The organism is Microbacterium candidum, assembly GCF_030315975.1.
GTDB lineage: Bacteria > Actinomycetota > Actinomycetes > Actinomycetales > Microbacteriaceae > Microbacterium > Microbacterium candidum.
In genome coordinates, this window is sequence record NZ_JASXSZ010000009.1 from 1 (window position 1) to 87,751 (window position 87,751).

An 87,751-nucleotide genomic window follows, 5' to 3' on the forward strand; every position below is an offset into this window, starting at 1 on the left:
GAGAAGTTGCCCCGAGAGAGGCGCCGGGAGGTGCTGATGCGGGTGCGTCCGATCCTTGAGAACTCAACAGCGTGCACTTGTCATATGCCAAATTATCCTCGTCGGGTCTTTGACCTGGTGAGAATTCCTTTGGATCAATTTTGAATGTCAGCAATGATGTTCGTTTTTTGGTCATGATTGAACTCGCTGCGGATTGACCGTTTTTCCCGGTTGTTCGTGGCAATCGTTTTTTACGGAGAGTTTGATCCTGGCTCAGGATGAACGCTGGCGGCGTGCTTAACACATGCAAGTCGAACGATGAACTCCAGCTTGCTGGGGGGATTAGTGGCGAACGGGTGAGTAACACGTGAGCAACCTGCCCTGGACTCTGGGATAAGCGCTGGAAACGGTGTCTAATACTGGATATGAGCTTTCACCGCATGGTGGGGGTTGGAAAGATTTTTCGGTTCAGGATGGGCTCGCGGCCTATCAGCTTGTTGGTGAGGTAATGGCTTACCAAGGCGTCGACGGGTAGCCGGCCTGAGAGGGTGACCGGCCACACTGGGACTGAGACACGGCCCAGACTCCTACGGGAGGCAGCAGTGGGGAATATTGCACAATGGGCGGAAGCCTGATGCAGCAACGCCGCGTGAGGGATGACGGCCTTCGGGTTGTAAACCTCTTTTAGCAGGGAAGAAGCGTGAGTGACGGTACCTGCAGAAAAAGCGCCGGCTAACTACGTGCCAGCAGCCGCGGTAATACGTAGGGCGCAAGCGTTATCCGGAATTATTGGGCGTAAAGAGCTCGTAGGCGGTTTGTCGCGTCTGCTGTGAAATCCCGAGGCTCAACCTCGGGTCTGCAGTGGGTACGGGCAGACTAGAGTGCGGTAGGGGAGATTGGAATTCCTGGTGTAGCGGTGGAATGCGCAGATATCAGGAGGAACACCGATGGCGAAGGCAGATCTCTGGGCCGTAACTGACGCTGAGGAGCGAAAGGGTGGGGAGCAAACAGGCTTAGATACCCTGGTAGTCCACCCCGTAAACGTTGGGAACTAGTTGTGGGGTCCTTTCCACGGATTCCGTGACGCAGCTAACGCATTAAGTTCCCCGCCTGGGGAGTACGGCCGCAAGGCTAAAACTCAAAGGAATTGACGGGGACCCGCACAAGCGGCGGAGCATGCGGATTAATTCGATGCAACGCGAAGAACCTTACCAAGGCTTGACATATACCGGAAACGGCCAGAGATGGTCGCCCCGCAAGGTCGGTATACAGGTGGTGCATGGTTGTCGTCAGCTCGTGTCGTGAGATGTTGGGTTAAGTCCCGCAACGAGCGCAACCCTCGTTCTATGTTGCCAGCACGTAATGGTGGGAACTCATGGGATACTGCCGGGGTCAACTCGGAGGAAGGTGGGGATGACGTCAAATCATCATGCCCCTTATGTCTTGGGCTTCACGCATGCTACAATGGCCGGTACAAAGGGCTGCGATACCGTAAGGTGGAGCGAATCCCAAAAAGCCGGTCCCAGTTCGGATTGAGGTCTGCAACTCGACCTCATGAAGTCGGAGTCGCTAGTAATCGCAGATCAGCAACGCTGCGGTGAATACGTTCCCGGGTCTTGTACACACCGCCCGTCAAGTCATGAAAGTCGGTAACACCTGAAGCCGGTGGCCCAACCCTTGTGGAGGGAGCCGTCGAAGGTGGGATCGGTAATTAGGACTAAGTCGTAACAAGGTAGCCGTACCGGAAGGTGCGGCTGGATCACCTCCTTTCTAAGGAGCACTGCGGTTCTTCGGGACCGACAGAGCCGGATTCGGGACGAATGTTCCCGACCGGAGCTCATGGGTGGAACATATTGACAAGGCGCTCATCGTGTCTTCTGGATCTCAGTACGCTGCTTCGGCGGTGGGAACGGGTTCGGGGGATGGGGTGGGCGCGTGCACGTTGTTGGGTCCTGAGGGACCGGGCACCGGGTCGTCTCCTTGTGGGGCGGGTTCGGTTTCGGTACTTCTACAGGCCTCGTTGGCTGGTGGCTGTTGCTGCCGGGTGGTGGGGTGCTGTTCGTACTTTGAGAACTACACAGTGGACGCGAGCATCTTAAAGATGGCGACCTTTCGGGGTTGTCATCCATAAATTGATCGATAGATCAGCTCATGTGATTTCAAGTCTTTAAGAGCAAACGGTGGATGCCTTGGCATCTGGAGCCGAAGAAGGACGTAGCAATCTGCGATAAGCCTCGGGGAGTTGATAAGCGAGCTTTGATCCGAGGATGTCCGAATGGGGAAACCCCGCCAGGCGTTTGTGCGACCTGGTGACTCCCGCCTGAATATATAGGGCGGGTAGAGGGAACGCGGGGAAGTGAAACATCTCAGTACCCGCAGGAAGAGAAAACAACCGTGATTCCGTGAGTAGTGGCGAGCGAAACCGGAAGAGGCTAAACCTATTGTGTGTGATATCCGGCAGGAGTTGCATGGTGGGGGTTGTGGGACGTTTCTGATCATTCTGCCGAGTGGTCGACGTGACGCGAGCGTATAGGCGAACGGTCTTGAAAGGCCGGCCATAGTGGGTGCCAGCCCCGTAGCCGAAATGCGTGACCGGCGTGAGATGTATCCCAAGTAGCACGGGGCCCGAGAAATCCCGTGTGAATCTGTCAGGACCACCTGATAAGCCTAAATACTCCCAGATGACCGATAGCGGACAAGTACCGTGAGGGAAAGGTGAAAAGTACCCCGGGAGGGGAGTGAAATAGTACCTGAAACCGTTTGCTTACAAACCGTTGGAGCACCCCTGGTAGGTGTGACAGCGTGCCTTTTGAAGAATGAGCCTGCGAGTTAGCGATACGTGGCGAGGTTAACCCGTGTGGGGTAGCCGTAGCGAAAGCGAGTCTGAATAGGGCGATTCAGTCGCGTGTCCTAGACCCGAAGCGAAGTGATCTATCCATGGCCAGGCTGAAGCGACGGTAAGACGTCGTGGAGGGCCGAACCCACTTAGGTTGAAAACTGAGGGGATGAGCTGTGGATAGGGGTGAAAGGCCAATCAAACTTCGTGATAGCTGGTTCTCTCCGAAATGCATTTAGGTGCAGCGTTGCGTGTTTCTTGCCGGAGGTAGAGCTACTGGATGGCCGATGGGCCCCACCAGGTTACTGACGTCAGCCAAACTCCGAATGCCGGTAAGTGAGAGCGCAGCAGTGAGACTGTGGGGGATAAGCTTCATAGTCGAGAGGGAAACAACCCAGACCACCAACTAAGGTCCCTAAGCGCGTGCTAAGTGGGAAAGGATGTGGAGTTGCTCTGACAACCAGGAGGTTGGCTTAGAAGCAGCCACCCTTGAAAGAGTGCGTAATAGCTCACTGGTCAAGTGATTCCGCGCCGACAATGTAACGGGGCTCAAGCACGCCACCGAAGTTGTGGCATTGACATTAGTGGTAGGCCTTCGTGGTCCAGCCGTGTTGATGGGTAGGAGAGCGTCGTGTGCCGGGTGAAGCGGCGGGGTGACCCAGCCGTGGACGGCACACGAGTGAGAATGCAGGCATGAGTAGCGAAAGACGTGTGAGAAACACGTCCTCCGAAAGACCAAGGGTTCCAGGGTCAAGCTAATCTGCCCTGGGTAAGTCGGGACCTAAGGCGAGGCCGACAGGCGTAGTCGATGGACAACGGGTTGATATTCCCGTACCGGCGAAGAACCGCCCAAACCAATCCAGTGGTGCTAAGTGTCTGAATCCCTTTGACGGATCCCTTCGGGGTGAAGCGTTGGGCCTAGCACACGACCCCATGCTGAGGCGGTTAGCGTATTAACAGGTGTGACGCAGGAAGGTAGCCCAAGCCAGGCGATGGTTGTCCTGGTGCAAGTGCGTAGGCCGACTCCTAGGCAAATCCGGGAGTCATACAGGCTGAGACACGATGCGGATGAAAAGTGGGTGATCCTATGCTGCCAAGAAAAGCATCGACGCGAGGTTCCAGCCGCCCGTACCCCAAACCGACTCAGGTGGTCAGGTAGAGAATACCAAGGAGATCGAGAGAATCGTGGTTAAGGAACTCGGCAAAATGCCCCCGTAACTTCGGGAGAAGGGGGGCCTTCGACGTATTAGGACTTGCTCCGAAAGCGTTTGGAGGCCGCAGAGACTAGTGGGTAGCGACTGTTTACTAAAAACACAGGTCCGTGCCAAGTCGCAAGACGATGTATACGGACTGACGCCTGCCCGGTGCTGGAAGGTTAAGAGGAGCGGTCAGCCGCAAGGCGAAGCTGCGAATTTAAGCCCCAGTAAACGGCGGTGGTAACTATAACCATCCTAAGGTAGCGAAATTCCTTGTCGGGTAAGTTCCGACCTGCACGAATGGCGTAACGACTTCCCAACTGTCTCAACCGCGAACTCGGCGAAATTGCATTACGAGTAAAGATGCTCGTTACGCGCAGCAGGACGGAAAGACCCCGTGACCTTTACTACAGCTTGGTATTGGTGTTCGGTGTGGCTTGTGTAGGATAGGTGGGAGACTGTGAAGCGTGGACGCCAGTTCACGTGGAGTCATTGTTGAAATACCACTCTGGTCACTCTGGATATCTAACTTCGAACCGTAATCCGGTTCAGGGACAGTGCCTGGTGGGTAGTTTAACTGGGGCGGTTGCCTCCCAAAAAGTAACGGAGGCGCCCAAAGGTTCCCTCAACCTGGTTGGCAATCAGGTGGCGAGTGTAAGTGCACAAGGGAGCTTGACTGTGAGACTGACAGGTCGAGCAGGGACGAAAGTCGGGACTAGTGATCCGGCAGTGGCTTGTGGAAGCGCTGTCGCTCAACGGATAAAAGGTACCTCGGGGATAACAGGCTGATCTTGCCCAAGAGTCCATATCGACGGCATGGTTTGGCACCTCGATGTCGGCTCGTCGCATCCTGGGGCTGGAGTAGGTCCCAAGGGTTGGGCTGTTCGCCCATTAAAGCGGTACGCGAGCTGGGTTTAGAACGTCGTGAGACAGTTCGGTCCCTATCCGCTGCGCGCGTAGGAAGTTTGAGAGGATCTGACCCTAGTACGAGAGGACCGGGTTGGACGAACCTCTGGTGTGCCAGTTGTACTGCCAAGTGCACCGCTGGTTAGCTACGTTCGGGATGGATAACCGCTGAAAGCATCTAAGCGGGAAGCCGGCCTCAAGATGAGACTTCCATACCCCTTGCGGGTGAGAGGCTCCCAGCCAGACTACTGGGTTGATAGGCCAGATGTGGAAGCACGGTAACGTGTGCAGCTGACTGGTACTAATAAGCCGATGACTTGATAACACCCCTTTTTGAGCTTTGCTCGCGTCCACTGAGTGGTTCTCGATGTACGAACACCGAGAACACAACAAAACACGAACTTTCACGTTGTGAACTTGTTTGAAACATCAATAGTGTTTCGGCGGCCATAGCGAGAGGGAAACGCCCGGTCCCATTCCGAACCCGGAAGCTAAGCCTCTCAGCGCCGATGGTACTGCAGGGGCGACCCTGTGGGAGAGTAGGACACCGCCGGACTTCTTCAACGAAAGAGGCCACCCAACGCTGGGTGGCCTCTTCGTCGTTAACGCGATTTCCTCCACACCGCGTGTTCGCCGCCGGCGCCTCCACAGTGCGGCGTGCGCCGCCGAGCGGGCGGGTGCCCCTCGGTACGATGGGGGAATGCCGGAAGAGCAGGACGACCTCGAGCTGATCAGCCGGCTGCGTGTCATCGAATCGCAGCCACTCGCCGAGCGGGCCTCCGCATACGCGGCGCTCCACGAAGAGTTGGCGCACACGCTCGAGTCCGGTCCCGTGGACCCGCACGCCGCATGACCGAGCGACTCGATGCCGCCCTCGCCGCCCGTGGTCTCGCACGTTCCCGCACCCACGCGGCGACGTTGATCGCGGACGGCCTCGTGACCGTGGACGGTCGTCCCGTGGTCAAGTCGTCGCATCGTGTGGCTGACGAGGCCGTCATCGAGGTGGCGGCATCCGATCACTATGTGAGCAGGGCGGCGCACAAGCTCATCGCCGCGCTCGACGCGTTCGGCGTGAGCGTCGCGGGCCGCGTCGCGCTCGACATGGGTGCGTCCACCGGCGGATTCACCCAGGTGCTGCGCGAGCGCGGTGCCGATCCCGTGATCGCCGTGGACGTGGGGCACGGGCAGCTCGCCGCATCCATCGCCCTCGATAAGGGCGTCAGGAGCATCGAGGGGTTCAACGTCCGAGACATGACGCGCGCGTCGCTGGCCGCAGCGAGCGGGGTCGCAGAGCCGCCGAGCCTCGTGACCGGTGACCTCTCCTTCATCTCGCTCGGCCACGTCCTTCCCTCCGCCCGCGCGACTGCGACGGACGACGCGGACTTCGTGCTGCTCGTGAAGCCCCAGTTCGAGGCCGGCCGGACGGCGGTGAAGGGCGGCCTGGTCACGGATGCCGCCACCCGGTCGGACGCCGTCATGGGCGTCCTGTGGTCGGCATGGGACATCGGTCTCGGGACACGCGGCGTCGTCGCGTCGCCCATCGCCGGGACGCACGGCAACCGTGAGTACGTCGCCTACCTCAAGGCCGGCCCGGGCGGCAATCCGACAGAATGGTCGGGCATCGTGAACGAGCTGACGGGAGCGTGATGGAGCCGGAGTCCAGGAGCATCCTCGTCGTCACGCACGCGCTGCGCGACGACACGCGCGAGGCGGCCGAACGCGTGATCGATGCGCTCGAGTCCGCCGGTGCACGGCCGGTCGTCGCCGCGGAGGACAGAGAGCTGCTCGCGGAGGCGCGTCCCGAGCTGTCGCGCCTCGCCGCGATCGGCATCGACGTCGCGGTCGACGAGATCGAGCTCGCGATCGTCCTCGGCGGCGACGGCACGATCCTGCGCGCGGCCGAACTCGTCCGCGGCGGCACGGCGCCGGTGCTCGGCGTCAACATGGGCCACGTCGGCTTCCTCGCCGAGATCGAGCGCGACGACCTCGACGACGCCGTTCGTCGCGTGATCGCTCGCGACTACCGCGTCGAGGAGCGCCTCGCTCTGTCCGTCCGCGTGAAGGACGTCTCGGGCGAGGTCATCTACGAGACGTGGGCGCTCAACGAAGCCACCGTCGAGAAGGCGAGCCGCGAACGCATGCTCGAGGTCGTCATGGAGATCGACGGCCTTCCGTTGTCGAGCTTCGGCTGCGACGGCGTCGTCGTCTCCACGCCGACCGGCTCGACGGCCTACAACTTCTCGGCGGGCGGGCCCATCATCTGGCCGACCGTGGAGGCGATCGCGATCGTGCCGCTCTCGGCGCACGCGCTGTTCGCCGAACCGCTCGTGGTCGGGCCCGAGGCGTCTGTGGCCATCGAGGTGCTCGAACGCACGAACGGCGTCGGCATCCTGTGGTGCGACGGTCGGCGCTCCCACGATCTGCCACCCGGCGCGCGTGTCGTCGTGCGTCGTTCCGAGCGGCCCGTGCGTCTGGCGCGGCTGCACCCGGTCGCGTTCACCGATCGCCTCGTGCGCAAGTTCCGACTCCCGGTGGACGGATGGCGCGGGCCGGCGACGGCCGCGCACACCGTCATCCGCAGCGCGGCCGAAGGAGAGCGCTCGTGATCGAGGAGATGCGTCTGCGCGACCTCGGCGTCATCGCCGAGGCGACCCTGCCGATGGGGCCGGGGTTCACGGCGATCACCGGTGAGACGGGCGCCGGCAAGACGATGGTCGTGACGGGTCTGGGACTGCTCCTGGGCCAGCGCGCGGACTCGGGAGCGGTGCGCTCCGGAGCGGCACAGGCTTCCGTCGACGGCGTGTGGATCGTTCCCGACGAGGGCGCGGTCGTCGACCGGGTGCGGGAGGCGGGCGGCGACGTCGAGCCGATCGGAGACGGCCGTGCCGAGCTGTATGTCGGACGCACGATCTCGAGCGAAGGACGCAGTCGCGCCTCGGTCGGTGGACGTTCCGCGCCCGCCGGAGTGCTCGGGGATCTCGCCGACGAGCTCGTCGTGGTCCACGGGCAGTCCGACCAGCTGCGCCTGAAGTCCGCGGCGGCCCAGCGGGACGCGCTCGATCGCTTCGGCGGCGACGCGGTCCAGGCCGCGCTCGAGGCGTATCGCGGCGACTACGAGACGTTCCGCGCGGTCGATCGAGAACTGACGACGCTCGTGGAGGATCGGGACGCCCGCACCCGCGAGGCCGCGGATCTGCGTGCGGCGCTCGCCGACATCGAACAGGTCGACCCGCAGCCGGGGGAGGACACCGAGCTCACGGTGCGCGCGGAGCGGCTCGCGAATGCGGAGGAGCTCCGCCTGGCGGCAGCCACCGCGCACGAGGCGCTGTCGGGCGAGGAGGGGGAGACCCCGGATGTCGCCGCACTCCTGCAGGAGGCGCGTCGGGCCCTCGACCGTGCCGATGACCCCGCGCTCCAGGATCTGTCCGAGCAGATCGCCGATCTCGCTTATCGGGCGGCGGATGTCGCAGCGACGCTGTCGCGCTACCTCGCCGACCTCGACGAGTCCGGTCCGCACGAGCTCGCCGCCGTCGAAGAGCGGCGAGCCGCCCTGGCGACTCTCGTCCGCGCGCACGGGTCGCTGGATGCGGCGATCGCGCTGCTCGCGTCCGGCAGCGCCCGACTGGCCGAGCTCGATGACGACGGGGACCGCATCGAGCGGCTGACCGCGCAGCGCGATGCCGCAGCGTCCCGACTCGACGACACCGCCGCGCGGCTGACCGCCGCCCGCACCGACGCCGCCGTGCGACTCGGCGCCGCGGTCACGAACGAACTCACGGCCCTCGCGATGCCGGACGCTCGCGTCGTCGTCAGCGTCGAACCGGGCACGCCGTCGGCGAGCGGCCGGGACGACGTCTCCATCCTGCTCTCGCCCCATCCCGGCGCGGACCCGCGTCCCGTCTCACGCGGGGCTTCAGGGGGCGAGCTCAGCCGCGTGATGCTCGCGATCGAGGTGGTCATCGCCGCGGTGGATCCCGTGCCGACGTTCGTCTTCGACGAGGTCGATGCCGGCATCGGCGGAGCGGCCGCGATCGAGGTCGGCCGGCGCCTCGCGCGCCTCGCGCAGACGTCGCAGGTCATCGCCGTCACGCACCTCGCGCAGGTGGCGGCGTTCGCCGACAACCATCTGTCCGTCGTCAAGGCCAACGACGGCTCGGTCACCGCATCCAGCGTCCGGCGCCTGGCCGGAACCGATCGCGACGCGGAGATGGCGCGACTGCTCTCCGGGCTCGCCGACTCCGAGACCGCCCTGCAACACGCTCGCGAGCTCATCGAGCTCGCATCCGGATCCGACTGATAGGATGAAAGCCCGTGATGGAAACTTCTGACGCGGCGAATTCGAACGGCACCACCAAGCACATCTTCGTGACAGGCGGTGTCGTTTCCTCATTGGGGAAGGGCCTGACGGCGGCGAGCCTCGGCAACCTTCTCACTGCCCGGGGACTGCGCGTCGTGATGCAGAAGCTGGACCCGTACCTCAACGTCGATCCCGGAACGATGAACCCGTTCCAGCACGGCGAGGTGTTCGTCACCGACGACGGTGCGGAGACCGACCTCGACATCGGCCATTACGAGCGCTTCCTCGACATCGAGCTGAGCCAGGCGGCCAACGTGACGACCGGCCAGATCTACTCGCAGGTCATCGCACGCGAGCGGCGCGGCGAGTACCTCGGCGACACGGTGCAGGTGATCCCGCACATCACCGACGAGATCAAGCGCCGCATGCGCCTGCAGGCGGATGAGACGCCGAAGCCCGACGTCATCATCACCGAGATCGGCGGCACCGTCGGCGACATCGAGTCGCAGCCGTTCATCGAGTCGGCGCGGCAGATCCGCCACGAGCTCGGCCGCTCCAACGTCTTCTTCGTGCACGTGTCGCTCGTGCCGTTCATGGGGGCGTCGGGGGAGCAGAAGACCAAGCCCACGCAGCACTCGGTGGCCGCGCTGCGCTCGATCGGCATCCAGCCCGACGCGCTCGTGCTGCGCAGCGATCGCCCCGTGACCGAGGCCAACAAGCGCAAGATCGCGCTCATGTGCGACGTCGACGAGCGCGCCGTCGTCAACGCCGTCGACGTGCCAAGCATCTACGACATCCCGACGATGCTCAACGAGCAGGGCCTCGACGACTACATCGTCCGGACGCTCGGCATCGACAAGGCCGCGGACGTGGACTGGACGCGCTGGGGCCGGGTGCTCCAGGCCGTGCACAACCCCAAGCATGAGGTCACGATCGGCCTCGTCGGCAAGTACATCGACCTGCCGGACGCCTACCTCAGCGTCACCGAGGCCGTGAAGGCCGGCGGATTCGCGCACGAGGCGCACGTCAGCATCCGGTGGATCCCGTCCGACGAGTGCGAAACGCCGGAAGGCGCCGCCAAGGCGCTCGGTGAGCTCGACGGCATCGTGATCCCGGGCGGATTCGGCATCCGCGGCATCGAGGGCAAGCTCGGCGCGCTGAAGTTCGCGCGCGAGCAGGGCATCCCGACCCTCGGCCTGTGCCTCGGTCTGCAGTGCATGGTCATCGAGTACGCGCGCGACGTGGCCGGCCTCGACGGTGCGTCCTCGAGCGAGTTCGACCCCGACACCACGTTCCCGGTCATCGCCACGATGGCCGAGCAGGTCGACATCCTCGATCACGGCGACATGGGCGGCACGATGCGGCTCGGCCTGTACCCGGCGCAGCTGCGCGACGGCTCGCTCGCCGAGGAGCTCTACGGCGCATCGCTCGTCCAGGAGCGCCACCGCCACCGCTACGAGGTCAACAACGCCTACCGCGACCGCCTGTCGGAGTCGGGGCTCGTCTTCTCGGGCCTGTCGCCGGACCGCAACCTCGTCGAGTACGTCGAGCTGCCGCGCGACGTGCACCCGTTCTACATCGCGACACAGGCGCACCCCGAGCTGCGCTCGCGTCCGACGTCGCCGCACCCGCTGTTCCGCGGCCTCGTGGGCGCTGCGATCGAGCGGCACCGCGCGAGCGAGCTCTTCGACGACGACGACGCCGAATGATGGATGACGCGGCCGCGACGCTGAGCGATGAGCCGGCCGATGCGGTCGTCACCGACAGCGAGCTCGTGTACACGGGCCGCGTCTGGGACGTCCGCAGCGATACGGTGCTGTACCGCGACGAGGAGATCGTCCGGCAGTACGTCGATCACCCCGGCGCGGCCGCCGTCGTCGCTCTCGACGATCGGGGCCGGGTGCTGCTCATCCAGCAGTACCGGCACCCGATCCGGATGCGCGATTGGGAGATCCCTGCGGGCCTGCTCGACGTCCCGGGGGAGGACCCCGTCGAGGCCGCGCGGCGCGAGCTCGCCGAAGAGGCGGACCTCGACGCCGCGTCGATCGACCCCTTGGTGAGCGTCTTCACAACGCCCGGTGGAAACGACGAGATCGTGCACGTGTTCCTCGCACGCGGTCTGTCTCCGCGGACGACCGCGCACGAGCGCGAGGCCGAGGAGGCCGACATCCGCCTGGAGTGGGTGGCGCTCGAGGATGCGGTGGCCGCGGTGATGGCGGGGCGGATGCGCAACGGCATTCTTGCCACCGGTGTCCTCGCCGCGGCCGAACGGCTCCGATCCTCGCGGGACTGACAGACTCGAGGCATGGAGCCCGCTCGCGCCGTCGACGCCTACCTGCGGCATGTCGCGATCGAGCGCGGGCTGTCCGACCACACGGTCGCCGCGTACCGGCGCGATCTCGCAGGCTACGCGCAGTGGCTGATCGACCACGGCGTCACCGACACCCACGACGTGTCGCCGGCGCTCGTGGCGCAGTTCGCCGCGGAGCGCGCGTCCGCCGAGCCGCGACCCGCGGCATCCAGTCTCGCCCGCCTGCAGTCCTCGGTGCGCGGGCTGCACCGCTTTCTCGCCCGGGAGGGGATCGCGGACGCCGATCCCACGGGCCGTCTCGTGCCGCCGAAGCTGCCGCGCCGGCTGCCGAAGGCGCTCACGATCGACCAGGTCGAGCAGCTGCTCGACGCATCCGGTCCGGCCCCGGGCACGGATCTCCCCGCGGAGCCTGCCGAGCTGCGCGACCGCGCGCTCCTCGAGCTCCTGTACGCGACCGGCGCGCGCGTGTCGGAGGCGGTGCGACTGGATGTCGACGACCTCGCGCATGGGGACGTCCTGCGCCTGTTCGGCAAGGGGGCGAAGGAGAGGATCGTGCCGGTGGGCTCGTACGCCCGCGCCGCCGTCGATGCGTATCTGACGCGCGCGCGGCCGGAGTTCGCCCGGCGGGGATCCGCGACGCCGCGGCTGTTCCTCGGCGCCCGCGGAGCGCCGCTCTCCCGGCAGAGCGCCTGGCTCGTCATCCAGCACGCGGCCGAGCGCGCCCAGCTGACCGCGCACGTATCGCCGCACACGCTGCGGCACTCCTTCGCGACGCACCTCCTGCAGGGCGGAGCGGACGTGCGGGTCGTGCAGGAGCTGCTGGGGCATGCATCCGTCGCCACGACCCAGATCTACACGCACGTGAGCGTGGACGCCCTCCGTGACGTCTACGCGACGTCGCATCCGCGTGCACGATGACCTGATGGCATACGGTCTGAAGTCAGACCATTGACACGGGTCGAGCGCAGGGAGCAGAATCAGCCAACTGCCCCTTCGACCCGAAAGCCAGGCATTGACCCATGAGTGATACGACAAAGGCGCCGGACTCAGAACTCGACGACGACGCAGCGGAGCTGGCGAAGCTCGGCTACAAGCAGGAACTGCACCGAGGGATGTCGGGGTTCTCCAACTTCGCCGTCTCGTTCTCGATCATCTCCATCCTCGCGGGGTGCATCACCTCGTATGCGATCGCCCTGAACTCCGGCGGTCCCTCGGCGATCAACATCGGCTGGCCGCTCGTGGGCGTCTTCGTCCTCATGGTCGCGCTCGCCATGGCCGAGGTCTGCTCGAAGTACCCGACGGCGGGCGGCCTGTACTTCTGGGCCGGGCGCCTCGCCAAGAACAAGAAGCGCCAGTGGGCGTGGACGGTCGGCTGGTTCAACTTCCTCGGCGAGGTCGCCGTCACGGCCGCCATCGACTTCGGCGCCGCGACCACGATGATGGCGTTCGCGAACCTCGTGTGGGGCGTCGACGTCACGCCGTTCAACACCTTCGGCCTGTTCATCGTCCTGATCGTCATCCACGGCCTGCTGAACACCTTCGGCGTCAACCTCGTCGCCATCCTCTCGAACGTGTCGGCGTGGTGGCACATCGTGGGCGTCCTCGTCATCGTCGCCGCCCTGTGGATCATGCCGACGCACCACCAGTCCGTCGCCTGGACGTTCACCGGGTTCTACAACGGCACCGGCTGGTCCTTCGCGCCGTACGTCTTCCTCATGGGTCTGCTCATGGCCCAGTACACGTACACCGGGTACGACGCATCTGCGCACGTCGCTGAGGAGACCAAGGGTGCGGCGACCGCGGCGCCGAAGGGCATCGTGATGAGCGTCCTCATCTCGATCATCGGCGGATGGATCCTGCTCTACTCGATCACCGCGGCGATCCAGGACTCGACCGACAAGGGCATCGGAAAGCTGCTGACGTCGGCGACCGGGCTTCCGCCGGCGCAGATCTTCCTCGATTCGCTCAACAACCCGACGATGGCGAAGTTCCTGCTGTTCATCGTGTGCGGTGCGCAGTTCTTCTGCGGGATGGCGTCCGTCACCGCCAACTCGCGCATGAGCTACGCGTTCTCGCGCGACAACGCGATCCCCGGCTCGCGCTTGTGGGCGAAGGTCAACCCGCGCACCGGCACGCCGACGAACTCCATCTGGCTGTGCGTCACGCTGTCGGTCATCCTCACGATCCCGGCGATGTGGAACTTCACCGCGTATCTCGCCGTCACCTCGATCGCGGTCATCGGTCTGTACATCGCGTACGTGACGCCGGTGCTCCTGCGGCGCCTCGACAAGGGGTTCGTCCCGGGGCCCTGGAACCTCGGCCGGTGGAGCGGCATCGTCGGCTGGATCGCCGTCGTGTGGGTCGCGTTCATCATCATCCTGTTCGTGCTGCCGCCGAGCTTCCCGATCACGGCGGACACCTTCAACTACGCGCCGATCGCGGTCGTGGTGGTGGCGCTCCTCGCGACCGTCCTATGGTTCGCGAGCGGCAAGAAGCACTTCATGACGCGTGAGGAGGCGGAGCACCTCACGATCTCCGCGGACAAGCTGCTCGAGGAGTAGGGCGAGCGCACGATGTCGACGATGGATTCCCCGCTGGTGGATGCCGTTCTCCACCCGGTCCGCGGGCACATGGCCTTCGAGTCCTGCGTGGAGCAGCTCGGATCGGCCATCCAGCTCGGGATCTTCCGGGCGGGGGACAAGCTTCCCGGCGAACGGGAGCTCGCGGAGCGTCTCAACGTCTCGCGGGCGACTCTCCGGGAGTCCATCAGCGCCCTCCGCGCCGCCGGGTTCGTCTCAACGACCCGGGGGCGCGGAGGGGGCACCGTCGTCCTCCCGCTCGTGCACGCATGGCCGGAGGATCAATCGGCGCCCGCCGACCGGCAGGCCGAGATCGACGACATCACCGTGTTCCGCGCCGTGATCGAGCCCGGGGCGGCCTACCTCGCCGCCCAGGCCCCGCTCACGGACGACCAGCGGGCGCTCCTGCAGGAGTGCCTGGACGACTTCGGGGATGCCGCGTCCCCGTCCGACTACCGGCAGGCGGACGCCCGTCTGCACCTCGCGATCGCCACGGTGTGCGGCTCGGACGAACTGTCCCAGGCCTGCAACACCGTGCAGATCAAGATCCACCAGTTCCTCGCCGAGATCCCGTTCCTGCAGAAGAACATCGAGGGGTCCGACGACCAGCACCGCACGATCGTCGAGGCGATCCTGGCGGGCGATGCCGCCCGCGCCCGGGACGTCATGCACGCGCACTGCGATGCGACCGCTGCCCTCCTGAAGGGGCTACTGACATGAGTGAGAGCGATAACCCGATGACCACCACCCTCGCGGTGACCAAGCCGCGCAACGACCGCTTCCTCACCGTCGAGGATCTGCGCGAGCGGATCCTGGCGGACGAGATCGACACCGTCGTGCTCGGCTTCACCGACATGCAGGGTCGCCTGCAGGGAAAACTCCTGCACGGCCGGTTCTTCCTCGACTCCGTGCTCGCGCACGGGACCGAGGGCTGCAACTACCTGCTCGCCGTCGACGTCGAGATGAACACGATCGACGGGTACGACATCACGTCGTGGGAGAAGGGCTACGGGGACATGCTCTTCGAGCTGGACCTGTCGACGATCCGCCTCCTCCCGCACCGTCCCGGGACGGTCCTCATCCAGTGCGACCTGGCGCTCACCGACGGAACACCCGTCCGGGTGTCGCCGCGCGAGATGTTGAAGGTGCAGGCGGACCGTGCCGCATCCCTCGGCTTCACCGCTCTCGCCGGCACCGAACTCGAGTTCGTCGTCTTCGAGACGCCGTACGAGCAGGCATGGGCGAACGGATACCGCGACCTCGTGCCCGCCAATCAGTACAACGTCGACTATTCGCTGCTCGGCTCCGCGCGGGTCGAGCCGCTGCTGCGCGACATCCGGAACATGATGTACGGCGCGGGGATGCAGGTCGAGTCGGCGAAGGGCGAGTGCAACCTCGGCCAGCACGAGATCGCGTTCAAGTACGCCGACGTGCTCGCCACCGCAGACAACCACTCGGTGTACAAGACCTCGGCGAAGGAGATCGCCCACCAGCACGGGCAGTCGATCACCTTCATGGCGAAGCCGAACGAGCGCGAGGGCAACTCGTGCCACGTCCACATGTCGCTGCGCGGCCTCGGCGGTGAGCTCGTGTTCTGGGAGGACGGGCGGCGCACGCCGCTCTACGACAGCTTCATCGCCGGCGTCCTCGCCACGATGCGTGAGTTCACGCTCTTCTACGCGCCGAACATCAACTCGTACAAGCGGTTCGTGAAGGGCTCGTTCGCGCCCACCTCGGTGGCGTGGGGCCTCGACAACCGCACGTGCGCGGTGCGGCTGGTCGGGCACGGGCCGAGCGCGCGGATGGAGAACCGGCTCCCCGGAGGCGACGTCAACCCGTATCTGACCCTCGCTGCGATGCTCGCAGGCGGCCTCTACGGCATCGAACGGGGGCTCGAACTCGAGCCCGAGACCCACGGCAACGCGTACGAGTCCGGCGCGCCGACGGTGCCCACGACGCTGCGCGATGCGCGCGACGCGCTCGCGGCATCCACCATCGCCGTCGACGCTTTCGGCGCCGACGTCGTGAAGCACTACCTGCGCTACGCCGACGTCGAGATCGAGGCGTTCGACGCCGCGATCACCGATTGGGAGCTCCGCCGCGGATTCGAGAGGCTGTGAGGATGCATTTTCCTTCGTCCCCGTTCGGCGCGGGCGGCACCACGACGGTGCACGACCCGGCCACCGCCCAGCCCCTCACGACGGTCGGCCTCGCCGACCTGGCCGAGACGGATGCCGCGATCGAGCGCGCGCACCGGGCGTTCCCCGCGTGGCGGGCCATCGCGCCGGCCGAGCGCGCACGACTGCTGCGGGCCTTCTCGGCGCAGATCGACGCGCACCTCGACGAGCTCGCGTGGCTCGAGGTCGCGAACGCCGGCCACACGATCGGCAATGCGCGGTGGGAGGCGGGCAACGTCCGTGACGTCCTGATGTACTACTCCGCCGCCCCCGAGCGTCACTTCGGGCGGCAGATCCCCGTGCCCGGGGGAGTGGACATCACGTTCCACGAGCCGCTCGGCGTCGTCGGGGTCATCGTGCCGTGGAACTTCCCGATGCCGATCGCGGGCTGGGGCTTCGCGCCCGCGCTCGCGGCGGGCAACACGGTCGTCCTGAAGCCGGCGGAGCTCACTCCGCTGACCGCCATGCGGATCGGCGAGCTGGCGCTCGAGGCCGGCATCCCGGAGGGGGTCTTCACCGTCATCCCGGGGCGCGGCCGCGTCGTCGGCGACCGGTTCGTCACCCATCCGCTCGTGCGCAAGGTGTGCTTCACCGGCTCGACCGATGTCGGGAAGGGCATCATGCGCGGGTGCGCCGACCAGGTCAAGCGCGTGACCCTCGAGCTCGGCGGCAAGAGCGCGAACATCGTCTTCGCCGATGCGGACCTCGAGAAGGCGGCGGCATCGGCCCCCGGCGGTGCGTTCGACAACGCCGGCCAGGACTGCTGCGCGCGCAGCCGCATCCTCGTCCAGGAGAGCGTGTACGACCGCTTCCTCGAGCTGCTGCAGCCCGCGGTCGAGGGCTTCCGGGTCGCCGCACCCGGCGAGGAGACGGCCGAGATGGGGCCGATGGTGTCGGCCGGACAGCGGGATGCCGTGGCATCCTTCCTCGACGATGCCGACATCGCCTTCGCGGGGTCGACGGTCACCGGCACGGGCGGCTACTGGCTCGCCCCGACCGTCGTGCTGCCGAGGTCCCTCCAGGACCCGGTGTGGACGCAGGAGATCTTCGGACCGGTCGTGGCGGTCATGCCGTTCCGCGACGAAGCGGATGCGATCGCCAAGGCGAACGACACCGAATACGGCCTGTCCGGCTCGATTTTCACGCGCGACGTCGGCCGTGCGCTCCGCGTCGCACGCGGCGTCGACAGCGGGAACCTGTCGGTCAATTCGCACTCCTCGGTGCGGTATTGGACTCCGTTCGGCGGATTCAAGCAGTCCGGGCTCGGCCGCGAGCTCGGACCGGATGCGCCGGACTCCTTCTCCGAGGTGAAGAACGTCTTCATCTCGAACGACTGACCCGGGCCGCGTCATGGATCAGGACAGGTGCGCGACCGACGACATATCCGTCATCGGTGCGCACATCTCCTGATTCGTGGCGATCCGGCCCATTCGCGACAACAACGGAAAGGCAATTCATGGGAAAGCTCGACGGCAAGGTCGGCGTCATCACGGGAGGATGCAGCGGCATCGGCCTCGCGACCGCCCGGAAGTTCGTGGCCGAGGGGGCGAAGGTCGTCATCGGCGACCTCGACGAGACGAACGGCCCGCGCATCGCGGAGGAGCTCGGCGGCGTCTTCGTCACGGTGAACGTGACGGATGCGGCGGATGTGGAGAACCTCTTCAAGACCGCGAAGGACGCGTACGGACGCATCGACATCGCGTTCAACAACGCCGGCATCTCGCCCGCATCCGACGACTCGATCCTGAAGACGGGCATCGACGCGTGGAACCTCGTGCAAGACGTCAACCTCACGAGCGTGTACCTGTGCTGCAAGGCGGTGCTGCCGTACATGCTCGAACAGGGGAGCGGCTCCATCATCAACACGGCGTCGTTCGTCGCGATCATGGGCGCCGCGACCTCGCAGATCTCCTACACGGCGTCCAAGGGCGGCGTGCTCGCGATGACCCGCGAGCTCGGCGTGCAGTTCGCGCGCAAGGGCATCCGCGTGAACTCGCTCTGCCCCGGGCCGGTGAACACCCCGCTCCTGCAGGAGCTGTTCGCGAAGGACCCGGAGCGCGCGGCGCGGCGCCTCGTGCACGTCCCGATGGGCCGGTTCGCCCAGCCGGAGGAGATCGCGAACGCGGTCGCCTTCCTCGGATCGGACGAGTCGAGCTTCATCACGGCGACGGACTTCCTCGTCGACGGCGGCCTGTCGAACGCCTACGTCACCCCGCTGGAGAGTGATTTCGAGTGACGCGTCCGCTGATCGGCGTCTCGATGTACCGCCAGCCCGCCTCGTGGGGCACCTGGCGGGACATCGACGCCGATCTGCTGCCCGCCGACTACGCGCGATCGATCGAATCGGCCGGGGGGCTCCCCGTGCTGCTGCCGGCTCAGGAGCCGGCCGCAGCACGGGAGGTCATCGCGCGCATCGACGGGCTCCTGATCGCCGGGGGCGCAGACATCAACCCCGCCCGGTACGGGCAGGATCCCGACGTGCACGTCGTGCGCTGGTACGACGACCGGGACGCGTGGGAGCTCGCCCTCCTGGATGCGGCGGATGCGGCCGGCATGCCGGTGCTCGGAATCTGCCGCGGCATGCAGATGATGGCCGTCGCCGCGGGCGGCACCCTCGTTCAGCACCTGCCCGACGTCGTCGGGCACGACCGGCACTCCGGCGGCAGCGGCTACGAGCACGTGCCCGTCGACATCGCCGCAGGCCATCGGATCTCGACGCTCCTCGGCGACCGCGTGGTGGCGCCGTGCCACCACCACCAGGCGGTGCAGCAGCATCCCGGATACCTCGCCACCGCCCGCGACGCCGACGGCGTGCTGCAGGCGATGGAACGCGAAGGCGATGTCTTCCGGGTCGCCGTGCAGTGGCACCCCGAGACCGGGGACGATCCCGGGCTGTTCGACGGGCTCGTCGCCGCCGCCCGCGCGTGGGCTGGCGGCGGCGGATCGACGCCTGGCTAGAATCGAGCGAGCACACGCGAAGTCAGGAGTACCCCGTGGCGGCAGGCGCGACGAAGGCGAAGACCGACGACGAAGGACCGATCGGTCCCACCGGTCGTCCGTACCACGGGTTCCCCGTCCCTCCGGCGCTGGACTCGCACGGGCCCGCGCGCATCATCGCGCTGTGCAACCAGAAGGGCGGGGTCGGCAAGACGACGACCACCATCAACCTGGCCGCAGCGCTCGCGGGCTACGGGCGGAAGGTCCTCGCGGTCGACTTCGACCCGCAGGGCGCGCTGTCGGCGGGCCTCGGCATCCAGACGCACGAGATCCCGACGATCTACGACCTGCTGCTGGACGTCAAGCGAAACCCGCGCGAGGTCATCGTCTCGACCCGCACCGAGAACCTCGACGTGCTGCCCGCCAACATCGACCTGTCCGCCGCCGAGGTGCACCTCGTCAGCGAGGTCGCGCGCGAGACGATCCTCGCGCGCGTGCTGCGGCCGGTCGCGAACGACTACGACGTCATCCTGATCGACTGCCAGCCGTCGCTGGGTCTGCTCACCGTCAACGCCTTGACGGCGAGCCACGGGGTCATCATCCCGCTCGAGTGCGAGTTCTTCGCGCTGCGCGGCGTGGCCCTGCTCATCGAGACGATCGACAAGGTGCGCGACCGGCTGAACCCGTCGATCCGCCTCGACGGCGTCGTCGCCACGATGTACGACCCCCGCACGCTGCATTCGCGCGAGGTGCTGGAGCGGGTCGTGGATGCGTTCGGCGACGACGTGCTCGAGACCGTCATCGGTCGGACCGTCAAGTTCCCGGATGCGTCGGTCGCCGGCGAGCCCATCACCGAGTTCGCGCCCGAGCACGCCGCCGCGCAGGCCTACCTGCGTCTGGCGCGGGAGCTGGTCGCGCGTGGTGCCGTCGCCTGAGCCGGAACTCGACCCCTCGACGAGCTCGGGGACCGCGGATGGCACGGGGACCGTGGATGGCTCGGGGACCGCGGATGGCACGGGGGCCGGAGAACGCTCGGGGACCGGAGAGGGCGAGGGGTTCCGCGTCTCCTTGGGCGTCTTCGACGGGCCGTTCGATCTGCTGCTGACCCTCATCTCGAAGCACGAGCTCGACATCACCGAGGTGTCGCTCTCGAAGGTCACGGACGAGTTCATCTCCTATCTGCGCGCCCTCGAGGGCGCGGATGAGCTGGATGAGGCATCCGAGTTCCTCGTCGTCGCGGCGACGCTCCTCGACATGAAGGTCGCGGGTCTCCTGCCGCAGGGCGAGCTCGTCGACGCGGAGTCGGTCGCCCTGCTCGAGGCGCGCGATCTGCTGTTCGCGCGCCTGCTGCAATACCGCGCCTTCAAGGAGGCCTCGACGTGGTTCGCCGGCCGGATGCAGGCCGAGGACCGGCGTCACGCGCGCACGGTGCGGCTGGACGCGAAGTACCGCAACACCGTGCCCGAGCTCGTATGGACCCTCAGTCTCGACGACTTCGCCGCGCTCGCCGTGCTCGCCATGACGCCCAAGGAGATCCCGCACGTCGGGCTCGATCATCTGCATGCGCCGCTCGTCAGCATCCGTGAGCAGGCCGCCGTCGTCGTCTCGATGCTGCGCACTGCGGGGACGCTGTCGTTCCGGCAGGTCGTCGCGGGCGTCAGCCAGCCGGGCGTGTTCGTCGCGCGGTTCCTGTCCGTCCTCGAGCTGTACCGCCACGCCGCGATCGGATTCGAGCAGCTCGAACCGCTCGGGGAGCTGACCCTGCGCTGGACCGCCGACCGGTGGTCGGAGGAGAACCTGGCCGCCTTGGGAGCCGACTATGACAGATGACGTGATGGATGCGGCGCCGCCGCTGACCGAGCAGCTGGAGGCTGTCCTCATGATCGCCGACGAGCCGCTGAGCCTCGTGACGATGGCGACGGCGGTGTCGGCGCCCGTCCCCGCGGTCCGCCAGGCCGTGGAGACGCTCGTCGACGACTACGACGGCAAGGCCGGTGGCCCGCGCCGCGGTTTCGAGCTGCGGGAGGTCGGTGGCGGATGGCGTCTCTACGCGCGTGCTGAGCACGACGCGGTCCTCACCGACTTCGTGAACACGCAGGCGCCGTCGCGGCTGTCACAGGCCGCGCTCGAGACGCTGGCGGTGATCGCCTACAAGCAGCCCGTCTCGCGCGGGCAGGTGGCATCCATCCGTGCCGTCAACGTCGACTCGGTCGTCCGCACCCTGCTGGCGCGCGGTCTCGTGACGGAGGTGGGGACGGATGCCGAGACCGGCGCGATCCTCTACGGCACGACGGACGCGCTGCTCGTGAACCTCGGCATCAACTCGCTCGACGAGCTGCCGCACATCTCGCCGCTCCTGGACGGACCGGACGACACCGACATCTTCGAGGGAGCACGATGACAGAATCCGAGGGCGTGCGCCTGCAGAAGGTGCTCGCGAACGCCGGCGTGGCGTCGCGTCGCGTCGCTGAGCAGATGATCGTCGAGGGCCGGGTGCGCGTCGACGGCGTCGTCGTGACCGAGCTCGGAACGCGCATCGACCCGGAGACGGCGATCGTCGACGTCGACGGCACGGCGATCCAGCTCGACCAGTCCAAGCGCTACGTCATGCTCAACAAGCCGACCGGCGTCGTCAGCTCCATGAAGGACGAGCGCGGCCGCCCGGACCTCCGGCGCTTCACGGAGGAATGGGAGGAGCGCCTCTACAACGTCGGGCGGCTGGATGCGGAGACTTCGGGCCTTCTCGTCCTCACCAACGACGGCGAGCTCGCGCACGTGCTCGCGCATCCGTCGTTCGGCGTCACGAAGGTCTACATCGCGAAGGTCGACGGGCGCGTCACGCCGCAGACGATCGCGAAGCTCACCCGCGGGGTCGAGCTCGAGGACGGCCCGATCGCCGCAGACAAGGCGAGGCTGCTGGATGCCTCCGGAAGCACGAGTCTCGTCGAGCTGACGCTCCACTCCGGACGCAACCGCATCGTGCGCCGGATGATGGCCGAAGTCGGCCATCCCGTGCTCGAGCTCGTCCGGCGCCAGTTCGGACCGCTCCACCTGGGAACTCTCCCGGTGGGGAGGGCACGCGAGTTGACTAAAGTTGAGAGGGGCGCATTGCTGACGCTGTCGCGCCAGGCGACGGGCGCGGGGCCCGAGGGGGATCAGGAGGCCCGGTGACCGAGCTTTCGACGAGCGCAGCGCGAGCCGCGCGCACGCACGGCACGGTGCGCATCGTCGGTGCGGGGCTTCTGGGCTCCAGCATCGGCCACGCCCTCAGCGCGCTCGGCGTCGACGTCGCCCTCGACGACACCTCGCCCGCTCAGCTGCGCCTCGCCGTCGACTACGGCGCCGGTCGCGTCGCGCGCCCGGACGACCGCCCGTCGCTCATCGTCGTCGCCGTCCCGCCGGACGTGACGGCCGACGTCATCGAGCGTGAGCTCGCCGCCCATCCGGGTGTCGTCGTGACGGATGTCGCGAGCGTCAAGCTCGAGCCCTTCCAGACGCTGCAGGGCCGCGACGTCGACCTCACGCACTACATCGGCTCCCACCCGCTCGCCGGCCGGGAGCGCGGCGGAGCGATCTCGGCGCGCGCCGACATCTTCGTCGGCCGGCCCTGGGTCGTGTGCCGCGACGGCGACACGTCGGCCGCCGACCTCGCCGTGGTGGAGGGGCTCGCCCTCGATCTCGGCGCGACGCCGATCGAGATGGCGCCCGACGAGCACGACCGCGCGGTCGCGCTGACCTCGCACGTCCCGCAGCTCGTCGCGAGCCTCCTCGCGGGGCGCTTCCCCGACGCGCCCGACGGCGCGCTCCGCCTCGCCGGCCAGGGCGTGCGCGACACGACGCGGATCGCCGCATCCGCCCCCGAGCTATGGGTCCAGATCCTGGGCGCCAACGCCGCCCCGGTCGTCGACGTGCTCGATGCGCTCGCCGCCGACCTCACGCGCGTGTCGGACGCCCTGCGCGCCCCTGACGCCCCCGGTGCCCGTCGCACCGTCGCTGACACCATCCGCCGGGGAAACGAGGGCGTCGAGCTCCTCCCCGGCAAGCACGGCCAGAACCGCCGCTTCGAGCAGATCGTCGTCATGGTGGACGACACCCCTGGGCAGCTGGGTCGCCTGTTCGGAGAGCTCGGCGAACTCGAGGTCAACGTGGAGGACCTGCGTCTGGAGCACTCGCCCCGCGCGCAGTTCGGTCTCGCCGAGATCAGCGTCGAGCCGACGGCCGTGCGCCGCGCGGTCGACGGGCTCGAAGCCCGCGGATGGAAGATTGCGAGCACCACCAATGACTGACCCCTCGACGAGCTCGGGGACCGGAGCGAGCTCGGGGACCGGAGCCAGCTGGGGGACCGGCGCGAGCTCGGGGACCGGCGCGAGCTCGGGGACCGTTGTGGTCGCCATCGACGGCCCCGCCGGCAGCGGCAAATCGAGCGTCTCGAAGCAGGCGGCCCGCCGCCTCGGCTACGGGTACCTCGACACGGGGGCGGCCTATCGCGCTCTCGCGTGGCACGCGCTCGAGCACGGCGTCGACACGTCGGACGCGGCATCCGTCCTCGACGTCGTCGGAGACTTCGCCTTCGGGATCGCACTCGACCCCGACGCCTACGGCGTGCGCGTCGGGGAGGCCGACGTCACCGAGGCGATCCGCGAGCCGCGCGTGTCCGATGCCGTCTCGGGCGTCGCGCGCGTTCCCGCAGTACGGGAGTCGGTCAACGCGATGTTCCGCACGCTCGTCGACAGCTCGGGCTACCCGGGCGTCATCGTCGAGGGGCGCGACATCACGACGGTGGTCGCGCCTGATGCGCCGGTGCGCATCCTTCTGACGGCCGCGCCCGAGGTGCGGGCCGCGCGGCGCGCGGGCGAGGTGTCGACGCACGATGCGGCATCCGTCGCCGCGGCACTGCACAAGCGGGACGCCGCAGACTCGACGGTCGTCGACTTCATGACCGCGGCGCCCGGCGTCGTGGTGGTCGACTCGACCGATCTGGATTTCGACGGCACGGTGGACGCCGTGCTCGACGTCGTGCGCGCACAGCTCGCGCTCGACGCGGAAGGGACGAACGCATGAGCACGGAAGACGAGTACGAGGGCGGCGAGGACAACCTCGCCGAGAATCTCGCCAACCTCGACGAGGAGCTCGCCGAGCAGCGCGCGGAGACGCTCCGCGCGTCGCTCGTCGACTACGAGCTCGACGACGAGGATGCGGCGCTGCTCGCCGGCGTCGAACTCGGCGCGGACGGCATCGAGTTCCTCCCCGCGCTCCCCGTCGTCGCGATCGTCGGTCGCCCGAACGTCGGCAAGTCGGCGCTCGTGAACCGCATCCTCGGGCGCCGCGAGGCCGTGGTCGAGGACACGCCCGGCGTCACGCGCGACCGCGTCACTTACAAGGCCGAGTGGATGGAGCGGCGCTTCACGCTCGTCGACACCGGCGGCTGGGAGCCCGACGCCAAGGGCATCGACCGCTCGGTCGCGGCACAGGCCGAGGTCGCGATCGACCTGTCCGACGTCGTGCTGTTCGTCGTCGACGCGATGGTCGGTGCGACCTCGACCGACGAGCACGTCGTTCGGCTCCTCCGGAAGTCGGGCAAGCCCGTCTTCCTCGTCGCGAACAAGATCGACGATGCCCGCCAGGAGCCCGAGGCCGCGGCCCTGTGGAACCTGGGTCTCGGCGAGCCGCACCCGGTCTCCGCCATTCACGGCCGCGGCGTCGCCGACCTCCTCGACGAGATCGTGAAGGTCCTCCCCGAGGTCTCGGCCGTCGCGAAGGGCGAGATCGGCGGTCCGCGCCGCGTCGCGATCCTCGGCCGCCCGAACGTGGGCAAGTCGTCGCTGCTCAACAAGGCGGCCGGTGAGGAGCGGGTCGTCGTCAACGAGCTCGCCGGCACGACGCGCGACCCGGTGGACGAGATCGTGGAGCTCGGCGGCAAGCTGTGGCGCCTCGTCGACACCGCCGGCATCCGTCGCCGCGTCCACCTCCAGCAGGGCGCCGACTTCTACGCGTCGCTGCGCACCTCGGCCGCGCTCGAGAAGGCGGAGGTCGCCGTCGTCGTGCTCGACGTGTCACAGCCGATCAGCGAGCAGGACGTCCGCATCATCGACATGGTGCTCGAGTCGGGTCGCGCGCTCGTGCTCGCCTACAACAAGTGGGATCGCCTCTTCGACGACGACATGGAGAACATCGATCGCCGCCGGTACCTCGAGCGGGAGATCGAGCAGGACCTCGCCCACGTCGCGTGGGCGCCCCGCGTCAACATCTCGGCGCGCACCGGCCGTCACCTCGACAAGCTCGTGCCGGCGCTCGAGACGTCGCTCGAGTCGTGGGACCAGCGCATCCCGACCGGCAAGTTCAACGCGTTCCTGTCCGAGCTCGTCGCCGAGCACCCGCACCCGGTGCGCGGCGGCAAGCAGCCCCGCATCCTCTTCGGCACGCAGGCGTCCACGCGTCCGCCGACCTTCGTCCTGTTCACGACGGGATTCCTGGATGCCGGCTACCGCCGTTTCATCCAGCGGCGCCTGCGAGAGCTGTACGGCTTCGAGGGCACGCCGATCGTGCTCAACATGCGCGTGCGGGAGAAGCGCCAGCGCTGACGAGCGAAGACGGATGCCGCGATCCACGGGTCGCGGCATCCGTCGTCTCCGCCGCTCAGCTCGCCGGTCGCACCATCGCCGTCTCGTCCGGCTCCGCGAACCCGAACTGCCGGTACAGGCCGTGGGCATCGTTCGTGAAGAGCGTCCACCGCATGTGGGCTCCCGGGCCGTCGTCGATCATGAGCCGCATCAGCCCCTTGCCGAGGGCGTTGCCGCGGTGGTCGGGCAGGACGAAGACGTCCGCCAGGTAGGCGAATGTGACGCCGTCCGACACCGCCCGCGCGAATCCGACCTGCTCGCCGGTGTCCTGACGGTAGGCGCCGACGACGCGCCAGGCGCGCGCGACCTGCGTCGCGACATCCTCACGGGAGCGCGAGCGGCCCCAGTAGGCGTCCGTCGACAGCCACCCCCATACGACGTCGAACTGGATGCGGGCGGGGTCGTCGTCGAACACGTAATCGAGGGAGGTCATCGCTCCAGTGTGCCGGGTCGTGTCGGGTGTCCGCCGTGGCCACTCGGATCCGCGTGGCCATCCGGTGTGACAGGCTGGGTGGGTGACCATCGAGCCGCCCGCCTTCGATGAACGCCGTCGTCCGCACGGCCCGCGCGACCCGGGCGATGCCTGGGTGGTCGCGCCGTCGGGGGAGCGGTACTGGGGCGCATTCGGCGCGGCCGGACTCCTCGCCTACGACCCCGATCGCGGCGTCCTGTTGCAGCATCGCGTCTCCTGGAGCCACTACGGCGACACGTGGGCGCTGCCGGGCGGCGCGCGGCACGAAGGCGAGTCGGCGTGCGACGGAGCCATTCGCGAGGCGCAGGAGGAGGCCGGGGTGCCGGACGGAGCGATCCGCCCGCGGCTCATGAGCGTGTTCGACCTCGGCTACTGGTCGTATTCGACGCTCGTCGGCGACACCGTCGAGCCGTTCGAACCCGTCATCAGCGATCCGGAGAGCCGCGAGCTCGCGTGGGTTCCGGTGTCCGAGGTCGATGCGCGGCCGCTGCATCCGGGGTTCGCCGCATCCTGGCCGCACTTGCGCAACCTGCTCACGGTGCGCCCCGCGGTCGTCGTCGACGCGGCGAACGTCGTCGGCGCAGTGCCCGACGGCTGGTGGCGCGACCGGGCGGGAGCCGCCGACCGGCTCATCGAACGGATCGGGGCCCTGGCGGCGGCCGGTACGCCCGCAGCCGCGCTGGATCTCCCCGAGACGACGTGGTTCCCGGAGTTCACGGCCGTTCTCGAGGGGCAGGCGCGGGCGGCTGCCGGCGTCGAGGGCATCACCGTGGTCAAGGCCGCGGGCGAGGGTGACGACACGATCGCCGCGGAGGCGGCGCGCCTCGTCGCATCCGGCCGCGTCGTCACCGTCGTGACGAGCGATCGCGGGCTCGCAGATCGGGCGACGGATGCGGGTGCCGCCGTGCGCGGTGCGCGCTGGCTGCTCGACCTCCTCTAGCTTCTGGTGCCGGCTGGCGGGCTCAGCGCTGTCGGCGGCTCTGCCACCGGATGCGTCGGCGAGGCTGCGCGTCGGCGTGGTCGACCTGCCCGTCCGGCCGCGATGCCGTCTGCCGGGCCGTCCGGCGCTCTGTCCATGCGGCGACCTCCGCCTCGACGTCGCGCGTCGGGGTGACGACGGGCGGACCGCCCTGCAGCTGGCGGCGCGCCTCGATGACGCGGCGGTTGAAATCCTCGAGTGTCTCGCGGACATCCGTCTCACGAACCAGCCCGTCGAGGAGCGCATCGAGCTCTGCGTTCTCGACGCGGAGCGTCAGGGCTGCGGGCCCGAGCCCGCGGAGCTGCTCGGTCTCGATCTTCCGACGGATCCACCAATCCGGATCGTGGTGGTCGCCGAGCCTCGGGATGGGCTTGCCCGCGCCTGGGAGATCGTCGAACTCGCCGCGCCGGATGGCCTGCTGGATCGCGGTCTCCACCACCGCGGCGCGCTCGAGCTCCGACATCCCGCCCGGCCGCCCACTGGGCGCGGCGGTGTCCTCGGCGGTGTCGGCGGCGTCCCCCTGCCGGCCGCGTGCCGCTCGCTCGGATCGCCGCCGAGCCTCTGCTCGGGCGTCTTCGCTCATGTCACCTCTGCGCGTACTCTGCTCCCATTCTCGCGGAGCGTCCGTGGTCAGAGGCCGACGGCCTCCGTCGCGCCGGTGTCCGCGATGCGGGCGAGGTCGGCGAGGACGTCGAGCCGCACGATGCGGCCCTCCGCCACGGTGAAGGCCATGAGGGAGAGCACGCGCCCGTTGTGGACGACGGCGACACCCGGCAGGCCGTCGATCAGGACGGGCTGCGAGTGCGCGGCGAGGCGCGCGGCGAGCGTCGCCTGTCCGGCGATCTCCGCCGATCCGCGGAGGGTCTCGGAGGTCGTCCCGTAGTCGGCGTACAAGACGGCCCCGTCGCTCAGCAGCGAGAGCAGCGCGCGGAAGTCGCCCTCCTGGACCGCTGTGAGCCAGGCGGAGACGATGGCCCGCCCGGCGGCCCCGGGGCTCGGCGCGTCCTCGGCCGGAGGCGCCCCGTGCAGGCGATGCCGTGCACGCGACGCGAGCTGGCGGACGGCATCGGGGGAGCGGTCGAGCGTCCGCGCGATCTCGGTGAACGGCACGGCGAACACGTCGTGGAGGACGAATGCAATGCGCTCGGCGGGACTCAGCTGATCGAGGACGACGAGCAGCGCGACGCTCACGCGGTCGGCGCTCAGCGCGGCCTGCTCAGGGTCCGCCCACGCGTCCGGATCGACGGGCTCCTCCGGCCACCGCTCGACCTGCCAGGCCCGTTCTCTGCGGGAGCGAGCGGATCCGAGGATGTCCAGGCAGATCCGGGAGACGACGGTCGTGAGCCATGCGTCCAGATTCTCGATGGATGCCGCGTCGCTGCGGGCAAGCCGCAGCCAGGTCTCCTGCACTGCGTCGTCCGCGTCGCGGTTCGATCCGAGCAGCTGCAGCGCGATGGCTCGGAGCCGGGGACGCTGCCGTTCGAAGCGTTCGGCGAGAGAATTCTCGTCGGTCATGTCACATCCTCCTCAGGTGTGTCGTCGTAAGGGTGACGGGGCAGCGCGCCCCGATGTGACAGAAGGAGACATGATGGCTTCCATTCTCGTGACCGGCGGAACCGGAAACCTGGGGCGACACGTGGTGCCGCTGCTGCGCGGACGGGGTCACGATGTGCGGGTGCTCAGTCGATCCGCGCACGCGGGCCGCGAATTCGTCGTCGGCGACACGTTCACCGGAGCAGGTCTGGACGCCGCGTTCGCCGGTGTCGACACCGTCCTCCATCTGGCGGGGAGCAACAAGGGCGACGAGATCGGCGCCGGGCACGTTGCAGACGCGGCGCGGACGGCGGGCGTCGGACATGTGGTGCTGATCTCGGTGACCGGTGCGGACGCCCTCCCGCTCGCGTACTTCCGGTCGAAGGACCGCTCGGAGCACGTGGTGGCGGCATCCGGTGTGCCGTACACGGTGCTGCGAGCCGCACAGTTCCATGACTTCGCGTGGACCGTGTTCGGCGGCCTCATGAAGTCGCCGATCGTGCCGGCGCCCGCGGGGGTTCGGTTCGAGACGGTGGATGTCGCGGATGTCGCCGCCCGACTCGCCGAGCTCGTCGACGGCGCCCCGGCTGGGCGCGTTCCCGACATCGCAGGCCCGGAGGTCATCGAGGTTCCGACCATGCTCAGGCAGCTCGCGTCCGCGCGCGGACTTCGGCGATCGTTCCTGCCCGTCCATGTTCCGGGCGCCATGGGCCGCGCGTACCGCGACGGCGCCAACCTCGCGGGGTCCGACGCACTGCGCGGCGCTCTGACGTGGTCGGAGTATCTGGCGCTCCGCGCCGCGGTGCCCGCTGCCGCCTGAGCCGGTCAGTGCGATCCGATCAGCGGCCGCGGAGCCGGTCGATGTCGCGGCGCTCGCGCTTCGTCGGGCGCCCGGCACCGCGATCGCGCTGGGCGATGACGGGCACCGGGTCGCGCGGAGGCGTCCGGTCTTCCATGGCGACGGCCACCAGCGCCGCGCCGACGCGCTTCGAGATGGGCTCCCGGACGACGAGGAGCCGGTCGAACCCGTCGATGCGCACGCGCACTTCGTCACCCGGTTTCACGGTCTGCGCGGCTTTCGCGCGCTCACCGCCGACCCGCACATGTCCGGCGCGGCATGCCGTGGTCGCGGCGGAGCGGGTCTTGTAGATCCGCACGGCCCACAGCCACGCATCCACTCGCGCCGTGGTGCTCATGGTGTGGCGAGCACCTCGGCGACGGGCGCGACGGCGCGGCTGCGCAGCGCGACGAGGGTGCCCGCGACGATGAGCCCCTGGCCGGCGCAGTACGTGAGCATGACCATCGGGCTCGTCCAGTGCGGCATCATGTCGGGCACGAAGATGCGGCCGGCGAGGATCGTGTCGGAGGCCAGGAACAGCGCTCCGCCCACGGTGACGATCGGGTGGCAGCGTGCGGCGCTGGCGGCGGTGCCGCCGAGGACGAGCCCGTAGAGGACGACCGCCACGGTGAGGCTGCCGAGGTGCGGCCACAGGAACGCGAGCATGCCCGCCCACCACACGAGGTAGATCGCCGTCCACACCGGCAGGCGGCGGACGGCCAGGTGCCGGTTGAACAGCCAAATGTACATGACGTGTGCGATGCCGAAGGCGCCGAGCATGATGGGCAGCTCCGGGGCGAAGGGGAAGAAGACGGCGGCTTCGTCGCCGATCCATGAGAAGGCGAGTCCGACTCCGAGGATGGCGAGAACGCGGGCCTTCTCCTTCGGCCACCCGGCCGCGACGATGAAGACGGCGCATGCCAGCAGCGGTATGAGCAGGAACTTCGTGACGGCCGCGAGGCTGTCGTCGTAGGCGGCGAGCGCACCGATGTGGACGAGCGAGACGATGGCGTAGGGGGCGAAGGCCCACCAGCGGGTGCGCGGCGACGTTGACACGCGTCCCATCGTACGGTCGTCCAGACCGTGTCTCAGGCGAGGACCTTCTCGACGATCGCGAGGTGCGGCTTCGGGCGGGCGACCTCGGTGAAGCCCGCGGTGAGGAACGTCGAGAGGATGCCGGTGTACATCTCGTTCGCGCTCTTCTTCGCGGCGGTCGGATCGACCGGGTACGCCTCGACGACGCGGGCGCCGTTGTCTGCGGCATAGGCGAGGGCCGCGTCCAGGAGCTCGGCGGTCAGGCCGGCGCCGCGGTGCTCGCGCCGGATGACGAAGCAGGACACCGCCCACACCGACTCATCGTCGAAGGGATGCGGCGAGTCTGCGAACGCGCGCGTGCGCGCGATGCGCTGCTGTGCGGTCCGCGGGCCGACACGCACCCAGCCGGCGGCTTCGCCGTCGACGTAGGCGACGAGGGCCGGAGGGGGACCCGCGTCGACTTCGGCGCGCAGCATCCCCTGGCGTTCTTCCTGGCTGGTGCCCTGCCATTGGGCGTTCGTGATCATCCACCACTGGCACTGGCAGGAACGGCCGTCGCCGCCGCCGGACAGGGCGTGCTCGGCGTCGGCGAAGCGGTCGGGGGTCACGGGCTCGATCGTGATCGTGGACATGGTGCCGAGACTAGGAGGGGGCTCGGACACGCTCAAGGGCCGGCCGGTTCGCGGGCGCCCGCGCGAGCGGCTAAGATGGGGGAGTTGCCCGCGTGCGGGTCAACGGGATGTGGCGCAGCTTGGTAGCGCACTTGACTGGGGGTCAAGGGGTCGCAGGTTCAAATCCTGTCATCCCGACAGAAAGCCCTGGTGGATCGCAAGATCCACCAGGGCTTCGTCGTTTCACCGGCGCATCAGACGTGGACGGCCTTCCCGCCCTTGACGATCTGGGCGGTCCGTCGTCCCGTGAGGTGCCAGTCGCCCGGCTCCTCGTCGAGGAGCTCGCGGACGCGCGGCGCGACCCGTTCGCCGAACAGACGGATGCTGCGTTCCCGGACGTCGCGCGGCAGATGCGTGATGTCGTACTTGAGGTCGAACCGTGACAGATGGTTCGACCGCGCGATGGCGGCGACCTTCTGCGCGACAGTCTCGGGCGACCCGACGTACAGTGCGCCGGTGTCGACCTCCTCCGCGTACCGCTCAGCGGTGGGCGGGTAGAAGCCGCGCTCCTTGCTGATCGCGGTCACGACCGGCTCCCAGTGCTTCCAGTGCACCGTCTTGGCCTCGTCATCCGTCTCCGCGATCAGGCCGAGCGAGTGCTGCGCGATCGGCAGTTCGGGATGCCCGAAGGAGTCGAGCGCGCGGAGGTACAACTCCGCGTGCCCGGCGAACCGTTCCGGACGCCCACCGATGATCGCCATCATGAGCGGCAGGCCGTTGCGTGCCGCGCGGACCACGGAGTCCGGGCTGCCGCCGATGCCGATCCAGGCGGGGATGCCGCCTTCGGGCATGCGCGGATGCAGTCGGACGTCGTCGAGCGGAGGGCGGTACCTGCCCGACCAGGTGACGCGGTCCTCGCGCATCAACCGGAGGAACAGGTCGAGCTTCTCCTCGAAGAGCGCCTCGTACTCGGCGATGTCGTAGCCGAACAGCGAGAACGACTCGATCGCCGACGCGCGGCCGAGCACCATCTCGGTGCGTCCGTTCGAGATCGCGTCGACCGTCGCGAACTCCTGGTAGAGGCGCACCGGATCCTGTGTCGAGAGCACCGTCACCGACGTGCCCAGCTGGATCTTCGATGTGGCCTGCGCGGCCGCGGCCAGCACGACGGGAGTCGCCGAATCGACCGACGTCTCCTTGTAATGCTCGCCGACGCTGAAGACGTCCAGTCCGACCGATTCAGCCAGCTGCGCCTCCTCCACCAGCAGGCGCACCGACTCCGCATCGGACATGACCCGCCCGTTGTCGGTCGCGACATCCCCGAAGGAGTTCAGGCCGAACTCGAATCGCGTGCTCTGCTCCGTCATCGTCCTCATACTCCCGTGCGCTTCTTATTGACGTGTCAATCATATGGAACGCCGACGCCGGTGAATCGATTCCCGAGCACGCCGACGTCGGCTGTCAGGAATCCGTGAAGTGTCCCGATCCGCGCCTCCGGGTCCTGGCGGGGTCCATGCTGGTTGTGGGCGGTTGCGGCACACGAGTCGAGCTGGTCACAGCGCATTCGGGAAGCGCTGCCCTCACCCGGTCGAGACCGCTTCGCCGCCGGGAAGCGCGGTTGTCCCCAGCAACCCACTCCCGACGGCCTCAACCGTCGCGCAGCGGGCCACGTTCGCCTGACGCTCGCCCTCCTCGTCCCCGACCCCGGCACTGCGGGCGGGAATATCCTGAGGACGGGGCGTCGAGATGTGCGAACGCGGCAGGGTCTTTCGGATCGGTCTGCGTCTCCTCAGCTGGACCGCAATCGGCATCGGCGCGGCCGCGGGACTGGTCGTCGCCACGGTCGGCATGGCCATCGCGGAAGGGATGCTGGTCCGCGAGCGCCTCGGCGCCACCCGTCTCGACTCCGTCCTGCCGCGCAGCGGCACGTTCGGGGGGGACCAGGCGGGGCCGGCGGTCGCGCTCGGGATGATGGGGGACTCGCTCGCCGTCGGCTACGGGGCCGAGTCGCCCGACGGAGCGCCCGGCGTCGTGATCGCGGAGGGGCTCGCCGAGGCATCCGGTCGCCCGGTCGTCCTCACGAACGTCGCGGCGGTGGGCGCGGAGTCCACCGCGCTCATCACCCAGCTGGCGCACCTGCGCGCCCTGGCGACGCCCGATGTCGTCGTCATCATGATCGGCGCCAACGATGTGATGCATCTGAAGCGCCTCACCGACGCCCTGTGGCCGCTGTCGGAGACGGTGCGGCAGCTGCGCCGCGGCGGTGCGCAGGTCGTCGTCGCGACGTGTCCGGATCTCGGGACGGTGCATCCGTTCTCGCAGCCGCTGCGCTTCTTCGCGCACTGGTACAGCCGCGTCCTCGCCACCGGTCAGGTCATCGTCGTCCTCCGCGCGGGAGGACGCACCGTGTCGCTCGCGGACACGCTGGGACCCCTCTTCCACCTCGACCCGGACGACATGTTCTCCGCCCACGATCACCTGCATCCGTCGAGCGTCGGATACCTCGCGGCCGCGGAGGTGATCCTCCCGAGCGTGCGCGTCGCCGCCGGCTTCCCGATCCCAGGGGACGAGCGCATCCCGCACCGGATCTACCGGAGGGGCAGTCGCCATCCGCTCGCCTGGTGGGCGTTCCGCGCATCGCGGCGCGTCGGCGCGCGGCTTACGGCGTACGAGAGCATGGCGGGCACGACGATCGCGGGATGAGGCGTGCCCGGTCCGGCCCGCCCGGTGCACCGCCGGGCTCGCCGCGCAGCGCGCTCAGCAGGAGCTCGCGAGAACGGGCAGAGTTGAGGCCATGAGGCTCCGGACCAGACGCCCGACCGCAGTCGAGCCGCATCCACTCGCCGTCGGGGCGGGGGCCCGACTCCGCGCTGCGGGCCCGGCCGTCTCGCTCGACGCCGCCCAGCTCGCCGCCGTCGAAGCACTGAGCCGACCCGCGGCCCACGGCTACTATCTCTGGGGCGCGGCCGGGCGGGGGAAGACCATGCTCGCCGACCGGTATTTCGCGGCGATCCCGTCCCCGCACAAGCGCCGGTTCCACTTCCACGACTTCTTCCGCGATCTGCAGCGTCAGATCATCCTCGAGCGGGAGCCGCTCGACGCCTCCCTGCGCCGGCTCGTGGGCGACGCGCGGGCGATCCTGTTCGACGAATTCCACGTGCATGACGTGGCGGACGGCGTCTACCTCGCCGCCACGCTCGAGACCCTCATCGCGCACGGCGTGCTCCTCATCGCGACGTCGAACTACGAGCCGAGCGGCCTCATGCCGAACCCTCTGCTGCACTCCCGCTTCGAGACGACGATCGAGCTCGTCACCACCCGGCTCGACGTCGTGCACATCGGCGCCGGGGTCGACTATCGCGCAAGGCGGGCCGGGGATGCGGCGGGCCGCGGCTTCGCCACGGGCACGTGGTGCATCGGCGAGTCGTCCGCGGCGGACGGCGCCAGGATCGACCTGGATGCGGGCGGCTTCCGCATCCGCGCGCGCCACGTGCACGAAGGTGCAGCATCCTTCGACTTCCACGACCTCTGCGGGCGCGCGCTCGGAACGGCCCAGTACCTCTGGCTGGCCGAGTGGTTCGAGACGGTCGTCCTCGAGGACGTGCCCGACCTCGCGACGGTCGGCCGCGACCCGCTCGCGCGGTTCGCGAACCTCGTCGACGTCCTCTACGACCGGGACGTCCGCCTGCGCGTGTGCGCGGCGGCCATCCCCGAGCGCATGCTCGACGCGGTGGATCCGCCGCGCGATGCGCCGCGCACCCTCAGCCGCCTCTCGGCGCTCGAGCGCGTGCGGGCGCGCGCCCTCACTTCTTCTTGAGCGACTCCTGGTACTCGTCGGCGTAGGTGGGGGTGCCGTCGATGAGGCTGTCCGCGAAGGCGGCGACATCCGGTCCGATGAGCTCGATCACGCCCTTGCCGGATGCCGCGCCCTCCTCGAAGAAGTCGACGATGCCCGGGAGCAGCGTGCCGTCGGGAAGGTCGACCGGGCCGACCTTGAAGAGGTACTTCTGCATCTCGCCGTAGACGATCCGGTAGTCCGGCGGCAGCGCCTTGACCCGCGCCATGTGCGCCCGCCACTGCTTCTTGCCCTCGATGATGTCCTGGATACCCATGTCAGGCTCCCAACTCTTTGAGCTTCTTCGCGACGGTCCGGTTCAGCTGCGCGCGCCACCGGTCGCGATACGTGCGAGCCCCTTCGCCGCCGGCGAGCGCGGCACAGAAGCCCGGGATGTCGTCGCCGACCACGTCCTGCGCACTCAGGCCCTCCGCCGCCGTCTCCTCGAGGAGGCCCAGGGCGTTGTCGAGGATCGGCATGAGGTTGCGGCCGGTGAAGCTGCCATAGGTCCACATCCCGTTCTTGATCTGATCCCACGCCGCGCGATGATCGGGCGGCAGAGCCTCGGCCCTCGCCTCGAATGCGGTGAACTCCCGCGTCATGTCGTTGCCGGTGACGGTGTCCCAGAGATTCATGTCCCACCTTCCTTCAGCGTGTCGATCCGCGACGAGACGTAGTCCCATTTGGCCCAGAAGGTCGCGAGCTGTGCGCGCCCCTCCTCGTTGAGCGTGTAGAACTTGCGCGGCGGTCCGACCTCCGAGGGCCGCTTCGCGACCTGGACCAGACCGTTTCGCTCCAGCCGGAGCAGGATCGTGTAGACGGTGCCGTCGACGACGTCGGTGAAGCCGAGATCGTTGAGTCGCCGCGTGATCGCGTATCCGTACGTCTCTTCGGCCCCGATGATCTCCAGCACGCAGCCCTCGAGGGTGCCCTTCAGCATCTCGGTCAGGTCGTCCATGGCATCCTCGGATCCGGCGTTCGCGGTACTACGTGATACAAGGTACCACTATTCAGTACCACGCAGTAGTGCGGACGGGGATGTCAGAGCTTGTAGCCGATGGCGCGCAGCAGCTCTCTGCGGTCCGCGATGTCGCGCTCGGTCTCGACGCCGACCGGCGGCTCGCCGTCGATGACGCCCGTCACTCCGCGGCCGCCCTCGGTGACCGCCACGAGGATCTGGACGGGGTTGGCCGTCGCACAGTAGACCGTGCACACCTCCGGCACGGCCTTCACCTGATTGAGGACGTTGACCGGGAATCCGTCGCGCAGCATGATCACGAACACGTGGCCCGCCGCGATCGCGACGGAGGCGTTCACGGCGAGCTCGACGAGGTCGTCGTCGTTTCCGGTGTGCCGCACGAGGCGGGCACCGGATGCCTCGCAGAACGCGACGCCGAACCGCAGCACGCCGCCGACCCCGGCCAGGGCCTCGTGCAGGTCTTCGACGGTCTTGATGAAGTGCGACTGGCCGACGATCACGTTGACGTCGTCCGGCTTGTCCAGCGGCACGACTTCGATGTCGACAGCCATGGCGAACCTCCTTAGACGCCGTCAGCCTAGTTCTCCGGCCCCGCGGCGGCTACGGCGTCATCCGTACGTGTAGAAGCCCTCTCCGCTGGCGATGCCGAGCTTGCCCTTGTCGATGTAGTTCTCCTTGAGCCAGGCGGCGTGACGCCGTGCGGTCGCGTCGCCGTGGGACATGATGTTGTACGGCGTCGTGAGGCCGATGATGTCGTAGTACTGGAAGGGTCCGAGCGGCGCTCCCGCGCCGATCTTCCACACGCGGTCGATGTCGGCGGGCTCGGCGTAGCCGTCCGCGGCCAGCTCGAGCGCGGCGCCGAGGAACGGCACGAGCAGCGAGTTCAGCACGTAGCCCGCTTTCTCCTTGTGGATCGGGATGGCCACCATCCCGATCTCGCCGGCGAACGCGACGACCTCGTCGAACACGGCGGGGTCGGTGTCGGGTGTGCCCATCACCTCCGCGGTGTTGGAGATCCAGATGCGGTTCGCGAAGTGCAGCGCGAGGAACTTCGCCGGCCGGCCTGTGAAGTCCTTCATCGCGCTCGGCAGCAGCGTCGACGAGTTCGTCGCGAAGATCGTCTTGGCAGGCGCGACCGCGCCGAGCTTCTCGTACGTCTCCTGCTTGAGGGCGAGCACCTCCGGGATCGCCTCGATCACGAGGTCGGCATCTCTCACCGCGTCCGCGAGATCCGACGAGTACCGGATTCGGCCGAGCGCCGCATCCGCTCCGCCGTCCGCAGCGCCCGCGACGCCGTCCTTCTTGTACGTCGCCGCGAGCCCCGCGAAGCGCTCGGTCGCCTTCTCGAGGATCTCGTCGCTGATGTCGTACGCGGTCACCGCGAACCCGCTGAAGGCCACCTGGTAGGCGATCTGCGATCCCAGCACGCCGGTGCCGAGCACGGTCACGTTCTTGATGTCGGTCATGTCCGCCAGTCTGCCCGGATCGGGTGGCACGCGGCGAGAGGCCCGGCGATCCGCGACGGAGGCGCCCGATACGCTGGAGGGGATGACGAACTCCCGTGCCGAGGCGGCCTACCACCGGTCCCTTGCCGCGTTCCGCACTCCGACGCTCGATCTGCTGCACGGGTATCATGCTCCGTTCGTCGTGGCCGTCCTGTCGATCGTGTTCACGGTGGATCGCCCCGCGGTCGCTGTCTCGGATGCGCACGCGGAGGTCGCCGAGATCCTCGATCAGCTGCGGGCCGCGGGTTACGACGAGGACGAGCGCGCGCTTCCGGCCGGCTCGGCCCGCGAGATCTGCCGGCGCTGGGTGAAGGCCGGATGGCTCGTGCCCCAGATCGACGACGACGTCGAGGTCTATCGGCTCACCGCGCATGCGGTCGGGGCGCTCGAGATCACCGGCCGCACCGGGGGCGGGCGCACCCGTGTGTCGAACTCGCGCGTGCGGACGCTGCTCGAAGCAGTCGAGCGGCTGGCCGACGACGCGGAGACGGATCCCGCACGGCGGCTCGACCGGCTCGTCCGGGAGCGCGCCGCGCTCGACGAGGAGATCGCCCGCATCCAGCGCAGCGGACGCGCGGACCCGGTCGACGACGAGCAGCTCCTCGAGGAGGCGGAGAACGTCCTGCACCTGGCGCGCGAGCTCCCCGCCGACTTCGCGCGCGTCGCCGAGTCGATCAAGGCGATGCAGCGCGACGTCGTGGCCGATCTGCGCCGCGATGTGCGCCCGACCGGAGAGGTCCTGCGCGAATACCTCGAACGCGGCCAGCACGTCATGCAGGTGACGCCCGAAGGCCGCGCCTTCGAGGGCGCGCTGCGACTCATCGGCGATCCCGACAGGATCGACGACCTGGCCGACCAGCTGCACAGCGTGCTCGCGCATCCGTTCGCCAAGGCGATGGATGCGGCGCAGCGCAGCGAACTGGACGCCATCGGCCGCCGCGTCGAACTGGGCGTCGAAGAGGTGCTGACCGCGCAGCGCCGCGCATCGCGGGTCATCACCGCGCAGGTGCGCACGCACGATCCGGTGCGCGACCGCCAAGTCGACGAACTGCTGCGCGATGTCATGTCCGGGCTCCAGGCGTGGACGCACGGGTCGTCGCCGGACGCCCCGGTCGACCCGGTGCGGAGTCTGCCTGCGGCGGCGATCGGCCATCTTCGGCAGTCGGTCGGCGACATCCGTCCGCCCGGTGCTCCTGCCCCGCTCGCCGACGCCGACGACGCCGAGTTCCTGGACGCCGACACCCGCGCGTGGGGCGGGCCGCGCTATGCGGAGCTCGAGGAGTACGTCGCAAGCCTCGGCGCCGAGTTCGATCTGGCCGCCGCCTTTCAGGAGGCCGCGGACGACACGCGCCGTCCCGTCGACCTCGTGGGCCTCCTCGAGATCGCCCACCGCACGGGGATGGTCGAGACCGACGAGGTGTCGGTCGTCGAGGCGATCCGCCCCGACGGCACGACGCGGCGGTTCGCCTTCGGCGCCGTGACCGCGCGCGCGGCCGGACCCGCAGTCGCATCCACCGTGAAGGAGACGGATGATGAGTGAGCCTTTCATCGAGCCGGTCGCGATGGAGGAGGATCCCGACGAGCTGTTCGCCGGCGACCGCGGCGTGCTCGAATCCGCCGTCCGGCGCGTGCTCGTGCTCGTGCTGCAGCGGCGATTCCTTCTCGCCGACCGTCACCGGGACGCGTGGACGGTGCTGCTCGACAACCAGCAGCTCATCGAGTCCCGGCTGAACGACCTGTTCCTCCGGCTTGTGATCGACCACGAGCGCGGTGTCGCCTACAAGGCGCAGGTGCGGTCGGACGAGCTGGAGATCCCGATCCTCCTGCGCGACTCGGCGTACTCGCGCTCGGAGACCCTCGTCCTCGTGCACCTGCGCACCGTCTATCAGCGCGAGACCGCCGCAGGCGAGTCGTCGGCGCGTGTCGACATCGAAGACGTCGAGCAGACGGTGCTCAGCTACTTCGCCGATGCTGACGGGGACATCGCGCGCCGCCAGAAGGCGATCCGCACCGCGATGCTCCGACTCACGAAGGACGGCATCGTCGAGGAGGAGTCGGTCGGTCGCTATCGGATCGGTCCGCTCGTGGAGATCGTGCTCAGCGCGGAGAAGCTCCGGGAGCTGCGCGACTGGCTGCGCACCCGCGTCGCCAACGGTGATGCGCGGCCCGAGCGCGGCGAGGCCTTCGATCTCGACGACGACGACCCGGACCTGGATGCGGACGACCTGTCCGACGACCAGCCTGCTGAGGAGCTTGCCCAGTGACGATGATCGAGACGCTGTTCGGGCTCATCCCGGCAGGATCGCGCGGCCAGCAGTGGCTGGCAGAAGACCTCCAGCTCGTGAACTGGGGCGGGTACGACGGCGCGCACCGCGTGCGTTTCTCTCCGGCGGCGACACTCCTGTGCGGCGGGTCCGGCTCGGGCAAGTCGACGCTCATGGATGCCTACATCGCGCTCATGATGCCGCACACGACACCCTTCAACGGCGCTTCCAACGGGGGAGTGACGGGGCGCCCGCGCGGGGAGGAGCAGCGCAACATCCTCTCGTACGCGCGCGGCAAGCTCGACGAGTCCCGCACCGATGAGGGCACCAAGATGCGCGTGCTCCGCGGCGACGGCGTCGACACATGGACCGCCGTCTCCATGACGTGGCTGGATCACGACGGGGCCCGCTTCACCGCCGTGCGCGCGTGGTACGTCCCGGCGGGTGCACGCGTGCTGGAGGACGCCGTACGCGTCCGTGCGACGGCGGACGGCCCCTTCGACCTCAGCTCCCTCGAATCGGCCGCCGTGCATCGCTTCACCGACACGTCGCTGAAGGCCGCGGGGCTCGATCCGGTGGCGACCGACCGCGAGTTCTCGGCGCGCCTGCACACCGTGCTCGGAATCGGGGCCGCGGGCTCGGGCGCGAAGGCGATGAGCCTCCTCGCCCGCATCCAGGCCGGCCAGCAGATCACGACGGTCGACGACCTCTACAAGCGGCTCGTGCTCGAGGAGCCGGAGACGATGACGACCGCCGATGCGGTGGTCGCGCACTTCGACGAGCTCGAAGGAACGCGCACGCGCATGCTCACGGCCCGGCAGCAGGTCGGGGCGCTCGAGCCCATCCGCGAGCTGCGCGGGAAGATCGCGGACGCCGCCGAGCGGGTGCGGATCGTCGACGAGATCGGCTCTTTCTCGGATGCCGAGTCGCTCGCATCGCTGTGGCGTGCGGGCCGGCGGCTCGATCTGCTCCGCGATGTGGAGTCGGAGCTCGGCGAACGCACGCACGCGATCGACGTGGAGCTGCGTGAGAAGGGCGCGCTGGCGGATGCCGCGGAGGCGGAGCGGGACGGCCTGGCCGACCTGCTGCGACACTCGGGCGGCGACCGGCTCGACACCGCTCAGCGCGAGCTGCGCGAGGTGGAGCGACGGCTCGGCGCCGTGCAGCGGCAGCGCGGCGTGCTCGACGAAGACCTCCGGATCCTCGGGGTCGAGGCGGCCGACCGCGATCGGTTCACAGCACTCGCCGCCCGGGCGCGCGAGGAGCTCGCCGATCCGGACGCCAAGCGCACCGCGCGGCAGGCGTTCGCCGAGGCGATGTCATCGCGGCGGGCTCTCGACGCCGAGATCGCCGAGCTCGAGGCGGAACGCACGCGCACCGAGGCCGGGAGCGACAACATCCCGGGCGCGCTGCACGAGTCCCGCGCCCTGCTCGCACGTGCTGCCGGTCTCGAGCCGGACGACCTTCCGTTCGTCGGCGAGCTCGTCGAGGTGCGCACCGAGTTCGAGCCGTGGCGCGAGGCGTTCAACCTCGCCCTCGGCGGCTTCGCGACGACCCTTCTGATCGACGCCGCCGTCCTCGCGCGGTTCCGCGAGGCGATCAACACCGTGCGGACCCCCGTGCGACTGCGCTACGAGGGCGTGCACACCGGGCTCCCCGAGGCCGGTGCGCGGGATGACTCCACTCTCCCCGGGCGCCTCGACTACCGCAGCACGCCCTTCACCGGCTGGCTCCAGCAGCGCCTCGACGAGCGGTTCGGTTTCGTGTGTGTGGACTCGTCGGCGCAGCTGCAGGCGCACGGCAAGGCGCTCACCATCACCGGGCAGACCTCCGAGGGGAGCCGCGGAGCGCATGGCGGCCACGGGCGCGCCAACGTGCTCGGGTTCTCCAACGACCGCCGCCTGCGCGAACTCGCCAAGCAGATCGACCGCGCACGATCCGCGCTCGTCGATGCGATCGACGCGGCGGAGGACGCTGAGGCCGCCCTGGATGCCGTCGATTCGCGTCTCACGGCGTGGACGAGGATCGTCGACCTCGCATGGGAGCAGGTCGACCTCGACGCCGTCGTCGCCGAGCGCGACCGGTGGAAGGCCATCGAGGACGAGGTCACCGCGGGCAATCCGGAGATCGCACGGATCCAGGGCCAGCTCGCCGCCGCCAAGGGGAAGGTCGGCACCCTCCGCGAGGACATCGCGCGGGCGAAGGTCGAGCGCGAGCAGCTCGAGGCCAAGTGGGCGGCCGTCACGGACGATGTGGACGCCAGCCAGTCGACCCTCGACGCGGCCGAGGACGCCGACCGCGCCCTCGACGACGATCAGCGCGGGTTCCTCGACGCCCGATTCACCCTGCGCGACAGCGCGACGGCGGCGAGCCCGTCGGCGGTCCTCACGCGCTTCGACGCGGCGCTGACGACGGCGGGGCAGCGTCTTGACGAGGACCGGGCCGCGGCATCCGCCGCGCACGAGGAGCATCGCGACTCCATGCGGCGACTCATGAGCGGCTTCCTCGAGCGGTGGCCGAATCCGAACCTGCTGCCCGACCCCGACACGTCCGTCGGGGACTTCGAGCGCATCCTCGAGGCGCTCGAGACGAGCGGGCTCCACGAGCTCGAAGCGGAGTGGCGCGACAGCCTGCTGAAGCTGTCCGGCAACGACCTCACGAACCTCGACTCGACCCTCGCGCGGTCTCTCCGCGAGATCCGCGAGCGCATCGAGCCGATCAACGTCATCATGCAGGACCTCCCGTTCTACGACGACGACCATCGCCTGCAGATCACGACGCGGGAGAACCAGTCCGAGGCGCGGAAGCGCTTCCGCCGGGAGCTGCGCGAAGTGCGCGGGCTCATCGACGCCGCCAAGACGGATGACGAGCGCGAGAACGTGTATCGGCGCATGAGCAGGCTGATCGGGCGGATGCGACGCACGGCGCCCGACTTCGGCGACCTCGTCGACGTGCGCAACCATGTGCGCGTGAGCGCCGAGCGGATCACCGCCGACACGAAGCAGCACGTGGCGCTCTACGACCACATCGGAGAGAAGTCCGGCGGCGAGTCGCAGGAGCTCATCGCGTTCATCGTCGGCGCGGCGCTGCGGTACCAGCTGGGGGATGCCGGCGCCGAGCGCCCGCGCTACGCGCCGGTGTTCATGGACGAGGCGCTCATCAAGGCCGACGCGCACTTCACGAAGCGCGCGATCGGCGCGTGGCGGGGGCTCGGGTTCCAGCTTGTGATCGGCGCGCCGAACGACAAGTACAGCGCGATCGAGCCGCACGTGGATGTCGAGTACGACATCCTCAAGGACACGCGCGGTCGCTCGTGGGCGAAGCCGAAGGTCGGCCTGCCGGAGCTCGCCGGGTGACCGCGCGGCTGAGCAGGTGACTGCCCGGTCCCTGAGCCTGTCGAAGGGTCGTCGCCGCCCGACGACGACCCGTCGACAGGCTCAGGGACCACGGGTCCGTCGCCGAGCCATTCGACCAGTCCGATCAACGGGACGGCGTATCCTGGAGCGTATGCGTTTCGCCTCCACCACCTGGACCTGGCTGCACTAGCAGCCGAGACGCATCCGCGCGGGCTGCACGGCAGCCCGCGACCCGCGGTCCCCTGAGATCCGTGCAGCTCCCTACCCACTGGAGCACACATGGATTCCTTCACCGCAACCGCCCGGCGCATGCCTGCGCTGCGCAGCGAGATCGCCGATCATCCGGAGCGATACCGCATCCTGACCGGGGAGCGACCGACGGGTCGCCTGCACCTCGGTCACTACGTCGGCACCATCAGCGAGCGGGTGCGCCTGCAGGATGCCGGAGTCGAGACGTTCGTCATCGTCGCCGATTACCAGGTGATCACCGATCGAGATTCGGTGGGCGATATCGCGGACAACGTCTTCAACGCCGTCCTCGACTATCTCGCGGCGGGTCTCGATCCCGCCGGGACGACCATCTTCACGCATTCCGCAGTGCCGGCGCTGAATCAGCTGATCATCCCGTTCCTCAGCCTCGTGACGGAGGCGGAACTCCACCGGAATCCGACGGTGAAGGCCGAGGCCGCCGCGTCCGGTCGCGCGCTGAGCGGTCTGCTGCTCACGTATCCCGTGCACCAGGCGGCCGACATCCTGTTCTGCCGGGGGAACCTCGTCCCCGTCGGCAAGGACAATCTCCCGCACGTCGAGATCACCCGCACGATCGCCCGTCGCTTCAACGAACGCTACGGGCCGGTCTTCCCGGAGCCCGAGGCGCTTCTCACCGAGACGCCGGAACTGCCGGGCTTGGACGGACGCAAGATGTCAAAGAGCTACGGCAACACGATCGGTCTCGGGATGACCGCTGACGAGACCGCCGCCGCCATCAGACGGGCGCGCACCGATTCGGAGCGGACCATCACGTATGACCCCGAGGGTCGTCCGGGTGTCAGCGGACTCTTGGCGACGGCGGCCGTGTGTCTCGATCGCTCACCCGCCGACGTCGCCGCCGAGCTCGGGGACCAGGGGAGCGGTGCGCTGAAGGCGTTGACGACGGAGGCCGTCAACGAATTCCTCCGTGAGCACCGGGAACGGCGTTCGGAGCTGACGGCCGCCGATGCGGCATCCGTCATCCGCACGGGGAACGCGCGAGCCGCGGAGATCGCACAGGCGACCCTGCGCGAGGTGCGCGACGCGATGGGGATGATCTACTGACTCACCCGGTCGGCAGCGATGGCAGGCGCAGGTCTCACCCTCCGGAGCTCGCCGAGCTTCACCACCACGACCCCGGCGACGATGAGCGCGGCCCCGAGCCACTGCAGGCCGCTCGGGACGAATCCGAGGAGCACGATCGGCCAGAAGATGCCGAAGAGCGCCTCCGAGTAGCCGGTGAACGCCGACATGACCGCGCCCAGTCGGCGGGCGGCGGCGACGCCCAGCACGTAGGACAGCACCGTCGAGATGAGCACGAGGCCGGCGACGACCATGAGCGGCGAGACGGCCTTCTCCGCGATCGTCGCGGCCGTCGCGGTGACCGTGAAGGGAAGCACGTGCACGGCGCTCACGGCGATGAGGGTCACGGAGCCGACCGCGAGGCCGAGGCCGACGAACGGGAGCGGTGGGATGCCATGGTCTCCGTCGGCGCCGGTCGCGTAATACGCCGCGTTGCCGATCGCCGCGATGAGGGCGAAGAGGATGCCGATCGGGTTGAGCTCCTGGCCGGACCCGATGCCGGAGATGGCGAGGAGCCCGAGCACGGCGATGCCTGCCCCGAGGAACGTGAGGCCCGTCGGGCGGATGCGGGTCCGCGCCCACGTCCAGAACACCAGCAGCACCGGCCCCATGAACTCGATCAGCAGCGCCAGGCTGGGCGGGATGAACTCCACCGCGATGAAGAACGCGAGCTGACATCCCGCGACCGCGAGGAGCCCGAAGAGCAGCAGCGGCCCGCGTGCCCGCCACGCGAGCACCCAGCGGCCGCGCATGACGATGGCCGTCGGGATCGCGAGCACGAGCGCCGCCAGCGAGATGCGCGCCGTCGCCGCCGCGCCGGCCGACCACCCGGCCGACATCAGCGCACTGGCGAACGTCCCGGACAGGGCGAAGCTCGCCGCCGATCCGACGGCGAGGAGGAATCCCGCCGCGGGAAAGCTGCGCTCGTGCCCTGACATATCTGCATCCGTTCCGGCCGCCGCATCCTTCCGGCGCCCCAGCAAGGTTACGCCGGGGAGCGGACACGTCCGGACGGGTCAGCGCGGCCGGTGCTCCGCGCGCGCGAGTGCATCCGCAGCGCGCACCAGAGCGAGGTGGGAGAACGCCTGCGGGGTGTTCCCGACCTGGCGCCGGCCGTGCACGTCGTACTCCTCGGACAGCAGCCCGACGTCGTTCGCGATCGCGCAGAGTCGGTCCATGAGCGCCTCCGCCTCGTCGACGCGCCCCGTCGTCGCGTACTGCTCCACGAGCCAGAAGGAGCACGCGAGGAACGGATGCTCGCGCCCGGGCAGGCCGTCGACCTTCGTCACGGTGCGGTAGCGGCGCAGCATCCCGTCCTCCATGAGGTCCTGCTCGATCTTCGCGACCGTCGCGAGCATGCGCGGATCGTCCGGCGGGCAGTACCCGACGAGCGGGAGCAGCAGAAGTGAGGCGTCCACCTCGGTCGTGCCGTAGTACTGGGAGAAGTGGCCGTCCACGACCGCCTGCGTGTCGATCTCGTGCCGCATGCGGTCGCGCAGCTCGCGCCACTCGTCGAGGTGGCCCGACAGCCCGAACTCCTCGACGGCGCGCACGGCGCGGTCGAACGCCGCCCACACCATGACACGCGAGTGGGTGAACATGTGCGGGTCGCCGCGGATCTCCCACAGCCCCTGGTCCGGTCGCTGCAGGTTCTCTGCCGCATGCCGGATCAGGTGCTTCTCGAGCGGCCAGGAGAACTTCGACTCCTCGAGTCCCGCTCCCCGCGCGGCGGAGAGCGTGACGAGCACCTCTCCGACGACATCGGCCTGATATTGGAGCGCCGCGCCGTTGCCGATGCGGACCGGCACCGACTCCTCGTAGCCGGGGAGGGAGGCGAGTTCCCGCTCGACGAGGTCGCGCTCACCCGCGAGCCCGTACATGATCTGGAGGTCCGCAGGGTCGCCGGCGACCGCGCGCAACAGCCAGTTCCGCCAGTGGTGGGCGACGTGGGTGAAGCCGTGCGCGAGCAGGGCCTCGAGCGTGAGCGCGGCATCCCGCAGCCACACGTATCGGTAGTCCCAGTTGCGCGATCCGCCGAAGTCCTCGGGCAGCGATGTGGTCGCGGCCGCCGCGATGCCGCCCGTCTCGCGGTTCGTGAGCGCGCGCAGGGTGAGCAGCGACCGGACCACGAGATCCTGGTGGGGGCCGGCGTGCTCGATACGGTCGGCCCAGTCCTGCCACCACCGACGCGTGTCCGCGATGCCGCCTTCGACGTCGAGGGGCTCGGGCACGGGCAGATGGGACGGGTACCACGTCAGTGTGAGGTCGACGGATGCGCCGGCATCCACCGTGACCTCGCCGCTGTGGACGTGATCGACGGGATGCAGGCGGGCCCCGCGCATGACGATCGCGTGCGGACCCGCCGTCGCCACCAGCGCGGGCTCCTGCTCGGTGCCGTCCTGCCGCACCCACGGCAGCGCCCGCGAGTAGTCGAAGCGGAAGCGCACGTCCTGGTCGAAGGCGACGCTTCCTTCGATCCCGACGATGCGGCGGACCAGATCGATGCGGTCGACGTCGACGCGACTGTGCCGATGGATCGGCATGACGTCGTGCACCTCCGCCACGCCCGTCGCCGTCTCCCAGCGCGTGACGAGGATGAAGGTGTCGCCGTCGTAGCGGCGGCTGGCGACGGCGTTCGCGTCGTGTGGGCGGAGGTTCCAGCATCCGTTCTGCTCGGTGCCGAGGAGGGCCCCGAAGACGGATGCCGAGTCCAGCCGCGGCAGGCACAGCCAGTCGATCCCGCCCTCGCGCGAGACGAGTGCCGCGGTGTGGCAGTTGCTCAGCAGTGCGTAATCCTCGATCGGGACGGTCACCGTCCCACTCATACACCCATCGCCCGACACTATCGAGGAGACTCGGCGGCGCGTCCGCCGCGCATAGGTAGGGTGTCACCGTGGGGGAGAGCGGACAGGACGGCACCGGCGGGATGCTGCGGCGCATCGTCGCGTGGGTGCTCGGCCTGCGGATCGTCCGGGCCTACCTCCTGTACATCGAGCACCGCGGACCGATGCTCGCCGACAGCATCACCTACCGCGCGCTGTTCAGCATCTTCGCCGGGGTGCTGCTCGTGTTCTCGTTCGCCGCTCTCTGGCTGAGCGGCGCTCCCGACGCGATGCACGCCCTGACGGAGGCGCTCGACGCGATGATCCCGGGTCTGTCGAAGGTCGTGGACGTCTCCAGCATCGACGCGCCCGTCGGGTTCACGCTCATCGGCGTCTTGTCGCTCGTCGGCCTCGTGGGCGCGGCGATCAGCGCGATCGGCAGTCTCCGCGCGGCCCTGCACATCCTGGCCGACGAGGTCGTGGACGACGTCTTCTTCGTCTGGGTGATCCTGCGGAACCTGCTGGTGGCCGCCTGTCTCGGCGCTCTCCTCGCCGTGGCGGCGCTCGCGAGCGTCTTCGGCGTGGCGGGTGTCGGCGCGGTGATGGGGTGGCTCGGGATGTCGAGCCACGCCTGGCCTGCGGTGATCAGCATCCGACTCGTGGACATCCTCGTCGTGTTCGTCGTCGACACACTGGCGATCGTGCTCCTCTTCGTGGTGCTCGCGGGGATCCGGCCGCCGGCGCGGGCGCTCTGGATCGGGGCGATGATCGGCGGACTGGGCCTCACGGTCCTGCAGGAGCTGTCCGGCCTGTTCGTGCGGGGCGCGGCATCCAATCCGCTCCTCGCCTCCTTCGCGGCCCTGATCGCGCTCCTGATCTGGTTCAACCTCTCCGCACAGGTCATCCTGCTCGCGGGCAGCCACATCATCACGGCGGCGTCCGACGCGCACGACCGTGATGCGGAGCGCCCGGCCGCCCGCACGATGGAGGAGCGTCGCGTGCGGCGCGCTGAGGACCGCGTGCGTGTCGCCGAGGAGGAACTGCAGACGGCACGGGATGCAGTGCAGCCCCGCCGCGACGGGTGATCGGCGTCGTGGTCGACCGCGCCGTCAGTCGACGCGATCCTCGACGGCCTCCGCATCCGGCTCCACGACGACCTGGCCCCGGATCGGGAAGGCGCGGAAGCAGAGCCACGCGAGCACGGTGAAGCCGAGCGGGATGACGGCGATCATGAGCCGGATGCCGGAGTCGACGGCGTCCGGCTGGGGGCCCTTGAGCGTCGCGTCGAATCCCGTCGCGCCCAGGACGACCGCGGTGACGATCGCCTGGAACACGACCGAACCGCGGACGATGAAGCCGTTCACGCCGAAGTAGATGCCCTCGCGGCGAAGGCCGGTGCGCTGCGCGTCGGCGTCGATCACCTGCGAGAGGACGACCTCGAGCAGCTGCAGGAGACCGCCGACGCCGACGCCGAGCGCAAGCGACACCACAGCGGCCGCTGCGATCCCGGAGGTGAACGCGTACCCGAGGGCGGCGACGCCGAAGACCGCGACCGTCCACAGGAGCGCCGTGCGCGGCGAGGTGCGGCGGGCGAGCGCGCTCCAGCCGATGAGCGACGGGATCGCGGCGAGGAAGATCGCCCCGAGCAGGATGCTGCCGTCGGAATCGGGGAGATGGAGGCTGTAGTGGATGTAGAACGGGACGGTCGCGATGATGATCGCGATCGACGTCTGCACGAAGAGGGACCCGAGCACATACGTGACGAACGCCCGGTTGGCGAGCGTGTAGCGCAGCTGATCGCGCCACGACATCGTCGCGGCATCCCTCGTCGTCTCGTCGGCGCGCTCGATCATGCCGCCCGCGAACGACCAGACGAGCATGCCGAGACACACGAGGCCGAGGAGGAGCGCCATCGCCGGCCATCCGAGGTTGTCGTAGAGGAGGGGCGCGAGCGCCGTCCCGATGATCATGCCGACGATGCCGAAGATCTGCCGGGGCACGTTGCCGCGGGTGCGTTCCGAGGTGGTGCGGAAGATCTCCGGGAACAGGGCGGATGCGTTGAGGACCACGGCCACGAACGCCAGATCGTAGACCGCCACCACGACGACGAACCACGCGATGAGACCGGCCGTCGGAAGGGCCGGCGGCATCCAGATGAGCGAGAAGGCGACCACGAGCGGGATGATCCCGATGCCGATCCACGGCACGCGGCGCCCCCACGCCGTGCGATGGCGGTCGGAGATCGCACCGACGAGCGGATTGAGTGCCGCGTTGAGGACGGCATGGACGATCATCGCTGCGGCGACCCACCCGGCGGGCACGGCGAGATGCGAGACGTAGAAGTAGACGACGAACGCGGCGAACGTCTGCGACATCAGCTGGATGGGGAACGAGGATGCGCCGAACGCGACGGTCTGCGCGCGCGCCGGGGCGCCGGCGATGCGGCGATCGCGGATGCGGGCGACGAGGCTCATGCGCGCACTCCCGCAACGCGCTCGGATCGCTGCACAGCTCGGAGGTCGCGCCAGCCGACGCGGACGATGCCCTCCTCGGCGAGCACGGCGGCGAGCGCGGGGTCGGCGAGGAGCCGATGCTCGTACCCGCGCTTGGCTGCTGCGAAGTCGACCGTGTCGCGCAGGTCGTCGCCGTCGATCATCGGATGCAGGTAGATCTCCGTGACGCCCGCGGGCACCGCCCGCAGGAGGGCGAAGAACCCGTCGCGCACCTGCTCGTAGGTCTCCTCGCCGGCGGTGCCTTCGCCTTCGAGGGCGAAGGAATGGGACCACAGGCGGTCCGGCAGGACGACGCCGAGCGCGTCCGCGCCGGCCACGGCACCGGCGAGGAGCTCCTCCTGCTCGGGGCCGACGCCGAGCCCATCGGCGGAGCGGGGGAGGCGGAAGGGCAGGCCGTGCTCCGCGGCGAGCGCGAGCACCGGGCCGATGAAGTCGCGGCCCGTGACGAGCCCGTAGACGGACCCCATGTGGTTGTCGAGATGCGTCACGTCGACGCCCGCCTCGAGCGCGGCGGAGACCTGCGCGCGCAGCTCCGCCTCGACGTCAGCCGCCGAGGCGTTGCGTTCGACCGCCGCCGCATCGGCCGGGAAGAAGCCGTCGTCGTCCACGAGCGTCGTTGCGACTCCGGTCAGCGGACGCCATCGGTATCGTCGCCACTCGCTCGTCAGTACGAGGTGCACGCCGAGGTCGAGCTCGGGATGCGCAGCGGCGAAAGACACCGCCTCGGGCGACCAGCTGCACGGCATCATGATGGTCGCCGAGTCGAGCGTCCCGTCCTCGAGGCGCTCGACGATCGCCGTGTTCGCCGCGTGGCACATGCCGAAGTCGTCCGCGTTGAGGATGATCGCGCGCGTGCCGGCGGGATGGCCGAGCCGCTCGATGAGAGAGGTGGTCATGAGCGGGGTCCTTCGGTCGGGGCGGAGACGATGCGGGTGAACAGGAGGTCGCGGAGGACGACGGATGCGTGGATGCACGCGCCGTCGAGCGTCGCAGTGTCGCCGGTGACCGCCGGGCGCACGGGGACGGGCAGCTGATCGGCGATGACGTCGAGTCGCCGTCGCACGCCCTCGACGACGGCGGGATGGGCGGCGAGAGCCGCGAGCACGATCATGTCGGGATCGAGCACGAGACGGAGCGACGCGGCGATGACGGCGATCCGCTGCGCCGCGAGGTCGGCGACGCGCGTTGCCGCGGCATGCCCGGCGCTCGCGGCGTCCAGGATCTCCTCGACCGAGGCCGCGGCGTCGAAGCCGAGGGATGCGGCGAGCTCGGCGAGCATCGGGCGGTCGAGCGCGGGCATCCCGACTTCGAGCCCGGGCTGCGGGAGGTAGCCGATCTCGCCGGCGCCTCCGGACCGGCCGCGGTGGAGGGTGCCGTCGACGACGATCGCCGATCCCAGCCCGCCGGTGACCGACACATACGCGAACGTCTGCTCCGATCCGCCCGTCGCTTTCATCTCGGCGAGCGCCGCGAGGTTGACGTCGTTCTCGATGGTCACTGGTACGGCGAGCGCCGCCTGGATGCTGTCGCGCAGCCTCCCGTCGTCGCTCCCCGAGGCGTTGCGGATCGTGCCCGCGGCATCCACGATCCCGGCGACGGCGACCACCGCGCACTGGACGTATCCGATCGTCGTGGAGTGGCAGGAGGCGACGAGAGCGGAGATCTGCGCGGCGACATCCGGCTCGCGCGATGCCGACTCACGGGCTCGCACCGTGCCGGTGACGTCGACGAGCGCGATCTCGACGCGCTCGTGGCCGACGTGGGCTGCGACGGCGATGCCCAGCGTCGGGCTGAGGACCACCTGCTTCGCCGCGGGGCCCCGGGTGTGCCGGTCGAGTCCGGCGGGTACGACGGCGCCGTAGGCCTCGAGCGCACGCAGCAGCTGAGTCACGGCCGTTCGCGACAGCCCGGTGCGCTGCATGATGTCGGCGCGGGAGAGCGGAGCTCCCTCGGCCAGGACGTCGAGCACGGCGCGCGCGTTGAGCGCGCGCAACAACGCCGGTGATCCCGCGAGTGCATCGACCATGTCGCACCTCCTCGTGCCCGAGAAGTATGACACAACTAGTCGTACTGCGGGATATCGTCCTCCCTTCCGCCGGAGAATCCCCGGTGGGACCATGGATCATGGCCACGGATGCCGCTGGGGGCGTCACGGATGCGGAACTCGCGCGGCGGCTCCAGATCCTCGCGACCGAGCACTGGGGACTGCTCGCCGCGCGCAGCACCGCGCAGAGCGAGGTGCTGACCCGCATCACGATCCATCTCACGCTCGTCTCGGCGGGACTCGTGACGATCGGCCTCCTCGGGCAGGCGACGCATTTCGCGTCCTGGTTCGCGGTCGCGGCGCTCGGCATCCTCGGATTCCTCGCCGTCGTCGGCCTCCTGACGCTCATGCGCGTGCTGACGGTCTCGGAAGAGGACTTCATGTACGTGACTGCGATGAACCGCATCCGGGCCGCGTACGCCGAGATCGACCCGGCGGTGCCGAGCTACTTCCTCGCTTCCACGCACGACGACGAACTCGGGATGCGGACCACGTACTCGTTCTTTCGCCACAGGGGAGCGGCGGAGCAGGTGCTCGGATCGTCGACGATGCTCAGCATCCTCGTGAACGCCGTCGTGACGGGCATGTTCGCGGGCGGGCTGTGCGCGGCTCTGGGGACGCCGGTGCCCTGGGCGGTCGCGATCGGCATCCTCATCGGCCTCGGCGTCGTGGCGGCCGCCGTCTGGTACGCCGGCTACCGGTTCATGTCGGCGTGGCGGACCTACGTCCCGCTGAGTCCGAGCGGGGCCCCACCGCCGCACTGGCGGGTACGCTCGCATCCATGAAGGTCGAGATCCTGCACATCGACGAGTGCCCGAGCTGGGTCGAAGCGGGCGCGCGGACGAGGCGGGCGCTCGACGCGCTCGGTCTCGAGGGCATCGAGGTCGAATACGCCCTGATCCGCACGGAGGAGGATGCGGCGGCACTCCCGTTCGCCGGCTCTCCGACGATCGTCGTCGACGGCGAGGATCTCTTCCCGTCGGACGGCCGCACCACCGACCTCGCCTGCCGCGTCTACGTCACCGAGACGGGGCTCGCCGGCCTCCCGTCGCAGACGCAGCTCGACGCCGCCCTCGCCGCGCGGCGATAGGCCTCGTGTTGTCCGACGCCGACCGAGACGCCCGTGACGACGCGGTGCTCGCACTGCTGCGCGCGGTGCGCGACTTCGGCGATGCGCACGACCGCATGACGGGTTCGATGAAGCACGGCATGGACATGAACGTCACCGACCTCGCGGCGCTGCGCCTCCTCATCATGCGGGAGGATCAGGGCGTCGCCGTCACACCCGCGGACATCGCCCGGCATCTGCGGATCTCCACCGCGTCCACGACCACGCTCCTCGACCGACTGGAGGCGGCGGATCACATCGTGCGCGCCCCGCATCCCACCGACCGGCGTGCGCGCGTCGTGCACCTGACCGACCACGCGCGGGCGGAGTTCTTCCGGCTGTTCTCGACGCGCCTCACGGCGATGCGCGAGGCGATCGGCGGGTTCAGCGACGAGGAGCTGCGCGCCGCGACGCGCGTGCTCGACGCGACCGCCTCAGCGCTCGACCCCGACTGACGCATCCGCGGACGGCGTCGGCTCGACATCCTGGCGCTCGACCGGCGCGAGGCTCCGCCGCGCGAGGCGCGAGGGCCACCAGATCGCCCGCCCGATGTCGTACGAGAGTGCGGGCACGAGGAGCGACCGCACGATGAACGTGTCGAGCAGGACGCCGAGCGCCACGATGAACGCGATCTGCACGAGGAACAGGATCGGGATGACGGACAGCGCCGCGAACGTCGCTGCCAGGACGATGCCGGCCGATGTGATGACGCCGCCGGTGATCACGAGTCCGCGGAGGATGCCCTCCCGCGTGCCGTGGCGCAGCGACTCCTCGCGCACGCGGGTCATGAGGAAGATGTTGTAGTCGACCCCCAGCGCCACGAGGAACACGAACGCGTACAGCGGCACGGCAGGATCCGCCCCGGGGAATCGGAAGACGTGGTCGAAGACGAGCGCCGAGATGCCGAGGGCGCTCGCGAACGACAGGACGGTCGTCGCGACGAGGAGGAGCGGCGCGACGATCGCGCGCAGCAGCAGCATCAGGATGACGAGGATGACGGCCAGCACGACGGGGATGATGAGCGTCCGGTCGTGGATGGATGCCGCGTTCGTGTCGACGGCTGTGGCGGTCACGCCGCCGACCTTGGCGCCGAGGGGATCGAGGTCGCCGCGCAGCCGCGTGACGGTGTCGGCGGCAGCGGTCGAGTCGGCAGGATGCGTGAGCGTGGCCTGGAGCAGGACGTCCCCGTCCGCGACGGTGGGCGCCGGTGCAGGGGTGCCGCGAGGTCCGACCGCCATCAGCCCGTTCGCGGTGACGGATGCGGTGCCGCTCGGGCTGCCTGCCGCCACCACCGAGACCGAGCCCACGCCGGCGTCGGCGAGGAGCACGTCCGCGGCATCCTGCAGGCGCGTCTCGTCGACGACGACGTAGACCGGGCTTCCCGACCCTGCGGGGAAGTGCTCGCCGAGGACCGCCTGACCATCGCGCGCGTCGGACTGCCCGAGCACGAGATCGGACTGGGCGACGCCGTCCGCCTGCAGCTGGAGCACGCCCGCCGCCGCGGCGAGCAGGACGATCGTCGCCGCGATCCACGTGAGGCGCGGCCGGCTGCTGATGACCCGCGCGACGCGCGGCCACGGTCCGCGGCGCGTGAGGACGTCGTCGTGCGAGGCCGCGGGATCGTAGACGGGGCGCCTCGGCCAGAAGACGGCGCGGCCGAAGGCGAACAGGAGCGCCGGCAGCAGCGTGAGCGCCGACAGCATCGCGAAGACGATGCCGATCGCGGCGACGGGTCCGAGCGTGCTGTTCGACTTGAGGTCGCTCAGCAGCAGACACAGCAGACCCGCGATGACGGTGCCGCCCGAGGCGAGGATCGGCTCGAACGCGCCCCGCCACGCGCGCCGGATCGCCACACCGCGATCCTTCGTGCTGCGCAGCTCCTCGCGGAAGCGTGCGACCATCAGCAGCGAGTAGTCGGTGGCCGCGCCGATCACGAGGATGAAGAGGATCCCCTGCGTCTGGCCGCTGAGGAGTAGCACGCCGTCCTTCGCCAGCCACCAGACGACGAGGAGGGCGACGCAGAGCGCGAACATGCTCGTGAACAGGACGACGACGGGCAGCAGCAGCGAGCGGTAGACGATGACGAGGATGATGAAGACCGCGAGCAGCGCGGCACCGAGGAGCAACCCGTCGATGCCCGCGAAGGCGCCGACGAGGTCGGCCGTGAAGCCTGCCGGCCCCGTGATGAAGACGTCCACGCCGCTCGGCGCGTGCGCGCGCAGCTTCGCATCCACCGCGTGGACGACCGCGCCGATCTCGGCGGATGCCGAGATCGGGATGAACGCCTCCGCGGCGCGCTTGTCGTCCGAGACCAGCACAGGGGAGGGGGCGCTCGCGATGCCAGGCATGTCGGCGACGGCGGTGACGGCATCCTGGAGCGCCGACCGCGCGGTGTCGTCGATGGTTCCCGCGGAACGGAACACGACGACGGCGGGGAGGCTGTCCGACCCGAGGAAGTCGCCGAGGCGCTTCTGCACCTCGGTCGCGTCCGCCGACGTCGGCAGGTACGACGTCTGCTCGTTCGACGAGACCTCGTCGACGCGGCCGAACAGCGGCCCGCCGAGCCCTGCAGCGATGAGCCACGCGAGGATGATGACCGCCGAGAGCAGTCCCGGCAGAAGCCGCCGTGCGCGCATCGCACTCCCGTTCGTCGATATCGCTAGAAAAACTAGCGATATCGACGGTAGCACCACGCGCGCGATCGCGGGTGTCGGGAGCGTGTCACGCGGTCATCGAAGACGACGATCGGTCCTCCGTGGCCGACGATCGCGAATCGCGGGGCGGGGCGGTGCTGGTGCGCGGGACGAACTCCACGGGGACGCGCACGGATCGGCGCGATGAGCGCGCGCCGATGTCGTCGAGCAGCATGCGGGCTGCGGTGCGTCCCTGGGTGAAGGGGTCCTGCGCGACCGTCGTCAGCGAGAAGAGCTCGGCGACCGGGTGGCCGTCCACTCCCACGACGGACACGTCCTCGGGCACCCGCAGCCCGCGCGCCCGCAGGGCGAGGATGGCGCCCACCGCCATCTCGTCCGATGCGGCGACGATGCCGGTGGGGACGGACCCGGCCTCCAGCAGCTCGTGCATGCGCGCTCGCGCGACGGCCGCCGAGAACTCGCCCTGGATCGACCTGATGGCTTCCTCGGGGCGTCCGGCGGCGCGCATGGCGTTCTCGTATCCCTGACGGCGCTCCTTCGACACGCGCGGGTTCAGACGCTGTCCGATCTCGGCACCGCCCTCGATGAAGAGGATGTCGGTGTGCCCGAGCTCGAGGAGATGCTCGGTGGCGATCGCCGCGGCTTCGTTCTCGTCGATGCCGACGTAGCGCACCCCACGGACGGGGCCGCCGACGATCATGGTCGGAAGCCGCAGCTCGGCAAGCTGTGCCCGCTCGCCACGGCTGAAGTCGATGCACAGCGCCAGCACGCCGTCGCCGCGCTTGCCGAGGATCGACTCGTGGAAGAGGCGCTCCCGCTCGCCGTCGCGCCCGCCCAGGCTGAAGAGGACCAGGTCGTAGCCGGCGCGCCGGAGCTCCGCATCCGCTCCCTCCACCACCGACGAGTAGAACCACCCGTCGATGCGGGGAACGACGACCGCGACCGCACGGGTGTGGCCGCTGCGCAGGCCGGACGCGCTCGAGGACGGCACGTATCCGAGTTCGGCGGCCAGACGCAGGATCCGCTCACGCGTCGCGGCGGAGACGTGCGGGCGACCCGCCAGCGCGCGCGAGACGGTCGCCGTCGACACGCCGGCCGCACGGGCGACGTCGGTGATATCCGCCATGCCCGCCACCGTATCGCCTCCCAGACCGGGTCCTCATCCCTTCGTCGCACCCGCGAGGAGCCCGCGCACGAAGAACCGCTGCAGGGTGAAGAAGACGATGAGGGGCACGACGATCGCCAGGAACGTGCCGGCCGACAGGAGGTACCACTGCTGCCCGTAGGTGCCGGAGAGGTCGACGAGGAGCTTCGTGATCGGCGCATTCGCACCGGGCGCGAAGACCGTCGCCACGAGCAGGTCGTTCCACACCCACAGGAACTGGAAGATCGCGAACGCCGCCACAGCCGGCATCGACAGCGGGAGCACGATGCGCAGGAACGTCTGCCCGTGGCCTGCGCCGTCCACCTTCGCGGCCTCGATGACGTCGCGGGGGATCGCCGACACGGAGTTGTGCAGGATGAAGACCGCCAGGGGCAGGGCGAAGATCGAGTGCGAGATCCAGACCTCTGCGAAGCTCGACGGCAGGTTCGACAGGCCGAGACCGGGGAAGATCTGGATGCCGAGGATCGTGACCCCGTTCGTGTACATGCTGAGCAGGGGCACGAGGGCCATCTGCAGCGGCACGACCTGCATCGCGAACACCGCGATGAACAGCCACCCCTTGCCGCGGAAGTCGACCCAGGCGAACGCGTAGGCCGCCATGAGCGCGAGTGCGATGGGGAAGACCGTGGCCGGGATCGTGATCGCGAGGGAGTTGATGAACGATTGGGCGACCGTGATCGTGTCGTTGAAGTTCAGCGTGTTGATGTAGTTCTCGATCGTGAACTGCGGATTGGTGAAGGCGGTCCACCATCCGCTCGTCGTGATCTCCGCCGGAGGACGGAACGACGTGACGAACAGCCCGAAGGTGGGGATCGTCCACAGGACGGCGATCACGATCGCGGCCGTCGTCGCCCACGGGCTGGTCAGGCGACGGTGCACGCGTCGTGAGGGCGTCTCGCCGTCGGGGGTCGCGCGGCGGCGACTGCGCGGAGGTGCCGTCGTTGCTGCCGTGGCGCTCATCACAGCTCCTCCCGCTGACGCTTCAGGTTCCGGGCGTTGTAGACGATGAACGGCGTCACCAGGACGAAGATCAGCAGAGCGAGCGCCGCGGAGTGCCCCGCCTGCGGGGGCAGGATCTGGAACTGCTTGACCATCTCGTATCCGAGGACGGTGGTGTCGTTGTGACCGCCGGTCGTGGTCGCGATGATGTCGTAGACCTTCAGGGCGACGATCGAGATCGTGATCCACACGACGACGATCGTGGGACGGATGGCGGGCACCGTGACGTTCCAGAACCGTTGCCACGCGTTCGTTCCGTCGAGCTCGGCGGCCTCGATCTGCTCCGTCGGCACGCCCTTGATCGCGGACGACAGCAGGACCATCGCGAACCCGGTCTGCGTCCAGATGAGGATGACGATGAGCAGCAGCATGTTCAGCGGATAGTTCTGCAGCCACGGGACGGGCTGACCGCCGAACAGCTCCACGATCGCGTTCAGGAAGCCCAGCTGCGGATCCTCCGTGTAGTCGAAGAAGAACTTGAAGATGAGAGATGCCCCCACCAGCGAGATCGCGACGGGCATGAAGATGAAGACCTTCAGGACCCGCTCGCCCCGGCTGCGATCGACGAAGACGGCGTAGGCGAGGCCGATCGCGGTCGCGAACACGGGGGCGATGATCACCCACACGATCGTGTTGATGAACGCGATGGATCCCGCGGTGCCGCCGGAGAACACCCAGGCGAAGTTCGCGAATCCGACGAACTGCGTGCCGTCATTGCTCAGGAAGGCGTTGACGAACGTCTGGATCGCGGGATAGACCATCCCCACGACGAGCAGCAGCAGGGCGGGGGAGAGGAACGCGAACAGCTGGAGGAGGTACCCGGACCCGCTCCGGGAACGGAAGTCCAGCCAGAACAGCCCTCCGCCGAGCACGGCTGCCAGGATGAAGACCCAGAACGCGCCGGCCTGGACGCCCAGGAGCAGGAGGATCACGAGCGGGACCCCGATCGCCACCGCGAGACGCATGATCGAGTAGCCGCGTCCGGGACGGGGGGCGATCTCGATGAAGAAGATCACGAGGCCGATCGTGATCCCGAACGCGACGATGACGATCGGCACCTGGGCCAGCGGGGGGAGCCCCGCCAGCCAGGTGAAGAAGGCGGACATCAGCCTGCCGGCCAGGCCGCCTGGATCTGGGCCTGCACGGCCGGAGTCGACTTTCCGTTGATCCAGTCGACCATGCCGGTCCAGAACGCCGTCTCGACCACGTTGGGCATCGCGTCATCCGCGCCGAAGCGGAAGGTCGTGGCCGGATCCTGCAGGATCTGGATCGCGCTCTTGAGCAGCGGGTCCTTCTCCTTGGAGGCGTCCAGCCCCTTGTTCGCGCTGATGAACGACGCGTTCGGAACGCTGATCAGGCTGTTCGCCCAGTCCACGCTCGACAGGTACTGCATGACCGCCTGCGTCGCCGCGTTGGTGTTGAAGGCCGCCGCGAAGTCGCCACCGCCGACCACCGCGTTCTTGCCGGCCGTGGGGCCGGGCTGCGGGAAGGCCCAGATGTCGCCGTCGGGGCCGACCGTCGGGGTCGTGCCCGCCGCGGTCTTGACCGTCGAGAAGCTCGCCTCGAGGAAGGTGGCCTGGTTCGTCAGTGCGCACTTGCCGCTGGCGAGAGGAGTCGCGACATCGCCGAACGCCGTCGAGTTGATCGACTTGACGTCTCCGAATCCCGCGTTGACGTACTGCGTGCTCTGCAGGGTCTTGCCGAGCGTGTCGAACGCGTCGCCGATCTTCGCGTCGGTGAACTTCGTGGTGCCCTTCACCCAGTCGTCGTAGACGGACGGGCCGGCGTTCGCGAGCACGAGCTCGGCGATCTGGTCGGCGCCCGGCCACCCCGACGCGTCACCCGAGTTGAAGCCGGCGCACCACGGCGGCTGGCCGGTCTTCTGCTGGATGGTGGTCGTCAGCGCGAGCAGGTCTGCGTAGGTCGTCGGCACCGTGACGCCCCACTTCTTGAAGGAGGCGGGGGAGTACCAGATGTAGCCCTTGACCGACGCGTCCAGCGGCGTGGCGTACAGCTTGCCGCTCGACGTCACGTACTTCTGCCAGTCCGTCGAGAAGTTCTTCTTGACGTTGGCGTCGGTGGTCGCGTCGAGCTCCTTGACCTTGCCCGTCTGCACGGCGGCGGAGAGCAGACCCGGCTGCGGGAACATCGCGATGTCGGGCAGCGAGTTCGCCTGGATCTTCGTCGCGATGTTGGCGGTGAAGTTCTTGTCGCCCGTGTAGTTGATCGTGATTCCCTCTTTCTTCGCCCAGTCCGACCACGACGCCTCCAGCTGGGTGGCCTCGCTTCCGGTGTCCGGGCCGTAGATCGTCACGGTCGAGCCTTTGACGCTGCCCGATCCCGTCGACCCGGCCGATCCACCTGACGTGGTGCAGCCGGCGAGGACGATTCCTCCGATCGCGGTCAGCGCGAGTGCTGTCAGTCTTCTGCGTTGAGGATTGCGCATGTCTTCCTCCTCGATGAGTGCGAGACGTGCTCCGCCGGGGAAGGGATGCAAGGGATGCAAGGGATGCAGGGGATGCGACCCCGGCGTATGCGCGACACTACGCTCCCTGAGCGAAACCTGTAATCGTTATCAGCAAACGTTTACGGAACTGTCAGACTGGATGCATCCTGTCGACGCGCCGCCACCCGCTCCACTCGACGCGCGCGGGGCCGGGCATATGCTGACCGCAGTATGAGCACTTTCAGTGTCGTGATCCCGAGCTACAACGACGCCGACATGCTCCGGGAATGCCTCCGCGCGCTCGCTGTGCAGACGCGGGCGCCGGACGAGGTGATCGTGGTCGACAACGGATCGACCGATGACACGTCCGCCGTCGCGCGCGCAGCCGGTGCGCGCGTCGTCCTCGAGCCGGAGCGCGGCGTCCTGCACGCGACCGCGGCGGGGTTCGACGCGGCCGCGGGTGAGATCATCGGCCGACTGGATGCCGACTCCCGGCCGCTTCCCGATTGGGTGGAGCTCGTCCTCGCGCGGTTCGATGCGGACCCGACCACGGATGCCGTCACCGGCAGCGGCACGTTCTACGGATGCGGCGCCTTCTGGCGGTTCGTCGGACGCCGGCTGTACCTCGGCGGCTTCTTCCTCTTCGTGTCGGTCTTCATCGGCCGGACGCCCGTGTTCGGATCGAACTTCGCGATGCGCCGGGAGGTGTGGGAGGACGTGCGCGGCCGCATCCATCTCGACGATCCGCGCGCTCACGACGATCTCGACATCAGCTGCGTCCTGGACCCCGACACCGGGGTCGACTACGACCGGGATCTCCTCATGCCCGTATCGGCGCGACCGTTCGCCACCTTCGCCGGATTCCAGCGGCGGGCGTCGTGGGCGTTCCATCTCCTCGGCGTGAACCTGCGCGAGATCCCGTGGCACACGCGGGTGCTGGCCGGCGCCGCGGGGCGCCGGCGCCGGCGGAAGCGGCAGCGCGCCGCATCCGGGATCAGCCCTCGATCAGTTCCAGCATCGCGCGAGTGACCTGATGCGGGGCGGTCTCGCACGGGCTGTGGCCCGTGTCGATGAGCACCAGCCGTGCGCCGATCCGGTCCGCATACGCCTCGTGCGTGCCGTCGACCCAGACGTCGTGCGCTCCGCTGACGACGAGCAGGGGGATGCCGGTCGCCCGGAGCACCGCATCCCGATCGGGCGTCTGTTTCATGAGGAGGAGCATGTCTCCGACGCTGCTCGGCCGTGTGAGGTCGAGGCGGGCGGTGACGAACCGGGCGCGGTCGGCGGGCGCGCCGTGCACGTTGTAGCGGAGGGCCGCGATGAAGGGCGGCCCGAGCGCGCGCCCCGGGACGCAGTGGCTCACCGGGCCGAGCAGCTTGAACCCGCGCAGGGCCTGACCGTGCAGAGGAGGGGCGGACATCAGCGTGAGGCTCGCGAACAGCTCGGGACGGCCGACCGCGACCTCGATCGCGACGGTGCCCGCGAACGAATAGCCGAGGACGTGCGCAGGTGTCGTGCCGGTGGCGAGCACCGCGCGCAGGTCGGCGGCGAAGAGCTCGAGACGGTAGTGCGCCTGCGGCGGGTCGAGGTTCTCCGGGCCTGCGGGGTACGACTCGTACTGGCCGGCCAGGTCGAAGGACTCGACGCGGTATCCCGCGGCCGCGAGGAGCGGCATCATCAGGAGGAAGTCCTCCTTGGACCCCGTCATGCCGGGGACGAGAAGGATGCGGGGGGCTTGCACATCCCCCATCCCGACCGCGGCGAGCGGCCCGCTCGGGGCGTCGACCGTCCAGCGCTCGGCCTCAGCAGGCCACGCGCTCCAGTCGATCGGGCCGAGCGCGTCGTCCATGCGGACGGCCTCGCTCATCCACGGCGGGTTCACAGCCAGACTCTAATGGGCGGGGCGGACAGCAGGCCGCATCCGGTGAATCACCTGCGTTCTCCGCTGCGTGTCCGTGGGCCCCACTAGCGTGAGCAGGGTGATCGAGTTCCGCGCGGTGACCAAACGATTCCCCGACGGCACGCTGGCGGTACAAGACCTCGACCTGGCGATCCCGCCGCGCGAGGTCACGGTGTTCGTGGGCTCGTCGGGCAGCGGCAAGACGACGATCCTGCGCATGATCAACCGCATGGTCGACCCGACGAGCGGCTCCATCCTGATCGACGACGTCGACATCTCGACGCGCGAGCCCGTGAAGCTGCGCCGGTCGATCGGCTACGTCATGCAGAACTCCGGGCTGCTGCCGCACCGTACGGTGCTCGACAACATCGCGACGGTGCCGCTGCTCGACGGTGTCAAGCGCAAGGCCGCGCACGCACGCGCCCGCGAGCTGATGGAGGTCGTCGGTCTCGAGGCATCCCTCGCCGACCGCTATCCGGCGCAGCTCTCCGGCGGGCAGCAGCAGCGCGTGGGCGTCGCCCGCGGTCTCGCGGCCGACCCGAACATCCTCCTGATGGACGAGCCGTTCGGCGCTGTCGACCCGCTCGTGCGGGCGGAGCTCCAGGTCGAGCTGCAGCGCCTCCAGCGCGAACTCGGCAAGACGGTCGTGTTCGTCACGCACGACATCGACGAGGCGTTCCTCCTCGGCGACACCGTGGTCCTCTTCAAGCCGGGCGGGATCATCGCTCAGGCGGGTGCGCCCGCGGAGCTGCTCGAGCACCCCGCCGACGACTTCGTCGCGAGCTTCGTCGACGCCGGCCGCCCGCGGAGCATCCTGCGATGATCGCGAACTGGTTCGCAGAGAACTGGGACCAGCTCTGGGCCTACACCCTCGCGCACATCGGGCTCAGCATCCCGCCGATCATCCTCGGGTTCCTGCTGTCGGTGCCGCTCGGCTGGCTGGCGAACCGCTACCGGGTCTCGCGCGGCATCCTGCTGACCCTTGGCGGGATCCTGTATGCGATCCCGTCGCTGCCGCTCTTCGTGGCGCTGCCGAAGATCATCGGCACGAAGATCCTCGACCCGCTGAACGTCGAGATCGCACTGACGCTGTACGCGCTCGCGCTCATGCTGCGCACCACCGCCGACGGGCTGAACGCCGTGGACGGCGACGTCAAGCTCTCTGCGACCGCCGTGGGATACGGCGCGTGGCGGCGGTTCTTCGGCGTCGAGTTGCCGCTCGCGGGGCCGGTGATCCTGGCGGGGCTGCGCGTCGTCTCGGTCAGCACGGTGTCGCTTGTGACCGTCGGGTCCGTGATCGGCGTCAACACCCTCGGCTTCTACTTCCTCGACGGCTATCAGCGCGACTTCCCGTTCGAGGTGTGGGTGGGGATCATCGGGACGCTCCTGATCGCCGTGACGTTCGACATCGTGCTCGTGATCGCCGGGCGCCTTCTGCTGCCGTGGTCGCGGCAGCGCGCGCCGCGGCGTGCGGCGCGGAGAGCCGCCATGGAGGCGGTGAGCGCATGACCGGCGACACGGATGCGATCGGCTGGCTGCTGAACCCGGCGAACTGGACGGGGGACGGCAGCATCCCGCAGCGCCTCGGCGAGCACATCGTCTATGTGATCATCACCCTCGTCATCGCGATGGTGATCGCCATCCCGCTCGGGCTGCTGATCGGGCACACCTCGCGGCGATCCGCGAAGCGGTCCAGCGCCGTGGCGCAGGCGCTGCCCGGGATCTTCCGGTCCGTCGCGATCTCGTTCACGGGCGGGATGCGCGCCCTGCCGACCCTGGGCCTCGTCATCATCCTGGCGCTGTGGCTCGGGCTCGGGCTCATCCCGCCGCTCATCGCCCTCGTGATCCTCGCCATCCCGCCGCTGCTCGCGGGCTCGTACGCCGGTGTCGAGGCCGTCGACGCGTCCACGACGGATGCGGCGCGCGCCACCGGATTCACGGAGTGGGGCATCCTCACCCGCGTGGAGGTGCCCCTGGCGCTGCCTCTCATCGTGGGCGGCATCAGGTCCGCGGCCCTGCAGGTGATCGCGACGTGGACCGTCGCGGCGTACCTCCCGCTCGGCGGACTCGGAAGATTCATCTACGACGGGCTCCCGATCCAGGATTACGCGGAGATGCTCGGCGGTTCCATTCTGGTGATGGCGCTCGCGCTCGTCGTCGACGGGCTCTTCGCGCTGACGCAGCGGCTGGCGACGCCCCGCGGTGTCATCCTGGGGCGCGTGCGGGACATCCGGACCCAGACCGGCAAGACCAGCAAGACCCAACGAAAGGAACGAAGATGGTTCGCACCAGAGGCCTGATGGCCGCTGCGGGAGTGCTTGCGCTGGCTTCGCTCGCGCTCGCCGCCTGCTCGTCGGGCAATCCGCTCGGCACCAACACGACGTCGTCGGGAGGCTCGGGCTCCAGCACGTCGGTCATCGTGGGGTCGGCGGCGTTCCCGGAGAACGAGATCCTCGCCTACGTCTACGCGGGCGCGCTCACCGACGCCGGCATCACCGCGACCGTGAAGCCCAACATCGGCCAGCGGCCCGCATACATCGCCGCGCTCAAGGACGGCTCGATCGACCTCATCCCCGAGTACACGGGCAACCTGCTCCAGTACTTCGACGCGAAGGCGACCGCGCAGTCGAGCGACGAGGTGTACTCGGCGCTGCAGAAGGCGGTGCCGTCCGGGTACAAGGTGCTCGCGCAGGCGACGGCGCAGGATGCCGACTCGTACAACGTGACGAAGGCGTTCAGCGACCAGTACGGCGTGAAGAGCCTTGACGACCTCAAGAAGGTCACGATCCCGCTGAAGGTCGCGGCGAACCCCGAGTTCGCGACGCGCCCCTACGGCGTCCCGGGCCTGAAGTCGGTGTACGGCGTCGACACGACGCTCGTGCCGATCGCCGACAGCGGCGGGCCGAACACGCTCAAGGCGCTGACCGGCGGCGACGTGCAGCTGGCCGACATCTACTCGACCACGCCCTCGATCAAGCAGAACAACCTGGTCACGCTGACCGACCCGAAGAACATGATCCTGGCGCAGAACGTGGTGCCGCTCATCTCGGACAAGGCCGCGACCGACAAGGTGACGGCCGTGCTCGAGAAGGTGCAGGCGGCGCTCACGACCGACGAGCTCATCGCGATGAACACTAAGAGCTCGGTCGACAAGCAGTCGGCGCAGCAGATCGCGACCGACTGGCTGAAGTCGAAGAACCTCTGAACCGCTGCCGCTACGCCGTCTGCGCTCCGCGGACGGCGTAGCGGTGCAGCGTCACCCCGTTCGCATACGACCGCTGCTCGAGCAGATCGAGCTCGACGGGCGGTGCGTCGGCGCCGTCGTCGGGCGGGTCGAACAGCGGACGGCCCGCGCCGAGCACGACGGGATGCGTGAACAGCATCAGCTCGTCGAGGAGCCCGGCGCGCAGCAGCTGCGTCGCGATCGACGCGCCACCGACGCCGATGTCCCCTTCGCCGGTCGCGCGCAGCATCCGGAGCTTCTCGATGGCGTCGCCATCGCCGCCGATCACGCGGGTGTCGTAGTCGGCGGTGTCGCGGGTGCGCGACACGAGGACCTTGGGCATCTCCGTCCAGATCACGCCGTACTCGCGGAGATAGTCCGGCAGCGTCTCGTTGTCGCGGGCCGCGGGCCAGTAAGTCTCCATGATCTCGTAGATCGTGCGGCCCTGGACGTCCATCGACATGGCCCGCGCTCGCTCGTTGAACTCGCGATGCAGGGGCCCGTCGATCCTCATCCAGTCACCGCCCCCGTTCTCTCCGGGCGCGCTCTCGATCTTCAGATCGAGGGATACGTTCATCCAGTACACGAATCGTGCAGGCATCTCGGCCTCCCGTCGTCGGTTCCGACACTTCGACGATAGGCAAGACTGGAGGGGATGTCAGCCTCCGCCCGACGACTGAGCGCCGCCGGCGCCCTCGCGATCATCGTCGTGTGCGGCCTCGTCGTGCACGCGCTGCCGGGATCCGCCGTGACCGACATCGCAGGGGACGCCCTGTACGCATGCGCCGCGTATGCGCTGATCGTCGCGCTCGCGCCAGGCCTCCGTCCTCGCGTGGTGTCGCTCATCGCCGTGGCGTGGTGCTTCGCGATCGAGTTCCTGCAACTGACCTCCATCCCCGGGGCCGTCGCCGGCGTCGTGCCGCCGGCTCGCCTCGTGCTCGGAAGCGGCTTCGATCCGCGCGATCTCCTCGTCTACGGCGCGGCTGCGCTCGTCGCGGGACTCGTGGATGCGGGCGTCACCCGCGCCGTGCGATCGCGACGAGCCGCGCCGCGGCCTCGCTGAGCCCCGCGCCCGGGCGGCGGATCGCACGCAGCGGACGGTCGAGATCGAGGTCGGCGATCGGGACCTCCACGAGCTCGCCGCGGGCGACCCACGGCCCGACCGCGAGTTCGCTGAGCACGGCAGGACCTGCGCCGGCCATGACGCTGACCCGCACGGCGGCGTTGCTGTCGAGTTCGAGCGTCGGTGGGGCGACCGCGACGTGCAGGGACGCAAGCGCCGTGTCGAGCGTGGCGCGCGTGCCCGACCCGTTCTCGCGGACGACGAGAGGAGTCTCCGCGAGCTCAGCGGCGCTGACGCCGCTCCGCCGTGCCCACGCGTGGCTCGGCGGGACGACCACGGCGAGCCGATCCCGCGCCACGACGGTGCTGACGAGTCCGTCCGGCGCCTCCGGCGCCTCGACGAAGCCGATCTCGCACGCGCGCGACCGCACGAGCTCCGCAGCGTCCGCGGAGTTCACGACGTGCAGGCGCACCGCGACTCCAGGCAGATCGCGGCGGAGGGCGCCGAGCCAGGCGGGCGCGAGGTACTCGGCGACGGTGAGGGATGCGGCCACGGCCAGCCCGCCATCGCGCTCGGCGCGCAGCGCGCCTGCGGCGCCCAGCATCTCGCGCGTCTCGTCGAGCACGCGGCGCGCGCCCTCGGCGACCGCCGCGCCCGCGGGAGTCAGCCGCGAGCCGGTGGGATGCCGGACCACGAGTTCGAGCGCCAGCTCCTTCTCGAGCCGCGCGAGAGTGCGCGTCGCGTTGGGCTGAGCCATCCCGATGTGCCGGGCCGCCGCGCTGAGGCCGCCGCGTTCGGCGATCGCGACGAGCAGTTCGAGGGCCGCGAGATCCGGCCAGCGCTCGCTCCGACCTGACGCATCAGCCATACCAGAATGATATGTCCCCATGCACATCTGCCGGCTACCGACGGAGACCCGCCCGATCGAGGCTGGATGCATGGCATCAGCGACCCTCGCGAGAACCCGTTCGATCGTGCCCGGCCTCGCGGTCGCCGGCGCGGCGGCCGCCGCATCCTTCGCCCTCGCGACCGTCGTGCACGGCTTGAGCGCCCTGCTCGTCGCCATCGTGCTGGGGATCGCGTTCCGCAACCTCGTGCGCCTGCCGCCGAGCCTGGAGTCGGCGCTCGCGCCCGGCCTCGCGGTCGCCGCGAAGCGCGTGCTCAGGATCGGAGTCGTCCTGCTGGGGCTCCAGCTCGTGCTCGGCGACATCCTCCGCCTCGGCCCCGGCATGATCGTCGTCGTCATCGCGATCGTGGGCGTCGGCATCCTCTCGACGCTCTTCATCGGCAGGCTCCTCGGGATCTCGCCGACGCAGCGCCTGCTCATCGCCTGCGGGTTCTCGATCTGCGGCGCGGCGGCGGTGGCCGCCGTCGACGGGGTGATCGAGACGGAGGACGACGAGGAGGTGGTCGTCGCGGTCGCGCTCGTCGTGCTGTTCGGCACGCTCATGATCCCGCTCATCCCGCTGGCGGGGTCCGCGCTGGGGCTCGGCGAGCTGCGCACGGGCCTCTGGGCGGGCGGATCGATCCACGAGGTCGCGCAGGTCGTCGCCGCAGGCTCCGCGATCGGGGGAGCGGGGCTCGCCGCAGCGATCGTCGTCAAGCTCGCCCGCGTGCTGATGCTCGCGCCCGTCCTCGCGACGATCTCGCTGTCGCGTCGCCGCGCGATGAAGACGATGGATGCCAGCGGCAAGCGCCCGCCGCTCGTGCCCCTGTTCGTCGTCGGATTCATCGCAATGGTGCTGCTGCGGTCGACGGGGCTCATCCCGGCGCCGGTCGTCGCGATCGCGGGCGGTGTGCAGACGGCGCTCCTGGCCGCGGCGATGTTCGCGCTCGGCGCGGGCGTGCGGATCTCGATGTTCCGCAAGGTCGGCGTGAAGCCGTTCGTCCTGGCCGCCTGCTCGACGGCGATCGTTGCCTCGGTCGCCCTCGCCGGCGTCGCGATCGCGGGCTGAGCGGCTCAATGACGCGAAGCCGTCACTCGTGCAGGGCGGCGACCACCAGGTCGTGCATCTCCGCGCTGTACGCCACGATCCGGATGTCGTCGACGGCGGTCCGTGACTCGCTGAGCGTGGCGACCGCCGCCGCGACGGCATCCTCTCGCGGCCATCCGTAGATCCCGGCGCTGATCAGCGGAAACGCGATCGATCGGACACGCAGCTCATCGGCGATCTCGAGTGAGCGCCGATAGCAGGAGACGAGCAGCGAGCGGTCGCGCTCGCCCGCCGCATGGTTCGGTCCCACGGTGTGGATGACCCAGCGCGAGGGCAGATCGCCGGCGGTCGTCCAGCCCGCATCGCCCGTCGCGAGGCCGTTCGGGAAGCGCGCGACGCAGTCGCGGAGGATCGCTGGACCACCCGCACGGTGGATGGCGCCGTCGACGCCGCCTCCGCCGCGCATGGCTCTGTTCGCGGCGTTGACGATCGCGTCGACGTCCTGCGTCGTGATGTCGCCCTGCACCGCGGTGACCCGAGCCATCAGTCCTCCATGAGCTCCTCGGAGCGTTCGACGACGGCGAGGGCCGCCGCCTGCGCGGCGTCCCCGTCGCGGTCGCGGATCGCGAAGAAGAGCGCCTCGTGCCGGTCTGCGCTCGTCGACTCGATCGACATGGATCCCGGCGCGTTGCTCGTCACCGCGCTGTGCAGGGAGTTGTCGAAGCTCGCGTAGATCCCGGCCAGAAGCTGGTTGTGGGATGCCGCGACGACGCCGAGATGGAACGCGACATCGCGGTCGACGAAGGCCGCCGCGTCGCCGCGCCTCGCCGCGACGCGCCGCGCGAGCAGCGCGGTCTCGAGCTGCGCGAGGTCGTCCGGGGTGCGGTGCTCCGCCGCCTCCCGCGCCGCGAGTGCATCGAGCGCGCGCCGCACGCGCATCACCTCGCGCGTATCCGCGATGCGGATGGTGCGTCGCAGCGCCACCGCCGTCGGATCGTCCGCGACGACGTAGGTGCCGTCGCCCTGACGTGTCTCGAGCAGGCCGAGCTGGACGAGAGCGCGGACGCCCTCGCGCACGGAGGGGCGGCTGACGCCCAGTTGTGAGACGAGCTCCGCCTCGGTGGGGATGCGGCTGCCGACCTCCCACGTGCCCGACGTGATCTCGGACTGGAGGCTGTCGACCACGGTGTCGACGAGCGACCGGCGTTGTATGGGCTGCACGGTTCCATCTTCCTCTACGCCAAAAGTATGGTTATCATACGTCTTACAATTCTTTTGGAATACCAAGACCGCAGGCGATGAGGCCGAGGAGAACGACGCATGGCAGACCACTCACCATTGGTGGCCCCAGGTCTTGTGGATGCCCACATCCACCCCGACAAGACGAGTTGGGGGGACGCATGGATGCGGCGGCGTCCGTCCGTGACGCTGGACGACTTCGTCGAGAACAACATCCTCGCGCTGGGGGAGTACGGCGCGAGCGTCGAGGAGCGCGCGTATGCCCTCCTCAGCCAGGCGCTGCGCAACGGGACCCTCGCGATGCGCGCCCACGTCGATGTCGGCAGCGAAGTCGGCATCGCCAACGTCGAGGGCGTGCGCGCCGCCGCCGAGCGACTCCCGGACCTCACCGTCCAGATCGTGTGCTTCCCCCAGTTCGGCCTCCTGACGAATCCCGGCACGCTCGACCTCATGGCCGCGTCGCTGGATTCGGGCGCCGACATCGTCGGCGGCATCGACCCGCTCGGCCGCGAGGGCGACGTCGCCGGTCACCTCGACGCCGTCTTCGGCCTCTCCAGCCGCACCGGCCGCGACCTCGACATCCACCTGCACGACGGCGGGGAGGACGGGCTCGCGCAGATCCGCGAGATCGCCGCCCGCACCCGCGCGGCCGGCATGGAGGGCCGCGTGACGGTCAGCCATGCGTTCGCGCTGTGCGATGGATCCCTCCCGTCCCTGCGCGAGACGCTCGACCGGGTCGCCGAGGCGCGCCTGTGGATGACGACGTGCGCGCTCGGACCGGACCCCGTGCCCGACCTCGACCTCATCGAGGAACACGGTGTCCAGCTCGCGCTCGGCTCCGACGGCGTCCGCGACAGCTGGAGCCCGTTCGGCACCGGAAGCATGGTCGATCGCACACATCTCCTCGGCTATCGCACCGGTGCGATCACCGACGCAGACCTGGAGCGGTGCTACCGCATCGCCTCTCTCGAGGGCGGACGGATGCTCGGCATCCCCGAACTGTCCGTCGCGGTGGACGCCACGAGCGCCACCCGTCTCGAGTTCGACTCCCCGTCGGTCGCCCAGCTCGTGGTCGACCGGCCCGCCCCGACGCGCGTGATCCGTCACGGTCGCGTCGTCTGACCCCTCCGCAACACCCAAACCCGATCCCCACACACCCGAAACACAGGAGTTCTCGTGGTCACTCGCAAAGCAGCACTCGCCACAGCAGCAGTGCTCTCCATCGCCGCCATCGCCCTCGCCGGCTGCAGCGGCGGGTCCAAGAGCCCGACAGGCGGTCCGTCGAAGCTCGCCCTCGATCTCAACGCCCTCGCGACGACGACGCCCGCAGGGACGAAGCCGGTCGACAACATCAACTGGAACCTCCCGTACGAGCCGTCGTCGGTCGACCCGATCTTCACGTGGAACTACGCGGAGAACACCGTCGACGCCAACCTCTGCGAGAGCCTCGTCAAGATGAAGCCCGATCTCTCGATGGAGCCGGGCCTCGCATCCAAGGTCGAGCAGCCGAACGATACGACGGTCGTCTACACGATCCGCGACGGCGTGACCTTCTGGGACGGCAAGCCCCTGACGGCCGACGACGTCGCGTACTCGCTGCAGCGCCAGATCGGTGCGGACACCAAGAGCTACTGGTCCGACTACTTCAAGAACGTCACCTCGGCAGAGGTCACGGGCCCGATGCAGGTCACGGTCAAGCTGTCGAAGCCCGACGTGCTGTTCACGCAGGCGATGGGTTCGGCGGCCGGTGCGATCGTCGAGAAGGCCGCGGCCCAGGCCGGTGGTCAGGCGTTCGGCACCCCGAAGGGCGACCTGCAGTGCACCGGCCCGTACAAGCTCGACAAGTGGGACTCGGGCAAGAGCATCGTCATCTCGCGCAACGACGCGTACTGGGACGCCAACGTCAAGCCGCTCGTGAAGCAGATCACCTTCAGCTTCATCGCGGACGAGTCGACCGCCATCAACGCCCTCCGCACCGGTGACGTCGACGGCCAGTTCTTCTACCTGCCGCCGGCCGGCCTCTCGCAGCTGCAGAAGAGCAGCAACGTGACGACCACCTTCGGCAAGTCGTTCGTGTTCTGGACGCTCGCGGCCATCAACAAGGACGGCGCGCTCGGCGACCAGAAGATCCGCGAGGCGCTCTCGCTCGCGATCGACCGCACCGCGCTGACCAACGTCGTCTTCCAGGGCGCCGCCATCCCGGCCCCGACGCTCGCGAACCCCGCCATGTGGGGCTACGAGAAGGATGTCTTCGCGAAGGCGTACAAGCAGTACAACGTGACGCCCGACCTCGAGAAGGCGAAGAAGCTCGTCGCGGAGGCCGGCTCGCCCAAGACGCCGATCGTCCTTGCGGTCCAGGGCTCCTCCGCCGTGCACGAGCAGACCGCCAGCGTCATCCAGGCCGCCGGCGAGGCGATCGGACTGAACGTCCAGACGAAGGTCATCCCGGTCGAGCAGTTCGGCAACCTGTACTTCGACAAGACGGCGCGCCAGGGCCTCGACGGGTTCTTCACGACGAACTACTCCGACTTCGCCGACCCGCTGAACGTGTACAGCTTCTTCCAGACGGGCAACTCGCACGACTACATCGACTGGAACGGTGCGGACGCGGAGATCCAGCAGGCGCTGGGGACGACGGATGAGGCCAAGCGCGCTCCGATCGTGACCGACATCGAGAAGAAGGTCACCACCGGCCTGCCGTGGATCCCGCTCGCGTACGAGCCGACGACGCTCATCCAGAACAAGCGCATCTCCGGCGCCGTGCCGTCGTTCGCCTACCTGTACGCGCCGTGGGCGGTCACGATCGGCGGGACGAAGTAGTCCGATGTCTCTCGGTTCGTATCTCCTGAGGCGACTCGGGGGGCTGCTCCTGGTACTGCTGGTGACCTCGTTCCTCGTGTTCGGGTTGCTGTACCTGGCGCCGGGCAGCCCCCTCGCCTTCATCCTCGGTCCGCGCGGGGGCAGCCCCGCGCAGATCGCGGCCGCGATCGCGCACTACCACCTGAACGACCCGTTCATCGTCCGGTATGTGACGTGGCTCGGCGATGTGCTGCACGGCAACTTCGGATTCTCGATCGTCTACCGGCAGCCCGTGGCGGACCTCATCGCCTCGCGCGCCGGGACGACGACCGCCCTCGTCGCCTACGCCGCCATCATCATCGCCATCGTCGGCATCCTGGCCGGCCTGATCGCCGCACTGCGCGGCGGTTGGGCCGACCAGGTCATCTCGTCGCTCGCGGCGATCGGGCTGTCCACGCCCGTGTTCGTCATCGGCGTCGCGCTCATCAGCCTCTTCGCCGTCACGCTCGGCTGGTTCCCCACCTTCGGGGTGGGGACCGGCGGGCTCGACACGCTGTGGCATCTCACCCTCCCCGCGATCGCGCTCTCGGTGGCCAGCGGCGCCTACTTGGCCCGCATCACCCGGACCGCGGTCAACGAGGAGAGCGGGAAGGAGCACGTGCAGACGGCGACCGTGCGCGGACTGTCGTCCGGGTTGATCGTGCGCCGGCACGTGCTGCGCAACGCCCTCATCCCGATCGTGACCGTCCTCGGCCTCACGATCGCCACCCTGATCGCGGGCGCGGTCGTCGTCGAGAACGTGTTCGCGCTCGACGGCATCGGGTCGCTGCTCGTCAAGGCGATCCTGCAGCGCGACTTCGCGGTCGTGCAGGCCTGTGTGCTGGTGCTCGTCGTGGCGTTCGTCGTCATCAACGCGATCGTCGATGTGCTGTACACGTTCATCGACCCGCGCATCTCCCTGGGGAGCAAGCAATGAGCCTCAAGACGACGTCCCTCGCCGTCGCGAGAGACAACACGCTGATGCGGAAGGAGACCCCCTTCCGCCGTGCGGTCGAAAAGCTGGGGGCGGTCGGATGCGTCGCCACGGTGATCCTCGCGATCATCGTCGTCTGCGCAGCCTTCGCCCCGTGGCTCGCGCCGTACGATCCGAACTACCCCGACCTGGCGAACGCCCTGTCGGGTCCGTCCGCGGATCACCTGCTCGGCACGGACGCCCTGGGTCGCGACCTCTTGTCGCGCCTCATGTGGGGCGCCCGCGTGACGATCGCCGGCCCGGGCCTCGTGATCGTCCTGTCGACGATCATCGGCACCGTGCTCGCGCTCCTCGCGGCATGGCGGGGCAAGCGCACGGATGCCTTCATCGTGTGGGTGCTCGACATCCTGTTCGCGGTTCCCGGCATCGTGTTCGCCCTCATCGCGGTCGCGCTGTGGGGCCCGAACCTGCTGACCGTGGTCGCGGGCCTCGCCATCGCGTACATCCCGTACGTGGCGCGCGTCGTCCGCGGTGCGGCGCTCCGCGAGCGGAACCTGCCGTACGTATCGGCCGCGTGGCTGCAGGGCCACTCCGGGTTCGGCATCACGACCACGCAGATCCTGCCGAACGTGCAGCCGATCGTGATCGCCCAGGCGGTCTCATCGCTCGGGTTCGCCGTGATCGACCTGGCCGCGGTGTCGTTCCTCGGTCTCGGCGTGCAGCCTCCGACTCCCGACCTCGGCCTCATGGTCAAGAGCGGGTTCGATTCGCTGCTGCGCGGATACCCGGGCGAGGCGATCGCGGCGGGCGCCATGATCGTCCTCATCGTCTGGTGCGTCACCATCATCGGCGACCGCCTCATCTCCAACGCGAGGAGCATGTCATGACCGGGCCCCTGCTTCGGCTCGAGGACGTGCAGGCGACGCTGCGCCTGCGCCACAGCGAGCAGACGCTGCTGAACGGCGTGTCGTTCGAGATCGGCGAAGGCGAGGCCATCGGCCTCGTCGGCGAGTCGGGCTCGGGCAAGTCCCTCACGACGCGCGCGATCACCCGGATGCTGGACCCCAGGTTCCGCGTCACGGGGAAGATCGAGTTCGACGGCACGTCGGTGCTCGACATGTCGAGCTCCGCGCTCCGGCGCTACCGGCAGAACGACGTCGGCATGATCTTCCAGGATCCCCGCGCGCACGTGAACCCGGTGCACACGGTGGGCGACTTCCTCACGGAGGCGCTCGTCCGCGACCGCGGCGTCGACCGGAGGGATGCCGAACGGCGTGCCGTGACGCTCCTCGACGAGGTCGGGGTGCGCAACCCCGAGGCGCGACTCCGGCAGTATCCGCACGAGCTGTCCGGCGGTCTGCTGCAGCGCGTCATGATCGCGAGCGTCCTGCTCGTCGAGCCTCGGCTCATCCTCGCGGACGAGCCGACGACGGCCCTGGATGTCACGGCGCAGTCGGATGTGATGGCGATCCTCGACGAGCAGCGCCGCGCGCGCGGTCTCGCCCTGCTGTTCATCACGCACGACCTCGAGCTCGCGGCGGCCTGCTGCGACCGGCTCGCGGTGATGTACGCCGGCGAGATCGTCGAGCAGGGTCCGCGCGTGTACAACGCGCCCGAGCATCCGTACACGATCGAGCTCATGGGCGCGCGGCCCAGCATCGAGGAGCGGGTGGCGCGGCTTCCCGTCCTCACCTACAACCGGCAGATCCACGACCAGCTGAAGGCGGAGGCATGAGCGCAGACAATGCAGACAATGGCGACGCGATCATCGTCGCGAGCAACCTGAGGAAGATCTTCCCCGCCCCGCGCGGAACGAAGGGCGAGCCGATCCTCGCGGTCGACGACGTCTCGTTCGAGCTGTATCCGGACGAGTGTCTCGCGATCGTGGGGGAGTCCGGCTCCGGCAAGACGACGGTGGCCCGCATGCTCGTGGGCCTGGAGACGGTGACGGGTGGCGAGCTCACCGTGCGCGGCGAGTCGCGCACGAAGGGCGTGCGGCGCCTCGGCGACCGGCGCCGGTGGGCGCGCGAGGTGCAGTACGTGTTCCAGGACCCGTACTCGTCCTTGAACGGACGGCAGCGCATCCTCGACATCATCTCGTCGTCGGTGGCTCTGCACGGCGGTGTCAACGCCAAGGCGCCCAAGCGGGCGGCGCAGGAGATCCTTCTCAGCGTCGGCCTCGGGGAGTCGTTCTGGGCGAAGTATCCGCACCAGCTCTCCGGCGGCCAGCGCCAGCGCGTCGCGATCGCCCGCGCGCTCGCGGCCGATCCCGAGGTCATCGTCCTCGACGAGGCGGTGGCGGCGCTGGATGTGTCGATCCAGGCCCAGATCCTCAACCTCCTGAGCGACATCAAGGCGGCGCGGAGGGTGAGCTACCTGTTCATCTCGCACGACCTCGCCGTGGTCAACCAGATCTCGGACCGCATGATCGTGATGGAGCAGGGCAAGGTGGTGGATGCCGGTGTGACGGCCGAGATCCTCGCCGATCCCGTGCAGCCGTACACGCGCGCGCTGCGTGCGGCGGTGCCGCGGCCGGGATGGAAGCCCGTGCGGCGCGAGCGACTCGCATCGTGAGGTCTGCGCTGTGACGGTCCTGCTGACCGCCGCCCACGTGCTCGCGCACGAGGGCGGCGGTCCCTTCCTGCTGCGTGACGGCGCCGTGCTGGTCGACGGCACGACGATCGCGTGGGTGGGCCCGGCCCACGCCGCTCCGCACGCCGACGAGCGCATCGATCTCGGCGCGGCTCTGCTCATGCCCGGCCTCATCGACCTCGAGGGACTCGCCGACGTCGACCACCTGCAGCTGGACTCGTGGCACGACGACGCCGGGTATGCGCTGCTGCGCTGGTCGCGTGCGTATGCGGACAGCGGTCCGCGCGGGGCGCTGAGCGACGAGGACCGCCGCATCATGCGGCGCTACGCCGTCGCGCAGCTGGCGCTCCACGGCATCACGACGTTCATGCCGATCGCGTCCGAGGTCCACACGGCGTGGGCCGAGACCCACGACGACATCGTGGAGGTCGCCCGCGCCGCACAGGAGTTCGGGCTGCGAACCTTCCTCGGCCCGTCGTACCGCTCCGGGGTTCCGGTGGCCGAGGCCGACGGGACCCCGGCGACGGCGTGGGATGAGGAGCGGGGTGCCGAGGGTCTCGCAGAGGCGGTGCGGTTCCTCGACACCGTGGAGTCGTGGGGCGACCCGCTCGTCACCGGGGTGCTCGCGCCGTGCCGCATCGAGAACGTGAGCGAGGAGCTCCTCCGCGAGACCGGCCGCATCGCCGCCGAGCGCGACGTGCTCGTGCGCGTGCACGCCTTCCAGGAGCTGGACGAGCGGTCGCACTTCGCGGACGTCGCGGGGACGACACAGCTCGGCCTGCTCGCACGCACCGGGCTCCTCAACGAGCGCCTCGTCATCGCGCACGGGGTCTACCTCGACGTGCACTCCGATGTGCACGGCGAGGATCGCGGCGAACTCGCCGCGATCGCGGCCGCCGGCGCATCCATCGTCCACTGCCCGCTGACGAACGCGCGGTACGCGTTCCTGCTCGAGGGCCTTTCGCGGTACCTGGATGCGGGGATCAACATCGCGATGGGCACGGACTCCTTCCCGCCCGACCTCGTGCGGGCGATCGACGAAGGCGTGCAGCTCTCGAAGGCGCAGCACGGGGATCTCACGCGCGGGATGCTGGCCGAGTACGTCGAGGCCGCCACCCTCGGCGGGGCACGGGCTCTACGCCGGCCGGACCTCGGCCGCATCGCACCGGGTGCGGCGGCGGACGTCGTCGCGTTCGCGCTCGACGACGTGCGGCTGGGGGCCGTCGAGGATCCGCTGCGCACGCTGACACTCGCAGGCAGCGGGCGGGACGCGCGGTTCAGCATGGTGGCCGGGCGCATCGTCATGCGCGACGGGCTGCTCCCCGGCGTCGACCTCGAGGAGCTGCGCCGCGAAGGGCAGCGCGTGTTCGATCTGCTGCGCGCGTCCTACGCCGAACGCAGCTGGGCGGACGTCACCCCTGACGATCTCTTCCCGCCGACCTTCCCGGTCCGTTCCTGACGCCGACCGGTCCCCGAGCTTGTCGAGGGGTCGGACCCCTTCGCTACCCTGGCCGAATGGCTGAGAAGGAACCCTTCGTCGTCGCGGATGTCGCGGCGTGGCGCGCCTGGCTCGACGAAAACGAAGACACGTCCGACGGTGTGTGGCTCGTGCTCGCGAAGAAGGGCACGACGTCGCCGACGACCCTGAACTACGCCGCGGCGCTCGACGAGGCGCTGTGCAGCGGGTGGATCGACGGACAGAAGGCGGGCGGGGATGCCGCGACCTTCCTGCAGCGCTTCACACCCAGGCGGAAGGCGTCGCTGTGGTCGAAGCGCAATGTCGAGCTCGTCGCGCGGCTCTCCGACGAGGGCAGGATGCGTCCCCGTGGGCAGGCAGAGATCGACAGGGCGAAGGCCGACGGCCGCTGGGAGCGGGCGTACGCGGGCGCCTCGACCGCCCAGGTGCCCGACGACCTGGCGGCCGCGCTCGCGGCGGAGCCGGCAGCATCCGCCCTCTTCGCGGAACTCGACGCGGCCAACCGCTATTCGGTCCTGCACCGCGTGTCGACGGCGGCGACACCGACGACGCGCGCGAACCGCATCGAACGGCTGGTCGCGATGCTCGCGCGCGGGGAGACGCCGCACCCGCGTCCCTGAGCACTGTCCATCCGATCATCGGCGAGACTGGATGCAAATGGCTGAACCGACGCTCATCCTCATCGACAACGACCCCCGCGACTACGCCTGGGGCATTCCCGGCGGCATCTCCCGCCTCCTCGGCCGCGCCGACACCGACGCTCCCGAGGCCGAGCTGTGGCTCGGCGCCCACCCGCTGTCGCCGAGCCGCATCGTCGGCGAGCCGGGTTTGACCGACCTCCACGCGTGGGAGCAGTCGTCGGGCTCGCACCTGGCGTTCCTGCTGAAGATCCTGGCGGCGGATCATCCGCTCTCGCTGCAGGCGCACCCGACGCCGGACCAGGCCGCCGAGGGGTTCGCCCGCGAAGAATCCGAGGGCATTCCGCGGGATGCGGCGCATCGCAACTACAAGGACCCGTCGGCCAAGCCCGAGGTCATCGTCGCCCTCGAGGACGGCTTCGAGGCGCTGTGCGGCTTCCGCCCGGTCGGTGAGGTGCTCGCCGTCATCGACGCGCTCGAGCTGCGCTATCCCGACCCGGTGTTCGGCGCGTGGCGCGAGCGCGTGGAGTCGTCGGTGGAGCGGGCGTTCACGTGGCTTCTCACGCCCGGCGTCGAGCAGCGGCACCTCGTCACACTCCTCACCGACATCGCCGAGACGCACCCGCGTGGCGAGAGCCTCCTCGCGTGGATGGTGGAGGAGAACCCGGGCGATGCCGGCATCCCCATCGCGCTCATGCTCAACCATGTGACGCTGAATGCGGGTGAGGCGCTGTGGCTGCCCGCCGGCAACATCCACGCCTACCTGCGCGGTATCGGGGTCGAGATCATGGGTCCGAGCGACAACGTGCTCCGCGGCGGATTCACACCCAAGCACGTCGACGTCGCCGAGCTGCAGCGCGTGCTCGACTTCACGGCCGCCCCGATGCCACTGCTGAAGCCGGAGCGCATCGACGACGCGATCGTCGCCTACCGCCCGCCGGTGGGTTTCGAGCTCTACGCCATCACGGGCGACACGACGGTCGAGCTCGCCGCGCCGGGCATCGCGGCGGCTGTCGACGGCGCGTTCGAGATCGTGACGGACGGCGAGCGGATGCGGCTTCCCCACGGCTCGTTCGCGCTCATCGCGAACCCCGCCACCCTCCGGATCACCGGAACCGGCCGGCTCTTCATCGCCGCGGGACGCTGAGCATGCTGATCGAGTTCGAGGGCGAGGTGTGGCGCTGGAGCGCGCGCACCGATTCCTGGTTCTTCACGGCATTGCCGCCTGAGCTGAGCGCCGACATCCGCGAGATCCCGCGGCCGCACCGTGGATTCGGCTCGGTGCGGGTGCACGCCCGCATCGGCGGCTCGAGCTGGACGACCTCGATCTTCCCCGACTCGTCCCGCGAGGCCTACGTCCTGCCGCTGAAGAAATCGGTCCGGGATGCCGAGTCCCTCGGTGACGGCGACATCGCCGTCGTCTCGCTCGAGGTCCTCGACGCGTAGCGCTCAGCGATCCTCGGGTTCACTCTGATCGCGTCGCAAATGCCGCGAGCACCGATCGTTCCGGTCAGGAGGTCCGAGGCCGTGCGCCCGGTACAACGCGGGTGCTGCCTCGCACGGATGCCGAGACCCTCGGCGACGCCGGCTTCACCGTGGTCTCGTTCGACGTGTCGGACGCGGAGCGGCCCGCGTTGAGGGAGCGGCCCGCAGCGAGACGAAGAAGGACCGCATGTGCGGATCCCGCGAGCTCGAACCACGTGTCCACAGCGGCGGCGTCGTCGCTTGCGCTGAGCGTATCGGCGCGGTGGCGGAGCGAGACTGCGGCCGCGCCAAAGTCGCGCGCCTCAGCGGCCGACCGCGCCGCGCGTTCGGCGGGCCGCAGGCAGAGGTTCAGGCCCGCGGATATCGCCGCGACGATGCCGAGGAGGATGACCGGGAGGCTCATCCACGTGGCGCCTCCCGCGAACTTGTCGAAGACGGCGTGGAGGACGGTGAGGGCCCCGGCGCCGACGGCGATCGACGTCAATGCGGCCGACCATCGCACCATCGTCCGCGCCCGCCGTCGGCACCGCTCTTGGCCGGCGTCGAGTTCGGCGAGCATCGCGTGAACGATGGCGATGGCCGCGTCTTCCCCAGTGGTGGTCACGACATCAGGGAGGCCGCTCGGCCCCCGGCGATACATCGTGGGTCCAGAACAGGCGACGAGCCCCGGGCGTGGCCCGAGGCTCGTCGCGTTCGGACTAAGGAACGTCGCAGGTGAGGGTCATCTTGTCGAACGACACGACCGGCTGCTGCGAGACGGCGTTCCAGCCGACGTGCGCGGTCTGGTGGCCGATCTCGCTGTACACCCGACCGGTGATGGGGTCGGTGGCGGTCAGCCGGAAGCTGCTCGTCGACGAGTTGTTCTGGTTCTGGCGGTTGATGTTCACTCCCCACCAGACGTTGATCTTGCCGGACCAGTCGAGCCCGTTGAAGTGGGCGGTGACCTGACCCGTCTCGGTGAACGTGCCCCACATCTCGTCCGCGGGGTAGGGGAAGTAGGTGAAGTGCATGACCTCGTTGCCGTCGATGGTCGGGTTCACCGTGGCGTTCGTACAGAAGTCCTGGTCGCCGGTTTCAGTCCACGTGCCGTGCTGGTGCGTCGTCTGGGTGACGGTGTGGCCGGTGCCTCCGGTGTCGGCGAAGGCCATCGATCCGCCGATCGGGATCGACAGAAGGACGGCGGCCGAGGCTGCGAACAGTGCGAGTGTGCGTGAACGCATGGTGATCTCCTTCGATTCGTGATCTCGTCCGTCGAGGTGGCTGGCGCGTTGTCGCCGCGTCGATGCAGGCGGACGTGAGGTCAGAGCGCGGGCCGCATGGGGCGATACGACGTCGAGCGGATGCATCGGGCGCTCATCGGCTTCTCCCGGCTTCCGCGTGGCGAGGATACGGCGCAACCGCATCACGACCGGTACGCCCCACGCACGAGACGGTCATGAGCATCCGAGCATCCGAGCATCCGAGCATCCGAGCATCCGAGCTTCGGAGCTTCGGAGCTTCGGAGCATCCGACGTCGACGTCGTTCCGGTCGCGCCGGTGACGCCCGGCCGCTGTCAGAAGGGTGGGGTTGGGTCGTCGGGGTGGTGGGGGTCGTATTCGGTGTCGATGAATTGGACGGTGCTGGGTGGTCGGTCGTAGTGGACGCGTCGGGTGGGTGTGATCCAGCGGAGGATGCCGCCGGGGAGTTGTTCGACGGTCCAGTCGGTGTCGTGTTTGAGGGTGTGGTGTCGGCGGCAGAGGTGGGCGAGGTTGTGCAGTGCGGTGGGGCCGCCGTGGGCCCAGTCGATGGTGTGGTCGATGTCGGCGTTGGTGACGGGTCCGCGGGCGGGGCGGCGGCAGCCGGGGAACCGGCATCGCACGTCCCTGACGCGGAGGAGCCGGCGTTGCTTCTTGGAGGGCCGGTGGGTGTCCACGCAGGTCGGGATGCGGGTGGCGGGGTCGCGGAACACGCGGGTCCAGGTGGGGGCGTGGGCGGCGAGGATGCGGGCGGTGTGGGTGTCGACGGGTCCGGCGCCGGGGATGAGCGCCCCGCCGGCCGTGTCCCCGGCGAGCACGGTGGCCGGCAGTTCGATGTGGATGACGCCGCGGAGGTCGGCGAGCCGGGCCCGATGTTCGTTGTCGGTGCCGTGTCCGGTGACCCCGTTGGTCAGCAGCAGGTCGATCGCGACGTCCGCGCGGATCTGCGTGAGCGTGCGGTCATCGGCCGGGTGGGTGTCCAGCAACTCGTCGATCATGCTGGTTGCGTCAGTGTCGGCGGTACCCCCGTTGGCGGCACCCGGTCCGCGGCCCGCCCGTCCTGCAGCCATCCCATCTGATCCGTCGTTTCCGACGGCGGCACGCGCCGCCGCCGCGGCGGCGGCCGCCGCTTCTTCCTTCGCGGCCGCGACGTTCTCGTGGTGGAGGTCGGCGGCGATGCGGGTGAGGCGGTCGTGGATGCCGTGGATCTGTGCGGTGGGCCCGTCGACCTGCAGCCGGGTCAGCCCGGGTTCGAGGTCGCGGATGGTGGTGCGGCGGCGGGTGACCGCATCCTGCACCCGGTTCTCGGTGCCGTCCGGGTCGAGCCGGGTGATCAGATCCGACAGCAACCCCCGCAACCGGGCCGGAGTCTCCGTGCGCGCCCAGTCCAGCGCGGTCTGCTCATACTCGGCCCGCATGTCCTCATCGGTGAGGTCGATGCCGAGCTCGGCGATGATGTCGGCGTGGGCGCCGTCGATGCGCCCATAACCGAGTTCGGTCAGGGTGTCGGGGAAACGTTCTTGGAGGGTGTGGGCGAGGTTGATCTTCCGGGCGACGGCGTATTCGCTGATCTGCAGCGCCGCGGCCAGTTCTGCCTGGACCTCGCGGACGGCGAGCTGGGAGCCCTGCCCGACCGCATCGGTCGCCTTCTGATAGTGCTCGTCTTCGCGGACCTCGATGACGGTCGCCGCCCACGCGAACAGCGCCCGTTCCGATGCGTCGAGCACGGCCTTGTGCGACCGCACCGCCTGCAGGTCGGCGACCAAGCCCTCCAGCAGATCCAGCCCGACCTTCCGGTTCGTCGGCGCAGGAGTCACGAGCGTCATGCGCGCCTCCTCCACCATCGAACCGATACGAACATAGTATCGAAGCTAAGGAACAATGACAAGGTCTTTGGTTCGATCATTTGGCACCATCCTTCTCCATGTGATGGTCGCCGATTCGAACGGAGTATCGGTGCTGGAGCTGGCGGGATGAGGACTGCGTTTCGGCTGGCTACGCTCGCTCAACGACCCGGGCGGGGAGCTGCGTGGATCGGCTGCGTTTCGACTCGCTGCGCTCGCTCAACGACCCGGGCGGGGAGCTGCGTGGATCGGCTGCGTTTCGTCTCGCTGCGCTCGCTCAACGACCCGGGCGGGGAGCTGCGTGGATCGGCTGCGTTTCGTCTCGCTGCGCTCGCTCAACGACCCGCACAAGATCAGCTGCGTTTCGTCTCGCTGCGCTCTCTCAACGGCCCACGCGAGGGCCCTTCGTCTCGTCTCGCTGCGCTCGCTGAACGACCGGCGCGGTCCGACTGTGCTTCGCCGGCTCGGCATCCCGCAGGCCGGAACGCCCTCCAGCACCGCACTGCTCGCCCGGAGCACACCCACAAACCCTGAGGAAAACCTGAGCCAGCGCGCATTGACCCTCCATCCCGATCGGCCGAAGATCTAGTGCAAGGGGACGCGGACGGCGGGGATCCGCGAGAACGCCGGGGGAGCAACGACGCGCCTGACCCACCGTTCGGGGGAGCGGGGGCCGGGCGCGTCGCTCCGTCTGCGGAGCGCACGGAAGCGCGAGCCACGCACAAAAGCGCGCCGCATCCCGCCATTCTCAGCGGATCTCAGGTTGACCCGGGCGCCTCCGCGCGGGCAGGATCATTCGAGCGGATACATCGGATCCGCGTATCTCGTTCTGGGGAGCGGGAAAAAGACGCACCTGGACGCCAGTGGGGACCGGCGACCGGGTGCGTCGCTCTCTTTCTCGGCCGCGGCCGACTCGTCGCCTCGCAGCGCGGGAACCTATCGCCCGCCCCGGCGGTCTCGCTCCAGTCCGCGATCCCCGGCATTGCCTGATCCAGTGCGCCCGCGCGCGACCGGCAGCACCCCGAGAGCAATCGTCACCGTCCCGCCCGGGAAGCCCAGGCTCGCACAACCTTGTCCTGGCGCGTCCGAGCACATCCTTCCTCTCCTCGCACGTGGTGGTCATCGCGTGGGACCGCCGACGGGAGCCAGGGAGTGGATGCCGACCTCCCTCCGGGGCGCCCTTCGGCGGCGGACTCCTCGAAACGTGAAGAAATCTTGAGGCGCCCGGCGTTGACCCATGGATCGTCCGCCCCGAGACTCATTGGCGGGAATGCGGTCGACCGCTGGGGACAGTCGCATCTCCCGCTCTGGGGAGCGAACGACGCCTCTTCTGTCCGTGGAGGCCGCTGGATGCGTCGTACTCGCTGATCGTGCCGACCTCGCCCAGCGAGGACTCTGTCACGACAGCGTTCGCAGACATCGTCGCGATCAGCGGGTTTCCTGGGCCGGCGCGGCGATTCAGTGGATGCCGCAGCCGACCACCCGGTAGAGAGCCGTCAGCCGACTCCGCATCCAGTGACCTTGTAGAGCGCAGAGTTGCCGGAGCGATAGACGAGCGATGCGTTCGGCGACTCTGCAAGATTCGCGACGCCCGGTAGTTTCGGTCGATTCGGCATCACCTTATCGGGATGGAGATCTAGGACCCACTTGACACCGAGCTCCCGGGCGGCGCGACAGCCGGGGCCACTCGCTGCCGAGGTCGAGAACGAATCAAGGAACGTCATGGTGGACGATGGCTTCTGCGCGAGCAAGTGCGTGACGAGCACCGGCCGCCCGGTGAGTGCGTAGGCGAGGCTCGCGCCGCTCCACGGGTTGCCGGCGATCAGATCAGTCCGCGGTACGTGCTCGTCGACATACGCGAACACCTTCCGATCGTCGCGGTCGATCGCGAGGGGCGAGATGAGTCCATTGTCAGTGGGCGTGAACATCTGGTTGGTCCAGAAGACGGCCCACGTCGCGGGACCGAACTGCACCGCCACCAGGGCTGCAAAGCCCACTGCTGCTATCGCGAAGAGCGGACGGCGGCGTGGATGCGGCCTGAAGTCGAGCCGCGTCTGGACAGACCGCCAGACGCAATCGGCACCGCGAGCCGCGAGAGGCACGACGGTCAGTGGAATGAACGCCGCGACCCTCGTCGCGTCGCCGTACCAGGGCTGGGAGAGCACGAGTCGGAAGAATTCATCGTGACTGCTCGCTGCGAGATAGACGAAGGATGCGGCAGCCCAGAGGCCGAGCGCGATGAGGTCGCCTGAACGATGCGCGCGCGCGGCGACGACGACTCCGACGATCGTCGCCGCAGCTAGTGCTATCGCAACGTCTTGACCGCCATACGCCCCCAACAACAGCTCTCCGATGGCTTGGGCTGCACTCATGCGAGGCGAGTCAGGCTGGACTATTGCCGGGCGGACGATGACGAGCACCGCCAGCACAATCGCGACATACAGGATGGCGAGCAGCACAGCCAATCGAACGCGGCCGGATGGGGTCCGGGACCACGACCAGAGACCCACAATGACGATCGGCGCTGCGAGGGCGACCAACATGACGGCCGCGGACGGATGCGAGTCCGCGATCCCCGGGCCGCAGATCGCGGCCACGATCAGTGCCGTCCACGATCCAGGCTCTGGGAGTCTTCGGACGACGACAACCAACGTTGCGAGTACAGCGGGCAAGAGGGCGATGGACAGAATCAGTGGATACGTGCCCATGTAGGGGAGCAGCATCAGCGGATACATCGCGAAGCTCGCGCTCGCGAGTCCCGCGCCGATGAGGAGTGGTGCGCGTCCACCGAAGAGTGCGCGGCTTAGCAGCACTGCCCCGAGCGGCCAGACAGCGCACGCCACGACGAAGAAGACGGCGTTGGTGGCGACCGGGATGGATGCTCCCGACAATTGGCACGTCAGCGCGACAATCGCGTGCCACGCGGACGGGTAGGCCGCAGTCCCGGGCGACATCTTCGCGACTCCGCTCGGACTAGCATCGCCGTGGTCGAGAATCCATCTCACGGCATTGAGGTGGAAGATGTTGTCTCCAGCTTGATCGAACCAGGTCGGCTGTCCGATGGCCAGGATCACTCGTATCCCCAGGAGGAGCGCGGCGAGCCCCACGGCGGTCGGCGCGATCCACACGGCGCGGGTGCGCGCAGTGATTCGGCCGCGTAGCGCTGGGACGAGGGATGCCAGTCCCAGAAGCACAGCCGAAATGAGTATCGCGAATACCATCACCACCCACGGCGCCCAGTGCACACCAAGGGCCGGACTGATGACTGATGCCAGCGCGATGAGCGACACGCCCATCACTGGCGCCGTTGCTGCGAGCCAGAGCCCCCGCAGGCGTAAGGCGAGGCCGGCCAGCGCTCCGGGCGCGCCGAGCATTGCGACCGCACATGTGGCAGCCCAGAGGAAATTCCACCAATCCACCGAGTCCCCATCCTCGTCTGGTCTCGCTGAGCCTATGCGCCGATCATCGGCTCTGCCACCTTCCTTCGGGTCACGGTTGCTGGTCGATTCGAAATCCTGAGGAAAACTTGAGGCGATCTCCGTTGACGAGCCGCTGTGGGGCCATGCACACTCAACGAGGAGGAGCGGCCGACCACTGGGGGATGTCGCCGATCTCGTTCTGGGGAGCGAATGACGCATTTGGTCATTGCATGCGCGCCATCGACGCATGTGCAATGCACTTATGGATTGCGCCTGGTCGCCGCATCGGTGACCAGATGCGTCGACTCACGCCACTCAGCGCGCCAATGTGTCCGACACACCTCTGGGGAGTGAGCGCTCATGCGTACGACAATCAGCAACTACATCGATGCTGCGAAGCGGCGGAAGAAGGAAGAGACGGGCGAGGAGGGCTTCTCGCTGATCGAGCTCATCATCGTGGTTGTGATCATCGGCATTCTGGTTGCGATTGCGATTCCGATCTTCATGAACATCCAGAAGCAGGCGGCAGACAACGCGGTCAAGGCTGCGGCCGCGAACGGTGCGACGGCCGCTGCGGCCGCGTTTGCCGGTACCAATGTCTCTGGGGCGACCACGGTGGACCCGAGCACGGCTGCATCTTCGGCTGGTTCGAATGGCATCACGGTACAGATGCGGGCGTCGAGCACCAATGTGAGCAACGTTTGCGTGGATGCGTGGGCCGCCAGCGGCTCCACCTACACAAGCGGCTCGACTTTCCACACTGGTCCGGGCTGCCCGTAATCCCGAGATCGGCCGAGGTGCACCAGTCCGGTGGGGTCTGCAAGACCGATTCCACCGGACTGTGACAACTGCACGGGGTTGGAGCGGTTCATATGCGAGTAACAATGGGGCGGTCCGAGGGAGCAGATTCGGACAAATCGCAGGACGGCTTCTCATTGATCGAGTTGATCGTTGTGGTTGTGATAATTGGTATTCTCGTCGCCATCGCTATGCCGATCTTCATGAACGTCGAGTCAAACGCGCAGACGAACGCTGTCAAGGCCGCCGCCGCGAATGGTGCAGCCGCCGCAGCAGCCTCGTTCGCTCAGGGGTCTTCAGCTCCTACAGATCCTTCGGCCGCCGCCAAAAGTGCAGGCCGCGACAGTATTTCTGTCGACCTGACGTCCGGGACCAACGCCACCGACCTCTGCGTAACCGCTAAGGGCTATGCAAAGATCGCCACTGCTGGCCCTGGGTGTCCGTGAGACTGTCGATTGAACGTGGGTGATGAACGGATGCACAGCAAACTGATAACCACAGACTGTTGACGCGGAATGCTGGCAGGCGGACACTCGCGGGTGGGGATATGTCGGCATCACTGTGGTGACGACGACGTTCTCACTCTGGGGAGTGGGTACTCAAATTGGCTCAGTCAATACGGATGCCTGCTGTCGAATCGGAGCAGTAATTTCACAATACCTGGGGAGTAAGCGCATGCGCGTGACTGTAAGCAATTACATCGATGCTGCGAAGCGGCGGAAGAAGGAAGAGACGGGCGTGGAGGGCTTCTCGCTGATCGAGCTCATCATCGTGGTTGTGATCATCGGCATTCTGGTTGCGAT

Annotated in this window: 83 protein-coding genes, 1 tRNA gene and 3 rRNA genes; 56 read left to right on the forward strand and 31 right to left on the reverse strand. The window is 68.8% G+C overall.

Going from position 1 to position 87,751, the window contains the following annotated elements; genetic code table 11:
- The first annotated feature begins 229 nt into the window (after positions 1-229).
- The 23 genes from QSV35_RS19235 to der all read left to right on the forward strand — a co-directional run bounded on the left by QSV35_RS19235 (position 230) and on the right by der (position 25,799).
- Positions 230-1,749: ribosomal RNA gene (locus QSV35_RS19235) — 16S ribosomal RNA — on the forward strand.
- Between the two features lie 387 nt (positions 1,750-2,136).
- A 23S ribosomal RNA gene (locus QSV35_RS19240) occupies positions 2,137-5,242 on the forward strand.
- Between the two features lie 114 nt (positions 5,243-5,356).
- Positions 5,357-5,473, forward strand: a 5S ribosomal RNA gene (gene rrf, locus QSV35_RS19245).
- The 16S, 23S and 5S rRNA genes sit together here, the layout of an rRNA operon.
- A 144-nt stretch (positions 5,474-5,617) precedes the next feature.
- Positions 5,618-5,770, forward strand: a complete 153-nt coding sequence (locus QSV35_RS19250; RefSeq protein WP_286290596.1) for a hypothetical protein — start codon at positions 5,618-5,620, stop codon at positions 5,768-5,770.
- Positions 5,767-6,564: a TlyA family RNA methyltransferase gene (locus QSV35_RS19255; protein WP_286290597.1), complete on the forward strand. Its 798-nt coding sequence runs from the start codon at positions 5,767-5,769 to the stop codon at positions 6,562-6,564. The genes QSV35_RS19250 and QSV35_RS19255 overlap by 4 nt, the downstream gene beginning before the upstream one ends.
- The gene (locus QSV35_RS19260) at positions 6,564-7,523 is read left to right on the forward strand and encodes an NAD kinase (RefSeq protein ID WP_286290598.1); all 960 of its coding nucleotides are present in this window, start codon (positions 6,564-6,566) and stop codon (positions 7,521-7,523) included. Before QSV35_RS19255 ends, QSV35_RS19260 begins: the two co-directional genes overlap by 1 nt.
- Positions 7,520-9,214, forward strand: coding sequence for a DNA repair protein RecN (recN, locus tag QSV35_RS19265; protein WP_286290600.1), 1,695 nt, complete (start codon positions 7,520-7,522; stop codon positions 9,212-9,214). The genes QSV35_RS19260 and recN overlap by 4 nt, the downstream gene beginning before the upstream one ends.
- 17 nt (positions 9,215-9,231) lie before the next feature.
- The gene (locus QSV35_RS19270) at positions 9,232-10,923 is read left to right on the forward strand and encodes a CTP synthase (RefSeq protein ID WP_286290601.1); all 1,692 of its coding nucleotides are present in this window, start codon (positions 9,232-9,234) and stop codon (positions 10,921-10,923) included.
- Positions 10,920-11,507, forward strand: a complete 588-nt coding sequence (locus QSV35_RS19275) for an NUDIX domain-containing protein (protein ID WP_286290603.1) — start codon at positions 10,920-10,922, stop codon at positions 11,505-11,507. Before QSV35_RS19270 ends, QSV35_RS19275 begins: the two co-directional genes overlap by 4 nt.
- Positions 11,508-11,519: 12 nt before the next feature.
- A complete protein-coding gene (xerD, locus tag QSV35_RS19280) occupies positions 11,520-12,443 on the forward strand; it encodes a site-specific tyrosine recombinase XerD (RefSeq protein WP_286290605.1) in 924 nt (307 codons plus the stop codon).
- Positions 12,444-12,544: 101 nt separating this feature from the next.
- A complete protein-coding gene (locus QSV35_RS19285; protein ID WP_286290607.1) occupies positions 12,545-14,086 on the forward strand; it encodes an amino acid permease in 1,542 nt (513 codons plus the stop codon).
- Between the two features lie 21 nt (positions 14,087-14,107).
- Positions 14,108-14,824: a FadR/GntR family transcriptional regulator gene (locus QSV35_RS19290; protein ID WP_286290610.1), complete on the forward strand. Its 717-nt coding sequence runs from the start codon at positions 14,108-14,110 to the stop codon at positions 14,822-14,824.
- Positions 14,825-14,841: 17 nt separating this feature from the next.
- Positions 14,842-16,224 carry a glutamine synthetase family protein gene (locus QSV35_RS19295; RefSeq protein ID WP_286290692.1) on the forward strand — a complete coding sequence of 461 codons (1,383 nt, stop codon included), beginning with the start codon at positions 14,842-14,844 and terminating at the stop codon, positions 16,222-16,224.
- A gap of 2 nt (positions 16,225-16,226) precedes the next feature.
- Positions 16,227-17,618 (forward strand): aldehyde dehydrogenase family protein, encoded by a 1,392-nt coding sequence (locus QSV35_RS19300; protein WP_286290611.1) that lies wholly within the window; start codon positions 16,227-16,229, stop codon positions 17,616-17,618.
- Positions 17,619-17,737: 119 nt separating this feature from the next.
- The gene (locus QSV35_RS19305) at positions 17,738-18,517 is read left to right on the forward strand and encodes a 3-oxoacyl-ACP reductase (RefSeq protein ID WP_286290612.1); all 780 of its coding nucleotides are present in this window, start codon (positions 17,738-17,740) and stop codon (positions 18,515-18,517) included.
- Entirely contained in the window at positions 18,514-19,239 is a 726-nt protein-coding gene (locus QSV35_RS19310; RefSeq protein ID WP_286290613.1) for a gamma-glutamyl-gamma-aminobutyrate hydrolase family protein, read from the forward strand. The genes QSV35_RS19305 and QSV35_RS19310 overlap by 4 nt, the downstream gene beginning before the upstream one ends.
- Before the next feature lie 35 nt (positions 19,240-19,274).
- Positions 19,275-20,153, forward strand: a complete 879-nt coding sequence (locus QSV35_RS19315; RefSeq protein ID WP_286290614.1) for a ParA family protein — start codon at positions 19,275-19,277, stop codon at positions 20,151-20,153.
- A 52-nt stretch (positions 20,154-20,205) separates the two neighbouring features.
- Complete coding sequence (locus tag QSV35_RS19320; protein WP_419956876.1) at positions 20,206-21,048, forward strand: segregation and condensation protein A; 843 nt, start codon at positions 20,206-20,208, stop codon at positions 21,046-21,048.
- The gene (gene scpB / locus QSV35_RS19325) at positions 21,038-21,619 is read left to right on the forward strand and encodes an SMC-Scp complex subunit ScpB (protein WP_286290615.1); all 582 of its coding nucleotides are present in this window, start codon (positions 21,038-21,040) and stop codon (positions 21,617-21,619) included. Before QSV35_RS19320 ends, scpB begins: the two co-directional genes overlap by 11 nt.
- The gene (locus QSV35_RS19330) at positions 21,616-22,389 is read left to right on the forward strand and encodes a pseudouridine synthase (RefSeq protein WP_286290616.1); all 774 of its coding nucleotides are present in this window, start codon (positions 21,616-21,618) and stop codon (positions 22,387-22,389) included. Before scpB ends, QSV35_RS19330 begins: the two co-directional genes overlap by 4 nt.
- A complete protein-coding gene (locus QSV35_RS19335; protein WP_286290617.1) occupies positions 22,386-23,504 on the forward strand; it encodes a prephenate dehydrogenase in 1,119 nt (372 codons plus the stop codon). The genes QSV35_RS19330 and QSV35_RS19335 overlap by 4 nt, the downstream gene beginning before the upstream one ends.
- On the forward strand, positions 23,497-24,279 hold the full coding sequence (cmk, locus tag QSV35_RS19340; RefSeq protein WP_286290618.1) for a (d)CMP kinase: 783 nt from the start codon (positions 23,497-23,499) through the stop codon (positions 24,277-24,279). The genes QSV35_RS19335 and cmk overlap by 8 nt, the downstream gene beginning before the upstream one ends.
- Positions 24,276-25,799: a ribosome biogenesis GTPase Der gene (gene der / locus QSV35_RS19345; protein ID WP_286290619.1), complete on the forward strand. Its 1,524-nt coding sequence runs from the start codon at positions 24,276-24,278 to the stop codon at positions 25,797-25,799. The genes cmk and der overlap by 4 nt, the downstream gene beginning before the upstream one ends.
- Before the next feature lie 55 nt (positions 25,800-25,854).
- Here the strand turns inward: der and QSV35_RS19350 are convergent, their stop codons facing one another.
- Positions 25,855-26,271, reverse strand: a complete 417-nt coding sequence (locus tag QSV35_RS19350) for a GNAT family N-acetyltransferase (protein ID WP_286290620.1) — start codon at positions 26,269-26,271, stop codon at positions 25,855-25,857.
- Between the two features lie 82 nt (positions 26,272-26,353).
- Between QSV35_RS19350 and QSV35_RS19355 the strand changes: the two genes are divergently transcribed.
- Entirely contained in the window at positions 26,354-27,250 is an 897-nt protein-coding gene (locus QSV35_RS19355; RefSeq protein WP_286290621.1) for an NUDIX domain-containing protein, read from the forward strand.
- A 22-nt stretch (positions 27,251-27,272) separates the two neighbouring features.
- Here the strand turns inward: QSV35_RS19355 and QSV35_RS19360 are convergent, their stop codons facing one another.
- Positions 27,273-27,872 carry a DnaJ family domain-containing protein gene (locus QSV35_RS19360; RefSeq protein WP_286290622.1) on the reverse strand — a complete coding sequence of 200 codons (600 nt, stop codon included), beginning with the start codon at positions 27,870-27,872 and terminating at the stop codon, positions 27,273-27,275.
- Positions 27,873-27,919: 47 nt separating this feature from the next.
- Positions 27,920-28,804, reverse strand: coding sequence for a sigma-70 family RNA polymerase sigma factor (locus tag QSV35_RS19365; RefSeq protein ID WP_286290623.1), 885 nt, complete (start codon positions 28,802-28,804; stop codon positions 27,920-27,922).
- A 73-nt stretch (positions 28,805-28,877) separates the two neighbouring features.
- On the opposite strand from QSV35_RS19365, the gene QSV35_RS19370 reads away from it, so the two are divergent.
- A complete protein-coding gene (locus tag QSV35_RS19370) occupies positions 28,878-29,642 on the forward strand; it encodes an SDR family oxidoreductase (protein ID WP_286290624.1) in 765 nt (254 codons plus the stop codon).
- 19 nt (positions 29,643-29,661) lie between these two features.
- Here the strand turns inward: QSV35_RS19370 and QSV35_RS19375 are convergent, their stop codons facing one another.
- From QSV35_RS19375 to QSV35_RS19385, 3 genes are read right to left on the reverse strand one after another with little or no spacing between them, the layout of a single operon-like run.
- The gene (locus QSV35_RS19375; protein ID WP_286290627.1) at positions 29,662-30,018 is read right to left on the reverse strand and encodes an RNA-binding S4 domain-containing protein; all 357 of its coding nucleotides are present in this window, start codon (positions 30,016-30,018) and stop codon (positions 29,662-29,664) included.
- Positions 30,015-30,716, reverse strand: a complete 702-nt coding sequence (locus QSV35_RS19380) for a lysoplasmalogenase (protein WP_419956875.1) — start codon at positions 30,714-30,716, stop codon at positions 30,015-30,017. The genes QSV35_RS19375 and QSV35_RS19380 overlap by 4 nt, the downstream gene beginning before the upstream one ends.
- 32 nt (positions 30,717-30,748) lie before the next feature.
- Positions 30,749-31,327: a GNAT family N-acetyltransferase gene (locus tag QSV35_RS19385; RefSeq protein ID WP_286290629.1), complete on the reverse strand. Its 579-nt coding sequence runs from the start codon at positions 31,325-31,327 to the stop codon at positions 30,749-30,751.
- 103 nt (positions 31,328-31,430) lie between these two features.
- Between QSV35_RS19385 and QSV35_RS19390 the strand changes: the two genes are divergently transcribed.
- Positions 31,431-31,504: transfer RNA gene (locus QSV35_RS19390), tRNA-Pro, on the forward strand.
- Positions 31,505-31,560: 56 nt separating this feature from the next.
- Here QSV35_RS19390 and QSV35_RS19395 read toward each other — a convergent pair.
- On the reverse strand, positions 31,561-32,673 hold the full coding sequence (locus tag QSV35_RS19395; RefSeq protein ID WP_286290631.1) for an LLM class flavin-dependent oxidoreductase: 1,113 nt from the start codon (positions 32,671-32,673) through the stop codon (positions 31,561-31,563).
- 379 nt (positions 32,674-33,052) lie between these two features.
- Between QSV35_RS19395 and QSV35_RS19400 the strand changes: the two genes are divergently transcribed.
- Positions 33,053-34,009, forward strand: coding sequence for an SGNH/GDSL hydrolase family protein (locus QSV35_RS19400; RefSeq protein WP_286290632.1), 957 nt, complete (start codon positions 33,053-33,055; stop codon positions 34,007-34,009).
- Between the two features lie 91 nt (positions 34,010-34,100).
- On the forward strand, positions 34,101-35,123 hold the full coding sequence (gene zapE, locus QSV35_RS19405) for a cell division protein ZapE (protein WP_286290633.1): 1,023 nt from the start codon (positions 34,101-34,103) through the stop codon (positions 35,121-35,123).
- Here the strand turns inward: zapE and QSV35_RS19410 are convergent.
- The 5 genes from QSV35_RS19410 to QSV35_RS19430 all read right to left on the reverse strand — a co-directional run bounded on the left by QSV35_RS19410 (position 35,110) and on the right by QSV35_RS19430 (position 37,586).
- Positions 35,110-35,418 (reverse strand): DUF1048 domain-containing protein, encoded by a 309-nt coding sequence (locus QSV35_RS19410; protein WP_286290634.1) that lies wholly within the window; start codon positions 35,416-35,418, stop codon positions 35,110-35,112. The two genes, zapE and QSV35_RS19410, sit on opposite strands and share 14 nt — an antisense overlap.
- Position 35,419: 1 nt before the next feature.
- On the reverse strand, positions 35,420-35,776 hold the full coding sequence (locus QSV35_RS19415) for a DUF1048 domain-containing protein (protein ID WP_286290635.1): 357 nt from the start codon (positions 35,774-35,776) through the stop codon (positions 35,420-35,422).
- On the reverse strand, positions 35,773-36,099 hold the full coding sequence (locus tag QSV35_RS19420; RefSeq protein WP_286290637.1) for a PadR family transcriptional regulator: 327 nt from the start codon (positions 36,097-36,099) through the stop codon (positions 35,773-35,775). Before QSV35_RS19420 ends, QSV35_RS19415 begins: the two co-directional genes overlap by 4 nt.
- An 83-nt stretch (positions 36,100-36,182) precedes the next feature.
- Positions 36,183-36,671, reverse strand: a complete 489-nt coding sequence (locus QSV35_RS19425) for an adenosine-specific kinase (protein WP_286290638.1) — start codon at positions 36,669-36,671, stop codon at positions 36,183-36,185.
- A 57-nt stretch (positions 36,672-36,728) separates the two neighbouring features.
- Positions 36,729-37,586 (reverse strand): 3-hydroxyacyl-CoA dehydrogenase, encoded by an 858-nt coding sequence (locus tag QSV35_RS19430; protein ID WP_286290641.1) that lies wholly within the window; start codon positions 37,584-37,586, stop codon positions 36,729-36,731.
- A gap of 82 nt (positions 37,587-37,668) precedes the next feature.
- Here QSV35_RS19430 and QSV35_RS19435 point away from each other — a divergent pair, with 82 nt between their 5' ends.
- The 4 genes from QSV35_RS19435 (at position 37,669) to trpS (ending at position 44,559) form a co-directional block, all read left to right on the forward strand.
- On the forward strand, positions 37,669-39,165 hold the full coding sequence (locus tag QSV35_RS19435) for a DUF3375 domain-containing protein (RefSeq protein WP_286290643.1): 1,497 nt from the start codon (positions 37,669-37,671) through the stop codon (positions 39,163-39,165).
- Positions 39,158-39,889, forward strand: a complete 732-nt coding sequence (locus QSV35_RS19440; protein WP_286290644.1) for a DUF4194 domain-containing protein — start codon at positions 39,158-39,160, stop codon at positions 39,887-39,889. Before QSV35_RS19435 ends, QSV35_RS19440 begins: the two co-directional genes overlap by 8 nt.
- Positions 39,886-43,245, forward strand: a complete 3,360-nt coding sequence (locus QSV35_RS19445) for an ATP-binding protein (protein WP_286290645.1) — start codon at positions 39,886-39,888, stop codon at positions 43,243-43,245. The genes QSV35_RS19440 and QSV35_RS19445 overlap by 4 nt, the downstream gene beginning before the upstream one ends.
- Before the next feature lie 279 nt (positions 43,246-43,524).
- Positions 43,525-44,559 carry a tryptophan--tRNA ligase gene (gene trpS / locus QSV35_RS19450; RefSeq protein WP_286290646.1) on the forward strand — a complete coding sequence of 345 codons (1,035 nt, stop codon included), beginning with the start codon at positions 43,525-43,527 and terminating at the stop codon, positions 44,557-44,559.
- Here the strand turns inward: trpS and QSV35_RS19455 are convergent.
- Positions 44,553-45,515: an EamA family transporter gene (locus tag QSV35_RS19455; RefSeq protein ID WP_286290647.1), complete on the reverse strand. Its 963-nt coding sequence runs from the start codon at positions 45,513-45,515 to the stop codon at positions 44,553-44,555. The genes trpS and QSV35_RS19455 overlap by 7 nt on opposite strands.
- A gap of 78 nt (positions 45,516-45,593) precedes the next feature.
- Complete coding sequence (locus QSV35_RS19460) at positions 45,594-47,402, reverse strand: glycoside hydrolase family 15 protein (RefSeq protein ID WP_286290648.1); 1,809 nt, start codon at positions 47,400-47,402, stop codon at positions 45,594-45,596.
- Between the two features lie 68 nt (positions 47,403-47,470).
- Between QSV35_RS19460 and QSV35_RS19465 the strand changes: the two genes are divergently transcribed.
- A complete protein-coding gene (locus tag QSV35_RS19465; RefSeq protein ID WP_286290649.1) occupies positions 47,471-48,484 on the forward strand; it encodes a YihY/virulence factor BrkB family protein in 1,014 nt (337 codons plus the stop codon).
- Between the two features lie 24 nt (positions 48,485-48,508).
- Here QSV35_RS19465 and QSV35_RS19470 read toward each other — a convergent pair whose 3' ends face one another.
- The 3 genes from QSV35_RS19470 to QSV35_RS19480 are packed head-to-tail and all read right to left on the reverse strand — an operon-like array spanning position 48,509 to position 51,938.
- Positions 48,509-49,873, reverse strand: a complete 1,365-nt coding sequence (locus QSV35_RS19470; protein ID WP_286290650.1) for an MFS transporter — start codon at positions 49,871-49,873, stop codon at positions 48,509-48,511.
- On the reverse strand, positions 49,870-50,808 hold the full coding sequence (locus QSV35_RS19475; protein WP_286290652.1) for a polysaccharide deacetylase family protein: 939 nt from the start codon (positions 50,806-50,808) through the stop codon (positions 49,870-49,872). Before QSV35_RS19475 ends, QSV35_RS19470 begins: the two co-directional genes overlap by 4 nt.
- Entirely contained in the window at positions 50,805-51,938 is a 1,134-nt protein-coding gene (locus QSV35_RS19480) for an ROK family transcriptional regulator (RefSeq protein ID WP_286290653.1), read from the reverse strand. Before QSV35_RS19480 ends, QSV35_RS19475 begins: the two co-directional genes overlap by 4 nt.
- An 83-nt stretch (positions 51,939-52,021) precedes the next feature.
- Here QSV35_RS19480 and QSV35_RS19485 point away from each other — a divergent pair, with 83 nt between their 5' ends.
- The 3 genes from QSV35_RS19485 to QSV35_RS19495 are packed head-to-tail and all read left to right on the forward strand — an operon-like array spanning position 52,022 to position 53,519.
- The gene (locus QSV35_RS19485; protein ID WP_286290654.1) at positions 52,022-52,741 is read left to right on the forward strand and encodes a hypothetical protein; all 720 of its coding nucleotides are present in this window, start codon (positions 52,022-52,024) and stop codon (positions 52,739-52,741) included.
- Positions 52,738-53,046 (forward strand): hypothetical protein, encoded by a 309-nt coding sequence (locus QSV35_RS19490; protein WP_286290655.1) that lies wholly within the window; start codon positions 52,738-52,740, stop codon positions 53,044-53,046. Before QSV35_RS19485 ends, QSV35_RS19490 begins: the two co-directional genes overlap by 4 nt.
- A gap of 8 nt (positions 53,047-53,054) precedes the next feature.
- A complete protein-coding gene (locus QSV35_RS19495; protein WP_286290656.1) occupies positions 53,055-53,519 on the forward strand; it encodes a MarR family winged helix-turn-helix transcriptional regulator in 465 nt (154 codons plus the stop codon).
- Here QSV35_RS19495 and QSV35_RS19500 read toward each other — a convergent pair.
- The 5 genes from QSV35_RS19500 to QSV35_RS19520 all read right to left on the reverse strand — a co-directional run bounded on the left by QSV35_RS19500 (position 53,499) and on the right by QSV35_RS19520 (position 60,328).
- Positions 53,499-55,700, reverse strand: a complete 2,202-nt coding sequence (locus QSV35_RS19500) for an MMPL family transporter (protein WP_286290657.1) — start codon at positions 55,698-55,700, stop codon at positions 53,499-53,501. The genes QSV35_RS19495 and QSV35_RS19500 overlap by 21 nt on opposite strands.
- 85 nt (positions 55,701-55,785) lie before the next feature.
- On the reverse strand, positions 55,786-56,844 hold the full coding sequence (locus tag QSV35_RS19505; protein ID WP_286290658.1) for a LacI family DNA-binding transcriptional regulator: 1,059 nt from the start codon (positions 56,842-56,844) through the stop codon (positions 55,786-55,788).
- Between the two features lie 33 nt (positions 56,845-56,877).
- A complete protein-coding gene (locus QSV35_RS19510) occupies positions 56,878-57,843 on the reverse strand; it encodes a carbohydrate ABC transporter permease (RefSeq protein ID WP_286290659.1) in 966 nt (321 codons plus the stop codon).
- A complete protein-coding gene (locus tag QSV35_RS19515; RefSeq protein WP_286290660.1) occupies positions 57,843-58,988 on the reverse strand; it encodes a carbohydrate ABC transporter permease in 1,146 nt (381 codons plus the stop codon). Before QSV35_RS19515 ends, QSV35_RS19510 begins: the two co-directional genes overlap by 1 nt.
- Positions 58,988-60,328: an ABC transporter substrate-binding protein gene (locus tag QSV35_RS19520; protein WP_286290661.1), complete on the reverse strand. Its 1,341-nt coding sequence runs from the start codon at positions 60,326-60,328 to the stop codon at positions 58,988-58,990. Before QSV35_RS19520 ends, QSV35_RS19515 begins: the two co-directional genes overlap by 1 nt.
- 231 nt (positions 60,329-60,559) lie before the next feature.
- On the opposite strand from QSV35_RS19520, the gene QSV35_RS19525 reads away from it, so the two are divergent.
- A complete protein-coding gene (locus tag QSV35_RS19525; RefSeq protein ID WP_286290663.1) occupies positions 60,560-61,357 on the forward strand; it encodes a glycosyltransferase family 2 protein in 798 nt (265 codons plus the stop codon).
- On the opposite strand, the gene QSV35_RS19530 is transcribed toward QSV35_RS19525, so the two are convergent.
- Positions 61,323-62,210 (reverse strand): alpha/beta fold hydrolase, encoded by an 888-nt coding sequence (locus QSV35_RS19530; protein WP_286290664.1) that lies wholly within the window; start codon positions 62,208-62,210, stop codon positions 61,323-61,325. The two genes, QSV35_RS19525 and QSV35_RS19530, sit on opposite strands and share 35 nt — an antisense overlap.
- A 97-nt stretch (positions 62,211-62,307) precedes the next feature.
- On the opposite strand from QSV35_RS19530, the gene QSV35_RS19535 reads away from it, so the two are divergent.
- From QSV35_RS19535 to QSV35_RS19550, 4 genes are read left to right on the forward strand one after another with little or no spacing between them, the layout of a single operon-like run.
- Positions 62,308-63,051 (forward strand): ABC transporter ATP-binding protein, encoded by a 744-nt coding sequence (locus tag QSV35_RS19535; RefSeq protein WP_286290665.1) that lies wholly within the window; start codon positions 62,308-62,310, stop codon positions 63,049-63,051.
- The gene (locus QSV35_RS19540) at positions 63,048-63,737 is read left to right on the forward strand and encodes an ABC transporter permease (RefSeq protein ID WP_286290666.1); all 690 of its coding nucleotides are present in this window, start codon (positions 63,048-63,050) and stop codon (positions 63,735-63,737) included. Before QSV35_RS19535 ends, QSV35_RS19540 begins: the two co-directional genes overlap by 4 nt.
- Positions 63,734-64,528 (forward strand): ABC transporter permease, encoded by a 795-nt coding sequence (locus QSV35_RS19545; RefSeq protein WP_286290667.1) that lies wholly within the window; start codon positions 63,734-63,736, stop codon positions 64,526-64,528. The genes QSV35_RS19540 and QSV35_RS19545 overlap by 4 nt, the downstream gene beginning before the upstream one ends.
- Positions 64,507-65,433, forward strand: a complete 927-nt coding sequence (locus QSV35_RS19550) for an ABC transporter substrate-binding protein (protein ID WP_286290668.1) — start codon at positions 64,507-64,509, stop codon at positions 65,431-65,433. The genes QSV35_RS19545 and QSV35_RS19550 overlap by 22 nt, the downstream gene beginning before the upstream one ends.
- Positions 65,434-65,443: 10 nt before the next feature.
- Here QSV35_RS19550 and QSV35_RS19555 read toward each other — a convergent pair whose 3' ends face one another.
- Positions 65,444-66,052, reverse strand: a complete 609-nt coding sequence (locus tag QSV35_RS19555; RefSeq protein WP_286290669.1) for a dihydrofolate reductase family protein — start codon at positions 66,050-66,052, stop codon at positions 65,444-65,446.
- Positions 66,053-66,106: 54 nt separating this feature from the next.
- Between QSV35_RS19555 and QSV35_RS19560 the strand changes: the two genes are divergently transcribed.
- Positions 66,107-66,514: a ribosomal maturation YjgA family protein gene (locus tag QSV35_RS19560; RefSeq protein ID WP_286290670.1), complete on the forward strand. Its 408-nt coding sequence runs from the start codon at positions 66,107-66,109 to the stop codon at positions 66,512-66,514.
- Here the strand turns inward: QSV35_RS19560 and QSV35_RS19565 are convergent.
- Entirely contained in the window at positions 66,468-67,382 is a 915-nt protein-coding gene (locus QSV35_RS19565; protein ID WP_286290671.1) for a LysR family transcriptional regulator, read from the reverse strand. The genes QSV35_RS19560 and QSV35_RS19565 overlap by 47 nt on opposite strands.
- Before the next feature lie 70 nt (positions 67,383-67,452).
- On the opposite strand from QSV35_RS19565, the gene QSV35_RS19570 reads away from it, so the two are divergent.
- Complete coding sequence (locus QSV35_RS19570; protein WP_286290672.1) at positions 67,453-68,469, forward strand: YeiH family protein; 1,017 nt, start codon at positions 67,453-67,455, stop codon at positions 68,467-68,469.
- Positions 68,470-68,491: 22 nt separating this feature from the next.
- Here QSV35_RS19570 and QSV35_RS19575 read toward each other — a convergent pair whose 3' ends face one another.
- Both QSV35_RS19575 and QSV35_RS19580 read right to left on the reverse strand, forming a co-directional pair.
- Complete coding sequence (locus tag QSV35_RS19575) at positions 68,492-68,992, reverse strand: O-acetyl-ADP-ribose deacetylase (RefSeq protein ID WP_286290673.1); 501 nt, start codon at positions 68,990-68,992, stop codon at positions 68,492-68,494.
- Positions 68,992-69,669: a FadR/GntR family transcriptional regulator gene (locus QSV35_RS19580; protein ID WP_286290675.1), complete on the reverse strand. Its 678-nt coding sequence runs from the start codon at positions 69,667-69,669 to the stop codon at positions 68,992-68,994. Before QSV35_RS19580 ends, QSV35_RS19575 begins: the two co-directional genes overlap by 1 nt.
- Before the next feature lie 99 nt (positions 69,670-69,768).
- On the opposite strand from QSV35_RS19580, the gene QSV35_RS19585 reads away from it, so the two are divergent.
- The 10 genes from QSV35_RS19585 to QSV35_RS19630 are packed head-to-tail and all read left to right on the forward strand — an operon-like array spanning position 69,769 to position 79,612.
- Positions 69,769-70,809 carry an amidohydrolase family protein gene (locus QSV35_RS19585; protein ID WP_286290676.1) on the forward strand — a complete coding sequence of 347 codons (1,041 nt, stop codon included), beginning with the start codon at positions 69,769-69,771 and terminating at the stop codon, positions 70,807-70,809.
- Between the two features lie 54 nt (positions 70,810-70,863).
- A complete protein-coding gene (locus tag QSV35_RS19590) occupies positions 70,864-72,507 on the forward strand; it encodes an ABC transporter substrate-binding protein (protein ID WP_286290677.1) in 1,644 nt (547 codons plus the stop codon).
- Positions 72,508-72,511: 4 nt separating this feature from the next.
- Entirely contained in the window at positions 72,512-73,462 is a 951-nt protein-coding gene (locus QSV35_RS19595) for an ABC transporter permease (RefSeq protein WP_286290678.1), read from the forward strand.
- On the forward strand, positions 73,459-74,346 hold the full coding sequence (locus QSV35_RS19600; protein ID WP_286290679.1) for an ABC transporter permease: 888 nt from the start codon (positions 73,459-73,461) through the stop codon (positions 74,344-74,346). The genes QSV35_RS19595 and QSV35_RS19600 overlap by 4 nt, the downstream gene beginning before the upstream one ends.
- Positions 74,343-75,194, forward strand: coding sequence for an ABC transporter ATP-binding protein (locus QSV35_RS19605; RefSeq protein ID WP_286290681.1), 852 nt, complete (start codon positions 74,343-74,345; stop codon positions 75,192-75,194). The genes QSV35_RS19600 and QSV35_RS19605 overlap by 4 nt, the downstream gene beginning before the upstream one ends.
- Positions 75,191-76,033: an ABC transporter ATP-binding protein gene (locus QSV35_RS19610; protein WP_286290682.1), complete on the forward strand. Its 843-nt coding sequence runs from the start codon at positions 75,191-75,193 to the stop codon at positions 76,031-76,033. The genes QSV35_RS19605 and QSV35_RS19610 overlap by 4 nt, the downstream gene beginning before the upstream one ends.
- Before the next feature lie 10 nt (positions 76,034-76,043).
- Complete coding sequence (locus tag QSV35_RS19615) at positions 76,044-77,510, forward strand: chlorohydrolase family protein (protein WP_286290683.1); 1,467 nt, start codon at positions 76,044-76,046, stop codon at positions 77,508-77,510.
- A 56-nt stretch (positions 77,511-77,566) separates the two neighbouring features.
- Positions 77,567-78,148: a YdeI/OmpD-associated family protein gene (locus QSV35_RS19620; RefSeq protein WP_286290684.1), complete on the forward strand. Its 582-nt coding sequence runs from the start codon at positions 77,567-77,569 to the stop codon at positions 78,146-78,148.
- A gap of 37 nt (positions 78,149-78,185) precedes the next feature.
- Positions 78,186-79,313, forward strand: coding sequence for a mannose-6-phosphate isomerase, class I (gene manA, locus QSV35_RS19625; RefSeq protein WP_286290685.1), 1,128 nt, complete (start codon positions 78,186-78,188; stop codon positions 79,311-79,313).
- Positions 79,314-79,315: 2 nt separating this feature from the next.
- Positions 79,316-79,612 carry a DUF1905 domain-containing protein gene (locus QSV35_RS19630; RefSeq protein WP_286290686.1) on the forward strand — a complete coding sequence of 99 codons (297 nt, stop codon included), beginning with the start codon at positions 79,316-79,318 and terminating at the stop codon, positions 79,610-79,612.
- 64 nt (positions 79,613-79,676) lie between these two features.
- Here QSV35_RS19630 and QSV35_RS19635 read toward each other — a convergent pair whose 3' ends face one another.
- The 4 genes from QSV35_RS19635 to QSV35_RS19650 all read right to left on the reverse strand — a co-directional run bounded on the left by QSV35_RS19635 (position 79,677) and on the right by QSV35_RS19650 (position 86,150).
- A complete protein-coding gene (locus QSV35_RS19635) occupies positions 79,677-80,255 on the reverse strand; it encodes a hypothetical protein (protein WP_286290687.1) in 579 nt (192 codons plus the stop codon).
- A gap of 94 nt (positions 80,256-80,349) precedes the next feature.
- A complete protein-coding gene (locus QSV35_RS19640) occupies positions 80,350-80,871 on the reverse strand; it encodes a hypothetical protein (RefSeq protein WP_286290688.1) in 522 nt (173 codons plus the stop codon).
- 333 nt (positions 80,872-81,204) lie between these two features.
- Positions 81,205-82,713, reverse strand: coding sequence for an HNH endonuclease signature motif containing protein (locus tag QSV35_RS19645; RefSeq protein ID WP_286290689.1), 1,509 nt, complete (start codon positions 82,711-82,713; stop codon positions 81,205-81,207).
- A 1,514-nt stretch (positions 82,714-84,227) separates the two neighbouring features.
- Positions 84,228-86,150 (reverse strand): DUF6541 family protein, encoded by a 1,923-nt coding sequence (locus QSV35_RS19650; protein WP_286290690.1) that lies wholly within the window; start codon positions 86,148-86,150, stop codon positions 84,228-84,230.
- 360 nt (positions 86,151-86,510) lie between these two features.
- Here QSV35_RS19650 and QSV35_RS19655 point away from each other — a divergent pair, with 360 nt between their 5' ends.
- The 3 genes from QSV35_RS19655 to QSV35_RS20060 all read left to right on the forward strand — a co-directional run.
- On the forward strand, positions 86,511-86,930 hold the full coding sequence (locus QSV35_RS19655) for a prepilin-type N-terminal cleavage/methylation domain-containing protein (RefSeq protein WP_286290691.1): 420 nt from the start codon (positions 86,511-86,513) through the stop codon (positions 86,928-86,930).
- A gap of 104 nt (positions 86,931-87,034) precedes the next feature.
- Entirely contained in the window at positions 87,035-87,394 is a 360-nt protein-coding gene (locus QSV35_RS19660) for a prepilin-type N-terminal cleavage/methylation domain-containing protein (protein WP_286290463.1), read from the forward strand.
- 229 nt (positions 87,395-87,623) lie between these two features.
- Positions 87,624-87,751: prepilin-type N-terminal cleavage/methylation domain-containing protein (locus QSV35_RS20060; RefSeq protein WP_353618993.1), on the forward strand; the 128-nt coding region annotated here is incomplete at its 3' end.

Excerpts from the sequence above, each read along its gene's own strand:
- QSV35_RS19250 (WP_286290596.1), top strand. The coding sequence starts at position 5,618 with ATGCCGGAAGAGCAGGACGACCTCGAGCTGATCAGCCGGCTGCGTGTC.
- QSV35_RS19255 (WP_286290597.1), top strand. The coding sequence starts at position 5,767 with ATGACCGAGCGACTCGATGCCGCCCTCGCCGCCCGTGGTCTCGCACGT.
- QSV35_RS19260 (WP_286290598.1), top strand. The coding sequence starts at position 6,564 with ATGGAGCCGGAGTCCAGGAGCATCCTCGTCGTCACGCACGCGCTGCGC.
- QSV35_RS19270 (WP_286290601.1), top strand. The coding sequence starts at position 9,232 with ATGGAAACTTCTGACGCGGCGAATTCGAACGGCACCACCAAGCACATC.
- QSV35_RS19275 (WP_286290603.1), top strand. The coding sequence starts at position 10,920 with ATGATGGATGACGCGGCCGCGACGCTGAGCGATGAGCCGGCCGATGCG.
- xerD (WP_286290605.1), top strand. The coding sequence starts at position 11,520 with ATGGAGCCCGCTCGCGCCGTCGACGCCTACCTGCGGCATGTCGCGATC.
- QSV35_RS19285 (WP_286290607.1), top strand. The coding sequence starts at position 12,545 with ATGAGTGATACGACAAAGGCGCCGGACTCAGAACTCGACGACGACGCA.
- QSV35_RS19290 (WP_286290610.1), top strand. The coding sequence starts at position 14,108 with ATGGATTCCCCGCTGGTGGATGCCGTTCTCCACCCGGTCCGCGGGCAC.
- QSV35_RS19295 (WP_286290692.1), top strand. The coding sequence starts at position 14,842 with ATGACCACCACCCTCGCGGTGACCAAGCCGCGCAACGACCGCTTCCTC.
- QSV35_RS19300 (WP_286290611.1), top strand. The coding sequence starts at position 16,227 with ATGCATTTTCCTTCGTCCCCGTTCGGCGCGGGCGGCACCACGACGGTG.
- QSV35_RS19305 (WP_286290612.1), top strand. The coding sequence starts at position 17,738 with ATGGGAAAGCTCGACGGCAAGGTCGGCGTCATCACGGGAGGATGCAGC.
- scpB (WP_286290615.1), top strand. The coding sequence starts at position 21,038 with ATGACAGATGACGTGATGGATGCGGCGCCGCCGCTGACCGAGCAGCTG.
- QSV35_RS19330 (WP_286290616.1), top strand. The coding sequence starts at position 21,616 with ATGACAGAATCCGAGGGCGTGCGCCTGCAGAAGGTGCTCGCGAACGCC.
- cmk (WP_286290618.1), top strand. The coding sequence starts at position 23,497 with ATGACTGACCCCTCGACGAGCTCGGGGACCGGAGCGAGCTCGGGGACC.
- der (WP_286290619.1), top strand. The coding sequence starts at position 24,276 with ATGAGCACGGAAGACGAGTACGAGGGCGGCGAGGACAACCTCGCCGAG.
- QSV35_RS19350 (WP_286290620.1), bottom strand. The coding sequence starts at position 26,271 with ATGACCTCCCTCGATTACGTGTTCGACGACGACCCCGCCCGCATCCAG.
- QSV35_RS19360 (WP_286290622.1), bottom strand. The coding sequence starts at position 27,872 with ATGAGCGAAGACGCCCGAGCAGAGGCTCGGCGGCGATCCGAGCGAGCG.
- QSV35_RS19365 (WP_286290623.1), bottom strand. The coding sequence starts at position 28,804 with ATGACCGACGAGAATTCTCTCGCCGAACGCTTCGAACGGCAGCGTCCC.
- QSV35_RS19370 (WP_286290624.1), top strand. The coding sequence starts at position 28,878 with ATGGCTTCCATTCTCGTGACCGGCGGAACCGGAAACCTGGGGCGACAC.
- QSV35_RS19375 (WP_286290627.1), bottom strand. The coding sequence starts at position 30,018 with ATGAGCACCACGGCGCGAGTGGATGCGTGGCTGTGGGCCGTGCGGATC.
- QSV35_RS19385 (WP_286290629.1), bottom strand. The coding sequence starts at position 31,327 with ATGTCCACGATCACGATCGAGCCCGTGACCCCCGACCGCTTCGCCGAC.
- QSV35_RS19395 (WP_286290631.1), bottom strand. The coding sequence starts at position 32,673 with ATGACGGAGCAGAGCACGCGATTCGAGTTCGGCCTGAACTCCTTCGGG.
- QSV35_RS19400 (WP_286290632.1), top strand. The coding sequence starts at position 33,053 with ATGTGCGAACGCGGCAGGGTCTTTCGGATCGGTCTGCGTCTCCTCAGC.
- zapE (WP_286290633.1), top strand. The coding sequence starts at position 34,101 with ATGAGGCTCCGGACCAGACGCCCGACCGCAGTCGAGCCGCATCCACTC.
- QSV35_RS19410 (WP_286290634.1), bottom strand. The coding sequence starts at position 35,418 with ATGGGTATCCAGGACATCATCGAGGGCAAGAAGCAGTGGCGGGCGCAC.
- QSV35_RS19415 (WP_286290635.1), bottom strand. The coding sequence starts at position 35,776 with ATGAATCTCTGGGACACCGTCACCGGCAACGACATGACGCGGGAGTTC.
- QSV35_RS19420 (WP_286290637.1), bottom strand. The coding sequence starts at position 36,099 with ATGGACGACCTGACCGAGATGCTGAAGGGCACCCTCGAGGGCTGCGTG.
- QSV35_RS19425 (WP_286290638.1), bottom strand. The coding sequence starts at position 36,671 with ATGGCTGTCGACATCGAAGTCGTGCCGCTGGACAAGCCGGACGACGTC.
- QSV35_RS19430 (WP_286290641.1), bottom strand. The coding sequence starts at position 37,586 with ATGACCGACATCAAGAACGTGACCGTGCTCGGCACCGGCGTGCTGGGA.
- QSV35_RS19435 (WP_286290643.1), top strand. The coding sequence starts at position 37,669 with ATGACGAACTCCCGTGCCGAGGCGGCCTACCACCGGTCCCTTGCCGCG.
- QSV35_RS19440 (WP_286290644.1), top strand. The coding sequence starts at position 39,158 with ATGAGTGAGCCTTTCATCGAGCCGGTCGCGATGGAGGAGGATCCCGAC.
- trpS (WP_286290646.1), top strand. The coding sequence starts at position 43,525 with ATGGATTCCTTCACCGCAACCGCCCGGCGCATGCCTGCGCTGCGCAGC.
- QSV35_RS19455 (WP_286290647.1), bottom strand. The coding sequence starts at position 45,515 with ATGTCAGGGCACGAGCGCAGCTTTCCCGCGGCGGGATTCCTCCTCGCC.
- QSV35_RS19460 (WP_286290648.1), bottom strand. The coding sequence starts at position 47,402 with ATGAGTGGGACGGTGACCGTCCCGATCGAGGATTACGCACTGCTGAGC.
- QSV35_RS19470 (WP_286290650.1), bottom strand. The coding sequence starts at position 49,873 with ATGAGCCTCGTCGCCCGCATCCGCGATCGCCGCATCGCCGGCGCCCCG.
- QSV35_RS19475 (WP_286290652.1), bottom strand. The coding sequence starts at position 50,808 with ATGACCACCTCTCTCATCGAGCGGCTCGGCCATCCCGCCGGCACGCGC.
- QSV35_RS19480 (WP_286290653.1), bottom strand. The coding sequence starts at position 51,938 with ATGGTCGATGCACTCGCGGGATCACCGGCGTTGTTGCGCGCGCTCAAC.
- QSV35_RS19490 (WP_286290655.1), top strand. The coding sequence starts at position 52,738 with ATGAAGGTCGAGATCCTGCACATCGACGAGTGCCCGAGCTGGGTCGAA.
- QSV35_RS19500 (WP_286290657.1), bottom strand. The coding sequence starts at position 55,700 with ATGCGCGCACGGCGGCTTCTGCCGGGACTGCTCTCGGCGGTCATCATC.
- QSV35_RS19505 (WP_286290658.1), bottom strand. The coding sequence starts at position 56,844 with ATGGCGGATATCACCGACGTCGCCCGTGCGGCCGGCGTGTCGACGGCG.
- QSV35_RS19510 (WP_286290659.1), bottom strand. The coding sequence starts at position 57,843 with ATGAGCGCCACGGCAGCAACGACGGCACCTCCGCGCAGTCGCCGCCGC.
- QSV35_RS19515 (WP_286290660.1), bottom strand. The coding sequence starts at position 58,988 with ATGTCCGCCTTCTTCACCTGGCTGGCGGGGCTCCCCCCGCTGGCCCAG.
- QSV35_RS19520 (WP_286290661.1), bottom strand. The coding sequence starts at position 60,328 with ATGCGCAATCCTCAACGCAGAAGACTGACAGCACTCGCGCTGACCGCG.
- QSV35_RS19525 (WP_286290663.1), top strand. The coding sequence starts at position 60,560 with ATGAGCACTTTCAGTGTCGTGATCCCGAGCTACAACGACGCCGACATG.
- QSV35_RS19540 (WP_286290666.1), top strand. The coding sequence starts at position 63,048 with ATGATCGCGAACTGGTTCGCAGAGAACTGGGACCAGCTCTGGGCCTAC.
- QSV35_RS19545 (WP_286290667.1), top strand. The coding sequence starts at position 63,734 with ATGACCGGCGACACGGATGCGATCGGCTGGCTGCTGAACCCGGCGAAC.
- QSV35_RS19550 (WP_286290668.1), top strand. The coding sequence starts at position 64,507 with ATGGTTCGCACCAGAGGCCTGATGGCCGCTGCGGGAGTGCTTGCGCTG.
- QSV35_RS19555 (WP_286290669.1), bottom strand. The coding sequence starts at position 66,052 with ATGCCTGCACGATTCGTGTACTGGATGAACGTATCCCTCGATCTGAAG.
- QSV35_RS19560 (WP_286290670.1), top strand. The coding sequence starts at position 66,107 with ATGTCAGCCTCCGCCCGACGACTGAGCGCCGCCGGCGCCCTCGCGATC.
- QSV35_RS19565 (WP_286290671.1), bottom strand. The coding sequence starts at position 67,382 with ATGGCTGATGCGTCAGGTCGGAGCGAGCGCTGGCCGGATCTCGCGGCC.
- QSV35_RS19570 (WP_286290672.1), top strand. The coding sequence starts at position 67,453 with ATGGCATCAGCGACCCTCGCGAGAACCCGTTCGATCGTGCCCGGCCTC.
- QSV35_RS19575 (WP_286290673.1), bottom strand. The coding sequence starts at position 68,992 with ATGGCTCGGGTCACCGCGGTGCAGGGCGACATCACGACGCAGGACGTC.
- QSV35_RS19585 (WP_286290676.1), top strand. The coding sequence starts at position 69,769 with ATGGCAGACCACTCACCATTGGTGGCCCCAGGTCTTGTGGATGCCCAC.
- QSV35_RS19595 (WP_286290678.1), top strand. The coding sequence starts at position 72,512 with ATGTCTCTCGGTTCGTATCTCCTGAGGCGACTCGGGGGGCTGCTCCTG.
- QSV35_RS19600 (WP_286290679.1), top strand. The coding sequence starts at position 73,459 with ATGAGCCTCAAGACGACGTCCCTCGCCGTCGCGAGAGACAACACGCTG.
- QSV35_RS19605 (WP_286290681.1), top strand. The coding sequence starts at position 74,343 with ATGACCGGGCCCCTGCTTCGGCTCGAGGACGTGCAGGCGACGCTGCGC.
- QSV35_RS19610 (WP_286290682.1), top strand. The coding sequence starts at position 75,191 with ATGAGCGCAGACAATGCAGACAATGGCGACGCGATCATCGTCGCGAGC.
- QSV35_RS19620 (WP_286290684.1), top strand. The coding sequence starts at position 77,567 with ATGGCTGAGAAGGAACCCTTCGTCGTCGCGGATGTCGCGGCGTGGCGC.
- manA (WP_286290685.1), top strand. The coding sequence starts at position 78,186 with ATGGCTGAACCGACGCTCATCCTCATCGACAACGACCCCCGCGACTAC.
- QSV35_RS19630 (WP_286290686.1), top strand. The coding sequence starts at position 79,316 with ATGCTGATCGAGTTCGAGGGCGAGGTGTGGCGCTGGAGCGCGCGCACC.
- QSV35_RS19640 (WP_286290688.1), bottom strand. The coding sequence starts at position 80,871 with ATGCGTTCACGCACACTCGCACTGTTCGCAGCCTCGGCCGCCGTCCTT.
- QSV35_RS19645 (WP_286290689.1), bottom strand. The coding sequence starts at position 82,713 with ATGACGCTCGTGACTCCTGCGCCGACGAACCGGAAGGTCGGGCTGGAT.
- QSV35_RS19655 (WP_286290691.1), top strand. The coding sequence starts at position 86,511 with ATGCGTACGACAATCAGCAACTACATCGATGCTGCGAAGCGGCGGAAG.
- QSV35_RS19660 (WP_286290463.1), top strand. The coding sequence starts at position 87,035 with ATGGGGCGGTCCGAGGGAGCAGATTCGGACAAATCGCAGGACGGCTTC.